Below are 108,910 nucleotides of genomic sequence, written 5' to 3' on the forward strand. Positions count from 1 at the left end.
ACGCCAAAGCAGAAACTGCTGACGAGTGGCTCAGATCGTTCGCTTTCGCATGGAACCAGCTTATCTGAACACTACGCCGTCGCCGGAAGCCAACCTTTTATCCGCTGAACGCTAACCACACGTTAATGGACTCCGCGGTACTGCTCGATCTCCTCGGCAACGAGAACCGGCGGCGCATCCTCCGGCTTCTCGCCACCAAGCCCTGCTACGTCACGGAGATCTCGGAGTACCTGGACGTGAGCCCGAAGGCGGTGATCGACCACCTGCGGAAGCTGGAGGAGGCCGGTCTCGTCGAGTCGACGACGGACGACCAGCGGCGGAAGTACTTCCGGATCGCGCGCAGCCTCCGGCTGGAGGTGAGCGTCTCGCCGTACGGCTTCGGCGCGAAGAGCGCGTACCCGGCGAAGAACAGCCTCGACATGTCGGGGCGCTGTCCCCACCTCTCCATCGAGGCGCCCGACGGGTCGAGCTCGACCGGCGACCTCGCGGAGCTCGCCGAGGAGTTCGTGCGCCTCCAGGACCTCGACCGGGAGCTCTCGCTCGCCCAGCGGTGGGTCCAGGGCCGCGTCGAGGACGCCCTCGCCGAGATCGACGAGCGGCTCGGCGGGCAGGCCGACAGCCGCTTCTTCGCGTCTGTCATCGCCGCGGTGGTCGAGACCGACGGCACGCCCGCGGCGGTCGCCGACGAGGTCGGCGCGCGGGAGTCGACGGTCGAGGGCGCGCTCCGTCGGCTCTCCGACGTCGGCGTCGTCGCCCGCGACGCCGACGGGTACCGGGTCCGGTAGCGGGGGTCCTTCCCGACCGAATCCAGCGAACGCGACCGTTTCCGGAACCTTTTGGCGCGCCGCGGGGAGAGGGCGGACGTGAGCCGTCTCAGAAACCTCTCGCTGTTCCTGCTCCTCGCCGCTGTCTGGGGGTCCGCGTTCGTCGCCATCAAGGCTGGGCTGGCGTACTTCCCGCCGGTGCTGTTCGCGGCGCTCCGGTACGACGTGGCGGGGGTCGTCATGCTGGCGTACGCCGCGTACGCGGTCGACGACCCGATCCCCCGCGGCCGCGACGCGTGGCTGGAGGTCCTCTCCGGCGCCGTGTTCATCATCGCCGCCTACCACTCCTTCCTGTTCGTCGGCGAGACCGACCCGGCGGTGACCAGCGCCGTCGCGGCGGTCATCGTCAGCCTCTCGCCGCTGTTGACCACGGTGTTCGCGCGCGCCGTCCTGCCCGCGGAGCGGCTGACCGCCGTCGGCGCGCTCGGGCTGGCGATCGGGCTCGTCGGCGCGGTCGTCCTCGCGAACCCCGACCCCGCGAACCTGACCGGCGGCGGTACGGGGGCGAAGCTGCTCGTGCTGCTGGCGGCGGCGTCGTTCGCGCTCGGCTCCGTCCTCTCCCGCGCCTCCGAGGCCGACATCGAGATCGAGACGATGGAGGCGTGGGCGATGCTGCTCGGCGCCGGACTCACCCACTTGGTCTCGCTCGCGCTCGGCGAGTCGGTCGCCGACGCGGTCTGGACGAGGGAGTCGCTGCTCGCCCTCGGCTACCTCTCGGTGGTCGCCAGCGGGCTCGGCTTCCTGGTCTACTTCGACTTACTCGACCGGCTCGGGCCGATCGAGATCAACCTCGTCTCCTACGTCGCGCCGGTGTTCGCCGCCGTCGTCGGGTGGCTCGTCCTCGACGAGGGGATCACCGCCACGACCGTCGCCGGCTTCCTGATCATCTGCGTCGGCTTCGCCATAGTGAAACGCGACGCGATCCGCGAGGAGCTGCGGGCGGCCGGGCTGGTGCGGTGATCCGTCCGGCCGCGCTCGGCGAGGTCGACGACCTCCGGCGACCCCGCCGCAACCGTCTTGTCGACGGCCCGACGACTCCCGCGGCGTGAGCGCCGACCAGATCGACCCCCAGGCGAAGCGCGCCGCCGCCCGCCAGTCTCGGATCCCCCTCCCGCACGGACGCTACAAGCTGAAACTGCTCCGGCTCCTGACTCGCCCCCTGACGCGGCTTCAGAACCGGAATCCGCCGAGCGTCGGCGGGACCGAGTCGGTGACGGTCCCGCGGCCCGCAGGCGATCTCGACGCGCGCCTCTACCGGCCCGCGGGCGACCCGCCCCATCCGACGGTCGTCTTCTTCCACGGCGGCGGGTTCGTCCTCGGGAGTATCGAGACCCACGACCGGCTCTGTCGCCACCTGACGCGGGAGAGCGGCTGTGCGGTGCTCTCCGTCGAGTACCGCCTCGCTCCCGAACACCCGTTTCCGGCCGCCGTCGAGGACGCGTACGCCGCCGTCGAGTGGGCCGCGGACTCGACGGAGCGGCTCCGCGGTACCGGCGACGTCGCGGTCGCGGGCGACTCGGCGGGCGGCAACCTCGCGGCCGTCACCGCCCTCATGGCCGCCGAGCGGGACGGGCCCGAGATCGCACGTCAGGCGCTGCTGTATCCCGGGATCGGCGTCGACACCGAACAGGAGTCCGTCCGCGAACACGCCGGGGTCGTCCTCTCGCGCGAGGACATCGAGTGGTTCTCGGAGGCCTACTACCGGAACGAGATCCACCGCCGGAACCCGTACGCCGACCCGATCAACGCCGGCGACCTTTCCGGCGTCGCGGCCGCAACGGTCGTCACCGCCGGCTTCGACCCGCTACGCGACGGCGGGAAGGCGTACGCGGAGAAGCTCGTCGCGGACGGCGTCGCGACCCGCTACGAGAACTACCCGTCGATGGTTCACGGATTCATGACGATGCAGGATGTCGACCGGGCCCGCGACGCGATCGCGAGCGTCGGCGCCGACCTCGCCGACGCGCTCGACGCGTAGCCGCGGGCCGTTCGCCGACGGGAGCGTCCACGACGGGGTCTGGTACACGACCTCGTAGTCGGAGCGCCGAGAGGCGGCGGCTCGGTCCGAGCGACCGAACCTGACGCGAACGGTGGTTTCAGAGCCCATTTCGGTTGAATTACGGTAGGGATCTCGACCCAACAAACACTTACGGCGTCCGAAACGACACAGAGCGCATGTCCTCGTCACCACCCGGCGGAACGACTGCGACGACCGGTTCGGATCCGAGCATCGCCCGAGAGGCGGTCGGCGGCGCGGTCGCCGGCGCCGCCGCGTACCTCCTCGGCTACCTGTCCGTCTACGTCACGCAGAGCGGCCGGATCGAGGAGGGGCTGTCGGGCCTGAACTTCCTCGCCGAGCTGTTCGGGGGCGACCCCATCTCGGCGTGGCAGGTGTCGGGCTGGATGTTCTACAACGCCCACTTCGTCGAGACCGTGTTCCCCGCGCTGTTCGGGGGCACGCAGTCGCGGAACCTCCTCATGGATGCCGAGGGCACAGGGTTCCTACTCTTAGTCCCGCCGGTCCTGCTGCTCGTTTCGGGCCTCGTCGCCGGTCGGGTCGCCGGCGCGGACTCCCCGCTCGACGGCGCCCGCTCGGGAGCGCTCGTCGCGGCCGGCTACCTCCCGCTCGCGGTCGTCGGCGCGTTCCTGTTCCGGTACGCGGTCGGCGACGGGAGCGTGGCCCCCGACGTCGTCACCGCCGTCCTCCTCGCCGGCGCCGTCTACCCCGCCGTCTTCGGCGCGATCGGCGGCGCGGGCTCGTCGCTGCTGAGTAGCTGAATCGGAGAACCTTCTCGCGCCGGTCGTCTCCCGCTCTCAGTACGCCTCGTCCTCGGGGTCGAACCGGTCGCCGTACTCGCGGACGGGGTCGACCGGCTGGCCCTCGTCGGTCTCGGGCGCGACGTAGTCGATGAACGACTCGACGTCCGGCTCGCGGACGCGCACCTCGACGTCGATCTCGCCGAGCTCGTCCGACTCGCCGACCGCGAAGTTGACGACGCCCTCGAACGCCGCCTGCTTTTTTAACGAGAACGTGAACCCCTCGTCCGTGCGGTTCTGCCGGAAGACGCGCCGCGCGGTGTCGAGGATCTCCTGTTCGTGGAGCACGTCGGAGAAGGCGTCGAGGCTGTGCGTCTCGGAGACGAGCCGCCCGTCCTCGTGGACCGGCTCCGCGTCGGGGAAGACGTTCTCGACCGCGTCCGCGACCCGGTCGGTCACCTCCGTGTCGTTGACCGGGGTCTCGATCCGGACGTCGACGCTGTAGATCACGCGCCGTCACCTCCGGCCTCGGGCGCCTCGGCGTCGGCGGCAGACGTCTCGGCGGCCTCGTCGTCGGAGCGGTCCGGCTCCGCCCCCTCGTCGTCGACGCCCAGCACCTCGCGGACGCGCTCGCGGAACGCGGCGAGGCTGTCGGTGTTGTCGATCTCGACGTCGGCCCGTTCGAGGGTCTCGCCGAGGCCGAGGTCGATCTCGCGTTCGTCGCGCTCGCGGAGCGCCGACAGGTCGGAGTCGGAGTCGTCGCGGCCGCGCTCGCCCAGTCGCTCGGCGCGAAGCTCGAAGGGGGCGCGGATCGCGACGAGGGTGAAGTCGTCGCCGAAGGCGTCGCGGAAGCGCTCCAGTTCGACGGTCGAGCGGAGGCCGTCCACGAGGACGGTCTCGTCGCGGTCGCTCTCGGCCGCGGCCTCCCGAATCCGCGGGAGCGTCCGCGCGGCGATGGCGTCGTCGCCCTCCTCCTCGCGGAGCGTGCCGGCCATCCGCCCGTGGTGTTGCGCCGGATCGAGGCCGCGGCGGCGGCACTCGGCGCGGATCACGTCGCCCATGACGACGACGGGGATGCCGGCGGCCTCGGCCACGTTCGCCGCCTCCCCCTTCCCGCTGCCGGGGAGGCCGACGGTTCCGATAACGTTCATTACCGGCGGATACTCCGCTCGCGGACTTAGGTCTGCTGTTGGCCCGCGGGCGGCGCGAACCGCGGGCGTTTTTTAGACGCGGGGGATCAGGAGTTGATGAGGGCACGTAGCTCAGCCCGGATAGAGCGTCGGACTTCTAATCCGATGGTCGTGGGTTCGAATCCCACCGTGCCCGTACAGCGAGGAGCGAAGCGACGAGCGAACCGGCACGCAGGGGATTCGAACCCTATCAGTCGCGCGCAGCGAACGTAGTGAGCGAGCACGTCTGATTTTGGTTCGAATCCCACCGTGCCCGTTCAATGAGTATAAATCCTTTTTGAACAAAGATCGACAATATCTGGATTATAATCAGAGTAGGTAGACGATTTGAAAACTAATGCCTTATTTTTACCAAGTTTAATTTTAGAAAGATCTTGAATATACAGAAAGATTAGGTTTTGGACCTAAAATTGATATACATTGTAGTAATTACACATGCCTAATGCTTATTTATTAATGGTTTTTATACCATATCATGCCTACCAACGAAATGGAATTACAGGCCAAGGAACTGAGGCTTATAGATCTTCTTGGTGAGAATACATGGATATTTGAAATCCCAATATTCCAGAGAGAATATAAGTGGGAAAGAGAACAACGCGCTGCTCTTTGGAACGATATTACATCAATCGGTAGTGAACACAAGTCCTCTCACTTTATCGGACAAGTCATTTTAGTTAAAACAGAAGGAAATGATGAGGTTAATACATACAAGATTGTTGACGGTCAACAGCGCTTAACTACACTGTCTATTCTAGTTTGCGCAATTCGCGATGTTGCGGGACTATCTCATGATCAAAAAAATGTTGAGAGTATTTTAACGACATATGACCGAACCGGAGACCCGATCAGAACTCTACATCTTCTTGATTTTGATGATACCGCGTATGAGCATATCTATGAAGGAAATCCAGAAAAAGTTGAGGAAGATCATCCGTTACGCGAATGTTATGACTACTTTTCAGAGAAAGTCTCGAATTTAAACCAAGATCAAAGAACAAATCTACTCGCAGATACAGTTCATAGTATCAACCTGGTGCGAACTACTTGTGGAAGTATGACTACAGCATACCAAGTGTTTCAGACCCAGAATGAAAGGGGCCTATCCCTATCACCGATTAACCTTGCTAAAACGAAACTTTTGGAAGAATCTGCTAAGGCTGGGCTTGATGAACGAAACATCCGAGATCGATGGGAAAATATCTCAAGCAGGCTGGAAGAGAATGATCTAGTCAGTAGTGCCGCACCGAGACGGGCAATTACTCACTACCTTGTAGTGGATGACCAGTATCAGGCTAGCGGCCGAATAACAACTAAAGATTTCTATGGCGCATTTACAGCTGCGCTTGAAAATCATGAGGGGCCAACCGAGATCAGAGAATTTATAACAAAATTGGAAGACTATACCGATCGATATATCGATATTCATGAAGGAACTGTTCGAAAATATCGTCGAAATAGACGAGCACTTTTAAATAAGCAAATGAGATTCTTCCAGACGAAGAACGCGCATGCTCCCGTAGTTCTACTCTATCTCGTTGAAAACGTAGATGGTTCAGATCGAATGGAGAAACTACTCCGGTTGGTAAACAAACTTAATGTGAGGCTCAATCTGGAGGACGCAAATCCTGCCCATCATCGGGATAGTATGTATCAGTTAGTGGATCGACTGACAAACTCTAGTGAAAGTGATTGGGAGTCTGAGATAGAAAATCTCATCGGAGAACGAACAATTGGTGACGATCAATTGTTTGAGGTCCTGAAGGCTAGAGAGTTACCTAACAGTAAATTCACTCGCAATCTACTATTAGCGCTTGAGGAAGATTACTATCAGGCAAACACACCGGAAACTCAGCTAGATCCGGAACGGATACAATTAGAGCATATTGCTCCATTGAGATCTATGACCTCTCAGAGTTATAGTGCCTGGAAGGCTGTGTTCAATAATAATAGAGAGAGGTTTGACTTGTATAAATCCAGATTAGGGAATCTCACGCTATTAGCAGATGAGCAGAATGCTCGTGCTAGCAATAACTCATTTGACGAGAAATGTAATCTTTATGAAGATTCTGAGATCTCCATGACAAATAGAATTCCGAAAGACTACGATGATTGGGGTTTCGAGGAAATCGAAGATCGAACAGAGAAATTGGCATCAGATATAATCAATTTCTGGGGAGTCGACAACTAAGATCTTATTAAGAGGCTCTGGGAGGAGGGATGCGAATTGGTTTGATTGGATTTCTCAGTCCGCCGCGCTCGGCGTCCCCAGGTACTTCTCGTTCAGTTCGTACTCCCCGTCCTCGCCCTCGACGAGGTACTCGCCGTAGTAGGGCACGCGGTTCGCCACCACTTCCTCGAAGGTCTCCGCGATCTCCTCGCGGGTCATCTCGCCCATCGAGCGGAGGTCGTCGTTGCGGTTGAGACACCCCTTCAGGTACCCCTCGTGGGTGACGCGGACGCGGCCGCAGTTGGCGCAGAACTCCTCGTTCTCGACGGGGTCGACGATCTCGACCATGCCGCCCGTCTCGTCGTCGCTGTCCTCGCCGACGAAGTACCGCTTCCGGTCGTGCATCTCGCGGTGCTCGACGCGGTCCGCCTTCTCCGCGAGCCAGTCGTGGACGCGCCCGATGTCGACGTTCCACTCGGGCTTGCCGGTCAGCTCCGGCATGTACTGGATGAGCTGGAGCTGGAGCCCCTCGTTGTCCGCGACGTGCTCGACCATCTCCTCGACGTAGCCCGCGGTGTGCGTGAACACGACCATGTTGAGCTTCACGGGGTCGAGCCCGGCGTCGACCGCGGCTTTGACCCCCTCCAAGACCTTCTCGTAGGCGCCCGACTTGGTCACCTCCGCGAAGTCGTCCGGGTCGAGCGCGTCCTGCGAGACGTTGACGCGGTCGAGCCCGGCGGCCTTCAGGTCCTCGGCGCGCCCGGGGAGGAACGTGCCGTTCGTCGTCATCGACACCTCCATCGAGTCCGGCGTGCGCTCGATGATCTCTTCGAGGTCCTGCCGGAGCATCGGCTCGCCGCCCGTGAACTTCACGGCGTCGACGCCGTACCCCTCGACGACCTCCAGGAAGCGGACCACGTCGTCGGCGGTCATCTCCTCGTCGCTCGGCTCCATCGGCCCGCGCGTGTCGCCTAACCCCTCGTTGTGACAGTAGACGCAGTCGAAGTTACACCGGTCGGTGAGCGAGATCCGCACGCCCGTCACCTCCCGTCCGAAGTCGTCCGCGAGTGGGCCGGCCATGAGGGAGAGAAGCCACTACGCGCGCTTAAATAACCGGGTCGTTCGTGTGAGTTCGTAACACTCAGCGGTTACGTCGCGGCCGCGGCAGGGTTTCATTGCGGTTACATATCCGCCCTCACAGCGACACGCGGAGCCCGTCCGTCGCGACGCGCACCTCGCCGTCGAACCCCGCCTCGCGGACGGCCTCCTCCATCTCGCGCTCGCGGCCGCCGGTGTGCGGGTAGAGGTGCGACAGGAGGAGCGTCCCGATCTCGGCGCCCGCGAGCGACTCGCCGAGGCTCGTCGGCGTCGGGTGGTTCGACACGTCCACGTCGTCCGGGAACGAGCAGTCGTGGACGAGGCAGTCGGCGCCGTCTGCGAACCGCGCCATCCCCGCGAACGCCTCCGTGTCGCCCGAGAGCGCGAGCGGCCCGGCGGCGGCGTCCGCGTCCGAACTCGGCGGCGAGAAGCGGTAGGCGAACCCGTCCATCGAGTGGCGCGTCTCGCGCGCGGTCACGTCGAACCCGCCGGCGGCGAACGGGCGCGACGCCGACACCTCGCGCACCGCGAGGTCGATCCGCCCGTCGAGGTAGTCGTGGACGTCGAGCAGGCCGTCGACGAGCGACTTCGTGCCCGCGGGGCCGACCACTTCGAGGTGTTCCTCGCCGGCGAGCCAGCGCGCCTTCAGGAGCGGGAGCAGCGCCGCGACGTGGTCGAGGTGGTGGTGAGTCAACAGGACCGTCGAGACGCCCTCGTAGCCGGTGTCCGTCCCGGCGAGCCGCTGGAGGACGCCGCTGCCGCAGTCGACGAGCAGCGAGCGGTCGCCGTCGTCGAGGAGGTAGCCGGCCTGCGCGCGGTCGGGGACCGGCATCGCGCTACCGGACCCGAGCACGGTGAGTTCCATGCGGACGGGTCGCGTCCGGATCCACCTGAATCCCGCGGCTTCAGTCCCGGACGGCCGTCATTTGATGAGGAACACCGGCACCGACGCGTCGTCGGCGACGCGGTCGGAGACGCTCCCGAGCGACCGGATCCGCTCGCGCGGCGACTTCCCCTCCGGGCTCATCACGATCACGTCGATGCCGAACTCATCGGCGTACTCGACGATCTCGGCGTCCGGCGTCCCGTGCGCGATGTGGGTCTCGACGTCGAGGCCGGCGTCGCTCGCCGCGTCGGCGACCGCGTCGACCGCGCTTTCCCCCTGCGATTCGAGGTCTTCGACGACCTCCTCGTGGAGGTCGCCGGAGTTCGCGGTCGTCACCCGCTGGTCGACGACGTACAGCGCGTGGAGCGTCGCGTCGTGGTCCGTCGCGAGCCGGATCGCGTGGTCGAGCGCGCGGTCGACGGCCTCGCTCCCGTCGGTCGGCACCAGGATCTCGTCGTACATGCCTCGACGTTCGCCCGGCCGGGGCTTAACGGTGGGGCCTCGGTGTCGGCGTCCGGGAGCGCTTCCCGCCGCGCGCGGAGTCGGCGCCGGAGGCGGGGGGCGCTACTCGCCGCGCCAGCGGCCGCCGATCTCCTCGCGCCGCATGCTGTTCGCCTCGCCGTCGCGGAAGACGCTGACGCGGCCGGTCTCCTCGCTCAGCGTCACCGTCGCGACGACCTCCGGCCGGACGGAGGTCTCGATCGCGCTCATGTGCCGCGACCCCATCCACGGCTCGTAGCTCACGTCGTCCACGAGCTCGGCCTCCTCGTCGCGGGTGCCGAGGTCGCGGAACCGGACCATCTGGCTCTCGACCTCGCCGTCGACCGCGACGACGATCCCGCCGTCCTGCTCGACACTCACCGTCTCGGCGGCGCCAATGAAGGCGTCCCCGTCGAAGACGGAGGGAGCGGTGTCGCGGGGCCAGCGGTTGTCGCCCATCCGGTCCGCGTACGCGCCGTAGTCGCTGTCGCCGATGACGGCGAAGTACAGCCCCGGTCCCTTCACGTGCGGCTCCTCCCACCCGTCGAAGGAGACGCTGACGCCCTCGGCGCAGTAGGTCAGCCGGTCGACGACCTCGCGCACCCGCTCGTGGTCACCGTAGTCGATGGCGAGGTCGCTCATCGCGGTCCGCTCTCCCCGCTTCGTCGTCCCTCCTCCCGGTTCGTCCGTCCGCCGCGGTTGCCGCCGTCAGTCACGATCGAGCAAACGCGACACCGGTATATAAGGGCAGCCGAGTCGGGCGGGAGGCTACGACCGCCGCCACTCGGTGAACGGCCGCGTGTCGAACCGGTCGGCGCGGACGAGGCCGACGCCGAACGCGGCCGCGACCGCCGCGGGCAGGAGATTTCCGAACCAGACGTTGATTCCGCCCCAGAGGATCACGAAGCTCACCATGTCGTCGAGCATGAACTCGCAGTCCCGGAGGCGCTCGCGGATGCCAGCCGCCGCGAAGGCGCGGTCGAGCGTGACGACCGCGACGATCGCGGACAGCACCCAGCCGGCGTAGTTCGAGAGCGGGACGTCGTAGAACGCGCCGCCGCCGAAGTCCCAGAAGCCGAGCGAGACTGCGCCGGGGTCCAAGACGACGTCCATCGCGACGACGACCGGGATCACGGTCGCCAGCCGGACCCACACGCTGTCGGCGCGCGGGCCGAGCAGGAGCAGGCACAGCAGGTAGGCGTTGGTCACCAAGGGGATGAAGAACACCGGGAGCGCGACTGGCACGCCGCCGAGCATCGGCCCGAGGTCGACCGTGTACGCGAACTCGCCGTACGGCCACCCGGTCGCGACGCCGACCCCCTCGATGAGGTACGTGTACGCGGTCAACACGCCGATCCAACCGAGCGCGCGTCGGTCGACCGTCGGCAGCACGCCGACGACCAGCGGCGAGCGCATCACGACCACGCCGAACAGCACGAACCACGGGTGGAACGCGAACGGCTCGGGGATCCACCCCTCGGCGCTGCCGACGAGCGCGATCGCCCCCACGAGCGGGAAGACGACCGCGATGGTGAAGCGGTTCTCGCGGACGATTCGGTCGAGCAGCGCCTCGGCCTCGCGGCGCGTGTCCGGCGCGCGCTCGCGGAGCGCGTCGAGTCCGGAACCGGTTGACGTGGCAGACGCGCTCTCGGCCGACCCCCCGCCGTCCGCGTCGGTCACGGCAGCGCCTCCCAGATCGGGTACACCCGCCAGAGGCCGCCCATCGACAGCAGCGTGCCGACGACGGTGTTCAGCGCCGGGAACCACCAGTAGGCGCGGTCGACCGACACGGACGAGCGCGCGACCCACGCGACGAAGACGGGGTACACGCCGAGCAGAGCGCCGAGTCGGGCGTCGACGAGCCAGAACCCGGCGGCCGCGGCGGTCCACGCGGCGAAGCAGTACGCGTACGTGCGCCCCTCGCCGAGCAGCGTCGCGGTCGTGTCGATCCCCGCGGCCCGGTCCGGTTCGATGTCGGGGATCGCCGAGAACGTGTGCATCCCCATCGTCCAGAGCCACGCCCCCGCGAGCGCCGCGAGCGGCGGGTGTGCGCCCGCGACGGTCGCGTACGCCGCCGCGCCGGGCAGCGCGTACAGCCCGTTCGACAGCGAGTCGAGGAACGGCGTCGTCTTGAAGCGGGCGGGCGGCGCGCTGTACCCGACCGAGAGGACGAGGAAGCCGAGCAGGTACGGCCACGCGACGCGGGGCGTGATCGCGAGCGTCGCGAGCCCGAGCGCGCCGCTGGCGACGACCGCGGCGACGACGAGGCGGCTCCCCCGCCAGCGCGCCTCGCGGCCCTCCTTCTTCGGGTTCAGCTCGTCGATGTCGGCGTCGAACACGTCGTTGACGCCGTAGAGGAACACGTTCGCCGGGACGAGGAAGTACGCCGCGAGCGCGACCGTAACCGGGGTGAACAGTCCGCTCACGGCGTCGATACCGTAGGTGACGCCGACCGCGACGGGCCCGGCGAGGTAGAGCCAGAAGCGCGGCCGCGACAGCACCAGCAGGTAGCGGAGCCCCTCGCTTCCGCTTCCGGCGGACGGAGGCTGCTCCTCCCCAACGGATCGGCTCTGGCCGTCCTCGGCGGATCGATTCTGGTCGCTCACGGCGGAGATCACACGTCGTCGTCGTCGGCCATCGCTTCCGCGGTCAGCCCCCCGCTGATGAGACACATCGGGACGCCGATGCCGGGCGTCGTCGTCGACCCCGTGAAGTAGAGCCCGTCGACCGCGTCCGAGACGTGCGGCGGGCGCAGCAGCGACGTCTGGGTGAGCGTGTGCGCCAGCCCCAGCGCGCTGCCCGCGTAGCTGTTGTACCGGTCCGCGAAGTCGTCCACCGAGAACGTCTCCTCGACGACGACCCGGCCGCGGAGGTCGGTACCGGTGTTCTCCGCGATGTCGTCGATCACGAGGTCGCGGTAGCGGTTGCGGATCTCCGGGGTGTCAGCGAGGCCGGGCGCGATCGGCACCAAGGCGAAGAGGTTGCTGTGCCCCTCCGGCGCCACGCTGTCGTCCGTCTCGGAGGGGACGCAGAGGTAGTAGGCGGGGTCGTCGGGCCACTCGGGGTCGTCGAATATCTGCGCGAAGTGCTCGTCCCAGTCGGTCGGGAGGACGAGCGTGTGGTGTTCGAGGTTCGGCACGTCGCCCTCGACGCCGAGGTACAGCAGGAACGCGGAGGGGGCGTACGTCCGCGACTCCCAGTACTCCTCGGTGTACTGCCGCTTGTGTTCGGGCAGCAGCTCCTGCTCGGTGTGCGCGTAGTCGGCGTCGGAGACGACGCGGTCGGCGAGGTAGCGCTCGCCGTTCTCGGTGTCGACCGCGAAGGCGCCGTACCGGCCCTCGATGCCCGTCACTTCGGCGTCGGTGACGAACTCCACGCCGAGCTCCTCGGCGAGCTCGACGACCCCGTCGACGACGGCGCCGATCCCGCCGTCGGGGTAGTAGACGCCCATGTTGTAGTCGACGTGGCTCATCAGGTTGTACAGCGCCGGCGTGTTCGTCGGCGAGCCGCCGAGGAACACGAGCGTGTACTGCATCAGCTGCTGGAGCTTCGGGTGGTCGAAGTAGTCCTCGACGTGCCCCTGCATCTTCCCGAGCAGGGAGAGCCCCCACGAGTAGCGGAGGACGTCTTTGTCCACGTAGTCGCGCAGCCGCGGGCGGTCCTCGTACACGAAGTGCTCCATCCCGATCTCGTAGGTGCGCTGGGATTCTTCGAGGTAGGCGTCGAACGCCTCGCCCGCGCCCGGCTCGTACGACTCGAAGATCTCCTTGTTCGCCTCGCGGTCCGGCAGCACGTCGACCTTGTCGCCGTCCTTCCAGAACACGCGGTAGTGCGGGTCGAGCCGTTCCAGCTCGTAGAACTCCGACGGCTCGCGGCCGAAGTGACCGAAGAACCGCTCGAACACGTCCGGCATCAGGTACCACGACGGCCCCATGTCGAAGCTGAAGCCGTCGACTTCGAGCCGGCTGGCGCGGCCGCCGAGCTGCTCGTTCTTCTCCAGCAGCGTGACGTCCGCACCGGCGTCCGCGAGGTAACAGGCCGTCGAGAGGCCGCCGAATCCGCCGCCGATCACGACGACGGACTCGCCGGCGACGCCGTCGATGTCCGGGACCACGTCCATACTCGATCGTAGGAGCGGCGGCGGTATAAATCCGGCCGGACGCGGCCGGGCGGAAGGGGCGTCGCGCCGGGCGGAAGGGTGCCGCGTCGCGCCGGGCGGAAGGGTGCCGCGTCGCGCCGCCGGGACCGACCGCGCTCCTCGCGGCGAGTGGATACCACTAAGTCGCCGACGCGCGTACCGGTTTCCACATGGACCTGACGGTCGCGATCACCGGCGCAACGAGCGGGATCGGGCGAGCCGTCGCCGAGGCGTTCGTCGACGAGGGGGCGTTCGTCGCCGTCTCCGGACGCGACGGCGCGGCCGTCGATCGCACCGTCGCGGCGCTGAACGGCGAGGGAGACTCCGGAGGAGACGCTGAGACTCCCGAAGACGGCGACGGCGAAACCGACGCCGGCTCGGTGAGCGACGCGGACGACGAGCGCGGCACCGCCTGGGGCGACCGCGTCGACGTGCGCGACGAGTTCGACCTCGAACGCTTCTTCGAGCGGGTCGCCCGCGAGGCCGGCCCGGTCGACGTCGCCTTCGCGAACGCCGGCGTGTTCCACGGCGCGCCGGGCGAGAGCCCGACGACCGAGCTCTCGTACGCCGACTACGACGACACGATGCGCACGAACGCGCGCGGCGTGTTCGCGACGATCACCGAGGCCGTGCCTCACTTGGCTGACGACGCCCGGGTGATCGTCCCGTCGGGCGCGGTCGCGGCCGAGTCGAAGCCCGGCATGGGCGCGTACGCCGTCTCGAAGGCCGCGGCCGAGGCGGTCGCGCGCGGCTTCGCCGCCGATCTCGACGCGACGGTCGGGGTCGTCGACCCCGGGCTCGTCGCCACCGACCTCACCGGGAAGGAGCGCGCCCGCGACCCCGAGAGCGTCGCGCCGCTGTTCGTCTGGGCCGCCACCGAGGCGCCCGCCGAGGACCTGAACGGCGAACGGTTGGGACTCCGGGAGTGGAAGTCCGCGACGCGATAAGAGTGGATTGTAGCCGGGTTAGCGGCGACGGTCGCGAGGGGCGCAGCCGCTCGTTTATAAATAGCTGCTGGCGGGTCGGCGGCGAACACCTCCAAAGCCCCAGTCGCTCGTTTATAAACATCTGTTCGCAGATCGGTGGCGAACACCTCCAAAGCCCCAGTCGCTTGTTTATAAATATCTGTTCGCAGATCGGTGACGAACACCTCCAAAGCCCCAGCCGGGAGGACGCCGTACGCTCGCTGCGCTCCTCGCTCAGTCGCTGACGCTCCTTCGCTGCGGTGCTTACGTCGCCTACGGCGTCCTCCCGGCTGCCCCTGTGAGTCCCACCCCGCACAGCACCGCAACCGCACCTCACGCCTCCCCAGCCTCGTCGGCCCCCCTCCGCTTCGCTCCGGTCGGCCGACTCCAGCGAGAATCGAAGATTCTCTGGCAGCCGGCGCGTAGCGCCGGCGACCTCGTGCGTGCTGCCTCGCGGCCGCCGAGGGCGGCCGCTCGCAGGCACGCGCCACCGCAGTTGTTGTTTATAAATGATCGTCGCCGTCGCTTGTCGGTATTTAAATACCATCTCGTCGATTCCGCGCTCGACCACCGAGAATTATCCCGCGGTCGGTCGAAGGAAGGATATGCCACTCGCGGACCCCGACCTCTCGGGCTCGACGGCCTTTGTCACCGGAACGACTCGCGGCATCGGCAAGCGGATCGCGCTCGCGCTCGCCGACCGCGGCTGTAACGTCGTCTCGACGGGCAAAACGACGGACGACGACGACTCCGAGCTGGCGGGATCGATCGAACAGACGGCCCGAGAGGTGCGCGAGCGCGGGCCCGAGGCGCTCGCGCTCGAACTCAATCTCCGCGACGAGGATCGCGTCGAGGCGGTCGTCGAGGAGTCGATCGACCGCTTCGGCGAGGTCGACATCGTGATCAACAACGCGAGCGCGATCCAGCTGGCGAACGTCGCGGACCTGCCCGCCGACCGCTTCGACCTCCTCACCGACGTGAACGTCCGCGGGACCCACCTCGTCGCGCACGCGTTCGCCGACCACCTCGCGGGGCTCGACGGGGCATGGCTGCTGACGAACGCGCCGCCGGTCACGACCGACCGCTCGCCGGGGAAGGCGCCGTACGCGTGGTCGAAGCTCGGCATGTCGTTCGTCACGCTCTCGCTCGCCGAGGAGCTGGCGGGCGACGACGTGGGCTGTAACACCTTCTGGCCGGTGACGACTATCGACACCCGGGCGACCCGCTACTTCGGGCTCGGGACCGAGGACGACTGGCGGACCCCCGAAATCGTCTCCGACGCGGTCCTCGAAATCCTCGCGCGCGACCCGGCGGAGTGTACGGGCGAGAGCTTCTACGACGAGGAGTTGCTCCGCGAGGCGGGCGTGACGGACTTCTCCGAGTACAACCTCACCGAGGGCGACCCGGCGCCGATGTCGGCGCGGCTGTTCGACCCCGAGTTCGAACGCGAGTGGTGACCGGACCGGGCGCGTCGGTCCGGCCGCGTCCGCCTCAGTCCGTCACCGCCTCCCGGATCGTCGCGGTCGCCGCCTCCGGATCCTCGGCGGCCGTGATCGCCGACAGGACCGCCACACCGGCCGCGCCCGCCTCGACCACCGGCGCCGCGTTGTCGGCGTCGATCCCCCCGATTCCGACCACGGGGATCTCGACCGCGTCGACGACCGCGGCGATCCGCTCGACGCCGATCCCGTCGCGGTCCCCGGAGACGTCCTTCGAGTCGGTGCCGTAGACGGCGCCGACGCCCAGGTAGTCGGCGCCCGCGGCCTCGGCCGCCTCGGCCCCCTCGACCGTCGAGGCCGAGACGCCGACGACCGCCGACTCGCCCAGCTGTTCCCGGGCGACCGCGACCGGGAGGTCGGACTGGCCGAGGTGGACGCCGTCGGCGTCGACCGCGCTCGCGAGGTCGATTCGATCGTTGACGATCAGTGGCACCCCGGCCTCGTCGGTCTGCTCGCGGACGCGGAGCCCCGTCTCGTAGCGCTCCCGCGCGCTCGTCGCCTTGTCGCGGAGCTGGACGACGTCGACGCCGCCCTCCAACGCGGCCGCGACGATCTCCGGCGTCGTCCGCCCCGCCGAGCGGCCGGCCGCCGTGACGAGGTACGTCCGCCACTCGTTGATATTCATGTGTGGTACGCGTCGGTGGTTCGGTGAAAACGGTTGTGTTCCGGGACCGATCCGCCGGGACCGATCCGCCGGGACCGACCCGTCGAGCCTGCCGAGCGGCTCGCAACGCACACGCGAAAAGCGCTAAGTGGGTTGGCTCACGTTGTACACACAATGAGCAGCGACAAGAAACGGGTCCAGTTCCGGGCGCCGCACCGACTCATCGACCGGACCGACGCGCTCGCGGACGTACTCGGGGAAGACCGGACGGACATTCTCGTGACGGCGCTACGGGAGTACCTCCAAGAGGCGGCCCACGACGACACGCTCACCCAGGAGATCGCGGCCGCCTACTACGACGACGAGATCTCCTTCGAGCAGCTCAAGTCGCTCGTCGGCGCCGAGGAGGCCGCGAACCTCCGGGTGCTGAAGCGACAGTTGGACGAGGGGTTCGTCGACGAGGTCGCCGACGCGTAGATGTCCCGGCTCGTCGCGGACACGTCCGGTCTCGTGCGCCTCGGGATCGGCGCCGGCGACGACCCCGACCCCCTCTCGATCTGCGTGAATCGGTACGAGGTCGTCGTTCCGACAGTTGTCGTCGAAGAGCTTCGAGAGACGGCCTCGTACGACGACGCGCACGGCCGCGCCGCGGCCGCCGTCCTCGACCGAACCGATGCGATTTCGACGCGGTCGGTCGCCCTCGACGCGGACTTCCCGCTCGACGACGGGGAGAACGCCGCCGTCGCCCTCGCGAACGACCTCGACGCCGCGCTGCTGCTCTGTGACGAGTTCAACCGGCTCGGTTTAATTCACGCGTCGCTCGCCGACACGCGGCTCGTCACCACGCCGACGCTCCTCTCGGCTCTTGTTCGGGCCGACGCGCTCTCCGTCGACGACGCGACGGCGGTCCTCGACGCGATCGGCGACGCTCGGAGCTGGGACGCGAACAGCTACGTCAAGCGGGCTCGGTCGCTGCTCGATCGGCGTTGAGGCAACGCCGACGGACGCGGCGACCGTGATGCGGACGGACAGACACAAGCCCGCCCGGTCCGTATCGCGGTCCAATGCTATCCCGGCTCCGGTACGGCGCCGCGCGCGTCGGCGAGGCGTTCGCGGGCGCGCTCGACCGGGCCGGCGTCATCGACCGGTCGCGGCTCGACGAGACGATGGGGCTGGCGTGGCCTCGGATCGTGACGGGGTTCGCGATCATGTCGAAGAACACCGTGGACCTCGCTGTGATCGGCTACGCGGTGGGCGTCTCGGCGGTCGCGGGCATGGGGTACGCCTTCGCGTACTGGCAGCTGGCGAAGTTCGTCTCCATCGGGCTCGCCGGCGGCACCGTCTCGCTCGTCTCGCAGAACTACGGCGGCGACGAGCGCGGGCGGGCCGGGCTCGTCGTGAAGCAGTCGCTGATCGTGGCCGCGCTGCTCGTCGTCCCCATCGTCGCCGGCTACGTCCTCGGCGCGGAGCGGCTGATCGCTCTCGTCGGCGGCGACGGGGCGGCGCTGGCCGCGGGGACGACCTACCTCGCCGTCACGGCGCCCGCGCTCGCCTTCGAGTACTTCAACATGATCGCCAGCCGGACGTACGCCGGCGTCGGCGACACCCGCACCCCGATGGTCGCGCGCGCCGGCGGCGCGCTGTTGAACGTCGTGCTCACGGTCTGGCTCGTCCTCGGCGCCGGCCTCGGCGTGTTCGGAGCCGGGCTCGGCACCGCGGTCTCCATCGCCGCCGTCGGGCTGGTCCTCGCGTGGGGGATGACCGGCCGGTCCTACTTCGGCCGCGGCGCCTCGCCCGTCCCGGTCGGGCGCTCCGGCCCGTGGTTCGACGCCGGGCTGACGCGCCAGCTGCTGCGGGTGTCCGCGCCCCTCATCGCCCGTCGAGTCGCGGAGGGGATCGTCGTCTTCCCGCTCCTGTGGATCGCGTCGTCGTTCGGCCAGGCGACCGTCGCCGCCTTAGAGGTCGGCCGCCGCGTCAGGGCCCTGCTCGGCAGCTTCAGCTGGGGCTTCTCCATCGCCGCGAGCACGCTCGTCGGCCAGCGGCTCGGCGCGGGCGAGGAGACGCTCGCGACCGCGTACGGCCGCGACGTGATCGCCTTGTCGGCGGTCGTCTACGTGGCCGCGTCGGCCGCGGTGATCGCCGCCGCGACGCCGATCGCGGGCGTGTTCGTCGACGAGCCGGCGGCGGTGAGCGCGACGGCGGCGTTCGTCGTCACCGCCGCGGTCTCGGCGGTACCGCTCGGGATCGACGGCTCGGTCACGGGGTCGCTGCGCGGCGCGGGCGACACGCGGTGGCCCTTCGTCGCGTCGATGATCGGGCTGTACGCGTTCGCGCTCCCGGTCGCGTTCGCCGGCCTCGTTACGCCGCTCGGCGTCGGCGGCCTCTACGCGGCGCTGGTGGCGGAGAAGCTCGTGCCCGCCGGACTGAACGGCTACCGGTTCCGCTCGAACCGGTGGCAGGCGGTCAGCCGGCAGTACCGGCCCGACGCGGGCGACGCGGAAGAAGGGGTCGGGTGAGAGTTACTCGTCGGCGGCGACCTCTTCGATCACTTCCACGCTGCCGGTGAGCTGCCGGTGGACGTACGGCATGTCGATGCCGGCGTCGTCGAACGCCTCCTTCACCGCGGTGACGTACTCGGAGCGCACGCGGACGAAGTCGCCGCGGTCGGGGTCGGCGATCCACCAGCGGGACTGGAGCCCGACGGCGGAGTCGCCGAGCTCGACGAGCCGGACCGAGACGCCCGGGTCGTCGAGGATCTCCTCGTGGGCCTCGGCCTCCTCGACGATGATGTCCGTCGCCTCCTCGATGTCGTCGTCGTACCCGATCCCGAAGACGAACTTCTGCCGGAGCGTGTCGTAGGCGACGGGGTTCGTCACCGCGCTGTTCGCGAGGTCCCCGTTCGGTACCGTCACCAGCTCGTTGTCGAACGTCCGGACGCGCGAGACGCGCAGGTCGATCTCCTCGACGCGACCGGAGTTGCCGCCCCACTCGATCCAGTCGCCGACCTCGAACGGCTTGTCCTTCAGGATGAACACGCCGGCGACGAAGTTTCCGAGGAGGTCCTGCGCGGCGAAGCCGACCGCGAGGGCGATGGCACCGCCGAACACCGCGAACGCCGAGAGGAAACTCCCGTAGCCGGCCACGGCGAAGCCGATCGCGATCGCCGCCACCCAGACGACGGCGTTGAGGACGTTCGTGCCGAGGCTCAGAACCGCCTCGTCGAACCCGCGCGATCTGACGATCCGCCGGAGCCCGGGGACCAAGACGAGCTTTCCGAGCAGCAACACCGCGAGGAAGCCGGCGAGGAATCGGAGCGCCGTGGTCGCGATCGCCGCCACGTCGACGGCGTTCGCGATCGCGTCGAGCTGTAAGGGGTACATCGTCCACCCATTCACGAGTCTATATAAAGAAGCTACTGGCAGCGCGGTTGTTTACGTTCGGTGCGGGACGCGGCGGGTCGAGAGGCTCCCGCTCGCGGGGCGGATCGGTCAGTCGCTCCGCACCGCGAGCGGGCCGTCGCCACGGGCGACCCCGCGGAGCCGACGGCCGTGGACGTCGTCCGCGGCGATCCGCTCTCGGACCGCGGGGGGGATCCACGCCTCGCGACCGTCGGGCTCGGGGGCTGGCTCGACGCCCGCGGGCCGGATGTCGTCCGGGAGGTACCGCGCGTACGTCGGCAGTCGCTCGCGCAGCGGGACGCCGCCGACGTCGGCCACGGCTTCGAGCTCGCGGAGGTCCGGCCACTCGTACGCGGGGTTGATGTAGTCGTCCGTCACCGGCGAGACGCCGCCGAGGTCGTCGATGCCGCAGTCGACCAGATCGGCCGCCGGCGAGAGGTTCGGCGGCACCTGAACCGACACCTCGGGCGGGAGCGCCGCGCGCGCCATCGCGACGACCCGGCGCATCGTCGCGAGGTCGGGCTTCGGGAAGTCCGACCGCTCGTTGGGGACGACGTTCTGGACGATCACCTCCTGGACGTGGCCGTGTCGCTCGTGGAGCGCCCGGATCGCGAGCAGGCTCTCGGCGCGGTCGCGCCAGTCCTCGCCGATGCCGACTAAGATGCCGGTCGTGAACGGGACGCCCTGCCGGCCGGCCGCGCGGATCGTGTTGAGCCGCTGGCCGGGCGTCTTCCGCCGCCCCCCGCTGTGCGCGTCGACGTCGGCGGTCGTCTCGAGCATGACGCCCATCGAGGCGTTCACCTCGCGGAGGGCGGCGAACTGCGACTCCGTCAGGTCGCCCGGGTTCGAGTGGGGGAGCAGCCCCTCCTCCAGAGCTATCTCGCAGGCCCGAGAGAGGTACTCGTGGATCGAGTCGAACCCCCACTCGGCGAGCGTCTCGTGGACCTCGGTGTACCGGTCGTCGGGGTCGTCGCCGAAGGTGAAAAGCGCCTCCGTACAGCCCGCGTCGGCGCCGACGCGGCACTGCTCGCGCACCTCCTCGGGCGACAGGAGCGACGCCTCCCCGGGAACGTCGTAGTAGGTGCAGTACGTACAGGTGTACCGGCACGCTGTCGTGAGCGGGATGAAGACGTTGCGCGCGAAGGTGAGCCGGTCGGCGGCCTCGACATCGTCCGGGCGGACCGAGAGCAGCCGCTCGACGTCCCGCTCGTCCATAGCGACGTCGACGCCGTACTCGTCGGCTCCGGCGAACACGGCCGTCACTCGCGGTCGGCGTTTAAAAAGAATCGCGGTTGCGGATCCCCGTGCGAGGCCGGATCCGGTTACGTCGAGTCGCGGCGAGGGCCCCGATCGGTTTTCGACTCCCTCACTCCCGGACGACCGCCACGCGACCGTCGGACGCGTCGAGGACGAACCCGGCCTCGCGGAGCCACGCCGCCGAGCGACCCTCGCCGTGGATCAGCACCTCCGCGAGGTCGGCGGGCTCGTCGACGTCGGCGCCGAGCCGGTGGGAGTCGACCGCGACGAACGCCGCGCCGACGTCGCTCGCGATTTCGCGGTGGTCGAGGTAGGACGCGCCGTGGTAGTCGACCCGGAACTCCGGGTGCGAGGCGACGAACGCGTTCGTGCCGCCGCCGCGGCCCGGCGCCATCGCGACGTCGGCGTCCCGGCCGGCCTCGAAGAGTCGTCGCAGCGCCGCCGGGGTCGCGAGCGCGAGGTCCGCCATCACGACGGCGACCGGCTCGGGCGATCTATCGCGTTCTTCCGTTCTGAGCCGCGCGTCCAGCGCCGCGTTCACCGCGTCCGTCAGCGGGCGGTCGTCGACGGTGACGGGGGCATCGACATCGACCGCGTCGGTGGCGAGGACCAGCGGCTCGCCGCCAGCCGCCGCGACGGCGTCCAGCACGTCGTCGAGCATCGCCCGCGCGAACTCGCTTCGCTCGTCGGGGGAGAGGATGTCCGAGAGTCGCGACTTCGGGCGGTCGGTCGAAAATGGGACGATGACCTCCATCGCAAGGAGCGGCGGTCCCTTAGAACAGGGATTCCAGCTCGTCGCTGTCGTCGCTGACGAGCTCGTCGAGGTTCTCGTCGCTCTCCTCGCGGATCTCGTCGAGGTTGTCCTGCGCCTCGATGGCGACCTGCTGGAGCTCCTTGATCCGCGGGACGTTCGTGACGCCCGCGAGCAGGATGACGGTCGCGACGAAGCCGGCGCCGCGGTACGGGTAGTCCCCGCCGCGGACCTCCATCGAGCCGGTCTGCTCTTCGAGCCACTTGCGGCCGCGCTCGATCCCCTTCCGGTTGAGGTACTCCGGCGGGCCCGCGAGCACGAGCAGCGCGCGCTCCGCGCCCTCGATCTCGCAGGGGAGCGTGAGCCGGCCCAAGGCCGCCTTGCGCACGAGGCTGGTGATCCGGTTCGTGGTGTGCGCGCTGTCGAGCTCCTCGTCGTTCCCGTCGTCGCGCAGCCGCGAGAGCAGGCCGCCCGAGGAGCGCTCCTCGACCTCCTCCTCCGCGTAACCGACGGTGGAGACGCCGCCGCCGGAGAGCGTGTTGATGATCTCCGAGGAGTCGACGACGCTCTCGGCGACCTCCTGGCCCTGCTGGATCTCGCCGGCGCCGAATAAAATTCCGAACCGCCGGACGATCTCCTCGTTGATCTCCTCGTAGCCGCCCTGAACGGACTCGCCCGTCTTCCGCCAGGCGTCGTTGTCGAACACCATCAGGTTGTCCACCTCGCGGACGAACGTCTGGAACGAGCGGGCCGCGTTGAGGGTGTAGATGCCGCCCTCGTCGCTGCCCGGCAGGATCCCCAGCCCGTAGACGGGCTCGGTGTAGATCCGCTTGAGGTGTTTCGCGAGCACCGGCGCGCCGCCGGAGCCCGTCCCGCCGCCGAGGCCGGCGACGACGAGGAAGGCGTCGACCTCGTGGACCGGGATCGAGTCGATGGCGCCCTGGACCTCGTCGATGTCCTCCTCGGCGATCTCCGCGCCCAGCTCGTTGTCCGCGCCGACGCCGTGACCCTTCACGCGCGACTGGCCGATGAGGACGCGCTGGTCCTCGGCGATGTGTTCGAGCCCCATGAGGTCCGCCTTCGCCGTGTTGACGGCCGCCGCGGCCCGAACGATCTCGGAGCCCGTCCGCTTGTCGTACTCCAAGAACTTGTCGACGACTTTGCCCCCCGCCTGTCCGAATCCGATCATTGCGAGTTTCATCGTGTGCTCCCTCCGCGTTTGAACTGAACAGAACGCGATCTCCTATAAAAGCCTTCGGTTGCGGTTACCAGCGTTGAGATTAGGACTGTTGACACGTTCGCGTCGCCGGCGATCCGAGCCTCAGTCATCGGATCCCGAGGTGTTCGCCGAGCGTGGTCAGTTCGGTCGGGTCGACGCCGAACGCCCCGACGTCGTTGTCGGCGGTCGTGTTGTCGAACTTCAGCGACCGGTACTGGTCCGCGCCCATCGGGAACCCGGGCACCGCGCCGAGGACGGAGAGGCCGATCTTCGCCAGCGGCATCGGCAGCGGGACGATGGTGACGCCCTTCTCCTCCGCCTCGTAGACGAGGTCCGTCACCTGCCGGAGCGTGAGCACCTCCGGCCCCCCTATCTCGTAGGTCTCGCCGGCGTGCTCGTCGTCGGTCACTGCGGCGGCGATCATCGGCACGAGGTCCTCGACGTGGATCGGCTGGAACCGCGTCTTCCCGCCGCCGGGGAGCGGGTACAGCGGGACGCCCGGCGCGAACATCCCCTTCAGCCGCTTGGTGAACGAGACGAACTCGCCGCCCTCGCCGAAGACGACGGAGGGGCGAAAGATCGTCCAGTCGAGGTCGCTGTCGCGGACGATCTCCTCCGCCTCGCCCTTCGCGCGGATGTAGGCGGTGTCGCCGTCAGGGTCCGCGCCGAGCGCGCTCAGCTGGACGAAGCCGTCGACGCCGCCCGCCTCGGCCGCGCGGACGAGGTTCTCGGTCCCGCCGCGGTGGATCCGGTCGTGCATCCGGTTGCCGCCGTCCGGTTCGAACAGCGGCGAGAGCGCGACCAGGTTCACGACCGCGTCGTGCCCCTCGACGGCCGACTCGATGGAGTCGTAGTCGGTCACGTCGCCGGTGACGCCCGTCACGCCGTCCGGCGTCCCCTCGGGCGAGCGGGAGAGCGCGGTCACCGCGTGCCCGTCGGCGGCGAGCGCGCGACAGAGGTACGACCCGATGAATCCGGTCCCGCCGGCTACCAACACTTTCATGCGTGGTATCTCGCGTGGAAGGCCCGTAAACCTACCGCGGCGTCAGACATCGTACCGTTGACCGGCGTCGTCTCCGGCCGCTCGGGATCACTCCTCTTCGGGAACCGGGACCGTTAACACCGGCACGGGGACCGTCCGGAGGGTGCGCTCGGCGACGCTCCCCAGCAGGTACCGCCCCACGCCGGTCCGGCCGTGGGTCCCCATCGCGACGAGGTCGACGCCGGGGTCGTCGACGTACGCCCGGATCCCCCGCGCGGCCGAGGAGGCGACCTCGACGGCGCCGACCGCCTCTAACCCGGCGTCCTCGACGCGCTCGACGCCCTCGGCGACCGCGTCGTCGGCGTACTCCGAGAGCACGTCCACCTCGACGTGGTCGCCGATACCGATCCCGCCGGTGTCGACGACCGAGAGGACGTGGACCGTCGCCCCCGCCCGTTCGGCGATCGGGATCGCGCGGTCGAGCGCGGCGGTCGCGGCCGGGCTCCCGTCGGTCGGCACCAACACGTCCTCGTACGGGTACGGGACGGCCTCGTCGCCCGGACGGAGCGCCAACACCGGCACCGGCGACTGCCGGACGACGCGCTCGGTCGTGCTGCCGACGAGGTGTTCGACCCCCTGCCGCCCCCGCGTCGACATCGAGACGAGGTCGGCGCCGACCTCCTCGGCGTACGCGGCGACCGTCTCGGGGACGCCCCCCTGCCGGACGGCCGTCTCCGCCTCCACGCCGCGGTCCGCGGCGCGGGCGGCCGCCTCATCGACGATCGACTCGCCCTCCTGTTCCAGCACGTCGACTACGTCGCCGCCGATTCGGGTCACGCTGTCGCGGGTCGTGTCCGCGACGTGGAGGAGGTGGACCGTCGCGCCGTGGTCGGCGGCGATCGCCAGGGTGTGCTCGAAGGCCGCCGCGGCCGCGTCGCTGCCGTCGGTGGGGACGCAGATCCGGTCGTACATACGCCCCCGGTCGCGCCCGCGGGTGAAAAACGCTCGTGTGGTTGCCGCGCTGCGGGACCGTCCGGTCCCGGTGGCGGGAGGGAGGCGCTCGTCCCGCTACGCCGCGTCGCCGGGCGACTCCGCGTCGGCGTCCGATCCGTCACCGGCGTCGCCCGACTCGTCCGGGCCGTCGCGCCGCGTGACGCGCACCGTGGAGATGCGCGCGCCGTCGACCGCGGTGACCTCGAAGACGTACGCCTCGGTCTGTGCGACGTCGCCGACCTCCGGCGAGCGCCCGATGCGGTCGAGGACGAACCCGCCGAGCGTCTCGTAGCCGTCGCCGCTGAGGTCGGTGCCGAGCGCGTCGTTGACGTCGACGAGCGCGACCGACCCGTCGGCCTCGTGGGTCCGGTCGCCGGTCCGACGGATGGTGTGGCGGCCGTCGGCGACATCGAACTCGTCGCGGAGGTCGCCGACGAGCGCCTCGGCGACGTCCTCGACGGTCGCGATCCCCTCGAAGGCGCCCCACTCGTCGATCACCGCCGCCATCTGCCGGCGCTCGTCGCGGAACTGGACGAGGAGGTCGCCGGCGCTCGTCGTCTCCGGGACGACGAGGATCTCCCGCGCCAGGTCGCTCGCGGTCGCGCCGTCGTCGCCCGCCTCGGTCGCGCGCAGCACGTCCTTCACGTCCACGAAGCCGACGACGCGGTCGGCGTCGTCGTTCTCGACGACCGGGTACCGGGTGTGACCCGCGTCGAGGACCGTCTCGCGGACCGCCGAAAGGGACGCGTCCGCGGGCAGCGAGACCACGTCCGGGCGAGGGACCATCAGCTCGCGGGCCGCGGTATCGTCGAGCTCGAAGACGCCCTCGATCATCGCGACCTCGGACTCGTCGACGTGGCCGGCCTCGCCTGCCCGCGCCAGCACGCGCCGGATCTCCCGCTCTTCGAGCGTCTCGTCGCTCTCCGAGGCGGGCGGCACGCCGATCAGGCTCGTGAACGCGTTCGCGGTGCCGTTGAACACCGCGATGCCGGGCGAGAAGATCAGATAGGAGAGCTTCATCGGCGGCGCCAGGAGCAGCGAGATGCGCTCCGCCTGCGCGATGGCGATCGTCTTCGGCGCCAGCTCGCCGAAGACGACGTGGAGGAAGGTGATGACGGAGAACCCGATCGCGAACGCGACGAGGTGGACCAGCCCGTCCGGCAGGACCGGACCGAGGGCGGGCTCGATGAGCGCCGCGACCGCGGGCTCGCCGATCCACCCGAGCCCGAGCGACGCGAGCGTGATCCCGAGCTGCGTCGCCGCGAGGTAGTCGTCGAGGTTGGTCATCACCTCCTGAAGCGTCTCCGCGCCCGCCTTCCCCTCCTCGACCAGCTGCTCGACCGAGGTGGCCCGGATCCTGACGAACGCGAACTCGGAGGCGACGAAGAAGCCGTTCAGGGCGACCAACGCGAGGGCGGCCGCTACCCGCGAGAGCGAGACGGCGACCGCTACCATCCGTCTCCTCCGGGCGCGCGTGGTGCTGACGAGTCGACGACCATACCGGCCGTTCGAGGAGGGGTCACTAAAAAGGGCCGTCGGGCGGAGCCGCGCTCGGATCACGGGGCCCGGCCGCCCAGACCGGACCCGGGTCGTTTATTCGTCGCCGCGGCGGAACGCGACCATGCTGATCACGCTGGAGGGGCTCGACGGCAGCGGCAAGACGACGGTCTGGGAGGCGCTCCAAGACGTGTACCCCGACGCGACGTTCACCCGCGAGCCCACCGACAGCTGGTACGGAGAGGCGGTGGGGCGCTCGATGGGTGACCCGGACGCCGACCCGCTCGCGGAGCTGTTCTTATACACCGCCGACCACGCGAACCACCTCTCGGAGACGGTGCGGCCGGCGCTCGCCGACGGCGACCTGGTTATCTCCGACCGCTACTCGGACTCGCGGTTCGCCTACCAGGGGGCGACGCTCGCGCGCGCCGACGCCGGGATCGAGCGCCCGCTGGAGTACGTCCGCGGGATCCACGCCGCCTTCTCGCGCCCGCCGGACGCGACGATCTACCTCGATCTGGACCCGAAGACCGCGGCGGAACGCGCCGGGCGCACGGACAAGTTCGAGCGCGACGGCTACCTCGCGGCCGTGCGCGACAACTACGAGCGCCTGATAGACGCCGACCCCGGCCGGTTCCACCGCGTCGACGCGACGCGCGCGCCCGAGGACGTGGTCGCGCGGGTCGAGGAGATAGTCGCCGATTTGGTCGACCGCTGACGCCGTCTCGTTCGAGGGTTTCAGGGGGTATCCGGAGTTTTCAGCGCGTGTCCGAGAGCTCTCAGCGCGTGTCCGGCAGCTCGTACTCGTCCGGCGACGGGACGTAGAGGTAATCAATTGCGACGCCGAGCGCCAGCGGGAGCGCGACGAGCAGCGCCAGCAGGATCGTCGAGCTCCCGACGTCGATCCCGGTCCCGACGCCGAGCGCGCCCGTGAAGACGATCGTCGAGACGAGCAACAGCAGGGGCGTCAACACGAGCGTGTACACGACCGACCCCCACGACGTCGAGAGCTGGATCCGGAAGAACCGGGTCGCGACCCCGGCGAGGAACGTGTGGAACGCGACCAGCGCGAGGAGGCTGCCGAACCCGAACAGCGCGAGCATGGTCGCCGTACGGACCGCCGACACTTCCCCCTATCGGCCGCAGCCCGGACCGACTTCTCCCGGACCCGACCGCCGCTCGGGCGGGCCGGCCGTCCCTCAGACCGGCCCGCCGCCGCCCTGCTGGCGCGCGGCCGAGAGCAGGTCCGAGACGGGGGGCGTGTACTCGTAGCCGGGGATGACGCCCTGAACGTACGTCCCCTCGACGAAGTCGATCAGCGCGCCCGCGTCGTCGACGCCGCGCCGCTCGTTGATGTCCGCGAACTCGTAGGTCACCGCTATCTCGTCGCCCCCGCGCTCGACGGCGGGGTCGAACTCCCTGTCCTTCCGCGTGACGCCGCCCACGTCGACCGCGCGGCGCTCGAACGTGTCGGCCCAGCCGTCCTCGACCACGTCGGCGACCTCGTCGGCGGTGACCGCCGAAAGCGTCGGCACGCGGACGGTGACCGTGAATCTGATTCGCCCCTCGTCCGCCCGCTCGGCGCGGACGCGCCCGTCGAAGGCGGTCGTCGTCGAGACCCAGCCGTCGCCGTCGCGCTCGAAGGAGCCGTGGTCAGCGAACGCCCGCCGGACCCGGTCGGGGAGGTCGTCGGCCGGGGCGGACCCGTTTCCCGCGCCGTCGACGGGCTCGGCGTCGTCGACGGGCTCGGCGTCGTCGTCCTCTGTTTCGCTCATACCGATCGGAGGCGACGCGCCCTGAAAAGCCGCTCGCGTCGCCCGGGCGAGTCCCGTCCCGGCGTCGCCGCGAACTCCGCCGACCCCGTCACCGATACTGGCACTCCGGGCCGGTACGTCGGGCCCTTTTGTGCGTCGACCGACGAGGCAGGGTATGGCAGACACCTTTCGGTCCACCGAGGGACTGATCGACGCGCTCGCGGACGCCGAGTTCGACCGGCCGCCGGCGCTCGTCAGCAACGCGCACATCACCGGCCTCGGCGTCGCTCGCGCGCTCGACGCCCACGGCGTGCCCGTGATCGCGCTCGACCGAGCGGGAGGCGACGCGGGCGCCGACGCCGGAACGGTCACCCACGACGGGCTCGCGCCGCCCTCGGACGCGGTCGACTTCGCGGGGGCGGTGACGTACCCGCTCGACGACCTCGACGGGTTCCGCGAGGACGTGGAGGCGGTCGTCGACGCCGCGGGAACCGAGGCGGTCGCGTTCGGCTGTATGGACGAGTGGGCGCTGTCGTACGCCGAGGCCGACCCCGACGGCGTCCGGCTCCCGTTCGCCGGGAGCGAGACGCTCGACGCGGTGTTGAACAAGTCGGCGCTGTACGCGACCTGCGAGGCGCTCGGCGTCCCCTACCCGGAGACGTACCGGTTGGCGGAGACCGCGGCCGCGGCGACGCGCGAGCCGGACGCGACGGTCGACGAGGCCGCCGACGCGCTCGGCTTCCCGCTGGTGGTGAAACCGGAGCTGAAGCGGGACTTCGAGGAGGCGTTCGGTACCAACGTGATCGAGGTCGCGGACCGCGAGGAGTTCGCGGACGTCGTCGCGGCCGCGAGCGAGGAGGGGATCGCGGTGATGGCCCAGAAGCGCGTCGACATCGCGACCGGAAGGGACCACTCGCTGGCCTCCTACGTCCCCCCGTCCGGACGCGACGACGCGCTCGCAGTCGTCGGCAACGCCGCGGTGCGGTACCCGCGCAACTTCGGCACCTCCTGTCTCGTCGAGACCGCGGACGAACCCGCGATCGAGGAGCGCGCGCTCGCCGTCCTCGACGACGCGGGCTACCACGGGATCAGCGAGTCGGAGTTCGTCTACGACGAGGCGCGCGACGAGTTCCTGCTGCTCGACGTCAACACCCGGCCGTGGAAGTGGATCTCGATGCCGGTCGCCGCGGGCGCGAACCTCCCGATGGCCGCCTACGCCGCGGTCACCGACGCGAGCTACGAGTCCGACGGCGTCGAGCCGACGCGGTGGGTGTACCTCCGCGACTACCTCTCGCTGCTCGCGGGCGACGACGCGTTCTGGGACCAGCTGTCGGCCGCCGACTGGCGCCGGCTCGTCTCCGGCGCCTTCGAGCGCGAGGGCGACCTGACGACCGGCGTCTACCGTCCCTCGGACCCGAGCCCGGCTGCGAAGCTGTTCGAGACCGAGTTCGTCGACCGCGAGTACTACTGCTCCTGCTAGGTCGGCGTCGTTCCGGACGCGGCCGTCGATCACGACCGGTCGTCGTTCGGACCGTCGACCGCGTCGTCGCCGACGGGGACCTCCCAGAGGAGGATGGCCGCCGCCCCGACGACGAGGACGGCGCCGCCGACGCCCAGCGCGAACGTCGGGGAGACGGCGTCGGAGAGGAGGCCGCTGCCGAGTTGGAACGGCACGACGGCGAGCCCGCTGACCATCGCCATCGCGCTCAGGACGGTCGCGCGACCGAGGCTCTCCACCCGGTCGTTGACGTACTGTCCGGCGAACGACCGCGTGACGTCCGACACCCCCCGAATCAGGAGGAACGTCGGGAGCGCGAGCACCGGGACGAAGTACATCCCGATCAGCGCGCCGCCGACGGCGAACGGAAGGACGAGGAACCACGCTCGCAGCCCGATGCGCTCCCGAATCGCTCCCGTGTAGTAGGTGAGCACCGCGCCGACGAGACTGTACGCCGCGTAGAACCAGCCCAGCAGGGATTCGACCCGCAACTGCGAGACGCCGAGGTCGAGAACGACGGTCTCGAAGATCGGCTGGAGAAAGACGAACACGAGGTACGTGACCGCGGCGTACAGGACGTAGTAGTACAACAGCAGCGACCGGAGCCGACGGCGCGAGAGGACCTCTCTCACGATGCTGACCGTCCGGCGGAGGCTCAGGTCCTCCGAGTCGGTGCGCTTGTACGCCTCGGGCTCGTCGAGCGTGAGCAGCACCGCGACGCCGAGGCCTGTCACGCCCGCCGCGACGAACCACGGGTACGAGAGGTCGATACTACCGAGGTATCCGCCGAGGATCGCCGCGACGGCGCCGACGGCCAGCGCCGCCGACTCGCCGCGACCCCGAACGCCGGCGAACTCGTCCTCGGAGAGGTCGTCGGTGAGCGTGTCGTAGAGCCACGCGTCCTCGCTTCCGGAGCGGAAGTTGTACCCCAGCGACCAGCAGACGTAGAGGACGGCCAGCTGGAGGAACGAACTCGACAGACCGATACCGAGGAGCGTCAGGGAAATGAGCGCGGTCCCGATGAGGAGGCTGTTTCGACGCCCGACGCGGTCGCCCACGTAGCCGGTCGGGATCTCGCCGAACAGCGTCGTCAGGTTGTACAGCGCCTCCAGAACGGCGATCTGCGTGAAGGAGAGATCCTGCGCCAGAAAGAAGAGGTACATGATCGGCCGGTAGAACTCGACCGCCTTCGTCGCCTTGTAGGCGTAGTACTTCAGGATCGGTCCGGAGAGCGACTCCCGAAGGCCACCGCCCGTGCTACCGGCCATGCGTGTGGCGAGAGACGGGAGGCCGACTGGTGTATCCTGTTATTACGGACGACCCCACTCGGCGCATACACCGGCGAATTTGGCCGGTATCTCTCGCTCGACCGGTCGCTTCGCGGGGCGGTCGAGCGGTCGCGGGCGACCGCGGAACACAACGGTTAGTGCGCCCGCCGCCGCAGGGCGCGTATGGGCTTCTTCGAGACGCTCGCGGACCGGATCGACGCGGCCGACAGCGTCGTCTCGGTCGGGCTCGACCCCGACCCGAGCCGACTCCCCGAGCACGTGGGCGACGCCGACCTGCCCCGGTGGGCGTTCAACCGACGGATCATCGACGCGACCCACGAGCACGCCGCCTGCTACAAGCCGAACGCTGCCTTCTACGAGGACCCCGACGGCTGGCGCGCGCTCCGCGAGACCGCCGCCTACGCCGAGGGGAAGGGCGTCCCCGTCCTGCTCGACGCGAAGCGCGGCGACATCGGAAACACGGCGCGGCGGTACGCCGAGGTCCTCGACTGGGTCGACGCGATCACGGTGAACCCGTACCTCGGGCGCGACGCGCTCCAGCCGTTCCTCGACCGCGCCGACAAGGGCGTGTTCGCGCTCTGTCGCACCTCGAACCCGGGCGGTGCCGACCTCCAGGACCTCGAACTCGCCTCGGGCGAACCGCTCTACGAGCGCGTCGCGGCGCTCGCGGACGTGTGGAACGCGAACGACAACGTCGGGCTCGTCGTCGGCGCCACGACGCCCGAGGAGCTGGAGGCGGTCCGCGAGATCGTCCCCGAGATCCCCTTCCTCGTGCCCGGCGTCGGCGCGCAGGGCGGCGACGCCGAGGCCGCGGTCGAACACGGGCTCGCCGGTCGCCCCGACCTCCCGGTCGACGTCGGCCTCGTGAACTCCTCGCGGGGGATCATCTTCGCCGGCGAGGAGTCGAGCCGGCCCGGCGACGAGGCGACGTACTTCGGCGCCGTGGGCGACGCGGCGAAGCGGCTTAAAAAGCGGCTGAATCGGCACCGGTAGGCCCACACACCCCTCGGCGCCCGCGCTTACCCGCGGCCGGCGGCACAGCCGCTACAGGCGCGGGCCGCCTCGTCCCAGTGGTCGTCGCAGACGGCGCGCCCGCAGCGGTCGCAGGTGCGGGTCGCGGTCGCCGCCTCGCAGACCTGACAGAGTCCGGTGAGGCTCACGCCGGCGGTAGGGTCGCACGCCTTATGAGGATCGGGGGCGAGCCCCGGATATGCGCCAGTTCGTCGTCGTCGGCCGCGACGTGCCCACCGACCCCGACGTGATCTCGCTGTCGGACGTCCCCGGGGCCGGGCGGCTCGACCTGCTTTGCCGGTGCGTGAGCGCGGGCGTCTTCCTCTCGCACGGCATCCGCGAGTCGGTCCGGGTCCACCTCGTCGTCGCCGACGAGTTCACGGTCACCTTCGACTCCGACACGCTCCGGCACCTTCACCCCGACGAGCGCAACGTCGCCGCGCGGGTCCGCGACGCGCTCGACGCGAAAGCCGACGCGATCGGCCACATGCCCGCGGACGTTTCGCCCGGGGTCGAGCTCCGTCGGATGGGCCTCGACGCGACGCTCGACCGACTCGTCAGCGAGGACGGTCGCGGCCCCGACGGGACGCTCGTCCAGCTCCACGAGGAGGGCGACCCGCTCGTCGACGCGGAGCCGCCCGAGAACCCAGTGTTCGTGCTCTCGGATCACCACGACTTCGCCGAATCGGAGGCCGATGCGATCGCCGACCGGGCCGAGCGACGACTGCGCGTCGGTCCCGAACTGCTCCACGCGGACCACACCGTCACCGTCGTCCACAACTGGCTCGACACGGATAGCTACGCCGAGTACTGACCCTCCGGCGATGCCGACCGACCCCTCCGACCGCGAGACGACGACCGCACCCGACACGGACCCCCGATTCGAGGTCCCCCTGCGCGGAATCGACGTCGACCCCGAGACGCGCTGCGCCCACTGGGACGACCCGGTCGACGTGGTCGCGCTCCGGTTCGGCTGCTGTGAGGCGTTCTACCCCTGCGACGCCTGCCACGACGCGGCGACCGACCACGAGGCGGTCCCGTGGCCCCGAGACCGCTTCGACGAGCCGGCGGTGCTGTGCGGCGCCTGCCGCACGACGCTCACCGGCCGCGCCTACCTCGAGGCCGACGACGACGCCTGCCCCGCGTGCGGCGCCGCGTTCAACCCCGGCTGCCGGAAGCACCGCGAACGGTACTTCGAGATGGAGGGGACAGTCGACGGAGATGGCGACGACGATTTATAAGTGATGACGCGCCAGCGGTGGCGCGTGCCTGCGAGCGCCCGACGGGCGCGAGTCAGCACGCGCGAGGGAGTCAGGCGCGACGAGGGCGACCGAAGGGAGCCCGCGGGACGCGCCTGACGAGGCTGGGGAGGCGTGAGGTGCGGTTGCGGTGCGGGGCGGGACTCGAAGGGGCGGTCGCGAGGACGAAGACGCGCGACGTACGGACCGCAGGGAGCGAGTGAAACGAGCGACTGAGGACCGCAACGAGCGCATCGAGTCCTCGCGACTGGGGCTTCGTGGTACCCGCGTCTGGCGTCGATGAACTGGATATTCTATCGACACCTCGCCCGTCCGGTACGTCTTGATCGCCCCCCTTTCGGAAGGATTAAAAGAACGAGCGGCCTTCTGTCGAGTGCGGGCCGGTGGGGTAGCTTGGTATCCTTCGGCCTTCGGGTGGCCGTAACCACGATTCAAATTCGTGCCGGCCCACTACCCCCTTATACTTTTTCCAGCCTCTACTGACAGGTATTAGCGGCTCTACGGGGTGGTCCGCGTGAGCCTGTCCGACGGCTCAACCGGGACGAGCCTGTCCGCGGACGGTCCGGGCGAGTTCTGGTGCGGCTTCTGTACCCAGCGGTGTACCCGGAACTCGACGAGCGGTGTCGAGTACGGCCACGCCCTGGACTGTCCCGAGCGGCCCGACGACCTCGATAACCCCGACGGGAAGTGAACCGGCGAGCTGCGCGCCGGTCCACCTCCCCACGGGTCCGGTACGATCTCGTCCGCCTCGACCGCGCGAGCCTCGGTAGTCACTCCAAGCGGTCGGCAACCTTGCGGTCCGTGAGGTCCGCCGTACGCGGACCGAACGGTGCCGACCGCGCACAGGCGACCGAAGGTCGCCAAACGAGCGGCGGTGCGGTCGCGGCGCGTTCGACCGCGACCGTGCCGGGAGGTGAGCGATGAGCGCGCCCGATGAAGGGAGTGCGTCTTGGCCTTCCAAGGAGACTAACTCTGTAACGGCATCTCTCACCGGATTAGAGGAAGACGCCGATCCCGTCGTCGAACGCGTCTCCGAGTTCGCGACTGAGTACCCGCATCTCGCCGATCAACCGCTCTCCGAGACGCACGGGCGCAAACTCCGCCGCATCGTCACGGAAGCCGAGTGGGAACAGGAGTTCGTCGACCCCGACCACCCGTTGGAAGATTCGTTCGCTGTCGATCGGCTTCGCGAGCGTTCCGCTGGGACGTGGCTTGACGCCGTTCACGCGTTCCTCCGCGCACACCACGAATATGACGGGATGCTCGCGCGCTTCGAGGATCGGGAGAGTGGCGACGAGTTCGACGTACCGCTCGTCGACGCATGGGGGAAAGAGTACAGCAAGAAGCAGTACGCACGAGCCCGTGCGCTCCAGCGACAGATGTCCGGCGGCGAGCGTCCTTCCGGTGGCGAAGCGGTCCCCGCGTGGGACGACCCGGTGACCGCGATGCTCACGCTAACAGCTTCCTCGGTGCCGGATGGGACTCGCGTGCCGCCGGTTGACCAGATGGACGCGATTCACGACGCGTTCAGCTACGGCGGCGTTCGCGACACCCTCCGCAACGTGATGGAGTATCACCTCGACCTCGACTCCGATCAGTGGGGATACTGGCTCCAAGCCGAACCACACGGAATGGGAGCCGCTTCGAACCCTGACGGGGACGCCGGACTCAATGCTTGTTACACTCATATTCACGTCGGCGTCTACTTCGACGGCGGTCGCTTCGACGATCTCCGTCCGGTCGCTTCCGAGTTCGAACGGGTGATCGACAAGCACCTCGAAGTCTGCGACCCCGCCGGATGGTCGGCTCACAACTACGACGCGATCGACGACTACCTCCACGAAGACGACGGCTGTATCTCGATGAACGCGGACGTGGGGAACCTCGGTTCGTACCTCGCCGCGTACATGGGCGGCTACACTGAGGACCTGCTCGACAAGCCGATCGAGTACATCGCGTGGGGTGCCGTCTACTGGTCGGCAGCTCGTCGTCGGACCTCTCGGTCTCAGACCGTGAATCAGGCCATCCGTGCCGATCGGTGTGAACAGCGCGCTGAAAACGAGGAATCGGGACAAGTCGACTCACACGGCGAGCGCGTCCGATGGGACGACGGCCACGGTGCCGACGTGGTCTGCTCGTGCTGCGGCTCTCCGTGGATTATCGAACAGGACCGCCTCGATGGGCCGCCCGAACCGGATACCGCGCTCGACGACGATCTCCGATGGGCAGCTGGTGCGGTGACCTCGCCGCCAGCGACTGAACCGACTCGCTCGCTCGCGGAACGGTGGCCGAGCGCGGATAGTGCGTGGTCCTACGGCGAGTCACCTCGAAAGGCGCTTATCCGCGAGCGCGTTCTGGATTACCTCGACGTTCACGGCCGAGACATATCGCTTCCATCGCTTCTGGCGCATCTGAACATCGACCCGTCATACAAGGCGTTCGTCGGTGAGGTACTGAACGGGACCGAACAGCCGCAGTCCGAGTCAGTTGATCGACGCCGACACGAACCACAGTTCGGCTACGAGCTGAAGGCGATCGTCGACGCCGACGGCAACGAACACCAGCCCGGCGGCGGCGGTATCGACATGGTACAGCTGGAACTCCCTGTCTCAAATATCATCGAGAACACCCGGCTCGGGAATGACCTCGCACAAGGAGAGATCTTCCGCAACAGACGGTCTGGTGTCGGGAGTCATGATCCCCGGACAATCGCGAATAGCTTCATCAATTCTGGAATTACCGACCCAGAGGTAGTTGACAGACTTCTTATTGTTAATGACTACCATATCGCCAATCCCGAGAGGGATCGTGATGAACCGCGACCATGTATGCAACCTAGCGATGAACGTCAACGCTGATTTTATTCGGAATAAGATTAAACCATTCAATATGTCTGATCCACTCGAAATAACAGAAAGAGTCGCTGTCACGGCTGCTGTTCTAGTGGTGGGATATCTAATCTATCAGGTTTATACTGGGAATTTCACTGCTCAGTTCGCATCTGCTATTGGTTCATTAGGCCTCGTAGCTGCCACGCTGATCTCACTATTAGCTACGAGAACGACTGTTAGAGAACAGCGCCTCGCAAGAAAACAGGATATAAGACCGTTTCTGAAGGTTGATATGAGTCCAGTCACCATCTCTGGACATGGAATAGCTGTTAAAAACATAGGAAATGGCCCTGCTAAGGATATTAACATAACAGTAAAAGCGGTACCAAGAGAAAATTCAACTGTCGATGAAACTACGGAATTAGGCTTTGAATTACCTATAATCGCACCAGACGAATTTGTTCCTCTCTCAGGTGGATCAATTACAGATGATGAAATATCCCTTGGACAATACGACCACTCTGACGATCTTGCTGATGAAGATATGCTTTACCGACCCGATCTAATTAGCGAAGAAACTCTAGGAAAGTACGCAGAGATAAGGATATCTGGAACATGTGAAGATATGCTTGGGAATACAATTCAGATTGACAGCAGCTATAACCCTGTCTTTACCGATGAGGGCCTTGCGCGACACATGGGTGGGGATGACGTTGCTGATGCCCTCTCAGACATCAATAGTGGTATTAAAGACATAAGAAGAGAAATTAAACGAATAGGTGGCGGCCCTGGTATATAATTCGAACTATATTTATAGCTCTACACCCTCTCAGTACTATTACTTTCACTTAGGCTAGGGTATCCTTATTCATACTTTTTCTCTCAACTAACAGTTGGAGATGTCGACTGAAAGACCGACGCCGCCTGACGGTTTTGAACGGTTTGAGAGTGACGACCCCGACAGCGACGTTCCAACCGTGGAACTCGAAGCCGGTGAAGTGCTGGAGGGACTCGTTCTCGACCTGACCGAAGGGGAAGGCGATTACGGCCCGTGGTACCGGCTCAAGATCAAAGACGAGAGTCGCGGAGTCGTGCGGTACTTCGCGAAGGACGAGGTGAAGCGCGCAGCTGCGGCCGACCGCATCGAGGTCGGCGAACAGATCTGGGTCGCGATGGACACCGAAGAGGTGACGCTGGAACGTGACGACGGCTCGACGCACGACTACCACCCGACGATGGTCGGGTTCCCGGGTGGTGACTGATGGCGTCGTCCTACTCGCGCTCGATGGGCGACACGCTGTCGGACTACACCCACCTGCGCACGCTCCCGGCGCTGCTGTCGGTCGTGTTCGTACTCGCCGGACTCTACCAGTTCGGCGGCATCAGCGAGGTGATGCTGACGTGGCTCGACTACACGCTGACCGCCCAGCACGCAACGTTCATCTCGCTGGCTGCGTACGCGATCGCCTTCGCCAGCAGCGAGACCAAGCAGTTCGACTCGTACGAGCAGTGGGAACAGGTCGCGATCGCGCTCGGTCCGCTCATCATCGCCGGCTACCAGTACGTTCCCCAGCTCGCCGACCTCATCAACACGAACAGTAACCTCGGCCCGATCGTCGCGTTCCTCGCGACCGTCGTCGCCTGGGGCGTCGCTGTTCGGTAATCCACCCTCGAACCTCACCTTATGAGTTCAAACTATGACACCGCGACTAGCTGTAACGCCTCGGACGGCCCTGCTGCTGGGGACCGCGTGGGCGCTGGCGACGCTCCTGCTCGGTCTCGCTCTCGTGTGGGCCGCCGCACCTTCCTGAAAGGTCTCGGCGCGTCTGCCGCCGGCGCTGTCGCCCTCGGCTCCGACCACGGTTTCACCCGCGAGGCTGAAGCCATCGCCCCGCTGATTGGCGTCGGCGCGATCGGCGCGTCTGCCGCCCTCGGCTGGGCGCTCCGCGAGTTCGAAGTGGTCGGGTCCGACCCGCCACCCGAGGGCCTGACCGCTGACGCTCTCGAACAGCAAATCTATCAAGCGGTCAAAACCCGGCGCTCGAACAATCAGAGTACGATCGTCGATAACCAGAACATCCTCGACGGCGTTAAGAACACCGCGTACACCGACGCGAAGGTGGCTGCCATCGAGCAGCTAAACGCTGGGGTCTCTGAGTCCGAGGTCCTGTCCGCGGCCAACGCGGCGATCGACTCCTACGAGTCCACGGTGAAAGGGAACTTCCTCAAGTCGTGGAATGAGTCGGTCAACGAGCTTCAGGCGCTGCTTCAGTCGGCGGTTGATCACCCTGACATGGGAGAAGGCAACCTGCTCAACAGCTACGACATCAGCATGGAGATGCGGTCGCAGGATCTCTCTGTCTCCGATGTGAGCAACACCCTGCCAGATGGGACGGACCTCCCTGTCAAGGAGATTTACATCCACTGGTACGACGACTGGGAGGCCACGCTGTCGCCGTTCACCGCTACGGAACACGTCCCAAATCAAATCTCTGAGGGAAAGAAGGCCGTCCACTTGTCTCTGAGCCAAGTTGATGGTGACTTCATTTACCTCAACGCCGCCGAGTGGAAGCCTCTGTACGACGAGATGGATACCGTATTCACCGAGGTCCGCAACGGTATCTCGACGTGGGTGACGAACGTCTACGGCGACGTTCAGTCCGGCTCGATCGAGGTCTCCGAACTCGTCACGCCCCGCGAACGCGCAGCGATGATGTCCGACGAGGAAGGGTCTGCGCAAGCGATCGCTGACCTCGCCGCGCTGAACATCTCCGTCGACGTTGAGCGGCAGGCAACCATCACTTTCAGCGACTCCGGTGCGACGCTTCGCGGGACGTTCGGACTTACCGACGAGTCCGACGGCCCGATCGAAGCTGGCGAGACGTACGACCCGACGACCTTCAGCGGCGACGTGTACTTCACCACAGACACCTCGCTGCTCGAAGGCGACTGGTCCGCGTACGAGTCCGGCGTCGACGGCGGGAACATCACGCTCACGTCGGAACCCTACGAGGGGACCGCTGTCGAGGTGACGACCGCTGCGAACGAGACTGTCGCCGTCAACGCGACCGACTGGACCGCGACCGGCAGCGGGACGTGGTACTACGACGCTGCCGATGACCTCGAAACCACCATCACCTCGGTCACCGATGCTCGCTACCGCGCCAACACCACGGAAACGAACATGGAGACGCTGAACCTCGACGCGACGTTCACCGTCGACAAGTTCGAGAACACCGAGACTGGCGAGGAAGCGCAGTCTGCGTCGTTCGAGAAGTCCGAACCACAGGACGACTCGAACTACATCACGCAGGAGGAATGGAACTCCCTCGAACAGCAGAATCAAGAGCTGATCGAGAAATACGAGGCCAGCCAGAACAACGGCGGCGGCATCGACCTCGGCCAGCTCGACATGTTCGGGCTGCCCGGAGAAATCGTCGGCGTCGCGATCGCCGCGATCGTCGGCTTCCTCGCGCTCTCGGACTAATCCATGTTTCCCCGATTTTTCCTCGTCGCTGTGGTGATAGTCGCCTCTCTATCCGGCGCTGTCGCCGCGCAGGACGCTCCGAACGCGACGGCTGAGAACTCGACTGACTCCTGTGGCGAGTACGTCACCGAGTATATCTCGCTCTGCTCGGCCGACTACGACGGCACCGCCGCGGTGATCGTCCTCGACGCCGACCGTCGCGAACGCATCACGGTCACCGAAGCCGTCGCCCTGACCGAACCGCGCGAACTCAACCGCCGATCGTTCGTCGTCGACGGCCGCACGACGATCCGCTTCGCGGTCGAACCCTCGAACGGTGCTGCTGGCGTCACGATCGACGACGGGACCACGCTCTACGGCGTCCCGCTCGAAACCTCGTCGACGATCGTCGCCGGGCCGTTCACCGCGAGCGACACGCAAGCCGCCGGGGTCGGCGGCGCGCTCGGTGTCGCGCTGACGACCCTGTACCTCGTCGCCCGGCGCGTGTACGGCAAATCGGAAGAGGCAGAGAGGGTAGCATGAACGCCACCAATCCCGCCACCAAGGACGAACAGCCCGCGTACCTCGACCTGATCGACTGGCTCCGTGCCCGCGCTCCCCAGCTCGTCGTGCTGTCCATCGTCGTCGCGATCGTCGCGATAGTCGCCGGGTTCGACGTGTCGATTCCCCGCTTCTGGTACATCGCCGGTCTCACCGCGCTGCTCGTGACGCCGCTCGGCTGGATGACCGGCTCGAAGGTCGTCGGCTGGCTCTACAATCCCTCCTTCGTCTGGTTGATCGACCTTGACGCCCGCGTTCTTGACGGCGGAATCTACCGACTCCCGCCTGACGAGTTTCGCGAGATGGACGTACTCGACGGAGAAGAGTTCATCAACTCCACCTACGAACTCACGCAGCTGTCTCCGAACCTCTACGTCGGGAAACAGGTCGACCTCGAAGACATGACTGTCGTCGGCACCTGGCGCGGCACGCTCGACGATCGCGAGCTGACCCGCGCGCTCCGCGCAGTCCACGAGTGTCGCGGCCAGCTCCAAGAGGACGCCCAGCGCGGGTTCATCCTCGAAACGTCCGCGTTCGTGGTCGTCCGCCGCGCGACCCGGAACACGGTCGAGCGCGTGGTCGAGCTGTTCGAAGACGGCTCGCTGCCCGACTCCGGTTCGGGTATCGAGCGCGCCATCGACCAGGAACTCGAAGAGTTCGGACTGGCCGACTCGGACAATCAAGACCTCGCCGACCTCGTCGACGACGCTGATCTAGACGACCTCGACCACAAATCCGGGTTCGACTTCTCCGAACCGGAACCTGCGACCGAGCGGAACGGTCACGCCGAGAAAACTGAGGTGTCGATCGATGGGTGACTCCGATGAGGGGATGCTCACGGCTGCGAAGCTCGCCGAACAGCTCCAGGGCAACATCGACACGGATCGCGACTTCGCGTCCGGTGCGGGTGCCCTCAACCCCGAAGACGTTCCCGCCTCGGTGTTCCTCGACGATATCGAACCAGACGTGACCGGTCAATCCGAGCTGCTGTCGCTCGTCGATCGGACTCAACAGTCCCGACAGGCGTCGGAAGCGATTCGCTCGGGGAACTCGCTGCTGCTCTCGCATCTGGTCGGCGTGACCGAGCAGGACCTCGACGCCTCTGCGCTCCGGCTCCCGCTGCGGCTCGACGACATGATGACGAACAACGACGCGACCGCGTTCATCGGTGGCGCTGGCAACCCGAACACGGGGAAGACGAACCTGATGGCGCTGCTCGCCGAGCTGCGGTCCGCGACCATCGACGATCTCCTCGTGATCTCGAACTCGCGCACCTGGGACCGAACGGACATCGTCGTCACCAGCGCGCACGACCTCGCTGTGACGTGTATCGAACACCGCGACCGACCGAAGTTCGTCTTTATCGACGAGGGGTCGACGCACTTCGACGCGCGGACGAACTCCTACGAGGTCGCGGCGCAGTTCTCCCCGCTCGCGAAGCGCATGGCAAAGGTCAACGTCGACGTGTTCGGCACGGTGTTCCACACGGGCAAGGACTGCCACCCTGAGCTAAAGCGGCTGTTCACGACGGCGTACTTCAAACACTCCAAGAAGGAGGTGGATTTCTTCGCCGACTGGCCGGCTGACGCCGACAAGCCGACGAACCAGCTGTTCGGTGGGACGGTCGAAAACCTCGAACCCGCGAGCGCGGAGCCGGACCCGAACGACGCTGCTCCGTGGAAGTGGGACCTCGAACCCGACCTGTTCAGCAAAGACCTCGACTGGCCCGATCTCCTCGCCGAGCTGCGCGAACGCGGACCAGCAACCTGACTCCACGGTGATCCACCCACCGACCCACCCACCCCTTTCAGTGGGCGGAGCGCGACCCCTCCTTGTGGGGGGTCGCGCAGAGATATTCAGATATTAAACAGGAAATCGTTCGACTGGTTAACCATTCGTTCAACTTCACTCAAGTCTGGATCATTATCTGTCGCATGGGAGCATTTATTTCTAATTCCACCCAGATAATCCAACAATCTTTTATCATCGTCATCAATAACTCCTGAATTTTTTAACGAATCAGCCAGTGATGAAATGCCATCCATATGATCGTATTCAACATCTTGATCAGCGGTTTCACACATTGTAATTAACTGTCGTTCAATAGCAACACCACAGACTACGCCGGCAGCCCTGATATCCTCGTTTTCCAGTAATCTCCGCGCAGTTTCCATTTCTTCGGAGATAATTCCTCTTGAGATTGCTTTTCTAGCTTTCAGGACCTCAACATCCACTCTCGGTGGAATTGATCCGACAAGATCTATCTGAAACTGGAGTGAACGCATAGCTTTCGATAATAGGTCGCTTGTGTTAGAAATTTCATTCGAATTAATAAATTCAATATTCATCTCTACAGATTTTCTTACGTTTTCGTATCGGGCTTGAAATTCACTATGCCTATCCGGTAGATATTCAGATACCAGTGGGGAGGCACGGTTGTACCAGACCTCATATCTAGTTAACACCTTGTTGCTTTTTTCAATTCCCTCCTCAGTCGGACTCCATTTGTTACCGTTCCGCTCGTATGAGGATACTGTGTCAAGTGTAATCGATAATATCTCCTTACCTTCTTCCTGAAGTTCATCTATTTCATCCCGAATGTCTCTGGTTAGTTCAGCAACCATCTCTTCTACCGTTTACTGTTACAGGCTAATATTATTTAATTGACCACTTCTTGAGATGACCTGCGTCAAGATCACCCCGTAGATAAGCCAGTCCCCATCGAGTTACCTCATACATTTTGCTGTCCGGAATGAGCGGCACTATTAGTTCTCTCTCAACTAGACATCCACATCGCTGGTCAATATATTCTGCGTCAGTACCGAGTTGTTGAAACTCTGGCTCAGCTGCCATTGTAGAAGGTGATGCCCAGGATTCTTCAGATAAATGCTCAAGAATTCGTTCATCAACAGGATACATCCACCGGCCCATCCGCCGTACTTTCATGACTTAAGCCTCGTCTAAGCTCTCACCTGCGTCTCCACCACTCGATACCTCCGCATTTCCATTCTCTGCTGCGTTGTACTCTCCCTGTAGATACGATAGCCCCTCGTCGGTCACTTTGTAGATCCCGTTCCCAACTGAGAGTAGTAGTCCGTGTTTCGCGAGTTTTCGACACCGCTGCCCGACGTACTGCGAGCTGTACGGAACTCGTGGATGCTCCGCGATCTCGCTCGGCGACATGAACTCGTCCTCTGACTCGGCGAATAACTCCAGTATTCGCTCGTCGAGGAGAACCATCCATTTTCCCGACTTTCTCATACGCGCTATCTCGTCCGCAGTTTTATATAAGCGAAGATGAGAAACGTTCGCTACGAGGACAAACTATATTTTGTCTCGGTCTGAATCACTTCTCAGACATGGAAAAGAACCTATCGAGGTGTTCCGAGTGCGGAGCCTCCATCGATCCCCTCCCCGACGACGGGTTCACCCGGTACGCGCGGCTCGTGGCGGCCTACCTCGACCACTTCGCCGACGAGCATCCTGATCACGAGCTGCTCGACACACCAGAGGGTCACCTGTGAGCCGGGACCGCTCGCGCGATCCCGGCGACCTCCATCCTCGTGAGGCAGTCACCCGCTACCTCCGCCGCCGCCGCTCCGACTCCACGGACGCCAGCGTCAAATCGTGGAAGTACCGACTGAAGCTCTTCGTCGAGTGGTGTCAGGGGATCGGCGTCGAGCGCGTCGGCGACCTCCGCGGGTACGACCTCGACGAGTATTACGAGCTGCGCAGCGGCGCGGTCGCTCCGGCGACCCTCGAAGGCGAGATGTGGACGCTCCAGAAGTTCACCGAGTACCTGGAACAGATCGGTGCCGTCGACGATCTCTCCGACTCGGTGCGGGTTCCCGACCTCGACCCGTCCGACCGCGCGAACTCGGAGAGTCTGTCGACCGAGGCAGCGCTCTCGCTACTGAACTACTACCGGGACTCGGACGTTCACCGGGCAACCCGGCAGCATACCTTCCTCGAACTCGCCTGGCATACGGGCGCTCGGCAGGGAGGTCTCCGCGCGCTCGACGTTCACGACGTGTACCCCGACGAGGGATACGTCGAGTTCCATCACCGCCCGGAGACCGATACCCCGCTCAAGAACAAACAACACGGGGAACGCGCGGTCGCGGTCCCCAATGAGGTCGCGACCGTCCTACGGGAGTTCCTCGGGAAGCGGTACGACGTTCACGACGACCACGATCGGCAGCCCTACCTCGCGAGCCGGTACGGGCGTCCGACCGAGAACACGGTCCGCACTTGGTCGTACGTCGCGACGCTCCCCTGTCTCCACTCGGACTGTCCGCACGGAAAGGAGCGCACCAGCTGCGACTACACCGAAATCAAGCACGCGAGCAAGTGCCCGTCGTCCCGGTCACCGCACCGGATTCGGACGGGTGCGGTGACGTGGATGCTCAACGCCGGGATTCCGCCCGAGGTCGTCGCGCAGCGCGTCAACGCCTCGGTCCAGACCATCCGCGATCACTACGACTGGGCGACCGAGAACCAGCGGTGGTCTCGCTATCACGACCAGATGAACAGCCGTCGCGAACACCTCCAGAAGCTCGACCTCAACGATGAACTTGATTTCAACACCCAATAGAATGAATCGAGGAATAGAAACCCCCGAGATGGCTGCTCACGGCCCTAAATCGCCGTCGTGCCGGCCCACTTCCCGCATATACTTTTTCCACCCTTTACTGATAGGTATCCGTGGCCTTGTGCCGTGTCTTCGAGCGTCACCACGACACGCGGCGACCGAGGACGAACACCACGAGCGCGACCAGAAGGGCGCCGAGGAACGACTCCAAGCCCGCGAGGAACCGAGACAGCGTTCCGACGGGCTGGATGTCGCCGTACCCGAGAGTGGTGAACGTGACGATGCTGAAGTAGAGGTTTTTCACCATGATGTCCATGCCCTCGGGCGTCGCGAGCTGCGAGAGGCTGTCGAGTCCCTCGGTGGTCAGCCCCGCCGCGTCTCCCGACGTCCCCTCCGTGAGCGTCGCGTACATGAAGCTCCATCCGACGACCACGACCACCGAAGCGTAGATGACTCGCCACAGTCGTTCTCCGTAGCCGCAGGACTGGTGCAGCAGATAGTTCCCGAGCCACTTACCCGCCGAGACGAACCGCACACCGAGGTCCTGATCCGGGTCTCGAACGAACTGGTAGTTTTTCGCCCGCCTGTACTTCATCTCCTGAACGAAGAACTGCGCGGCCACGTGTCGGTCGCCGACCTGATCCGCGCCGTTTTTGGCCTTCAGGTAGGTGTTTTCGAGGTCGGCGGCCGTCGTCGTCTCGCGGAACTCCTCGTCGCCGGTCATCTCGTACAGCGTCTCGCTGCTCGGCATCTCCGAGGCATTTTCGGCGTCGGCGATCTCTTCGATGACTGCCCTGTCCAGTCCGGTCTGTTCTCGGAGCATCTCGACGTGATCGACCTCGTCGAAGAGTTCCCCGTCCAGCTCGTCGTCGGCCTCGTCCAGTTCGTCTTCGACGGCGAGCGCGTCGATGAGGTCCTGTCTTCCGGGGTTCACGAACTCCGCGTCGTCAACCGTGGTGTGTAGTTGCCAGTTGGCCTCCGCGAGTTCCTGTTTGTAGTTCCCGAAGTCGAACCCGTCGAAGCTGGTGTTCGCGAACCGGAAGTGCTCGAAGAGGTCCACGTCGCTCGCCTCTCCGAGGCCATCGGAGAGTTCGACCGCGCCGAGCTCCGCGTTCGCGAGGTCGTAGGCGATGTCGCCGTCGTCCGGGAGCGCGATCGCCCCGTCGGCGATCGCGCAGTTCCGCATGTCGACGACCGACTCGTCGCCGGTCCGCGTTCCCAGACATGTGAGATCGGCGAACGTCGACCCGAAGAACGCGGCCCCCGACTCGAAGTACACGCCGTCGAAGTTCGCCACGCCGTCGACCGTGATCGCCTCGAAGGAGGCCGGCCCCTCGACGACCGTATGCGCGAACGACGCGTCCTCGGAGAACTCCGCATCGTCGAACGCACACGCGCCCCGCAGTTCGCACATCTGGAAGTTCGCGTCCCGTCCGAACGTCGCGTTGCCGAACGTCACGGGACCGCCGACCGACGTGTCGACGATACTGACGTCGTCCTCGAACCGTGCGATGTCGCCGTCCAGTTCTCCCTCGACGGTCATCGAGAGGGACAGGTGTCCCCCGAAGCGACTCGACGAGATGTCTACCGCGCCCTCGATCGTCCCTTCGAAGAACGTGACCGCCCCGCCGAACGTGACGGAGGAGAGGTCGCAGTCGCCGCCCACATCGAGGCGAGTGAAATCGGCCCGTTCGCCGACCGACGCGGAACTGGCCTTGAGCGCTCCGCCGATCTCAGCCTCCCGGAGTGTCAGCAACTCTCCGAACGTCCCGAGCGAGAGGTCCATATCGCCGTCGATTTCGGCACCCTGGAACGTCGTCACGTCCCCGAAAGAGACTCCACTGAACGCGCAGTCTCCGGCGACACGCGTCCGCTGGAACGAGAACCGCTTCGCGACCGAGGCCGCGTCGAAGTCGACGCCCCCCGCGGTCAGGTCCTGACAGAGCACGTCTTGCCGGACCTCAACGCTCGACAACGACAGCGTTCCGCCGACCCGCGCGTCCGAGGCGTGGATCGTCTTCTCGACGGTCAGCTTCGACGCGGAGACGTCACCGTCGACGTCGGCGTCCGACAGTCTGAGATTCCTGACCCGGCCGCCCCGGATTTTGACGTCGTCTTCGGCCTCGATCCCTCCCATTCTGAGGGAGCGATCGCAGGCCACGTGTCCGAGGTCGAGCGTCCCCGCGGCGTGTGCGTGCTCGAACGACGCCGAGTCGAAGACCGTCCGAGAGAACTCCGCGTGGGCGCCGAACCGCGCTCCCTCGAAGTCCCCGCGATCCGTGAACGTCGCCCCGGTGAACAGTGCCTCTTCGCGGATGGTCGCGTCGTCGAAGGAGACGCCGTCGAGGAACTCCGACTTCCCGAACCACGCGTGTTCCATGGTCGTCCCTTCGAACGACGCCCACGTCTTGAACGTCACCACGTTACAGTTCATCCCGCCGGCGACCCTCCCCCCGTCGAACCAGAGCGGTTGCCCGAACTCCGCCCGCCGGCAGTTGATCGACCCCTCGACGGTGGCGTACCTGAGATCGATTGGGTAGTTGTCTGGCCCGTCTACGATGTCGAACGAGAGGTTCAGATCGCCGAATCGAGCGCCGACGAACTCGTTGGATTCCCGCCCCGACCGTTGAATCGCTTCGAGGAACTCGTCCCGAACGGCCTCGTCGTCGGTATCTTCGACCGGCGCGTGGAACAGACAGTACTCGCCGCCTTCCCGCGGGCTCCGGTGACAGGTCCAGACGTCGTCGTCCTGCTCCCGCGCGTGTTCTCCGAGGTCGCGTCCGTACGAACAGCGGTCGTCCGGGCGAGCGGCGGGGTCGACACGCGCGTCTTCGTCCCAGCCCGTCTCGATCGCACCGACCTCGCCGTCCGTCGCCGGGCCGGAAGCCTCGCGGCCGTCTCCCCCGTCGATATCGAGCGCGGTCTGAACGGTCTCGCGCATCTCCGCGAGGTCGTCGCCGTCGACGCCCGAGACGGCGTCGGGATCGATCGAGTCCGTCAACGTGAGGAACTCCCGAAGCATGTCGTCGTCGAACGTGGCCAGCGTCTCCGCCCCGGCCGTCTCCATCACCGCCGCCAGCTCCCGGAGCTTCTCGCCCGCTTCGTCGGCCACCTCGTCGCCTGCCGACGGCTCCGAGTCCGTCGCGCTGGCTCCTTCGGCGTCCTCGGCGACCGCCTCTATCGCTCCGTGGACGGCGCCCACGCTGCTCGTGTCGACGTCCTCGTCGAAGGTACTCGCGAGCACGTCGCCGATCTCGTCGGGGTACGCGTCGGCCAAGCCGTGGAGCGCCTTCTTTGCGTCCGCCCGCGTCTCCTCGCGAGCGTCGGCGAGCAGGTCGACGAGTTCGAACTGCGCCGGCAGCACCACGTCGGGGTACTCGGCCACGAGCGCACGACACGCGCCGACTGCGTGGGCACGGACCTCGTCGTTACTGTCGGCGAGCGCATCAGCGAGCACTCCGCTCGTTTCGGCCACGGCCCCTGGAGTGGCTTCGGACACGGACGCCAGCGCTTCGCTCGCGAGTTCGCGCACGTCCGGGTCCGGATCGTCGAGCCGGTCCGCAAGCGGCTCGACGGCCTCGACCACCAAGTCCGGTTGCTGGTTGGCGATCCGGTTCAGACACAGCGCGGCGTGGTACCTAACCACGTTGTCCTCGTCGTCCAGCCGGGAACAAAGCGATTCGCCGCGGGTCGCGACTTCCTCGGGGTACCTCAGTGCGAGGCGGGTGAGCGCCAGCGTCGCTTCGTTCCGCTCGGTCGAATTCTCTGCGTCAATCCCGGCGGCGGCGTCTTCGACCGCTCTCACGGCTGCGTCTCCAATGTCGTCTGCGGCGTCGGGGCCGAAGTTGTCGAGGGCGGTCCCGCACTTCTCGCGGACGTCGCTGTCGCCGTCGGTGAGTCCGCTGACGAGGGGTTCGATCGCGTCTCGACACTCCTCCGAGCGGTCTTCTACGAGCCGGCTGAGCGCAAGCGCGCTGTTGTGTCTGATCACGCTCTGATCGTCGGTTTCGAGCCGTTCGATCAGTGCCGGAAGGGCGTCCAGAACCGCGTCCGCTCGCGTCTTTGCCACCCGGCTCAGGACCGTCACCGCGTCGTTTCGAACCGTTGCGTCGTCGTCGTCGAGAAGCGCCACCACCTCCGGAACGTGTTCGACGACCGCGTCCTGATCGCTCACGGCCGTCTCCGCCCACTCCGAGAGCGGTGCGTCATCGCGCATGTGCCTCCCGTTCAGGGCGAGAAATATAAGCGTGGGTGAGAGCCGGCGATCGGCCGAAGGAATCCATTCGAGCGATCGACCAAAACCACCCCGATCGAGCGATCGGCCGAGGCCGTTCGAACCCTGGGCTCGGGGAGGCCGTCTCGTAAGATCGTCCGCCTGTCGTTTCGACCCCGAACTGAGGCCATTTATTACGTTACGCTGCGAACTGAGACGAAATGGAGTCGGAAACAGTCGCGGGCGTCGACTGGGCGGGCGGCGCGTGGCTCGCGGTCGTGTTCGACGACGAACCGGAGCCCCGCCTCGAACCCGACCTCGAAACGCTGTGGAACGACGGCGTCGACCGGATGCTGGTCGACGTGCCGATCGGCCTCCCCGACGACCCGGAGACGCTGGCGAAGCGCGAGGCGGTCGACTCGGCCGCGCGATCGGCCGTCGAGCGTCCGAGCAGCGTCTTTCCCGTCCCGTCGCGGGCCGCGTGCCGGGCGGCGGTAGCAGGCGCGGACTACGAGACGGTCAACGAGCGGAACAGAGCAGATCTCGACAAGGGGCTCAGCCGGCAGTCGTACCACATCGCGCCGGCGGTCGGCGAGGTCGACGCGTTCCTCCGCGAGGACGAGGCGGCGCGCGACCGGGTGCTGGAGGCGCACCCGGAGGTGTGCTTCCGCGGTCTCGCCGGGCGACCCCTAGAACACTCGAAGACGACGGCACCGGGCGTCGGCGAGCGGCTAGACGCGCTTGACGGCCACTTCGACGACCCGGAGGAGGCGTTAGGCCGGGTCTGCCGAGAACTCGCGGAGGCGCCGGCCGACGTCGCGGACGCCGCGGACCCGACCGTCGACGACGCGGTCGACGCGCTCGGGCTGGCAGTCGTCGCATCCCGCCCGGCAGACGAACTCCGAGTCCTGCCGGTGGACGCCAACTACCGCGACAGCGAGGGGATCCCGATGCGGATGGCGTACTGGAGCGCGGAGCCGCTGGCGTGAGGCGCGGCCGGGATCGGAGCCCGCCGACGTCCCCCGGGGCAGCGAGCGCGATCCGATGCCGACGTTGGTAAGGTTCAAGGCCCTCTGTCACCCGCTACGACACGAATGAAACTCTTCTCCTCGCGGGCGGACCGCCGGCGGGGGATCGCGGCCGCGGTCGGCGTCGCGGTCCTCGCGGTCGGGTTCTACGTCCTCGTGAGCCGCTACGCGGGCTTTGTCACCGACGCCGAGGCCCTCCGGACGTGGCTCGACCAGTTCGGTATCTTCGCCCCCATCGTGTTCATCGGGATCCAGGCCCTCCAGGTCGTCGTCGCCCCGATACCGGGACAGGTCGTCGCCCTCGTCGCGGGCTTCCTCTTCGGCCCGCTATGGGGGACGGTGTACAGCCTCACCGGCGTGCTCATCGGCAGCGCGGTGGCCTTCTCGCTGTCGAAGCGGTACGGTCGCTCCTTCGTCGAGAACGTCATCCACGAGGACGTGATCGAGCGGTTCGACGGGTTCGTGGACACCGTCGGCGTCCCCGGACTGTTCGCGTTCGTCATCATTCCCGGCCTCCCCGACGACGCCATCTGCTTCCTGAGCGGGCTCACCAAGTGGTCGCTGCCCACATTCATGGGCGTCATCGCCGTCGGCCGCCTCCCGGCGTACGTGCTGACGGTGTACGCGGGCGGCGAACTGGCGAGCGGGCGGTTCCTCTCCGCGATGGCGCTCGTCGCGCTCGTCGTGGCCGCGTCCGCGGTCGGCTACTACAAGCAGGAGGCGGTCCGCGACCTCGTCGAGCGCGTCGAGCCGCGGCTGCCGTTCTGAGCGACTCGAAACGAGCGCAACGGATCAGCTCCACGTCCACTGCGAGTCGAGGACGAAACGGTACAGCCCGCTGACGAGGATCGCGGGCACGTTCGCGACGAGCGCACCCATCCCGCCCCACTCGACGAGCGCGTAGAGCACGCCGATCTGGATCGGCCACGCGGTCCCGCGAACCAGGTTCGTCTTGAGCAGTCCGCCGAGGTACTCGGACAGACCGGTGTTCTGACTCGCCCGAAACGTCCACGCGTTGTTGAGCACGTACGAGAGGACGATCGTGATCTCGATTGCGATGGTCGCGGCGAGGAGGTAGTTCAGTCCGGCGACGTTGTCGAACAGCCACAACAAGCCCATCTGTATCCCCGCGGTGAACGCGCCAACGATCACGAACCGACGCATTTGAACCGCGAGCGGTCCGCTCACGAGGTTGCGCAACAGGGCGCGGACCATTACGTATACCCGAGCGCTTCGAGGCGAGCTTCGAGGTCTTCGTCGACCTCCTCCTCGCCGCGCTCGGCCGCGGCCGCTTCGGCCGCGGCGCCGCGCTCGCGGAGCAGCTCCGCGTGGGCGTCGACGACCGGCGCGAGCCGGTCGATCACCGCCTGCGCCTCCTCGTCGGGGTCGACCGCGAGGTTCTCCCGTTGGGTCGGGTCCGCGGGGCGGTGGTACAGCTCCCGCTCGCCGGCGTCGACGTTCTCGATGAACGTCCAGTCGTCGTCCCGCGCGCTGACGAACAGGTCGCCGTCGGACAGCGACCGGGGGATCGGCTGCTGGGTCACCTCCTCGCCGCGGACGGTCACCGAGACGACGGGATCGTCGGGGACGTCCGGACCGTCGGCATCGGCCTCGTCGCTGGTTTCCGATCGGACGTCGCCACCGTCGCTAGTCGCGGACGGAGCGCCGTCGCCGCCCAGCGCCGGCACGAGCGACTCGCCGTGCCACTCGGGGGCGGGGTCGACGCCGAGGAGGTCGGCGACCGTGGGCGGAATGGCGTCGAGCCCGACGTGGCCGTCGACGCGGCCGCCGTCGAGCCCGGGGACGTCGGCCACGAGCGGGACGTGGATCAGCTCGTCGTACAGCTTCGGGTAGTGGGCGAGGTGGCCGTGCTCTTGGAACTCCTCGCCGTGGTCGCCAGCGAGCAGCACCGCGGTGTCGTCGGCGACGCCCGCGTCCTCCAGACTGTCGAGCAGGCGGCCGATGCTGGCGTCGACCTGCCGTACCGTCGCCTGATACAGGGTCCGGAGCTCGCGGAGGGTCCGCTCGCCCACTTCGAGTCCGAGGCTCGTCCGGGCGTGCGCGTGGAGCATCTGGTGGGTGCCGACGATGCCGTCCGACACCTCGCGGATGTACCGGGGCGCGGGGACGTACGGGGTGTGGGTGTCCATGTAGTGGACCCACAGGAAGAACGGCTCGTCCGTGTCGTCGACGAACCCGGTCGCGGCGTCCTCGACGTCGAACATGCGCGAGGCGTCGAGGAACGGGCGGTCGTCGCTCTCGCCGCGGAGCCTCGACCCGAGCCGGCGGATCGGGGAGGACGCGAGCTGGATCCACGCCTCGACCGTCGGGTGGGCGGCGAGGTACCGGCTGTAGCGGCTGGAGCCGACGCTCGTGACGAACGGCTCGAACTCGTCGAACCCGTCGGGGTACCCCCAGTGGTCGGTGAGGAAGCCGTTGGCGGCGTTGAACCCGCCGGTCGCGATCCCGGCGTCGGAGAGCACCTCCGCGAGCGTCACCGACTCGTCGACGCCGATGTCGCCCGACCGAGCGAACACGGGCTCCGACGCGAGGATCGACGGGAACGAAAAGGGCGTCCAGTTGCCCGTCGCGAACGCGCGGTCGAACACGGTCCCGCCGTTGGCGAGGCCGTCGATGACGGGCGAGCGCCGCTCGTCGTCGTACGGGGAGACGGCGTCCGCGCGCAGCGAGTCCACCGTGACGAGAACGACGTTCGAGACGGTCGCGTCGTCGTTCGACGCGTCCGCGTCCGCGGCTGAAGATGTCGACAAGTCGGATGTCATGGGGTACGGTGCGAACCCCCGGAGAACGCGGTCACTGCGGGCGAACGCCGGGATACGCGGATATACCAGAATCGGGGGGTGCTAGCCGCTTGAGGATTTCGATCCCCCACATCCCGGGCGAGTACCTATTTGTCGGTGCCGACGCACGGGATCCGTATGGAGAACGCACCCACCGGCCGGCAGGTCGACGAGGCGACGCTGCCGGGGCCGGTCCCCGACGACGAGATCCCGGAGTCGGTTCCGGGGCGGTCCCGCGTGATAGCGACGAACGGGGTGCCGCTCCACGTCGTCGAGGCCGGCCCCGAGGACGGGAAGCTCCTGGTCCTGCTCCACGGCTTCCCGGAGTTCTGGTACGGCTGGCACGAGGCGATCGCGCCGCTCGCGAACGCGGGCTACCGCGTCGTCGTCCCCGACCAGCGGGGCTACAATCTCTCCGCGAAGCCGTCGGCGGTGCGCGACTACCGGATCGACGAGCTCGCGCTCGACGTGGTCGGGCTGATCGACGCCTACGACCGCGAAACGGCCGCCGTCGCCGGCCACGACTGGGGCGCCGCGGTGGCGTGGTGGCTCGCGCTCGCCCACGAGGACCGCGTCTCGGAACTGGTCGCGGTCAACGTCCCGCACCCGACCGTCTTCGAGCGCGCGCTGCGCACCTCGTGGGACCAGCGGCTCAAGAGCTGGTACATGCTCGCGTTCCAGCTTCCCAAGCTCCCCGAAGCGGTCGCGAGCGCCGGGAACTGGCGGCTCGCGACGAACGCGCTGCGGGACACGAGCGCGCCCGGAACCTTCACCGACGAGGACCTGCGACGGTACCGCCGGGCGTGGGACCGCGACGGCGCGTTCGAGGCGATGGTGAACTGGTACCGCGCGATCGTCCGCGACCGTCCCGAACCGCCGACGACGGAGGTCTCGGTCCCGACGCTCGTGATCTGGGGCGGCAAAGACCGGTTCCTCGCGCGCCGGCTGGCCAACGAGAGCGTCGACCGCTGCGTCGACGGTCGGCTGCTCGCGATCGACGACGCGACCCACTGGGTCGTTCACGAACACCCGCACCGCGTCGCCGAGGCGATCGCGGACCACGCCGACCCGCTGCCGCCGGGCGCGCGGGAGTGAGGTCGGGGGGTCGAATACTGTCCCCGACGAGCCGCCACAAAGATTATATCTGCCCTCGTCCAAAGGACAGATATGAGCAAACACTTCGAAGACGCGCGGTACTACCTCGGTCGAGCGGCGGAACACGCCAAGGCGGGCGTAAAAGAGGAGCTAGAACCCGTCGAGGCCCGCGTGAAGGAGCTCGTCGGGCGCGAAGACGAGGAGCCCGAGCCCTCGCGGCTGGACAGGCTCCAGGCTGACCTGAAGGAACTGGAGGAGCGCGCAGAGGGCGAGGCGCGCGAGGCGGTCGCGTCCGCCCGGGAGCGCGTCGCCGAGTACCGCGGCAAGGACACCGCTGCGGAGTAGTCACGCCGCGAACGCCTTATCGGACCGGCGGTCCCGGTGCGGCGGCTTCGTCGCCGCCGATTCGCTTCTCGGCGGGGAGTACCGCGTACTCGATGCCGGCTTCCTCGAACAGCGACCGCGCCCGTTCGATGCCCTTCTGCGCGTCGACGTCGGTCGCGCGGTAGTGCCGGATCGGGTGGCGGATCCACGACGGCTCCCAGTGCGCGTACACGTCGGTCGTCGAGCGGTCCGTTCCGGAGTACAGCGCGAGGTGGAGCTGGTAGTCGCTCGCGAGCGCGCCCTCGGGGTACCGGACCCAGCTCGCGACGGTCGTCTCCGGCGGCGTCTCGTAGTCGCGGTACTTGAGCGAGGAGACGAGGTTGCGGACGAATCCGAGCCGGTGGAGCTGCGCCTCGACGATCGGGTACGGTTCGTGAAGCGTGAACGCGTACTGCTCGCGGGGCGTCTCGCGCTCGGCGTAGAGGCCGACGAGCGACAGCGGCGCGTGGAGGAGGCTCGCGACCTCCTGACGGAGGCGTTCGAGGAAGCGGAGTTCGTGGGTCACGGGGGCGATCCGGGCGGGTGCGGCATGAACTATTCGTCGGAAGGTAACTCTTAAGTCCGGAGGTCGGATACCTCGACACGAGCGGGTTGGTGGTCTAGCCAGGTTATGACGGCTCCTTCACACGGAGCAGGTCGGCGGTTCGAATCCGCCCCAACCCATACGCTCTCTTCGTTCGCGTGAAGTAGCAAACCGCATGACGGGGAGGCTATACCCTTCCACCCCCTCAGCAATTCACCAAGTCACCGGCTACTTTTGTCCCAAACCGCCATACGTGGCGGGGTTCACCAAAAAGTAGTGCCCACAGGCACTAATAACTGCCTGCTATCGGAAATGAGTACAGCGAACGACAGCAGTTGGATCTTATCAATCTGGTTTTGTTGGAATACTCAGAAAACAATTGGAATAGCAGTCCTATTCAGAGGTACTGGATGTTATTGGGAAGGTGAGCATCGACCACATTTTCCACGGCTGGGGGGACGTTGGAGGTGGTGTCGCGGGTGCCATTGATATTTATCTCGGCATAGTTCCGGTTGAAGATATCAAAACTGTAGGTAGTACCGCTCCTCTCGACGGTGATAGTGGCGTCCTCACGTTGGAAATCCTGTGTCAGATTGCCAGTGGTAGGTAAACCGAGCGCGTTACCATCAACGTATATGTCGAAGACATCAGCGATTCGACCAGGGATGTTTCCGGTCGGGACGTTCTCATTACGGAACATCGTTGTGTTGGGACCGGTATTCGGTTTCTCGAATGACCGGAATACAACCACTGAGCGGTTTGGCCGGTCAATCAAGGTGTATTCGTCGTTCCACCCAGTGTCATGCTTGCTTTCTGTGTCTCGGACAGTAACGCGGACGACGGTGTCTAACTGCTGGGTACTCATATTTATTTGAAATTAGTAGGTTGATATAAATGGTGTGATCGTTAGGAACCAGGTGGTGAAATATGAGTATATCCTCTAACTGATCCTGGTATGGTGTAGCACAAATATCATATACTACAAGACTCAATCTGAATCATATGTCGACCCGAGAGACACATATCTCAAAGTCAGTCGAATATGAGTCAGCAACCTGTTCGAACTGTGATGATGAGGTTTTCATTGACAATGATATGGAAAATATAGATGGCCTCCCAGAAGGCGTACCCATTGTTATCACAGGAGGCGAAAATATGACGGTTGACACAACAAGCCCGATGGTCTCAGGAAAGAATCATCGTATCCCAAAGACCATCGTGAAGATATTTGGCCTCGAAAGCCGGTCCAATGTTGAAGAATCATATCTCTGTCCAGCCTGCGCATCCTCAGTCTACAGTATTGATACAGACCAATGACTCGTGAAACTGCTGTCACAGAGTCGATTAACTACGGTGTTGAAGAGTGTCGTTTCTGTGGATCTGAGGTTGGATTAGGTAGTAACATTCCAGAAGATGAGTTAGTAAAACCAGGATTAGCGGTGTTGGTTGGTGGTGGGGAAGTATCAATTTCAGAGGAGCGTAAGGGCAATTGGGATGTAGAAGTGGAATTTGCTGGGAATCAATCAGACAGAAGCCCACCAGCAGTTACTGGTCACGTTCTCTGTTATGATTGTGCGGAGAGTGTTCATAATTACTCACGTAATAACGAATTCTATCGTGGACCACTCCCAGACGAACTTACCGGTGGTACTGGTGGTCCGGAACTCCCAATTTCCAACCGTGCTCTCGTAGCTATCATAGGATTAGTATTGTTGCTCGTAATTCTGCTGATGATCTAAATCTGGTCTAAAAGAGATTGCTTCTTTTCTTGAAACTCTTCTTCGGTAATAATACCGTCATCTCGGAGTTCACCAAGACGCTCAAGCTTGTCCAAGGGATCCTCTTCATTTTCACTGCTACCAACTGTTTGCTCGGTTGTAGGATTATCAGTTCCGTTTGATTCTCTCATCTTCTCGCGGATGAACTGTGCCATGTCTTGTACCTCGTCTTTTCCGAGTTGACCAACCCCAATACCAAATACCTGAGAATCTGTTTCCAAGTTGATCCGCTTCGCAAGCATTCCAAAACTGACCTCAACAGAAGAGATATCCTTATAATCGATTGAGGTTTGTGACGCGCCAACTATCTTTCCTGTTTTAAAAATCACGCGCTGTCCGGTTGCGGCAGTCAAAATAGCTGTCGCTTCGCTCTGTATGTCACCGTCTATTTTTAATTGACCACCTCTATCTCTTGCCAAGAAATATACTTTCTCCCCAGGATCAAGATATTCATCCAGCTTTTTCACCTCCGTTTTTGAGACGTATTCATTCTGAGGTTCGCAGTCCAGATCTGCATTTTCCAAGATAATATCTTCATCATCTTGTATGTCGAAGAATCCCATGAATCGCTATTGTCTGTGATGACAAATAAAGTATTGGTGGTAGAGAAGAAATTGTATTTTAAATATAGGGTGACTCGAAAGAAGGTATCGCCTTTCCAAGCTTTGCCCAAACGCTAACGATAGAAGATGTTCGTAATCGCCTAAGTGAGTCGATCCATCAAGCATTCCGTCAAGATGGAGCCACCCTCGTCGAAGCTCTCCCTGCGATGGGAAAGAGCTACCACGCCGTCAAGTGGGCTAAGAGTACGGGTAATCCGCTGACGATCTTCACCTCCCGACGAGAGTTGTACGGACAGTACGAGAAGTGGTGTGAGGAACAAGGATTAGATTACCTCGTACTACCGGCGTTTCAGCATGAGTGCGAAACCATCGGAGAGGACCATCCCATTGAGGCGAGAGTCAATGAGCTGTATGAGTCCGGTATTTCGGGAGCAGAAATCCACCGAGAAGCACAACGGTACTTTGGCAGAGATCTCCCGTGTCAGCTTGACGGCCCCTGTCGGTATATGGAGAAGCGGGAGTTCAATTCTGAAGACTACGACGTACTGATCGGCCACTACCTCCAAGCTCACAATAGAGACTATCTTGAAGACCGCTATGTCGCGATTGACGAGTTCCCTGGTGACTCTTACTTCTTTGAGCCGACTCATAATGACGCAACAAGAGCGGTGAGTAACTACCTGAAAAGTGAGGATGCTCTTCCATTCAAGAACTGGAAAGACCTCCATCGTCGGCATGATAACGAAGAACACGAGCAAGTTGTCTCCGAGTGGAAGGAAGACTTAGGATTCTATTCCCACCGGGATACACGAGTCGTCCTCCAGCAGAGTCCCAACTTCCACGCCCATGCTCCGCTTCTAACCCACGCCGCTATCGAGTTCGAACTCTTAGAGAACGAGTGGGAGTATGCCGAACTTGGTTCCGGCCGAGTGGCAGTCAGAAGTCCTGAGGACGAGTGGACTGTTCTGATTCCTCCGCCGTTCTACGCCGCAGAGAGTGTCGTTGCTCTGGATGGAACACCGACTATCGCGAAGTGGCGAATGGCCCTTGGAGGTGACTGGATAGAACATGAGGAAGTGTTAGACTCGGATGAAGAGAAACGAACATACCTCCAAGAAGTCCTTGAACTCGAAATCAAACAGACAGACGCTGGAGCAAAGCCGTATCAGAGTGGATCTCACGTCAACGTCGACTCTGACGGCGCACTCTTAGAGAGTATCCACGAGAAGGAGGGCTCTCGGCCAGCTGTCATCACCTCAAAGCAAGCGAAGGAACGGTACGAATCGACTGACGTACAACAGCACATTGAGGTTGCGGAACACTACGGGAACCTCAAAGGGAGTAACAAGTTCGCAGAAACACGTCTTGGTGTAATCATCGGTAGTCCTCATCCTCCGGAGGGGGAGGCCGTGGTCCGCTGGGGAGCGATTGACGGAGAGGCAATTTCACGCAAAAAGGACGAAGACGGTCGCGTTACTAAGGGAATGAATCTCGACTTCGGAGGCTACGGGAACGCACTCTTCGGAGACGTCGTCGAGAAGGAAGTTCTACAGGCAATCATGCGCTTCGGCCGGACTCCAAGTGATGGGGAGAAAGGTGCGACAGTATATGTTCACACTTCGCGCTTGCCTTGGTGGGTGGAAGCTGACGAACGCTTGGAGATCAACACTTGGTCCAAAGGGATGGTCGAAGTTGTGAACGCGATCCGTGACTCGGAGAAGTGGCCCGATGGTGAGTGGAAGAACGGCGAGATCGCGGAGGAGACGTCAGTCGGAGATCGACAAGTAGGCGAGCTGATGAAGGAACTCGACGAAGAGGGATACGTCACTCATCGTCGCGGCGGCCGCGGGAACGCGTATCACTGGTCGAACGAGCGGCTTGATGAATTCACGCGATACGGGCGCGTGGTGTAGTATTTCCGAACTCTGACGTACTTAGAATATACGTGATACTTCGGAAAGATCGTTCGCGGAGTAGTACCGCATTGAGTCGGCACTATTCTCTGCCGTAATTCGCGGCGAATTACTGATTACGACGCCACTCCTCGTAGTGTTCACGAGGGGCTTTGTGGACAGTACCTCGTCCAGGAGCTTTCGAGCCGTGATGAATATATGCGACATGGCTCAGTTTGACCTCCAGAACGGGTTCCTCACAATGCGGACACTCATATTCCGGCTCCTCGACAAGTTCCTCGGGAAAAATCCCCTCCCACTCTGCTGCCTTTCGACAGTCTCCACAGAGGTTTGAGCTGCTACCAAGGAGTACCGACCACTCACCCGCAGAGATATTCTCGACTGGTTTGAGAGAATCTGCTGTCGATACGTTAACCCCGTAATCGCATAGTGCTTCTCCGCCATCTACAATATGATCACGGGGATTAGGATTGAGAGCAGTCCCTTTTCCATAATAGAGATGAAAGCCTTCGACTGGTGGGCGGACCTCATCATCTGGGATCTGGTCCTTTTCCTGTTCATCTTCTACGAACTGTTCGGGGACAATCTCTCCCCGTACTGCGAACTTCCGACACGAGGTACAGAGGTCGGAATTGGAGTTGAGCAGTGATGACCACTCTTCGTTCGAGATTCCATCGAATGGCGTCAATGAACTGTCTTCGGGGACGTCAACCGAATGAGAACAGATGGACCGGCCATCAGTTACGACGTGGTTAGCACGTTCATCCTCTGTATCGCGGTAATATACATAGTAATCAGCGGATTGATCCAAGCCAAAGAGCATACCATTGATAGGTACTTCACCCACTTAATACCTATCAAATAATTTACTAAAGAATTAACGAGCCCATCTTAAGTCATTGATTCTTACTGGCTCTCTGGACGAGCAGCATATAGTTCTAAAACACAACAGTAGCTCGCGGAGTAGTACCACATTGAGTGGGCACTATTCTCTTCTATGTTAGTTGCCGATCTCTCTGTAATAGTAGTTAACTACCAGATCGTTATAATATAAATAATTCTGATGGTTTGGTGGATAACGACTATAGTGTTCTTCGTTCGCGGCTGGCAGATGAGTGGGTATGTGTTTCACGTGAATCGGTAGCATACAATCGCCTCTGATCTCGTCCCTTTGAGTCGGAATACAGTTCGTAGCTATGTCACACAGCCTACTGAGGGTGTAATTGTAATTACAGCACGACGCTCTGCCTCGCGCGCTGCGGCACAACAACAGCAGCGCCCGCCCACACACGCATACTACAGCTACAGCTACCACTACAGCAACATCTACCGCACAACAACAGCTACCACTACAGCAACAGCTACAGCACTACTAAGCCCCTCAATGCGTTGTAATATACGATTCATACTACTGTACACTAATAATAGGACAAATTATAGCCACTATATCTCCGACTCAATGCGTTATAATTTGGAATTAGAATATACTAATATATACTTCGTAGATAGGCCCGGTCATATCCTGTCAGGTGTAGCTCGCAACCACGAGTCTGATAGTGAGAAGTGACCTGTACTTCAGAGCGATTCTCCGGTACCTGACAGGCCCACAGTTAGATACCCCCGTGGTCTGAATGGTTATGGTCATCTTGGTTTAAAAACCGCTCCTGAGTCGTCTGAGAGCCTCGGGGCACAAAACTGCTGAGACAGTCATTTAATATTTCTTATAATATGCTACTTGTGCCAGATAAATTAAGTTAAGTTGGAACATTCGTCGATCTTCTGAGCGCGTTAATAAGTGACCGTCTCTCAGAGATTTTCGGTTTGAGGTCAGAAAATAAGGGTTGCTTGAACGGCTAATTTCTGGGATCAATGAATTGCCAGGAATCGGGCGTATGGGAGGTCTCCCAACGGCCGGTAGTACTGCTCGTTTGCCACTGCTACTTCCACATGAAATCAAGCGGTGTTTGAATAGTATATTATCTGTTAAATCTTCATATCTCGGAGTTAGTCTACATTATAAATTCTGCCTAATACAGGTCCTAAAGCATGAATGGGCAGTACTAAGTATCTACAGCACCTCTATTTGGTGAAGGCAGTTTTCTGATATATCTACCCTTGCCGACGGGTAGATTTTGTAGCTGTTTCAATTACTATGTCTGTATCAACTACTCCAGCCGCAGGCTCAGAGTCTGATTCAAACACCGTTCCTACTGCTCCCTCAAAGTGGGTTCCTCCTGAGGAAAGACCGCCAACAGAAGCTCAGGAGGCACAAGCTCGGAAGCAGTCTTTGGAAGAGGGTAATCGAACCGAGATCGCCTACGATTCAGAGGGGAAGGTGTACGACCCTCGCCAGCTCTCATATAGGCAGAGACAGCGGTACGCGAAGCTGGATAAGCATAATCGAGACAATCACTGGAAGAACCGAGACGATATAGATGATATTGGTGGGGATTATGACCGCCAGCTCAAACTAAAAACGACACAGGGAATAGCGTCCCAACTCGGGTTGTCTGAGTACCATACCCAAGTGGTTGTAGATCGCATATTCGAAATCGATGGTCAACGCTTTGGACAACGAACCGAAGCAGTCGCCTTCTGTCTTTGTGCTGTGGTAGTTAACGAGGATGCCCGAGATCGGTATGATAGCGAGAAGGTGTATCACCCGGCCCGCGGAGACGCGAACAACGATAGCCAGTATGTACGCATGGAGACCGAACTGATCGAAGCTTTCGATCCGATTACGAAGTCACGACTACAGAGTATCTACTCGAAGCTCACCCAAGGTACTCCTCCGACAAAGGTGGATGAAGAAACCTCTCGATTTGTAGCTGATAACTCAGTCGTACAACGTAACTCGTCTTTCGCCCCTGACTATGCTCTCCCTCAGTCATCGGGAGACCAATAGCACCACACCCCCTATATAAACCCTATCACACTACTAATGATGTAGGGGTTTGGGAGAAATCATTTACAAGATTCAATCGCAAGAAGGAATCCTTTGAGGCGGAGGAACTTGTCCGCTCTAATTGAAGGCTGGAATAAGCGGTGAGAACTTGCGGCGGTAGCGGGCACTCAAAGGAGTCCAATATGAAGTCAACTTAGTGGCTGACAGCGAATTAAGAACTACTTGAGGACGATTTGTGGAGCAGCCGAGAGTTATTAGAGGATGTCAATCAGTGTGGGGAGGTTTATCGCAAGTAGACCAATCTCGTTTGTAGACAAAGGATCTGTGTAAAGCTCAACAGAAGGAGTGGAGACTGCGCACGGAGCGATTATTCCAGTTCAATTTTGACGTTGAGATACAGCTGGTACTACGTCACCTCCAAGGATTGATCTTCCAGAAAGAGTCCTCCCAAACTGGCGTTCCAAAGACAAAGAACGGTCTTTAATTCATTATATAAACAAGATTATACTTCTGGGAATACTACTATCTGGTAATGCTGGACCCAGATGCTCCTGAACTCGATGACGTCGATCAGAGCGATATAATATTCACTGAGAACGTAATTGGATACAACATTCAATTTGGTGGAGATCGCCTTGGAGCTATTGAGGGAGTTCCAGGCCAGATAGAAAATTTCGTCGTGGAACCACATTACCAAGGCAATGGGGTAGCACGAGCTGCCCTCAATGCGTTCATTCGTCGGAGTCGATTAGAGGGAGCCTCTGAAATCAAGACGAACAACGTGTCCCATCCTGCGATGGAACACATCCTTGAGACGGAAGGGTTCGAGGAACGAACCGATGAGATCGGATGGGTGAAAGAAATCTGAGGTCGCACCGTACTCACCTCATTCGAACAGGTCTACCGACTCTGGATCGGTCACATGCGAGCCGGAATTAGCAGATACTGTTACTTCTGAAGCAGGAGTGTATTCGTCATCGAGATACTGTTACTTCTGAAGCAGGAGTGTATTCGTCATCGTACTGGCTCAGAACAGCTTCATTCTGGGCGATGATCCTCTCGACGGTACGGACCATCGAGTCGATCTCGGAAGTCGATTGACTGTCCATCTGCCAAGTCTTTCTGAGGTGGCGGCCTCAAAGTGCCAATAATCCAATCAAACCCGAATAGAGTGGGGGAGTCAAACCATACAGGTGGGGGTTCCGAGGGTGGTACCTGTTGTTAAAACACTTCCAGATATCCTCGTTAACCTCTCTCATTCTCAGTCAGATCAAATAGGTCGTACACAGTTTCGTCGATCTTCACTTCCAGCTCTTCGATACTCGTCTCTTCGACAGTCTGGCGGTCGGCCTCCAACGCCTCGACAAAGCGAGTCACAAAAAGTGAGCGGAACGACACAAACACCGAAGGAGAATCGGTTGTTGAGGATTATCGGGCTAATCCAGCGGATTCCCGTAGAGACGGGCTACGATGTGGTTCGTCACATCATCCATTTTCGCTGATTGGGTATTGTATTCCTCCTCAGTTCGCTTGTTCTCCATGAACGTCTCCATATCCACGTGTGATTGACTCGTGTCAGGAAGTTTGATATCCTTCACCCGGTCAATCATAGAGTCGCGGGTGTTTACGTCGCGCTTTAGGCCCGACTGATCCCGTAGGTCACTGTTTTCGTATGCCTGTGGGAGGAATTCTGAGAGGAGAAGTACATCCTCCTCATCGAGATTTGTGAATCGCAGTGCCGGGATATATTCCTGTTCGTCTTCCACAATGTACCCGTGTCGGTCTATTTCGTGCTTTTCAGGGTATTCTGGCTTATATTTCGGGCGGATTTTGACAGTTACCGAGTAGCTGTCTGGGGCGACTTTTTCGGGTTCACTACACCGAATGCCGTTGATTTTTGGCGACCCCTTCTCTGTCTCATCAATGGTTTCCGGTAACACAGTTCCGCGACTTTCAGATGTTGGCTGAATCTGCCCGAAGTCACCGACTCGTTCTCCTTCGATATACGGTTGAATGAAGTCCACGAGGTTGGTGTTTAGTTCATCTCGCTGGCCGATAATTCGGGTGTGTTCTTTGGCCAGATAGACCAGCATATCGTGGGCAATATCCCGTGTCACGCGCCGTTCTAACTCCTCGGATTCGCCGTCTGCGGACTCTTCTCCGTCTTCCTCATCGTCGGATGTCTCGTCTTCCGGTTCCTGAAGGATGTGTTCGTCGGCAAAGTCGGTGACGGTATCGCTGTCGATCTCGCCGTTGAGGAACGCTTCTACCTTCTCTTCGAGTGCTTCGACTACCTGCTCCCGTTCGTCTTCTGGGGTGTCGAGATCGACGGTTGGGATAGGGATGGAATCGTAGTATTCGGAAGCGAGGTTGTTGTCGATGAAGCAAGTCCAGAAGTAGTGGTCTGTAAGGCCGGAGGTGATGATGGCTAGCAGGTAGTAGATACTCTCCTTGTTCTCGCTCCGCGGCAGGATAGTGATGGTTGAGTTGAAGCCGATGTATTCGTTGAGATCGATGGTAGAGACAATTCGATCATCCATTTGCGAGTTCCTGATTGCGTTGGCGATGATTTTCTCATCGGCCTCCCAATACTTCTCGTCACGGGGTGCATCCAGGGCATCCCTATCGTACAGCACGTACTCACCGCCCCAGGCGTACCCGTATCGGTGGAGGTCATCGCCGCGTAGAATTTTGCGATATACCTTCCCGTCGTCTGGCGGGGACTCGGTGAGGAATTCGCTGTTATTGCCAGTCCGGAGTCCCTGTTGTGTATCTGCTATATTCCCGAGTTGGGTTGTTCTGTAGGTTGTGAGATAGTCTTCCACCCATTCCGCAGGGCGAATCAACAACGGGTTCCACGGGAGGTATTCAACTACTTCCGACGGAAACTCTCTGAGGCTGTCGTTTGCATTCGGGAGGTCATCTGGGTGGATTGTCGTGCTTTCTAGCGTTTGTTCGTCGTCTTCCTCCCGGTTCCGGTTCGGCTCGGCATACAGAATCATCGGCTCGTTCGTCGCATCTTCGAATACGTCGTCGGTGAAGTCGATGATGCGGATGTAGTCCGATTCATCGAGCAGTTTGCGACGGGTATCCTCGAACGACTGATTGTTCAGCAGGGTATGGGGGATAATGTAGGAGAACCGGCCGTTGTTCCGTGTTGCGTCGAGTCCTTGATCGACGAATACTGCGTACAGGTCATATCGGTACTGGTAGGTGTCTGCGTACGCCTTCTCGTAGTAGTCCCGATAGTATTCGTCTATATTTTGGATTGAGACGTAGGGAGGATTTCCGATGACTGCATCGAACCCGGGGTTGTCCTTCTCCACGTCTGAGTAATCGATATCGTCGCCATCAGATTCCAGTCCGGGGTGGTAATAGATTTCGGGGAATTCCAGCTCCCAGTGGAAGAAAGATTCTTCTTCGGCTACATTTTGGGCGTGTTGGAACCAGTCCTTGTCCCGGAGCTCCTCCCATTCCTCGTTTCCCTGTTCGGGGTCACTGAGGACATCGGCCATCTCTTCGTAGTCCGACGGGTCAACCGAAATCTCATCGAGACGATCTGCGGTAAATACGTTCAGCAGTTCTTGGAAATGGCGGCGCTGCGGGAGGTTCTGGAAGTCCCGGTACTTCCTTTTGATTTCCTCCGCTGCTTCACGCGTTTCGAGGTCGATGCCAATGAAATCGGAATATCGTTCAAGCAACTCTCCGACGATGTCGGTCAGCGTGGAATCATAGTACGTGAGTCGGGTGCCTACGTGGCCATCTTGCTCAGTGCTTTGGTCGATGTAGGCGTTCTTCACGTCGTCAATTTCGGAGCCGATCACCGAGTTCCCGTGCTTGAAGTGGTGGTCAAGAAACGCTAGTGGTTGATCGTTGGCGAGTGTGTGGAGCCAGAGCGACATCTTGGCCAACTCGACGGCCATCTCGTTCACGTCGATTCCGTAGATACATTCCTGCGTCACCCGCCGTCGTGCATAGTTTAGTCCCAGTGATTCTGGCGGGTCAATTGGTGGGTCATCTTGTTCTTCGAGTATTCTCCGCTCCTCGTCTGCAACCGTCTCGATCTCGGTCACAAGATATTCTACAACGTCCCGGAGGAAGTGACCGCTTCCCATCGCCGGGTCGATGACTCGGAGTTCAAGGATGCGGTTCATAAACCGCTCCGTGTACGTTTCATCGTCTGAGTAGTCGAACTCCTCGATTAGGCCGAGTTCAGACTTGATTTCGGTAATGAGGGGGTCGAGAGAGTTCGAAACGATGTAGTTGACTACTTTTTGCGGGGTGTAATACGAGCCTGTAGCACGCCGCTCGTTATCGTCAGTTCGGAGATAAACTTCACCTTCCTCCACTTCTGCTTCGAACGGTGGGTCTTCATCGTACTCCTCGAAGTATTCCACTTCAGTCGACCAAACCTCGGAACCATCATCATTGACAGTCGTGAGCGGTTCGTCGGCCACCTCTAAGTGGTGTTCGAGCAGTCCTTCGTAGATGGAGCCGATGTTCCGGATAGATAGTTGTGAGTAGTCGAAGAACGAGTTTTCTCGGTCGGCGTCTTGCTGGTATGAGACTCGGTAGATCGCTTTGGCTATGTACTCGTTGCCAAGACGCGCGTTGGCGAGGAAGTGATCGGTATCAGAGTCTTCCAGGTCTGGGTCGGTGTTGAACAGCCCCCCGTCGTAAGCCGGGATATCGAGTTCATCCTCGTCGTACCCGAGGTGTTCGCTCCCACGGTCAATCAGTTGAAAGAGGAGTTCGAGTCGGTTCCAGAGGCGCGGATTCTTGTCGTCGTAGGAGTGATTCGTGTCATGGAGATTATTCTTGACTTCTTGCTTCAGATCAACTAACCCGTACTCGTTGCGGTATATGGTATTCTCCCGGGGTAAAAGGTGTCTCTCGTCACTTTCTGCATACAAGACGAAAATGAGTCGGTAGAGGTATGTGAGTGAACTCTCAAATATCAGTTCTTTTTGTTCGTCAGTGAGATCATCGGTATCAAAGTCGGTAGCCCGCGGCGTGTTAAGGAATCCGTCAGCAAGGATTTGGATTGCCTCGTAGATGTTGTCTTCTAGATCGTCTCCGAGCTCCCTAGCGAATGCGTTGCTCCCATCGTAGATGCGGGTAAGGTAACATCCGGAGACGCCGGTTGAGGGGTCAAAAGATTGGCCGCGAAAGAGCATGTAGAATTGTTTGAACTCCTCGACGCCGAACCGCGTGTCTGATAGGATTGTCTGCAGGTTGATTTGGTACCAGCGGTCAACTTTCACGCCGTCGCCAGCGTAGTAGAGACGCCATTCGATGCCGTTCGTCAGGACGCCCCATTCAACGCCGGTGTCTCGGAGGTATCGGTTGATTTGAGCACTGGGATTGTCCCGCTCTTTATCATCCAAATCGGGGTCTGCATTAGGCTCACCGTTGTTGCCTGGCCCGTCGAGAGGGTGTCCCCAATCCTTTGCTTCTGCGACACCGATAGCAGCATCGTAAACGTCAGACTCATCCTGCATCCGGATTGCTTCTCGCTTCACCACCTCGTTTTTGAAGAAGGCATAATCGGGTTGGTCGCCAGAGGTGCCATCTATCGTACCCTCACGTGCGTACACAACCCCGAGAATGTCTAATACAGGATTGATGAACATATCCTGCACTTGGTCTTCGTTGGCGTTTTCAAGTGCGCTTACGTTCTGGTCGTGGAGTTCGTCAACTCCCTCGTATGCCTCTTCCACGTCATCGTCATCGACTGTCTGCCACGCTTCTGTTTCTTCGAGATGGGTGTTGAGATAGTGTTTGGTGAACAGTCCGTTGTTTTCGTATGGTGTGAGAGATGCGTTAGTTCCCATTTTTCGTGATCATGTGGTTATTTTATCTGAAATACGTTCGTATCTAGACTAGCAATTAGTTGTGTCTCTGAAGACACGGCATATTACTTATTACACAAGCTACCTTCCCGCGGAGGGTGTCGAGAATCTCCGAGCTATCAGGCATATTACAGCCGATACATTCAGTAGTGAAAAATCTTCACGACAAGTAGTTGGGGCCTATCGGGACAGTCGCAGGAACCTGAGATCATCAGTTCTGTTGTTGCTTTTTTCGCTGTAACTCCGCCTCAATGTGTTCTAACACAGAGGAGGCATGACTTCGATCCTCAGAGTCTCGATCCTTGGAGTCGACTACCTTCTCCATTTCATGCTCAAGGAAGACAAGCTGGCGGAGAGTGAGATCCATATAAAGAGTACGGATCGTGGGTTTATAAAATCCGGTGAGAATTTACTCCATATCGAACATCTCCCGCCGCAAGTCTCGCTTCTCAGATTCAGTCCGGGCGTCGTAGTGTTTGTCCAGCGTCGGGATACTGACGTTCATCCGGTCGCTAATTAGCTCTTTCCGGTGGCCCTCATTGAGCCAATGAGTGATAGCCCCTCGTCGGATAGCGTGGGGCTTGTGAGAACCAGGACATTGCGCTGCCTTGTTGTACTCTTGGACGGCGACACACTCGGACTGTTCTCGATCGTGGGGACACTCTCCGGTGTAGTGACACGGACGGGTGAGTCGGCGGATGTGGGTCCGGAGATTAGACAGCGCCATGCGACCATGCTTTGAGGCGAAGAGAGGGTTTCGACCGTAGTCGTCCTCCACCTCGATGTGATTCATCCGGAGATAATCGTCCAGAATTTCGCACACCCAATCGTGGAGATTTACTTCTCGTTCGGCAGTTGACTTGTTTTTCTGTGGAGTACCTTCGTCGGGATCGTGAGACACCTCAATGTACTGCTCTTCGGGGTAGTAGTCGCCAACGTCTAACGACCGAGCGTTTCCGAGACGCATCCCTGTGTCCCACAGGAGAGCAAAGAGGGCGTGTCGAGTCGTGGCGTATTCGAAGTCGTCTAAGTATTCGAGTATCTGGTTCGCAGTCTCGGGTTCAATTTTCTCGGAGCGAACCTTCTCGTCGGGGTCGTTGAGGACCATGTTCTCGACAACCCACGAGTCGATCAGTCCCATCGAGTTGGTCCACTTGAGGAAGCTTCGAAGCGAACACAGGTCGTTGTAGAGCGTCATTTCATTGACCTCGCCCTCCTCTCGGCGGTGCTGCTTGAAGTCGGAGATGTGGAAGCCGTCTATATCGCAGATGTTGTCGAGGTCAATCTCCTCGCAGAAGTCGAGGAATATCCCAAGCGACGAGGCGTTGTTGTAGTAGGTCGACTCGGCCCATTCGGGCTTCTTGTCGGTGAGGTAGCGTTCGATCGCGCGTTCCGGCGTCATCTGAGTTCGAGATTCGGACATGGTTGAGCCGAACCCCGCGATGGTGGCTTGGGAGGGTATGAGTAGCCGGGTTCACACTCCTCCGCGGTGGAGCCGGAGTGCGTATGAAATCGCACGACGGCGAGCAGGTCGGCGGTTCGAATCCGCCCCAACCCATCCGCTTTCCTGGCGGTCGTGAAAGAGCTACTGAGAGGTCGGGGATTCTCATCTGGATCCTCTCGACGGAACGCAGCGGCGATGTAGGAGAGGCAGCGATCGCCGTCAGACCTTAGCCCGCCGCGCCCCCGTAGCCTGCCATGGTCTCGCACGCCGGGTTCCACTCGCTTCACGAGGAGACGACCGCGTCGATTCCGGTCCGGGGCGATCTGCCCGCGTGGCTCCGGGGCAGTCTGATCCGGAACGGTCCCGGCGCGTTCTCGTTCCCGGACGGAAGCGACGTGGACCACTGGTTCGACGGCCTGGCGATGCTGTACCGCTTCACCTTCGATCCGGGGGACCGCGCAGACTCGGTTTCGGGTGGCGACGGCGACGCGGTCCACTACCGCAACCGCTTCCTCCGGAGCGACGCGTATGACGCGGCGACGAGCGGCGAGTTCGAGGGCGGGTTCGCTACCGGCGAGACGACCCTGCGCTCGCGGCTGGCGACGTTCCTCGCGGAGCCGTACGACAACGCGAACATCGTCACCGAGCGGATCGGCGACGAGTACGTGGCGCTGACCGAGTCGCCGCGGGGCGTCGAGGTCGACCCGAACACGCTCGCGACGGTCGGCCACGTCGACCGGGAAGGCGACGCGCCGAGCGGCCAGCTCTCCTGCGCTCACTTCAAGCGCGACCCGGCGACGGGCGCGCTCGTCACGGTCGACACCGAGTTCGGACGGACGAGCCGATACCACGTTACGGCGTGGACCCGAGACGGGGAGCGTCGCCACGTCGGCAGCGTCGACACCGACGAGCCGGCGTACATGCACAGCTTCGCGCTCACGCCCCGGTACGTCGTCCTAACGGAGTTCCCCCTCCGACTCGACCCGCGTCGGTTCCTGAAGCCGGGCCGGCAACCCCCGTTCATCGAACAGTTCGAGTGGGAGCCCGATCGCGGCACGCGGATCGTCGTGCTAGACCGGACGACGGGCGACGTGGTCGCCGAGCCGACGACCGACCCGTTCTTCGGGTTTCACCACGTCAACGCCTTCGAGCGGGACGGCGGGACCGAGGTGGTCTTCGATCTCGAAACGATCCCGGACGCGACCGCGATCGACTCGCTGTACCTGGAGAACGTCCGCGCCGGCGAGATGGGCACCATGGCGGGTCGGATCGAGCGGTTCACCGTCGACCTCGGATCCGCGACCGGTGCGGACAGAGACGGCGGCGGCGACGCGACGGTGGCCCGCGAATCCCTGTTCGACGGCGGCAGCGCGCTGCCGACCGCGTCGCCCGCACGGTGGTGTCACCCTCATCGCTACGTCTACGCGATGGGGATGGACACCCCGGTCACGGAGTGGGCGCGACGCGTCGTGAAGGTCGACGCCGAGACGGAGGCGGTCCGGACCTTCGACGACGGCGGCGACTACTTCGGCGAGCCTCTGTTCGTCCCGGCTCCCGACGGCGAGGCCGAGGACGACGGCGTCGTCGTGACCGTCGCGCTCGACGTGGACGCCGACCGGTCGCGGCTGCTCGTCCTCGACGGCGAGACGCTCGGGGAGCGCGCGCGGGCGACGCTGCCGCACGCGCTCCCCTTCGACTTCCACGGTCGGTACTTCCCGGAGCTCCGGGCGGCGTCGGCGGAGTAACCCGCGACGGCCGACAGGTCCTTGCGCCGCGGGGCCGTACCACGGGTTCACATGACCGCGGGCGACGACGACGCGCTCCCGTCGACCCCCGACGCCGACGCGGTCCGGTCGCTCTCGGCGGCGGACGGTCGCCCCGACGAGCCCGGAACAGTCGTCTGGCACCGGAACGACCTCCGGATCGCGGACAACCCGGCGCTCGCGGCGGCCGCGGCGGAGTCCGAGCGAGTCCTCCCGCTGTTCGTCTTCGACCCGAGCTTCTACGACGAGCGCGGCGCGGCCTGCGACGCGCGGATCGAGTTCCTCCACGACTGCCTGCGCGACCTCGACCGCCAGTACCGCGATGTCGACGGCGCGGGGCTGACGTACGCCCACGGCGACCCCCTCGACGTGCTGGGACGGTTCGTCGACGCCGGCTGGGAGGTCGTCGCGACCGCGACCCCGACCGGTCGGTACGGCCGGCGGCGGGACGAGCGCGCCCACGAGCGGCTCGGCGTCCGGTTCGTCGCGGGCGACGGACTCGTCCGCGACGCGGACCGCCCGCGCGAGAACTGGAGCGAGCGCGTCGAGTCGTGGCTCGCGGATGACCCGTTCGACTGGGACCCCCGATCGGTCGCGGTCGAGCGCGTCGAGACCGAAATCGACCCCGAGACGGTCGCCGACGCGTACGAAGTCGAGTCGTCGAAGACGCGCGTGCCAACGGGCGGACGCGGCCCGGCCCGCGAGCAACTCCGCGCGTTCACGGAGCGAATCGCCGACTACCCGGGGTCGATCTCCTCGCCGGTCGACGCCCGCGACGGGACGAGCGGCCTTTCCCCCTACCTGCGGTTCGGCTGCCTCTCGGTCCGCGAGGTCCACCGCCACGCCGACGAGCGCGCGCCGGACGGCCGCGGGAAGTCGATGTTCGTCTCCCGGCTGTTCTGGAACCGCCACTACGCGCAGAAGCTGCTCGACTGGCCGAGGTGGCTCGACCGCGCCGTCAACCCCGTCTACGAGGGGTTCAACCGCGACCGCCACGACCCGGACCTCGTCGCGGCGTGGAAGCGCGGCGAGACGGGGTTCCCGATGGTCGACGCGAGCATGCGCTGTCTGCGCGAAACGGGGTGGCTCAACTTCCGGATGCGGGCGCTGTGCGCGAGCCTCTACTTCCACGTCCTCCAGCAGCCGTGGCGGATCGGCGCCGACCACTTCTACCACCACCTGATCGACGGCGACGCCGCGATCAACTACACCCAGTGGCAGTCGCAGTGCGGACTGGTCGGCCGCCCCGGACTCCGATTGTACGATCCCCGCAAGCAGGTACGCGACCACGACCCTGACGGGGAGTTCATTACGCGGTGGGTCCCCGAACTCGATCCGCTGCCCGCCGCGCACCTCGACGCCCCAGAGAAGGCGCCGCTCGCGGTCCAGCGCGAGGTAGGCGTCGAGATCGGTGCGGACTACCCGTATCCCGTCGTCGACTACGAGGCGGCCCGGAGCGAGTTCCGCGAGCGCTACGGGGCGGCGTCCCCCGCCGCGGCCGACAAGCTCGGCGACGAGGAGGTCGCTCGGCGGGCGTCGTTGTCCGGCGGCCTCGGCGCCGCGCGGTCGATCGCGGCCGAGCACGGCGAACCGCCGGGTTCGAGCGCGAGCGACGCCGACGAGTCGCCCCAAACCGACCTCGACGAGTTCGGGTGACTCGCCGGCCGCGGATCCCGCTGCGTCGGGGCATCGCCTCCGCGTGGAAAGCTTCATACGTTCGTGTGCCGTATTGTGTGTTATGAACCAGAACGTCGGTGCGACGGACAAGCGCGTCAGGACCGCGGTCGGCGCCGTCGCCGGCCTCGCCTCGATAGCGACCCTCGCGAACGCCGCGCCGCTCCCGGCCCTCGCGGCGCCGGTCTTGGGCGTCGTCGCGATCGCCATGCTCGCGACCGCCGCGACCGGCACCTGCGGCCTGTACGCCCTGCTCGGCGTCGACACCTGTCCCGCGGACGCCGGCGGGCCGCGCTGAACCGCTCTCCGCAACCGGCGAATTGCCGGGATAAGACGCGTCAGAAGTCTATTTTCTCTCCGCTCCGACCGTGCCCTCAAGTGCTCCGAGTGCGTACCGATCGCATGTTCGACAGCGACCCGGATCGACGGGGTATCAGAACGGACTGCGGTGACGGCTCGCCCGGGGTGAGCGTCGCGTGAGCGACGACCCGACCGCCCTCGTGATCGGCGGCGGCGCGACCGGGACGGGGATCGCTCGGGACCTCGCACTCCGCGGGGTTGACGCGACGCTGGTCGACCGCGGCGGGCTCGGGAGCGGAACCTCCGGGCGCTCGCACGGACTCCTCCACAGCGGCGCTCGATACGCCGAGGCCGACGCCGAGGGTGCGCGCGAGTGTATCGAGGAGAACCGGACGCTCCGGGAGATCGCCGGGGCCTGCGTCCGCGAGACCGGGGGGCTCTTCGTCCGGCTCGCCGGCGACGACCCCGACTACTTCGAGCAGAAGCTCGCGGCCTGCGAGGGCATCGGAATCCCGACCGAGCGCCTCGACGGCGACGCAGCTCGCGAGGCCGCGCCGGGGCTCACGGACGAGGTCGAGGAGGCGTTCCGGGTCCCGGACGGCGTCGTCTACCCGTCGCGGCTGGTCGCCGCCAACGCCGCGGACGCCGAGCGTCACGGCGCGTCCGTCCGCCCGCACGCGCCCGTGGAGGACGTGACGGTCCGCGACGGCGAGGTCGCGTCGGTCCGAGTCGGCGGCGACGTCGACGAGACGCTCTCGCCCGAAGTCGTCGTGAACGCCACCGGCGCGTGGGCGGACTCGATCGCGGAGATGGCGGGCGTCGAAGTCGGGATGGCGCCGAGCCGCGGCGTGATGGTGTCCGTCGAGTACGACGGGCTCGGCCCGGCGCTGAACCGGTGCCGCGACCCCGACGACGGCGACATCGTCGTGCCCCACGACGGCGAGGTCGTGCTGGGGACGACGAGCGTCCCGGTCTCCGACCCCGACGACTACGAGACGGCCGACTGGGAGGTCGAGCGCTCCGTCGAGGAGTGCGCCGCGATGCTCCCCGCGGTCGCCGACGCGCCGACGGTCCGGACGTGGTGGGGCGTCCGGCCCCTCTACGAGCCCGACGAGGCGGGGCAGGACCGCCGGGGCATCTCCCGCGGGTTCACGCTGCTCGACCACGAGCGCGACGGCGCCGCCGGCCTCTACAGCGTCGTGGGCGGGAAGCTGACTACCTACCGCCAGATGGCCGAGACGACCGTCGACCGCGTCTGCGACCGGCTGGGGGTCGACGCCGCCTGCGAGACCGCGGCCGAACCGCTCGCACACGCCGACGAGCCCGATCGGCTGGACGAACTCGTCGTCGAGTACGGCGGGGCGAACCCCACGGACGCCGACGTGGTCGGCGCGCGAGCGGGCGACTGACCCGACCGGTCGGCGACTCCGCGGCGGGGAGCCCGCGCCGGCACGCACACTCAAGTCCCTTCCGGGCGACGGCGTCGTATGGACACCGCGAACTTCCTCTTCGTCTCCGCCGACGCGGCGCTGATCACGGACCTGGCGTGGCAGGTCCGGCGCGAGGGCCACGACGTGAAGTACTACATCGAGGCCGAAAGCGACCAAGAAATCGGCGACGGGTTCGTGCCGAAGACGGACGACTGGCGCGCCGAGGTCGACTGGGCCGACGTGGTGATCTTCGACGACATCTGGGTCTCGGGACCCGACCAGCGGGAGGGTCCCGGAACGAACGAGCGGGGTGACACCCCGCGAGTCGGCTCCGACGTCGGGACCGGCGCGCTCGCGCAGGAACTCCGCGAGCGGGGGAAGGCCGTCATCGGCGGGACGCCCGACACCGACCGGCTCGAAGAGGACCGCGGCTACGCGATGGAGGTCTTAGAGGACCACGGCGTCAACACGGTCGAACACCACGTGTTCCACGAGTTCGACGCGGGCATCAAACACGTTCAGGAGAACCCCGCGCCGTACGTGATCAAGCCGCTCGGGGAGGTTCAAAACGTCAAGCGCCTGCTGTACGTCGGCAACGAGGACGACGGCAGCGACGTGGTCGACGTGCTTCGGGCGTACGAGAAGGCGTGGGGCCACCGGATGAAGGGGTTCCAGCTCCAGCGGAAGGTCGAGGGCGTCGAGGTCGCGGTCTGCGGCTTCTTCGACGGGAACGAGTTCGTCGACCGGGTGAACTTCAACTTCGAGCACAAGAAGCTGTTCCCGGGAAACATCGGCCCGTCGACCGGTGAGATGGGGACGTCGATGTTCTGGGCGGGGAAAAACAGGCTGTTCCAAGAGACGTTCGGCAAGATAGAGGGATGGCTCGCCGACGAGGGGTACGTCGGCAGCATCGACATCAACTGTATCGTCAACGAGACGGGTATCTACCCGCTGGAGTTCACGCCGCGGTTCGGCTACCCGACCATCGCCCTTCAGGAGGAGTCGATCGAGTCGTCGACGGCCGAGTTCTTCTACGACCTCGCGCACGGGAACAAGCCCGAGCCCGAGGTCCACGGCGGCTACCAGATCGCCGTCAGGGTCGTCCTGCCGCCGTTCCCGTTCGACGACGAGCAGACGTACGACGAGAACTCGCGGAACGCCGCGGTCGTCTTCGAGACCGAGGACCGAACGGGGATCCACCTGGAGGACACGAAACAGGTCGACGGCCAGTGGCGCGCCGCCGGCGAGAGCGGGATGCCCATCGTCGTCACCGGAAAAGGGGAGACGATGGGTGCCGCGCGCGAGCAGGCGTACGGCCGCATCGACGACGTGGTGATGCCGAACATGTACTACCGCGACGACATCGGCGAGCGCTGGGTCGACGGCGACGGCGACCGCCTCCAGGCGTGGGGGTACCTCGGCCCGTGAGCCTCGAACGGGGCCGTCCTCGCCGACACCGGTTCCCGTCCCGGCGGCGCCGGACCTCGCCCTCCACGACTTTTTAACGGTCCGGACCACTACACGGGGTATGCCGAAGTATTCGACGGGCGGCGGCGGCGGCGGGGACGACGGCGACGCGTGCGAGCTCTGCGGTCGCGAGACCACGGACCTCCGGAAGGCGACGGTCGCCGGCGCGAAGCTGCTCGTGTGTTCGAACTGCCGCCCCCACGACGACGCCGGCAACGCGCCGAGCGCCGGCGACGGGTCGCGCGGCGGCAGTTCGGGCGGCAGTTCCGGCGGCGCCGGATCCGGATCGGAGGCGACGGAGAGCCGGAAGAAGGAGCTCGCGCGGAAGCAGGCGAAGATGTACGACTCCGCGACCGGCGACTCGAAGCGCTGGGAGGAGGAGGGGACGAGCTACGAGGCGGACCGCCTCCCGTACCTCGTCTCCGGCTACGGCGACGCCGTCACCGAGGCCCGGCAGGACGCCGGGCTGACCGTCGAGGAGGTCGCCGCCGAGCTTGAGGTCGACGAGGACGATCTGCTCGCGGTCGAGGACGGGCGGGCCGCGACCGCGAACGTGGGAGGGTCCGTCGTGCGTGCGCTCGAAGAGCGGTTCGGGATCGGTATCGTCGACGAGTGACCCGCGCCGAGCCGAAAGCGACCCGCGCCGAGCCGAAACGACCAATCCGGCGCGCGGCGACCGTCCGCCAATGAAGGCGATCAAGGACAGCGTCCACGGCCACGTCCGGCTCGGGGACGTCGCCGCCGAGCTGGTCGACACGCCGGCGTTCCAGCGGCTGCGACACATCAAACAGCTGTCCACGGTCCGGCTCGTCTACCCCTCCGCGAACCACACCCGATTCGAACACAGCCTCGGCGTCTACCACCTCGCCGGCCGCGCGGTCGAGGGCCTCGGCATCGACGCCGACACCGCGGCGCACGTCCGCGCCGCGGCGATGCTTCACGACGTCGGCCACGGCCCGTACGGCCACCAGACCGAGGGGATCATCCGGCGCGCGACCGGGCGCGACCACGACGACGTGCGCTGGCTGCTCACCGACGCGGACCGGGAGGTCTGTCAGGCCCTCGAACGCAACGGGCTCGACCCCGAGCGCGTCGCCGCCCTGATCGACGGCGAGGGGGCCTTGGGGCCGCTCGTCTCGGGCGAGCTCGACGTCGACCGCATGGACTACCTCGTGCGCGACGCCCACCACACGGGCGTTCCGTACGGCACCGTCGACACCGGCCGGCTCGTCACCGAACTCCGGCTGATCGGCGGCGACGAGACGGGGAGCGCCGCCGACCTCGCCTTAGACGAGGGGAACGTCGCCACCGCCGAGAGCCTGCTCGTCGCGCGGTCGCTGATGAACGCCGTCGTCTACCGACACCACGTCTCCCGCGTCGCGGGCGCGATGTTAGAGCGCGCCTGCGAGCGGTACCTCGACCGCACGGAGACCGACGTCGAGGCGTTCCGCCGGATGGCCGACCACGACCTCCTCGTCGAACTCCGCGAGCGCGTCCCGGCGCTCGGCGAGCGCATCGAGCGGCGGGACCTCTACAAGCGCGCCGTCTGGGCCGGGATCGACGAGGTGCCCGCGGGGACGGTCGACGCGGGACGCCCGGAGGAGCGGGCCGCCGAACGCGAGATCGCGGACGCGGTGGGGATCGACCGCGACGCGGTCCTCGTGGACATCCCCTCGCGTCCGGCGCTCAAGGAGTCCGGCTCCGCCGTCGTGGTCGACGGCGTCCCGCAGCGGCTGGAGGACGCCTCGGAGCTCGTGACGGGGCTCCGGGCCGCGGAGCGCCGCCGCTGGACGCTCGGCGTCTACTGTCCCGCCGAACGCGTCGAGGAGGTCGCGGCCGCCGCGCGGGAGGTCTTGGGGCTGCGCGCGACGGGGCGACCCTCTGCCTGAGCGCCGCGGTCGGTTTTTCACCAACCGTCGCACGTTGCGGTCGGCTTTTCACCGACCGTCGCGCGTCGCCGCCTTACTCTCCGTCCGGCCCCGGAACCGCCAACACCGGGCGGTCCGCGTTCAACACGACCGTCTGCGTGGTGCTGCCGAAGACGGCCTTCCCCGCCGGGCTCCGCTTGCGACCCGAGACGCAGATGAGGTCGGCGTCGACCTCGTCCGCGGCCGCGATCAGCTCCTCGCCCGGATCGCCGCTGGCCTCGTAGTGAACGCAGTTCACGCCGGCCTCCTCCAGAATCTCGCGGGCGCGTCGGACGGTCCCGAGCTGGTGGACCGACGCCCCCTCCGGATTGTCCTGGAAGACGTGACAGAGGTGCGCCGTCACCTCGTTCGGCGCGTCCGGGAGGTCGGCGACGACCTCGGCCTGTGCGACCGCCCGCTTCTCGTCGTCGAGCCCGATACCGAGTAACACGTCGTACATACCCGGCGCTTCGGCGAGCCGGAACATAAATCACCCCGCGAATTCGCGGTCGGCGGAACCGGGTCGAGGCGGAGTCGACCCGCCGCGGTCGACACTCCCAGCCTTTTATCCCGTGCCGCCGAAGGCGGACGCATGCTCACGGTCAAGGACACCGTCCACGACCACATCGAGATCGACGGTGTCGCCGCGGACCTCGTCGACACGCCCGCCCTCCAGCGGCTGCGCCACGTCAAACAGCTCGGCACGGTCCAGCTCGTCTACCCATCCGCGAACCACACCCGGTTCGAACACAGCCTCGGCGTCTACCACCTCGCGAACCGCGCGCTCGACCACCTCGGGATCGAGGGGAAACGCGCCGACCGCATCGAGGCCGCGGCGATGCTCCACGACGTCGGCCACGGCCCGTTCAGCCACAACCTCGAGTCGCTCACACACCGCCGGACAGGGAAGTACCACGACGACGTCGACGAGCTGCTCGCGACCGGCGCGGTCGGCGAGGTGTTGCGCGACCACGACCTCGACCCGGATCGGATCGCCGAAATCGTCGCCGGCGAGGGCCCGTACGCCGGCCTCGTCTCGGGCGAGCTCGACGTCGACCGCATGGACTACCTCGTGCGCGACGCCTACCACACCGGCGTCCCGTACGGCACCATCGACACCGAGCGGTTCGTCCGCGAGCTGACGTTCGTCGAGCGCGGCGCGGGCGCGGACGCCGACGGACCGGACGGCTGGAGCGGACCCGATCGCGACGGTCCGGAGCTCGTCTTGGACGAGGGGAACGTCCAGACCGCGGAGAGCCTCCTGCTCGCCCGCGCGCTGATGAACCCCGTCGTGTACACCCACCACGTCGCGCGCATCTCGAAGGCGATGCTGCGCCGGGCCGCGAGCGAACTCCTCGACGCGACCGCGACGACGGCGGCCGAGCTGCGCCGGATGGACGACCACGACTTCCTCGCCGCGATCCGCGACTGCCGGGCGACCGCCGAGCTCTCCCGGCGCTACGACGAGCGCGACCTCTACAAGCTGGCGGTGTGGGCCGAGTACGACGACGTCCCCGACCGCGTCCACGAGGCGGACCACGCGGCCGAGACCGCCCTCGAACGCGAGATCGCCGCGGCGGCCGGTGTCGCCCGCGACCACGTGATCCTCGACGTGCCGCCCGAGCCGACGATGCGCGAGTCGACCGCGCGCGTCACCGTCAACGGCGAGATCCGGCGGCTCGAACGCCAGTCGCCGCTCGTCTCCGCGCTCCGAACGGCCCAGCGCAACCAGTGGCGCCTCGGCGTGTACGCCCCCGAACCGGCGACCGACCGCGTCGGCCGCGCGGCCGCGGACGTGCTCGGCCTCGACCCCGACGGGCTCGTGACCGAGGTGCGCGGGGCGATGCCGACGACGCTCGACGAGTTCGAGTAGCCGGCGGCGCCGCGCCCGGCGGGGCCGTTCCCGTGAGGTTTTAAGCTCGGCCGGCGAGCCTCCGGTATGCATCTGGAGGGGACCGTCTTGGTCGGTCCCGACTTCGATCCGGTCGAGGGCCGGGTCGTCGTCGCGGACGGCGAGATCGTCCGGATCGAGCGGGAATCCGTCGAGAGCGACGACGTGATCCTCCCGGCGTTCGTCAACGCCCACACGCACATCGGCGACTCGATCGCCAAGGAGGCGGGCGAGGGGCTCTCGCTCGACGAGCTCGTCGCGCCGCCGGACGGGCTGAAACACCGCCTCCTCCGGGCGGCGGACCACGAGGAGAAGGTGGCCGCGATGGCGCGCACCCTGCGGTACATGGAGTCGACCGGCACGGGCACGTTCCTCGAGTTCCGGGAGGGCGGCGTCGACGGCGTCGCCGCGCTCCGCGACGCGCTCGCGGGCGAGGGGGTCGAGTTCGGCGAGCGCGCGATCGAGTCGGTCGTCTTCGGCCGCGACGATCCCGACGTGCTCTCGGTCGCGGACGGGTACGGCGCCTCCGGCGCCCGCGACGCCGATTTCGACGCGGTCAGGACGGAGACGCGCGAGGCCGGCAAGCTGTTCGGGATCCACGCGGGCGAGCGCGACGCCGACGACATCAACCCGGCGATGGACTTGGACCCCGACTTCCTCGTCCACATGGTCCACGCCGAGGAGATCCACCTCGAACGGCTCGCCGACCGGGAGACGCCGGTCGTCGTCTGCCCCCGTTCGAACCTCGTGACGAACGTCGGGGTGCCGCCGATCCGCGAGCTGGCCGAACGAACGACGGTCGCGCTCGGCACCGACAACGTGATGACCGATTCGCCGTCGATGTTCCGAGAGATGGAGTTCGCGGCGAAGCTCTCCGATCTCCCCGCTCGGGAGATACTTCGGATGGCGACGGTCAACGGCGCCGAGATCGCCGGGCTGAACCGCGGCGCGATCGAGCCCGGCGCGGACGCGGACCTGCTCGTCCTCGACGGCGACTCCGACAACCTCGCCGGCGCGCGCGACCTCGTCCGCGCGGTCGTCAGGCGCGCCGGCCACGCCGACGTCTCGCGCGTCGTGATCGGCGGTGACCCCGTCGTCCCGCGCGACGACTGAGCCGCCGCCGTCGCGGTCGCGACCGGACCGATCGCAGTCGACGCCGACGTTTCGACGACCCCGCCCCGGAGAGAAACGGTTTAGTCGCTGGCTCCGGCCCGATCGGGTATGCACGCCATCACTCGATCCGGGTGGATCGAGGTCATCTCCGGGTCGATGTTCTCGGGCAAGACGGAGGAGCTGCTCCGTCGGCTCCGGCGGTCCGAGATCGCCGGGCAGTCGGTCGCCGTCTACACGCCCGCGGTCGACGACCGCTACGGCGAGGCGACGATCGGGAGCCACACGGGCCGCCAGTGGGAGGCCACCGTCGTCGACAACGAGGGCGACGGCCCGCTCGACGTCCTCGACGACGACCCGGCCGAGGTCGTCGCGTTCGACGAGGCGAACTTCTTCTCGGACGCGCTCATCGAGGTCTGTAACGCCCTCGCGGACCGCGGCAGCCGCGTGATCGTCTCGGGGACGGACCAGACGTTCCGCGGCGAACCGTTCGATCCGCTTCCGCAGCTCATGGCGACGGCCGAGTACGTCGACAAGCTCCAGGCCATCTGCTCGGTCTGCGGCGAGCCCGCCTCCCGGAACCAGCGGCTCATCGAGGGCGAGCCCGCCCACGCCGACGACCCGACGATCCTCGTCGGCGCCGAGGAGTCCTACGAGGCCCGGTGTCGCGACTGTCACGTCCTGTTGACCGGCGACCGCCCCGACGAGGAGCGACCGTTCGAGAGCGCCGAGGCCGACTCCGCGAACGACTGAGTCAGTCGGTTCGCTCGGACGGTCGCGCCCGCCGGTAGGCCCACAGGTGGCCGTCGCCGTCGGGCAGGTCGATCGGCCGATAGGTCAAAATCAGCGTGTCCCCGTCCGCGAGCGCGAGCCGCTCGCCGTCGATCGGGCGCCGGTTCTCGACGATCCGCTCGATCCGCTCGACGAACGCCTCGGGGTCGGCGAACTTCTCGCTCAGTTCGACGGCGAGTTCTCGGCAGTCGCGGCCGGCGGCGGTCTCCGGGTCGCCGTCCACGTCGAACTGGTCGTACAGCCACTCGTTCACCCGGATCACCCGTCGGTCGGCGTCCTCGACGAGCATTCCCACCGGGAGCGCGTCGAGCGCGGTCGACAGCACGGCGTTCGACCGTTCGATCTCGCGTTTGCGCGCCTCCGCCTCGGTGACGTCCTCGAACTGCGAGAACACGCCGATCACCGCCCCGTCGGCGTCGGTCACCACCTGGTTGTGCCACGCGCAGCGGATCCGCTCGCCGTCGCTGCGGACGTTCTCGTTGACGCTCTGGTAGCCGCCCTTATCGGAGAGCAGGTCGCGTTCGAGCGCCGCCACGTGTCGCTGCTCCGACTCGGGGACGAACGGGGCCCACGTCCCGCCGAGCAGTTCCGACTCGTCGTAGCCGAGGATCTCCTCCGCGGCGGGGTTCACTCGGACGATGCGGAACGCGTCGTCGTACTCGATCGTCCCGAGCGGCGACTGGTCGATGAACCGCGAGAGCCGCTCCTCGCTCTCGGCCAGCGCGACCCGGGACCGGTGCTGGTCGACCGCGTTGCGCACCCGGTTGGCCAAAACCTCGTACTGGTCGTCGCCGCCGCGCTTCTGAATGTAGTCCGTCGCGCCGGCCGAGATGGCCTCGCTCGCGATCTCCTCGCTCCCCTTCCCCGTGAACAGCACGAACGGAATCTCGATCCCCCTGTCACGGACCCGCTGGAGGAGCGTCAGTCCGTCCGTCCCGGGCATGTCGTAGTCGGAGACGACGCAGTCGATCGGCGCCGTGGCCAGCGTCTCGATCGCGTCGTCGACGTCGGTTTCGGACCTGACCTCAAACGCCTCGTCGATCCGTTCGAGGTAGGTCGCGGTCAGATCGAGGTAGGCCGAGTCGTCGTCGACGTGGAGGACGCGAACCGTCGACGCGTCCGTCGCCCCGGGGTCCACGTGAGGGCCCGACATGCCAATCCGTACCGGGACCCGTCGGATATACGTTCGGGTGAGTCGGGTCGACGCCGCGGGCAGGGTATCGGCTCACGCCGCGTCTGCGCCGGGGTGTCGGCTCACGCTCCGTCTGCGTCGGCCGTCGCGTCGCGGTCGCGCCCGTCGGCGGTCGCCTCGTCGCCCGCCGCGGCGTCGTCGTCCGCGGTCGCGAGGCGGAACAGCCCCACGAGCGCGGCGGCCGCGACCAGCGCCCCCTCGGCCTTCGCGGCCGCGTACGTCCACTCGCGCGGCTCCGCCTCGCCGGCGTTCCGGTAGAGCGCGCGCGTCCAGAGCGCGACGGCGCGCCGCGGCGCGACGGCTTCGAGCAGTCCCCCGATTCCGGCCACTAACAGCAGTAGCGCTTTCATACGACCCCTTCGACGGCGACCCTCAAAAGCGGACCGGGGCGGGCCCCCACGGCCGGGGGCCGGGCCGCTCACCCGCCGGTCACTTGCTCGGCGTCGTCGAGGTAGCGCCGACAGGTCGCGGCCGCCCACTCGCGGACCGCCGGATCGTCCGTCCACAGCAGCGCGGCGACCCCGTCCCCGCCGATCCGCCCGACGACCGCGCGGTCGTCCGCGAGGGCCACCGCGACGGGCGACGCGCCCCCGTGGCGGTACGCGTCGACGCCGCGGTCGGCGAGCGCGCGCCGGACGACCGCCCCCGTCGCTCCGGCGAGGCGGTCGCTCGCGGACCCGGTGAACACGACGCGGACCGCTCGCGGGGCGTTCGACCCGGATACAGCGTCGCTCTCCCCGTCATCCTCGTCGTCTCCGGCCGCAGCGTCGCCTCCGGCCGCAGCGTCGCTCCCCGCGGCCGCCAGCGCCTCGTTCAGTCGCCCGGCGAGGTCGGCGTCGAACCGCGGGACGACGGCGACGACGCTGTCGGCCTCGCCGACGAGTTCCGCGAGCCGTCCCGCGGGAGTCAAGGCGTCGGTGCCGGCCGCGTCTTCAGCATCCGACTCGTCTCCGCGCTCGATGCGTTCGATCCGCCCGTCGAGGCTCGCCGGGTCCGCGTCGACCGCACGCGCCACGAGCGACCGGAGGACCGCCGCGGGCGACGCGTCGTCGTCGCTCACGCGTTTCGCTCGTTCGCGGCTTTTGAGTCGCCCTCGTCCCCCGGCCACCGGTCCGGTGCCTCCGGGCGTTCCGGGTACGACTGCCGGCCCCCGGTCGACTTCTGCGCGAGCAGCCGCGCGGTGGCGCGTCGCCGGTCGCCGGGGCGCTCCGCCGTCGTCTCGTCGTAGTAGCGCACGCTCAGCCCGAGCCCGGCGCGGAGCAGCTCGTTCGCCGCGAACCGGTAGCGGTCGTCGCTCGGCCCCGACGGGGACGGCTCCGCGGACCGGAGATGGCCCTCCACGAAGAGGTACCCGCCGGGCCTGAGCGACTCGACGAGGTCCGCGAACCGGTCGAGGGTGTGGAAGTAGCTCATCGCCACGAGGTCGTACGTCTCGGTCGGGAACCCGTACGTCGAGACGTCGCCCCGAATCGTCTCGATCCGGTCGCCGATCCCGCGTTCCGCGGCGCGCTCGCGGACGATCCGGAGCCCCTCCGCCGACGCGTCGAGCGCGTCGACGTCGTAGTCGCGGTCCGCGAGGAAGACCGCGTTGCGGCCGGTGCCGGCCGCGACGTCGAGCGCGCGGCCGCCCGGCAGCGACGGCTCGTAGGCGCGTAACACGGGGGACGGCTCCGGCGCGCGCGGGTACTCGCCCGACGCGAACCGCTCGTCCCAGTCGGTGTCGGTCACGGTCGCCCTTCGACGCGCCGGGGCGTAAACCTCAGGGGCGAACCGCTCGGAGTGGGGGTATGGAAGACGCGACGGACCCGGCGGAGCGGCTGAACGCGCTCCTCGGCGACGGCGACGAGACGCTCGCGACGGCGGAGTCGCTCACGGGCGGCCTCGTCGGGTCGCGGGTGACGGACGTGCCGGGCGCGAGCGCTTACTTCGACCGCGGGTTCGTGACGTACACGTACGCCGCCAAGCGGGAGCTGCTCGGCGTCTCCCGCGAGTCGCTCGACGCCCACGGCGCCGTGAGCGGGCCCGTCGTCCGCGAGATGGCGGCGGGGGCCCGCGACCGGGCGGACGCGGACTGGGCGGTCGCGACGACCGGGATCGCGGGGCCGACCGGCGGCACCGACGAGAAGCCGGTCGGACTGGTGTACTTCGGCGTCGCGCACGCCGCGCCGTGGGGCACCGAGGAGTCGTTCGTCAGGACCGAGCGAGCCGTCCTCGACGGCGACCGCGACGCGGTGAAGCGGGGCGCGGCCGAGCGCGCGCTCGACGCGCTCGTCCGGACGATCGAGGACGTCGACAGTGAGAGCGTCGAGGACGCGGACGGGTGAACGCGGGGTCGGCCGAGGCGCCCGGCCCACACCACCACGTGCGTTTATCAGGTGACGGCGCGTACTGCCGGTATGATCGAGCGCGTACTCGTGGCGATGGACGGCTCAGACCTCTCCGAGCGCGCGCTCCGGTACGCGCTCGACGGGCACCCCGACGCCGAGATCACCGTGTTGAACGTCGTCGGCGGCGCGTCGCCGATGATGGGGCAGGCCGCGGGGATCGCCCTGTCGGACGACGGGGAGGGCGGGATCCGCGAGGCCGCCGAGCCGGTGTTCGAGCGGGCCCGCGAGATCGCCGCCGAGCACGACGCGGCGATCGAGACGATCGTGGAGGCGGGGCAGCCCGCCCGCCAGATTATCGACCACGCCGAGGAGTTCGACGTCGTCGTGTTAGGCACCCACAGCGGCTCGCTCGCGGACCGGCTCCTCGTCGGCAACGTGGCCAAGACGGTGTTCCAGCGCTCGCCGGTGCCGGTGACGGTCGTGCGGTGAGTCGGGCTCCCCCGCGGGGGCGCGGCCGCTCCGGTCGCTATTCGATGTAGGCGTTTCCGACGACGGCGACGACGAGCGCGGCGATCACGATCCACGTGAGCGGTTCGACCGCGAGGAGCCGGAGCGGCCGCGCGACCGATTCGTCGAAGCCGAAGAGCGCGCCGCCGGCGAACCCGACCGCCAGCACGAGCGCGCCGACGATTCCGGCGACGCCGAGCAGCGCGCGGTCCGACGCGTCCATACCCGACGTGGGCGTCGGGGCTACTTAAGAAATGTCCGGCGGGCGGTCGCGGAGCGAGACCTACTTGGAACGCTTCGCGACGGTCGTACCATCACATCACTCGGAGCCGAAGAAGCAGGGTACGGCAGGAGGTCGACTACGAGAACGCGCGAAGGTGTACGGCAACCTTCGCGAACTCGTCGATGATCTGCGTGAGGGAGACTACCTGTCGTCCAGACGGAGACGTGGTGTCTCTGCGAGCGTTGATATTGAAGCACGGAGAGCGCCAACTGGTGGGAGCGGGGATGACCTACGCCCACCCCGAACCGAGGTTCATACGTGATGACAATCAAGCGGGGATAGCGGTCGTGTCAAAGCGGTCGCAAGTCGCCGATGAGCGGCGGTCTGTGTGGATGAAATACCACGCAAAAGGGTATAATATGAATGGGATTTCGCTCCCTGATTGGAGCAGGCTTACTCGCCGTTACAGCGGCGAGGCACCGTCGCTCTGATGGTCATCGGGGATAGGCACATTACTGCCACGTCCCGTGGTGCGTGTGACACCAGAGGTACTATGATACAAAACAGTTACTACTACCACTACTATTAGGTGTCACGCCGAGATCCCGATCTGTGGCTCTCTACCGCGGATTCTAGATAATTATCCAACGATCGGCAGGGCACATAACCTCACTGGGTGCCGGTCAGCTGTGGGATCATTTAGAAACTTGATAGAGCCAGGGCAGGGATTTGAACCCCGGAAGTCTCGATTACAAGTCGAGTGCATGAACCACCCATGCTCCCCTGGCGCGTGCGGCCGTACTCGGTCCTCCTATGTGTGCGTGTCGCTTTCCGCGAACCCGGCCGGCGTCAGTCGCTTTCGACCGCGGATTCGGTGCCCCCGTCGCGCCCGTCCTCGTCCTTCGAGGCCGCCGCAGCGTCGTCCTCGTCGTTCAGCGACTTCGTCAGCTCGACGCGGTGGAGGTCGTAGCCGCGGTCCGCGTAAAACTCTCGGGCGCGGTCGTTGTCGGCGAGCGCCTCCAGCGCAACGCGGTCGGCGCCCGCCTCGTCGAGCGCGCGCTCGGCCGCGTCGAGCAGCGCCGCGCCGATCCCTTCCCCGCGCCACTCCGGGGCCACGAACAGGTTGCTGACGGTGCCGCGGGCGGCGTCGCGCTCGTAGTCGCCGCGTTCGAGCGAGAAGCCGACGAAGCCGACCGGCTGGGGGTCGCGGTCCCCATCCCGGTCCGGTTCCGATGCGGGTTCCGGCTCGCGGGCGACGAGCAGCTCGCCCGTCACGACCGACTGCGCGACCCACTCGCGGGCCGTCGCGCGGTTCGCCTCGGCGCGGAGCGTGGCGCCGTGTTCGCGCTGACCGGCCGCGAGCGCCACCCACATGTCGATGACGGCGTCGACGTCGTCGGCGGTCGCCGGCTCGATCAGCGCGTCCGTCTCGCCCATGCGGAGGGCTTCGGCTCGGGGCCTGTTGAGGCTGCCGGCCGGCGAATCGCTCGCTTCGAGGCCGACTCAGATCTCTCGGCAGTTCGGGCAGACGGCCTGCCCGTTGGCGGTGACGAGGTCCGGCACGAGCGCGCCGCAGTTCTCGCAGACGCCCTGCGTCGAGGCGCCGCTCGGCGCGCCCGCGGGCGAGTCGGCGCCGCCGTCGGTGCCGGCGGGCTCGTTCCGCGTCGCGGCCTCCGCGCGCTCCGCCGCCTCCGGGTCCATCGTCGCCTCGGCGCCCCGCTCCGCGTCGGAGTCCGCGGCGGCCGCCGTCGACAACACCGTCCCCTCCGATCGGGGGTCGGTGGCCGCGCTCTCGTCGCCGAACCCCTCGGCGCCGGCGCCCGTCCGCGGCGCGCCCGCGGCGAGGGCGTCGCCGTCCGTGACCACGCCGACCGCCTCGCCGTCGTCGACGGCGACGACGCGGTCCGCCCCCCCCGCGACGAGGCGCTCCTCGACCGCCGCCAGCGAGTCGTCCGGCGACACCGCCGGCAGCGGCGGGCCCATCACGTCGCCGACGGTGCGGTCTTCGGGGGACGCCGCCGCCTTCGATTCGTCGCCGACGCCGGTCGCGGAGAGCAGCGCGTCGAGCGCGTCGCGGGACTCCAGCCGTCCGACCGGCTCGCCGCCGCGCACGACGACCAGGCAGTTCGTCTCCTCGTCGACCAGCAGCGCGGCCGCTTCCGGGAGCGAGTCCGACTCGCTGACGCCGAGGAACTCGCGGTGCATCACGTCGCGGACCGTGGTGTCTGTTCGCATACTTCCCGAATTTGCTCCGATCGGCTAAAAGGTGCCCCCGACACCGTTATATCGGCACCGACCGTAGCCATGCGATCGGGTACCACACTCGGTGACGCGGGCCGCCCGCGACGCTTGCGCGGATCGGCCGCGACAACGAAAGGGAGCGTTCAAGCCCGCGGCCGTTCGAACGCCGATATGGTCATTCCCTCGTTCGTGATCGGGATCGCGGGCGGGACGGGCGCCGGGAAGACGACGGTCTCCCGGCTCGTCACCCGCGATCTCGGCGACAGCGTCACCCGGATCCCGCTGGACAACTACTACGAGGACCTCTCGCACCTCGACTTCGAGGAGCGCCAGGAGGTCAACTACGACCACCCCTCCGCGTTCGAGTGGGAACTCCTCCGGGAGCACCTGGAGGCCCTCTTGGAGGGGCAGTCCGTCGAGATGCCCCAGTACGACTTCGAGATCCACAACCGGAAAGACGAGCGCGTCACCGTCGAGCCGACCGACGTGATCGTGTTGGAGGGCATCCTCGCGCTGTACGACGAGGAGATAAACGCCATGATGGACCTCCGGCTGTTCGTCGAGACGGACGCCGACGTGCGTATTCTCCGGCGAATTCGGCGGGACGTGATCGAGCGCGGCCGCGACCTCGAAGGCGTCATCGACCAGTACCTCTCGACGGTGAAGCCGATGCACGAGCAGTTCATCGAGCCGTCGAAGAAGCACGCCGACGTGATCATCCCGGAGGGCGCCAACAGCGTCGCGGTGAACCTCTTGGAGGAGAAGCTCCGCGCCGAGGTCGAGGGGGACGCAGTCCGGAGCTGGGAGCGCGGCAGCCTCGAACAGGAGCTCGGCGAGAAGCGCTCGCTCGACGTCGACGGCGACGATTAATCGCGGTGAGCCGTCGCGGTCGGCGGAACAGATGTGAGATCGACGAGGAGAGATTCCGAAGTCCCGACCGCTCGCTTATAAATAGCTGGCATTGCTGAAATTGACCAGCTATCTCGAATTTTGGACGACGTGAACGAGTGCGCCGGTGACGGCGGCGGCGATGAAGCAGCCGACTCCGTATATAAGTGCGATCGAGAAGAACGGTCCCAACCCCTGTACCAGTAGCTCCGGACTCCCGGCGTCGATCGCGGCGCGGACGCCGCTACCGAATCCGAAAACGGTCGCGAACACGACGGCAGCGAGTACGCCGGCCTTCGAGCTCTCGATCACCGATCCCGCGAGATCGGTGCTTCTCCCGCCAATGGTTCCGCCCGCCACCGCGCCCCCGAGCGCCCACCCGTCCGGGCCGATGAGTACCCCTGCGATGATACCGACTGCCGAGCCGACGAGTACGCCCGCAATGACGGTTCTGGTGAAAAATCGCATACTGCGATATCTACTTGTTTTTTTAAAGGTATGGGGTTGCTCCCGTGACAGAATCGGAGAAGTGTACTAAGTAAGGTGTGTGGTCTTTCTTCTGTACTGACCGGAATCGAATCGAAGCGTCTCTCGTTTATAAGTAACCGACTGTGGATCGACGACGACCACCGCCAAAGCCCCAGTCGCGAGGGCGGCGCACGCTCGCTGCGGTCCTCAGTCGTTCGCTCCGCTCACTCCTTGCGGTCCTTACTTCGCCTGCGCCGCCCTCGCGACCGCCCCTTTGAGTCCCACCCCGCACCGCACAGCCCCGCACCTCACGCCTCCCCAGCCTCGCGCCTCGCTCGGGGCTCCCTTCGGTCGCCCCCTCGCTCGCCGCGTCCCTCGCGCGTGCTCCTCGCGGCCGCCTCCGGCGGCCACTCGGAGGCACGCGCCGCCGCACCGCTGATCATTTATAAGCAGCTGTCGCAGCCGCTCACGGGTATTTAAATATCGCATCTCGACAGATCGCGCTCACCGCCGCCGGCTCGCCACGCGCTCCTCGGCGGTCTCGGCGCTGACGAGCTCGTAGAGGGTCGCCCGACCGCCGTCCTCCTTCGGGCGGAGCACGCGGCCGAGCCGCTGGGTGAACTCGCGCTCACTGCCCGACCCGGAGAGGAGGACCGCGACGTTGGCGTCGGGCACGTCGACCCCCTCGTCGAGGACGTTCGCGGCGACGACGCGCCCGTAGGTGCCGTCGCGGAAGCGTTCTAAGATTTCGCGACGCTCCTTCGCGCCCGTCTCCGCGGTGATCGCGGGGAGGAGGAAGCGCTCGGAGAGTCGGTAGACGAGGTCGGTGTGGGCCGTGAACACGATCACGCGGTCGTCGCGGTGACGGTCGAGGATCTCGGCGAGCCGCTCGACCTTGCGGTCGGCGTTCATCATGATCTCGCGGGCGTCCCGCTTCGCGAGGAGGGCCTCGCGGGCGGCGGGATCGTTGCCGGAGCGCTTGACGAGCTCCTGGTAGTCGCTCCCGCTGGAGAACGTGATCCCCGCGTCGCGAACGTACTCGACGAACGTGCCCTGCTTCTCGTCGTAGCGCTCGCGCTCCTCCTCTGTGAGCTCCACCTCGATCCGCCGGATGTCGTACGGCGCGAGGTGGTCGCCCGCGAGGTCGTCGACGTCGAGCGCGTAGACGCGCTCGCCCACCAGCTCGGCGACCGCCTTGTGGGCGCCGTCCGGGCGCTCGAAGGTGGCGGTGAGGCCGAGCCGCGCGGGCGCCGCGAGCAGGCGCGCGGCGTCGCGGTACCCCTCGCCGCCGAGGTGGTGGACCTCGTCGAAGACGACGAACTCGAAGGCGTCGCCCACGCCGTCGGCCTTCAGGTACGCGGAGTCGTACGTCGACACCGTGATCGCCTCGCGGCGCTGCTCGCCGCCGCCGAACCGGCCGATCGGGAGGTCGAACTCGCGCTCCAACTCGCGCTGCCACTGGTCGAGCAGGTCCACCGTGGGGACGACGACGAGCGTCGGCACGCCCAGCTCGACCATCGCGCGGATCGCGATCACGGTCTTGCCGGCGCCGGTCGGGAGCTCGATCACCCCGCGGTCGCCCGCCTCGTGCCACGCGTCGAGCGCCTCGCGCTGGTACTCGCGGAGGTCGTAGTCGGTGGCGAGCGCGTCCGGCAGCCCCGCCTCGCTCGCGGCGCGGTCGCTCGCGTCGAGGACCCGGTCGTCGACCGAGACGCCGGCCACCCGGAGCGCCCGGCGCAGTTCGGCGTAGCGGTGCGCCGGCGCGCGACCGGTCCCGGTCCGGGGGTCCGTCTCGACGCCCGGCAGCGGCGGCAGCGCGTCCGGGCCGAGGTCCGGGTCGGCGTCGACGCGGATCGTGCCGTCCTCGTAGGTGAGCCGGACGTCCATCGCCCGGAGTTGCCGACCGACTTACAAAGGCCCACCGCCTCGCCCCGGTATGCGCGCGGACGAACTCGACCCGGACCTCGCGGCGGCGGTCGCCGAGATCGAGTCGCTGGGCCTGCCCGCGTGGAGCGACCTCTCCGCCGACGCCGCCCGACGCTTAGAGGACGAGCTGTTCTCCGGGCCGCCGGAGCCGCCCGTGGGCGACGCCCGCGATTTCGCGTTCGACGGGCCTCACGGCGAGGTGCCGGTCCGGGTGTATCGGCCCGAAGGCGCCGTTGAAGATTCGGCAGAATCCCGCGCACTCGTCCACTTCCACGGCGGCGGGTGGACGCTCGGCACGCTGGACTCCGTCGACGGGATCTGCCGCGAACTCGCGGTCCGCGCCGACGCGGTCGTCGTCTCCGTCGACTACCGGCTCGCCCCGGAACACCCGTTCCCCGTCGCGGTCGACGAGGCGGCCGCCGCACTCGCGTGGGTTGCGGAGACGGCCGACTCCCTCGGCGTCGACTCCGACCGGGTCGGCGTCTCGGGGACGAGCGCCGGCGGCGCGCTCGCGGTCGCGGCGTCGCTCCGGGCTCGGGATCTCGGCGATGTCCCGACTCCCGCCGGCCAGTTCCTGCTCTATCCGATCGCCGGCTACGACTTCGAGACGGACTCCTACCGCGAGAACGCCGACGGGCCGCTCCTGACGCGCGAGGACATGAAGTGGTTCTACGAGCGGTACCTCCGGAGCCCGGTCGACGCCGCGAACCCCTACGCGGTGCCGCTCCGGGCGGACCACCTCGGCGACCTGCCGCCCGCGACGGTCGTCACCGCCGGGTTCGACCCCCTGCGCGACGACGGCGTCGCGCTCGCGGAGCGGTTCGAGCGGGAGGGGACCTCGGTCGAGGGCCGCCACTACCCGGCGATGGCGCACGGGTTCTGTAGCCTCGCGGACCGGGTGGACGCCGCGGAGGCGGCGCTGGAGGCGGTCGCGAGGGACGCGCGGAGCTATCTGTGACTGTCGCGGGGACTCAGGCGTCGACGGTCGTCTTCACGATACTCACCGGCGCGGGCGACTGCCGGGAGACGCGCTCGGTGACGGAGCCGAGCATCCGGCGGTAGTCGCCGGAGCGCGTCTTCGAGCCCATCACCGTGAGGTCGACGTCCTCCTCGTCGGCGTAGCGGAGGATCTCCTCGTGGGGGACGCCGTACCGAAGGGCGGTCGCCGTCTCCACCCCCGCGTCGCGGGCGCGCTCGGCGACGGCGTCGAGCGCCTCGCGGCCGCTCTCTTCGAGCGTCTCCTCGGCGCCCTCGGCCCCGTCGACGAACTCGTCGCCGGAGTAGGCGTTCACCACGTCGCTGTCGACGACGTAGAGGACGTGGAGCGTCGCGTCGTAGCGGTCGGCGGCGTCGATCGCGTGGTCGATCGCGCGGTCGACGCCGACGCTGCCGTCGGTCGGGAGGAGCACGTTGTCGTACATGTGCGGCGGTTCGTCGGGCGACCGAATAAATCGGTCGCCGGTTCTCGACCGGTGGCGAGGTGACCGTTTCCCGAACGGTTAACACGCTGTGTGCCCCCCGGATTCCCATGACCGAGGCCGCGGACCGGATCTTCGTGAACGGGGAGGTACACACGCTCGCGCACCCGGCCGACGGCGGCGACGCGGTCCGCGAGGCCGTCGCCGTGCGGGACGGCGAGATCGTCCGGACCGGGCGGACCCACGACGTGGAGCTGCTCGCGGGCGTCGACACCGACGTGGTCGACCTCGACGGGCGAGTACTCTTACCGGGGTTCGTCGACGCGCACACCCACCTGACCACCGTCGGGCGCTACCTCGTCCACGCGGACCTCTCGGCGGCGGCCTCCCTAGACGAGGCCGTCGACCTGCTCTCGGAGCGCGCAGCGGAAGTGGAATCCGAGTCGAGCGGCGGCGGGGCACCGGACGGCGGCGGGGAGGCGGAGGACTGGGTGCTCGGCTACGGCTACGACGAGTCGACGTGGGACGAGTCGCGCTACCTGACCCGCGCGGACCTCGACCGCGTCTCGACCGAGCGCCCGGTCGCGGCGTTCCGCGAGGACATGCACGTCGCGGCGGTCAACGGCGTCGCGCTCGACCGGTTCGCCGACGACCTGGCGGCCGCCCCGGACGACACCGTCCCGACCGGCGGCGACGGCGAGCCGACCGGCGTCCTCCTCGAAGCCGCCATCGACCCGATATACCGGGCGGTCGAGCCGGACCGCGAGGAGACGCGTGCGGTCGTCGAGGCCGCGCTCGACCACTGCGCCGCCCGCGGGATCACCGGCTTCCACGACATGGTCCGGGACTCGCATGCGCCGCGGGTCTACCGCGCCCTCGACGCGGCCGGGGAGCTCACCGCCCGCGTCCGAATCAACTACTGGAGCGACCACCTCGACGCTGCGCGGGAGGTCGGCCTCGCGACGAACGGCGGGAGCGAGTTCGTCGAGACCGGCGCGATCAAGTCGTACACGGACGGGAGCTTCGGCGGCCGGACCGCGCGCCTCTCGGAACCGTACGCGGACGCCCCCGACGAGACCGGTCAGTGGGTCGTCGACCCCGACGAGCTGAACGAGACGGTTGCGGAAGCGACCGAGGCGGGCTTCCAGTTCACCGCCCACGCCATCGGGGACGAGGCGATCGCGGCCGTGCTCGACGCGTACGAGGACGCCTCGCGGACCGACGCCGGCGAGGCTCGCCACCGGATCGAACACGCCGAGCTGGCCGACGACGAGGCGATCGAGCGGCTCGCGGAGACGGGCGCCGTCGCGAGCGTCCAGCCGAACTTCCTGAAGTGGGCGCGCTCGGACGGCCTCTACGAGGAACGGCTGGGCGAAGCGCGCACCGCCGAGACGAACCGCTACCGCGAGATGCTCGACGCGGGCGTCGAACTCGCGTTCGGCTCCGACGGGATGCCGATGGACCCGCTGTTCGGCGTCCATCAGGCGGTCACCGCTCCAGCCGACCCTCAGCGGCTCACCGTCACCGAGGCGCTGCGCGCGTACACGAGCGGCGCCGCCTACGCCGGCTTCGACGAGGACCGGCTCGGCACGATCGAGGCGGGGAAGCGCGCCGACCTCGTCGCGCTTGACGCCTCGCCGTGGGAGCGCGACGACGCGATCGACGAGATCGACGTCGCGCTGACGGTCGTCGACGGCGCGGTCGTGTTCGACGGCCGGTAGCCGGCGGCGAGGAAGCGCAGCGGCCGTCGAACCGGGGAATCCGCAATCGCTGCCAGAAAACAGCAGTTATTAATCGTGTAGTTCCAATTCGACGGCATGGCAGAGATAGCCATCGAGTACGCCGAGGGGAACCGCCTCCGCTCGGAGGCTGAGACCGCCCGACGGCTCATCGACGCGTACCTCGGCGACCGCCCCGACGTCGACCGCGTCACGCTGTCGCCCTCCGGCGAGTCGGTGTTCTGCGTCAGCGTCGAGGGAGACCGAATCTGGTGTACCGACCCCCGCGAGTGGATCGACGCGATGGAGGCGGTGACCGCCGCGCGGCGGCGGCTCTCCGAGGTCTCGTAGCGCTCCGTTCGTCGGCCGGTCGGCGCTCACTCCGAGCCGTCGGGCCGGTCGCCGTCGGACGCGGTCGCGGTCGCGTCCGCGTGCGAGTGCGCGAACTCCCGTAGCAGCTTGCCCGCCACCGCCGCCGCCTGCCCGTCGTCGCGGTCGTTCACCTCGACGACATCGAACCCGTCGGCGCGGGGCGCCACCGCGCGCACGAGATCCCGGACCCCTCGGGGTTCCAGCCCGAACGGCTCCATCGTTCCCGTCCCGGGGGCGTAGGCGGGGTCGAGGGCGTCGATGTCGATCGAACAGTAGACGGAGTCGTCCCCGAACGCGTCCTCGCTATCGAGCGCGTCGAGCCACTCGCGGGCGTCCTCGGGCGCGACGATTTCCACGTCGGCGTCGGCCGCGCGGTTCCACTCCGCCTCGGACCCCGTCCGGGCGCCGACGATCACGGCGCGGTCGACGCCGAGGTCGTCGAGGCAGCGGCGCGTGACGCAGGCGTGGCTCCACGGGTTGCCGTCGTACGCCTCGCGGAGGTCGAGGTGCGCGTCGGCGACGACCAAGACGTCGGGGTCGACGGCGTCGACGCCCGCGTACGTGACCGTGTGTTCGCCGCCGAGGAGGAGGGGGATGGCGTCATCGTAGACGACGCTCCGGAGCTCCGCGGCGAGGTGGTCGAGGTACGCCGGCACGTCGTCCCACGGGCGCACGTCGCCGTCGTCGTGGACGCCCAGCGCGGAGAATCGGCTGTCGGTGCGGCGGTCGTAGTCGTCGTACGTCTCGGCGAATCGCCGGACCCGGTCCGGTCCGAACCGGGTGCCCGGCTGAAAAGTGGTCGTGGCGTCGAGCGGAGCGCCGACGACCACGTAGGAAGCAGCTTCGCGGCCGGTCGTCGCCCCGGGGAACATGCCGACTACCCGATGATCTTCCGTTGGCCCTCGTAGTCGAGGTACTCGATGTTGTCGTCCGAGGTGAAGTCCTCGCCCTCGGGGATGCGCATCGTGAACGTGTCGTAGGTGTCTAAGTCCATCACCTGGACCTCGTCGTCGTTGACGTTGACGACCTGTCCCTGCTTGCGCTCGATGATCGGGACCCACACCTTCGCGTCGACCGGCTGCGAGAGCGAGCGCTTCTTGTCGTCGAAGACGCCCTTCCCCTCGACGCGGGCCTTCGCGCTGCCGTGTTTTCCGGGTTTGGCGGTGCTGTAGTGGTTGATCTTACAGGGCGCGTCGTCCATCATCACGTAGCTGCCCTCCTGGAGTTCGCGAACCTGCTTCTGCTCTCGCGGCATGAGCGTCAATTCCCGCGGCGCGTGTATAAACGGTTTGGAACGCCGTCGGACGGGCGTTCGTCGAGTCGGCGACCGCGCCCGTGGTGAGTTCGCCGGACTCGGCCGCGGCGGTCAGGGGTCGAGTTCGTCGACGTACTCCTCTACCCCTTCGTCGTCGTCGACGTTCCCGTCCGGCGGGACGAACTGCCCCGTGTACAGGTAGCTGACGACGAACATGACGATGAAGCCGACGCCGACCGCGGCGGTCGTCCGCACGACGAACGGGAAGTCGACGACGATATAGAAAAAGCGGTCAGCGATCGCGATGGCGACCGCCGCCGTCACCAGTATCTTCTGCTCGTCGGTCGGGTCGCGGACGAACTCGACCACGTCGTCTTTGAGGTCGCCGAACAGGCCCATCAGGCGTCACCTCCGGTCGCCGCGGCCGAGCCGGACGCCGCCGCGTGGTCCTCGATCACGCGGGTCACGCGGTCGAGCCCGTCTTCCAGCTCCTCGGTCGGGAGGCCGAACCCGATCCGGAAGCGGTTCGGGAAGCCGAACAGGTTGCCGGGCGCGAGGACGACGTTCGCCTCCTCGACGACCGTCCGGCAGAACGCCTCCGCGTCGTCGAAGCCCTCGGGGAGAGTGACGAACGCGTTGACGCCGACGGGGTCGAGCCAGTCGAGGTCGTGCTCGTCGACCCAGTCCGCGACCGTCTCGCGGTGGTCGCTCGCCAGCTCGCGGTTCTCGGCGAGGATGCGGTCCTCGCGCCGGCCTAAGGCCTGCTTCGCCACGTGCTGGCCGAAGAGGCTCGGCGAGATGGTCGTGTAGTCCTTCCACTGCCACGCGCGCTCGACGACCGGTTCCGGCCCGGCGATCCAGCCGAATCGCAGGCCGGCGAGCCCGTACGCCTTCGTGAGACTGGTGGTGGAGATACCGTGCGCGCCGTAGCTCGCGACCGGGGGCTGTGGCTCCTCGGCGAGGAGGCGGTACACCTCGTCGCAGAGCAGGTAGGCGTCGCGCTCGACCGCCACGTCGTAGACGGCCCGCATCGCGGCCTCGTCGTGGTACTTCCCGGTGGGGTTGTTCGGGTTGTTCACGACGATGGCGGCCGTGTCGTCGCGGGCGGCGTCGGCGATAGCCTCGGGGTCGAGCTCCCACTCCGGCGGATCCAGCTCGACGTGGGTCACGTCGCCGAACGCGTCCGGAACGGCGTGGAGCGCCTGATACGTGGGGGTGACGACGACGGCGTGGGTGCCGGAGCCGACGCCCGCCGCGTCGACGTCCGCGTCGCCTCCTTCCCCGTCGACGGCGCCCTCGTCGCCCAGAAGCGAGAGGAACGTCAGGAAGTTCGCCTCTTGGGTGCCGCAGGTGAAGAGGACCTCGTCGGCGGAGCGGTCGTAGCGGTCGCCGACGGACGCCCGGAACTCGGGGTCGCCGTTCGTCGGGATGACGTAGCCGAGCTTCCCCGGGTCGAGGTCGAACCGACTCGCGTCGAGCGACCGGATGCCGCTCTCGGCCAGCATGATGTCGGCCTCGTGTTCGTGCTCCGCGAACCAGCGTTCGAGGCCGAACGGGTCGATGCGCATACTCGGTGTCGGGCCGGCGCGAGGTTAGGTGCTGTGGTTGCCGGTGGCGATCGCGGGGCGGACGGATGCGCTCCGTGGTGGTGTTCCGGCGAGTCGACGGGGAACGCTCCCGAAGCCCCAGCCACTCATTTATAAATGGTTGATCGCGGATCGGCGGTGAACACTTCCAAAGCCCCAGCCGCGAGACCACAGTACGCTCGTTGCGCTCCTCGCTCGCTCCGCTCGCTGCGGTGCTTACGTCGCCTACTGTGGTCTCGCGGCTGCCCCTTTGAGTCCCGCCCCGCACCGCACAGCACCGCACCTCACACCTCCCCAGCCTCGCGGCTCCCTCGCGCGCGCTCCTCGCGGCCGCCTTCGGCGGCCACTCGGAGGCACGCGCCACCGCGTTGCTCTTTATAAGCTATCGTCGCCGCCGGTGGCGGATATTTAAATACCGCATCGCGGCCGCCGCGTCCGCCCCACCGCAACGACTTTCCTCGCCGGTTGTGACCCGAGCACATGGTTCTCACCCGGCAACGGCTGCTGGCGGTGCTGCTCGTCGCGCTGGCGACGCTCGCGGCGGCCGTGCTGGCGGAGGTGCTGCGGACGGTCGTGTTCGCGGTCACCGTCGCGTACGTCCTGTTCCCGCTCCGGCAGCGGCTCGTCGGCCGCGGCCTCTCGCGTCGGATCGCGTGCGCCGCCGCCACCGCGGTGGCGTTCGTCGGCGCGACGCTCCTCGTGGCGCCGCTGCTGTACGCGCTGTACCGGCGCCGCTCTCAGCTGATCGCGATCCTCGAGGGGATCCCGGACGTGGTCCCGATCAGCGTCGGCGGCTTCGAGACGGTCGTCGAGATCGCGCCGTTCGTCGCGGCCGCCGAGACGTGGATCCGCGGGGTCGCGATCGCGGTCGCGGGCGCGGCGCCGGTGCTCGTCTTGGAACTCGTCGTGTTCACGTTCCTCGTGTACGGTATCCTCTATCGCCCCGGCGCGGTCGGAACGGCCGTCTTCGGCGTCGTCCCGGCCGAGTACCACGACATTCCGACTCGACTCCACAGGCGGACGCGGGAGACGCTGTACTCGATCTACGTGCTTCAGGCCGCGACCGCGGCGGGCACGTTCGTCCTCGCGCTCGCGGTGTTCCGGGCGCTGGGGTACGGCTCGCCGGTCCTGTTGGCCGTTATCGCGGGCGTCCTCCAGTTCGTCCCCGTCGTCGGCCCGAGCGTCCTCGTCGTCGCGCTCGGCGTCGGCGACTTTCTCGTCGGCGAGACCGCGCGGGCGGTCGCCGTGCTGGCTATCGGGCTCGTCGTCGTCGCCTTCGTGCCCGACGCGGTGATCCGGACCCGTCTCGCCGGTCGGACCGGGAAGATCGCTCCCGGGCTCTACTTCGTCGGGTTCGTCGGCGGCATCCTCACGCTCGGCGCCGTCGGCGTCATCGTCGGCCCGCTCGTCGTCTCGCTGCTGCTCGAAGCCATCGACATGCTCTCGGAAGGCGGCGCGGCGTCGGGGGGCGTCGCGGCGGCGGCCGAGTCAGTCGACGGGAGCGATGACTCGCCGGACTGACCGGCCACTAACCGCCTGAATTCACTCTCCGGCGCCGGTACGGCTTTCCCTCCGCCGGCCGTCCCTCCGGTATCTGATGTCCTCGACGGACCCCCCCACCGCTGTCGGCGACGCGCCGACGCTCGCGGCGCGACGACTCGACGGCCTCGCCGACCGCGCGGCGCGAGCGCGGCCAGCGGACGACGGCGACGACGGCGACGGCCCGAGCGGCGACCCCGACGCGATCGACGTGTTCGCCCCGGCGACCGACGAGCGGATCGGGAGCGTCCCGGCCTGCGACGCGGCGGACGTGGCGGCCGCGGTCGAGCGCGCTCGGGACGCACAGGCGGCGTGGGCCGAGACGCCCGCGGCGGAGCGCGCGCGGATCGTCGAGCGGTTCGGCGACCTCGTCGTCGACCGCCGCGAGGAGCTGCTCGACGTCCTCCAGGTCGAGACCGGGAAGTCCCGCCGCACCGCGGTCGAGGAGCTGTTCGACGTGCCGAGCGGCTGCGCGTACGTCGCGGGCGAGGCGCCGGACGCGCTGGTCGAGGAGCGCCGCCGCGGCGTCGCACCCGGGATCGCGACCGCGACGGTCACGTACGAGCCGGTCGGCGTCGTCGGCGTGATCTCGCCGTGGAACTACCCGCTCACCCTGTCGATGGCCGACGCGATCCCAGCGCTGGCCGCGGGCAACGCGGTCGTCCTCAAGCCGGACGAGAAGACGCCGTACGGGGCCCTGCTACTCTCCGAACTGCTGGAGCTCGCCGGTCTCCCCGACGGCCTCTTCCAAGTCGTCACCGGCGAGGGGCCCGAGACCGGCCCGCCGCTGATCGACGCGGTCGACTACGTCGCGTTCACCGGCAGCACGGCGGTCGGGCGGACGATCGCCGAGCGCGCGGGGCGGAACCTGATCGGCTGCTCGCTGGAGCTCGGCGGCAACAACCCGCTCGTCGTGTGCGGCGACGCCGACGTCGACGAGGCCGCCCGCGGGGCGGTCCAGGCCTGCTTCTCGAACGCCGGCCAGCTCTGCCTCTCCGCCGAGCGGATCTACGTCGTCGAGTCCGCGTACGACGCCTTCCTCGACGCGTTCGTCCGCGAGACCGAGGCGCTGACGCTCGGGACCGGCTACGACTACGACGCCGACCTCGGCTCGCTCGTCGACGCCGACCAGCTGGCGCGGGTCGAGTCGCACGTCGCGGACGCCCGCGAGCGCGGCGCGACCGTCGAGATCGGCGGCCGCGCCCGGGCCGACGTCGCGCCGTACTGCTACGAGCCGACGATCTTGACCGGCGTCGACCCGGACGCGACGCTCGCCTGTGAGGAGACGTTCGGCCCCGTCGCCGCGGTGACGCCGGTCCCGGACGCGGCGGCCGCGGTCGACGCGGCCAACGACTCTCCGTACGGCCTCAACGCGAGCGTCTGGACCGCGGACCGCGAGCGGGGCGCCGAGCTCGCCCGCGAGATCGACTGCGGCACGGTGAACGTCAACGACGCGTTCCTCGCGACGTGGGGCGCAAACGACGCGCCGATGGGCGGGTTCGGCGACTCCGGGCTCGGGCGCCGACACGGACCGGAGGGGATTCAGCGGTACGCGGAGTCGCGGACGGTCGGCGTCTCGCGGGTCGGCCCGCTGACCTTCCCCGACCGGATCCCGACCGACTGGTTCGTCGGCGGGGCGTTCGCCGCGATGGGGGTCGGGCGGCGGGTGCGCCGCGGCCTCCGAGCGGTCCGCCGTCGCCTGTCGCGCCGCTGATCGGGATGGGTCGTCGGGGAAAATATCGAAGTACGGACGGGGAGTTACTCGTCGTCGATCAGGTCGCCGAACACGGAGGCTGCGGTGTCGGGCACGTCGAAGTCGTGGTAGTGCTCGCCCTTCTCGTTCGAGAGGATGTTGAGCGCGGCGGCGGCGCCGTCGCCCGCGGAGATGACCGCCTGCCACTCCTCGGCGCGGGCCATCGCGCCGGTCGCGTAGACGCCCTCGACGCTGGTCTCCATCGAGACGCCGACGCTGACGGTGTCGTCGTCGTCGAACTCGCAGCCCAGCTCCTCCGCGAGGTCGCGGTTCGCGCCCGTCGCGAGGACGACGTAGTCGGCGTCGTACTCGCCCTCCTCGGTCGTCACGGCGAAGCCGTCGCCGGCCTCTTCGACGGCGGTGACCTCCTCGCCTTGGTGGCGGTCGACGCCGAAGTCGTCGACCTGCTGGCGCGCGGTCGCCAGGAACTCGCTGCCGCCGACGGAGCCCACGCCGAGGTAGTTGAACAGGTGCGCCTTGTGCATCCACGTCCCGTCCGTGTCGAAGAGGACGGTGTCGAGGCCGTTCTTGCTCGCGAACAGTCCCGCGCTCAGTCCGGCGGGTCCACCGCCGACGATTGCGACGTCTGTCATAGCCGCGTGTACGCGGCCCGGCTCATAAGGGTTGGCGGAAGCGGGGATCGACGGAACCCGGCCGATGCGGCCGCCACCGCCGACGGAGGGCACGGAGCGCGGGCCCGAGCGCGGTCACTCGGTGAAGTCGGTGAGCGAACCGGCACCGTCGTCTCCGGAGTCGTCGTCGCTTTCGGAGCTGTCGCCGCCCCCGTCGACGTCGCCTTCCTCGCGGCCGTTCGCCTCCCCCCACGGGTCGTCGGGGTCGACCGGCTCGACGGCCCGGTCGAGTTCGGCGGCGTCGTACTCGACGTCCTCGTCGAGGATCATCGCGAGGCGCTGCCAGCGCGCGCTCCGCTCGTCTTCGCCCTCCGGGCCGACGCGCGCCCCGTGGGTCTTGAAGAAGCGGGTGCCGCGCCCGCGCTTCGACCCCTCCCCGGTGTGGCCGTCGAAGACGGCGTCGAACGTCTCCTCCGGTTCGAGGTCCCCGACCGGGAAGTCGTGGGCGGGTTCCTCGCCGCGCTCGCGGGCCTCGGCCCGGACCTCGGCGACGGCGGAGAAGTACGCGTCCGCGTTCGACGCCTCGCGGGTCGAGCGGGCGCGGGCCGCCGCGAGCGCGGCGTGGACCGCACAGAGGCGGCCCTTCCACGCGTCCGGCTCCCAGCGCTCGGTGGCGAGCTCCTCGTAGCGCTCGATCAGGAGCGCGATCTCGTCGCCCGCGCGGAGGTCCTCGACGACGTAGAGGTTCAGCCGGTCCCAGAGGTTCCAGGCGTACCCGGAGCGGGCCAGCTCCCAGGCCGCCCACGCCGCGATCTCTTCGTCGGAGCGCCGGACCGCCTTCTGGAGGAGGCTGGAGACGACGTAGCGGCTGTACCCGCCGTCGGTCTCGTTGGCCGCCTTCTCCTCGCCGAAGTCGTTCTCGCCCGTCGCGTCCGGCGTCGTCTCGGTTTCGAGGCTCCCGTCCGACCCGAACGTCGCCTGTCTGTCGTCGCCGTCGGCCATGTCCCCGCTCCCGCCGCGAGCGACTTAACTGCCGCGCGGCGAGGCGGTCCGGTCGCGACGCGAGCGGCGTTCGAGTCCGGCGATCGGGGGCGCGGTACAGCGGATCACACCGGTTCTGAAAGGGAACCCTTAAGTCGAATCCAGCGGCTATGTTTCGGTAACCGCCCTTAGCTCAGCTTGGTAGAGCAGTCGACTGTAGATCGACTTGTCCCCCGTTCAATTCGGGGAGGGCGGATCTAACATTTCCGTCGATTCCGGGTGGAACCCGGAACCGGCGATTTCCGAGCGTAGAAGACGTGAGCCGTTAGGCCGCGTTTTCAGAAGACGCCCGAAAAAATCGGAGTTCAACAAGCTTCGTAACGCTCCCCGACGCCGTCGTGCGAATTTCGAAGTGGACGGGGGTAGAAGATGAGTTCCCGTCGCAACAGTGACGAGGAGGATGTACCCGAGGAGCAGTCGGACGGGGACGCGCTGGCGCCGCACCACTTCTACGTCGGCGTGGCGCTGTCGCTGTTCGGTTTCGCGTCGATCTGGCCGTACTACCCGGCGACGGGTGCGGGCTTCGCGTTCATCGGTCTGCTGGTCGCGCTCGACGACGTGATCGAGCACATGACTCCGTATTCGACGCCGCTCGATCAGGTGTGGAAGCGTGCCGTGTTCCCAATTATAAGAGAGTTAGAAAATCACGCTGGACCCTGATGTAATTCAAAGTTTTTGAAATCATGACAAGGTTGCTTGGTACATAATCTAATCGGCTCTGTTGAATTTTGACTCACTATTATATGGTTACTCACAATACATTCGCGTAGCAATTGCTATCCAAACATGTCTGAGCAGGATGGTCCTTCTACACCTAGTGAGATAAGAACATACCGTCGAGCCTTAGAAGACGCCAGAGATACACTTGGAGAGCTTTACCAGTCGATTTCAATACTTGAGCAGAAAGGGTGGAGAGTAGTACGTATTAATTTGATCATCACCACAATCGTACTATCCGCATTAACCACTAGTGGAGCACTGGTGAGTATTCGTCTTATACCTTTGACTCTCCTTTTTTTATCAACACTTTTTCTCTCTGTATCTACTGGTTGGGGTTTTGCGATGCAAAAACGGCGGTCTGCTGAATTAGGGGTGGGATCTGAGATGTTAAATATAGCAGCAGAAGGCTCTCATCATGAGCACGATTATCTTAGTAGGGCATTGGATATGTACCTTGAGAGTATTAAAACCGCCAAGCAGAGAAATGGAAGAATGGCTACTTATTTGGATGCTGCCATCTACACTAGTATTGTTGGCGTGACACTTATGTTGTCTACACTCATACTAGTATATATAATATGACTGAATCCGACGAAACAGACGACTCGGAGCCTGAAACCACAGCGAATCCGTTTGATGATGCAGACACAGAAGAGGTATTCAACATGGAATTCGAGGGACCAGATCTTTCCAGAATCATTCGGAAGGCTTCAGAAGACGAAGCCGAGGACAAAGGCGAAGACGAGGAGCCCAAAGACAGCGATAACTAACAATCTCTAAACAAACGCCTGCGTCCGCTCCTCGGTATGCTCGCTAACGACCTCGTCGACGCCCTCCCGATCGACCATCGCCGCGTGTAGCGCCTCACCGGTCGTCATCAGCTCGCTCATGTCGTCGGCCTCCTCGATCCCCTCCTCCCACGCTTCACGTTCACCGGGACGGAAGATCCCACGATCGTCGAGCGCGGCGACCAATTCTCGCAGATCCTCGCGATAGGCGGATTGGAGAGACCTGTTTCACTTTTACTCAGCGCCCATGGCTTATGTCTTTATTTAAACACCCGCTTCGTCCACGTGTGCCGCCAAGTAGGACGCAGCAGATGATTGTTGAGCAGCGCGCGAAGGAACTGGAGGATTCCGGCGGATGCTCCGACCGGAGGCGGAACAGGCGTTCGGCGAAGTAATGGGGATGATGGGCGCCAATGCTGGCGCCGCTGAGTACCTGGAGCCGGCGTCACCGCGGCGAGGGATGGACCTCTCGCTGTACATCGAGGCCGAACTGGAGCAACAGGCGCTCTAAAGAGAAATTGAAGAATTATAGCAAGAAATTGAGCAATTAAAGAACTATCTGATCTCAAGTGAGTGAATAAATAGAGTTTGAATGTGGTGTATGCTGTCCAGTATTATTTTGCGTTGACGTAAACCGCGACACCAGCGATTGAAGCCGACAGGAATGCTACGAGGTTCGCTTGTGCCGAAAATCCTGTCGGAGACAGACCACGGAAGTAAATCCATAGCACGCTGAAGAGGACGAATACCAGACACCCCAGTAGTGCTTCGGCACTAATTGTCATCACTAATCACCTTTCGTCTGCTCATGTTGATGCTGTTGGAATGCATCAACACCTACAACGGCGTAAGAGCCGTTATAACAGGCTGAAACTCCTTAGTTCGACAAACGAAGAATCCGGTTCTACAATTCGGGAACCTACTTCGACGAATGTAGAATGGGAGGAAAGTTTTGACCTCCCGTGCTGTTTTTGCTCTATGGAGAGTGAACAGGATGAATTACCAGATTGGATCTCCTCCAGAATTGAGGAACCAAATTACAATAAAGACCTGACACAGAAACGAGTTGCTGAGGAGTTTGAATTTGGTGACCGACCGTTCTATAATGTTTCTCAGATGCACGCTGCCCTCGGAGGATCGGTTAGTGATGACACTGTACGGGCTCGACTAAAAGAACTGAATGAGAGGGACGTACTACAGCTTCAAGAGGTCAACAACGGGAAGATTTACTGGCTCGATCGTCCTGAGTCAAGCTGGCCTATTCCACCAGATGTTGAGGTTGAACCGAAGTCGTCTGAGATGACGCTTTCCAAATGGCGAAGTCAGACACATGTCCAAACAGCAGCTGTATCCATACTTGCCGCAATATTAGGGACCGCTGTGACGCTCGTCGGTGTTTTTCAGACTGGTGGCTACTATCAACTCCCAATTTCTGGTGGTGAACTCATCACATACGGGCTAAGCGCTGCGCTGATGAGTTATGTGGGACTGTTTGCTTCAGGAGCTATGTGGATATTTACTCAATCAGAACCCGACGAGACATCATTAGGGATTGAATGAACTGTAACTCTAGAAGTGGGTCACAACAGAACCGAGAATATTAGGCGCTGAAAAGTAACAGCGAAACCGCTCGATCGCGGCCGAGCGTGAGGGTAAGGCCGCCACCACCCGACTTTTCACGGCTCCCGGCGACGGGTGGGTATGAGCGTTCGCTGGCGGCCGATCGCCGTCGTCCTCCTCGTCGTGCTCGCCGGTTGCGCCGGCGCGCCGGTCCCGGACGTCGGCTCCGAATCGCCGCCCGCCGACCTCAATTCCCCGCCCGACAATCCCGACGGCATCGACCCCAACGACCCGGACGACACCGCCTGGACCGGCACCGTCGTGCGCGTCGTCGACGGCGACACGATGGAGGTCGAGTTCCCGAACGGCGAGGTCGACACCGTCCGGCTGCTCGGCGTCGACACGCCCGAGACGAGCGCGGAGTCGACCTCGCCCGGCGAGTTCGAGGGGATCCCGGAGACGGACGCCGGCCGGGCGCACCTCCGGGCGTGGGGCCTTGAGGCGTCGGCGTTCGCGGAGTCGGAGCTCGCCGGCGAGGAAGTCACGGTCGTCACCGGCGGCGACCGTCGCGGGGGCTACGGGCGCCTCCTCGCGGTGCTGTACGTCGACGGCGAGGACTTCAACGAGCGCCTGCTGACCGAGGGGTACGCGCGGCTGTACGACACCGAGTTCGCGCTGCGCGACGCGTACGCAGCGGCCGAGGCGGACGCGATGGAGCGCGGGGCGGGGCTCTGGGCGTTCGACGAGTCCGACTACCCCACCGAGCCGAGCGAGGTCGACGACGAGGACCTCCCGCCGCTCCCCGAGGACGGCGACTACGACTGCGGCGACTTCGACACGCGGGCGGAGGCGAACGCGGTCCTCGACCGGTCGCCGGGCGACCCGCACGACCTCGACGCCGACGGCGACGGCGAGGCGTGCGAGTCGCTCCCGTGAGACACGACGTTTTATGCGACGGGCGGGCGCCCAATCGGTCATGGAGTACACGACGCTGGGCGGGACCGGGACGACCGTGAGCGGACTCGCGCTGGGCTGTATGAGCTTCGGGAGCGGCCACGACTGGATGCTCGACGAGGAGGAGGGCCGCGAGCTGATCGAGCGCGCGATCGAACTCGGGATCACGTTCTTCGACACCGCGAACGTCTACTCGAACGGGGAGAGCGAGGAGATCCTCGGCGACGTCCTCGGCGAGTACGACCGCGACGAGTTCGTCGTCGCCACGAAGGTGTACGGCGAGATGGACGAGTCGAACCCCAACTCTGGCGGGCTCTCCCGGAAGGCGATCGAACAGGAGCTGTCGAACTCGCTCGACCGGCTCGGGATGGACACGATCGACCTGTACCAGATCCACCGCTGGGATTACGACACGCCGATCGAGGAGACGCTCGCGACGCTCGACGACGCGGTGCGGCGCGGCGACGTGCGCTATATCGGCGCCTCCTCGATGTGGGCCCACCAGTTCGCGGAGGCGCTTCACACGAGCGAGCGCGAGGGGTACGAACGGTTCGTCACGATGCAGAACCTCTACAACCTCGCGTACCGCGAGGAGGAGCGGGAGATGGTCCCGCTCTGTCAAAAGAAAGATGTGGGAATGATCCCGTGGAGCCCCGTCGGCGCGGGGTACCTCGCGCGACCGTACGAACAGGACGACGCGACCACGCGCGGGGAACACGAGACCGAACTCGGCCGGCCCTACCGCGAGGGCGGCGGCGAGGAGATCAACCGCCGCGTCGAGGAGCTCGCCGACGAGAAGGGCGTGAAGATGGCGCAGATCGCGCTCCGGTGGGTGGCCGGCAAGGACGTCGTCGACGCGCCCATCGTCGGCACCTCCAGCGTCGAACACCTCGAAGACGCCGTCGAGGCGCTCGACGTCGACCTCTCCGACTCCGACGTCGAGTGGCTCGAAGAGCCGTACGAGCCGGTCCGCGTCTCCGGTCACGAGTAGGGAGTCGGGCCGCCGGGCGCAGACCGACGGCCGACGGCCCTGTGTCGCCGTAACACACTTAAGAGCGCGCTCGATACGGTGTCGTAGTGGCATCCCGACAGGGCGGGTCGGGGGACGCGGAGCCCCTCGGGCCCGGATCGACGGAGCGTCGGACCGCTTCCACGACCGCCGCCGCGAGCCGAGAGGACGACGTACGGCCTCGGTCGCCGCCGGAGTCGCCGGCGCGCCGCCGCGCTCGCGCCGGCCGATCCGACCGGACCGGCCGAAGCCGGGAGTATCGGTCGGTCGATTCGCCGCGCGGCGGGGAGGCCGCCGCCCGGACGCCGGAGGACCCGCCCGTGCGCGACCCTTCGCTTTACGCGCTCACCGACCACTTCCGCGAGCGGCTCGAACAGCCCGGTCGGTACGTCTCGACGCGCAGCGTGAGCGACGCGATCCGTGAGGGACAGCTCCGCTGGAACAGCACCGACGGCTGGCGGTTCGCCCTCGTCGAGGGCGGCGTCCGCTTCGTCGTGGTCGTGGGCGACACGGAGACGAACTCCCCGGTCGTCGTCACCGGCTGGACCGAGGTCGCGGACCGCGAGGCCGCCCTCGAAGCCTCGCGGTGGGACGGCGTCGACGTCGACACCATCGCCGTGCGCGCCGCCCTGAGCGAGTCGGCGTCGACGCCGATCCCCGACCGGATCCGGCCCCGGACCGTCACCCGCCCGTTCGAGGTCGGCGAGCACCGCCTCGAGACCGAGCCGGGCGAACCGTTCGTGCGCTGTACCGACTGCGGCTGTCGGTTCCGCTCGAAGGAGGGGATCACCTCGCGGCGGTGTCGACAGCGGTCCCCGGGTCGGTAGCCGGCGACGTTATTTATTAACGATAGCCGAACGGCGAAGTTGATTCTCAGGAGCCACCTTAGTGCGGTGGCGCGTGCCTGCGAGCGGCCGCTAGGCCGCGAGCCAGCACGCGCGAGGGAGTCGCTGGCGGCGCCAGCCGCCAGCGACGAGGCTGGGGAGGTGTGGGGCTGCCGTGCGGGGGGGTCGGGTGGGACTAAAAGGGGGAGGCGCCGTGTAGGGAAAGAG

At 65.7% G+C, this 108,910-nt stretch carries 111 protein-coding genes and 5 tRNA genes; 64 read left to right on the forward strand and 52 right to left on the reverse strand.

Going from position 1 to position 108,910, the window contains the following annotated elements:
* The first annotated feature begins 125 nt into the window (after positions 1 to 125).
* The 4 genes from AC4NMM_RS05900 to AC4NMM_RS05915 all read left to right on the forward strand — a co-directional run bounded on the left by AC4NMM_RS05900 (position 126) and on the right by AC4NMM_RS05915 (position 3,602).
* On the forward strand, positions 126 to 785 hold the full coding sequence (locus tag AC4NMM_RS05900) for an ArsR/SmtB family transcription factor (RefSeq protein WP_096395796.1): 660 nt from the start codon (positions 126 to 128) through the stop codon (positions 783 to 785).
* A gap of 78 nt (positions 786 to 863) precedes the next feature.
* Complete coding sequence (locus AC4NMM_RS05905) at positions 864 to 1,784, forward strand: DMT family transporter (RefSeq protein ID WP_491923804.1); 921 nt, start codon at positions 864 to 866, stop codon at positions 1,782 to 1,784.
* 85 nt (positions 1,785 to 1,869) lie between these two features.
* On the forward strand, positions 1,870 to 2,802 hold the full coding sequence (gene lipP1 / locus AC4NMM_RS05910; RefSeq protein WP_096395800.1) for a LipP1 family hormone-sensitive lipase: 933 nt from the start codon (positions 1,870 to 1,872) through the stop codon (positions 2,800 to 2,802).
* Between the two features lie 197 nt (positions 2,803 to 2,999).
* Positions 3,000 to 3,602, forward strand: coding sequence for a DUF7978 family protein (locus tag AC4NMM_RS05915; protein WP_096395802.1), 603 nt, complete (start codon positions 3,000 to 3,002; stop codon positions 3,600 to 3,602).
* Between the two features lie 36 nt (positions 3,603 to 3,638).
* Here AC4NMM_RS05915 and AC4NMM_RS05920 read toward each other — a convergent pair whose 3' ends face one another.
* Positions 3,639 to 4,091 (reverse strand): RNA-binding domain-containing protein, encoded by a 453-nt coding sequence (locus AC4NMM_RS05920; protein WP_096395804.1) that lies wholly within the window; start codon positions 4,089 to 4,091, stop codon positions 3,639 to 3,641.
* Positions 4,088 to 4,732, reverse strand: a complete 645-nt coding sequence (locus AC4NMM_RS05925) for an AAA family ATPase (protein ID WP_491923805.1) — start codon at positions 4,730 to 4,732, stop codon at positions 4,088 to 4,090. Before AC4NMM_RS05925 ends, AC4NMM_RS05920 begins: the two co-directional genes overlap by 4 nt.
* A gap of 100 nt (positions 4,733 to 4,832) precedes the next feature.
* Here AC4NMM_RS05925 and AC4NMM_RS05930 point away from each other — a divergent pair.
* Positions 4,833 to 4,907: transfer RNA gene (locus AC4NMM_RS05930), tRNA-Arg, on the forward strand.
* A 339-nt stretch (positions 4,908 to 5,246) separates the two neighbouring features.
* Entirely contained in the window at positions 5,247 to 6,962 is a 1,716-nt protein-coding gene (locus AC4NMM_RS05935; protein ID WP_491923806.1) for a DUF262 domain-containing protein, read from the forward strand.
* A gap of 54 nt (positions 6,963 to 7,016) precedes the next feature.
* Here AC4NMM_RS05935 and moaA read toward each other — a convergent pair whose 3' ends face one another.
* The 7 genes from moaA to crtID form a co-directional block, all read right to left on the reverse strand.
* Positions 7,017 to 8,021, reverse strand: a complete 1,005-nt coding sequence (gene moaA / locus AC4NMM_RS05940; protein ID WP_491923807.1) for a GTP 3',8-cyclase MoaA — start codon at positions 8,019 to 8,021, stop codon at positions 7,017 to 7,019.
* A gap of 115 nt (positions 8,022 to 8,136) precedes the next feature.
* On the reverse strand, positions 8,137 to 8,904 hold the full coding sequence (locus AC4NMM_RS05945; RefSeq protein ID WP_491923808.1) for an MBL fold metallo-hydrolase: 768 nt from the start codon (positions 8,902 to 8,904) through the stop codon (positions 8,137 to 8,139).
* Positions 8,905 to 8,961: 57 nt separating this feature from the next.
* Complete coding sequence (locus tag AC4NMM_RS05950; RefSeq protein WP_096395813.1) at positions 8,962 to 9,387, reverse strand: universal stress protein; 426 nt, start codon at positions 9,385 to 9,387, stop codon at positions 8,962 to 8,964.
* A 102-nt stretch (positions 9,388 to 9,489) separates the two neighbouring features.
* Positions 9,490 to 10,047, reverse strand: coding sequence for a hypothetical protein (locus AC4NMM_RS05955; RefSeq protein WP_491923809.1), 558 nt, complete (start codon positions 10,045 to 10,047; stop codon positions 9,490 to 9,492).
* A gap of 126 nt (positions 10,048 to 10,173) precedes the next feature.
* Positions 10,174 to 11,085, reverse strand: a complete 912-nt coding sequence (gene cruF, locus AC4NMM_RS05960; protein WP_096395817.1) for a bisanhydrobacterioruberin hydratase — start codon at positions 11,083 to 11,085, stop codon at positions 10,174 to 10,176.
* Entirely contained in the window at positions 11,082 to 12,023 is a 942-nt protein-coding gene (locus AC4NMM_RS05965) for a prenyltransferase (RefSeq protein ID WP_491923810.1), read from the reverse strand. Before AC4NMM_RS05965 ends, cruF begins: the two co-directional genes overlap by 4 nt.
* Entirely contained in the window at positions 12,020 to 13,525 is a 1,506-nt protein-coding gene (gene crtID / locus AC4NMM_RS05970; RefSeq protein WP_491923811.1) for a bifunctional phytoene desaturase/3,4-desaturase, read from the reverse strand. Before crtID ends, AC4NMM_RS05965 begins: the two co-directional genes overlap by 4 nt.
* A 188-nt stretch (positions 13,526 to 13,713) precedes the next feature.
* Here crtID and AC4NMM_RS05975 point away from each other — a divergent pair, with 188 nt between their 5' ends.
* Together AC4NMM_RS05975 and AC4NMM_RS05980 are read left to right on the forward strand one after the other, a co-directional pair.
* Positions 13,714 to 14,490 carry an SDR family oxidoreductase gene (locus AC4NMM_RS05975; RefSeq protein WP_491923812.1) on the forward strand — a complete coding sequence of 259 codons (777 nt, stop codon included), beginning with the start codon at positions 13,714 to 13,716 and terminating at the stop codon, positions 14,488 to 14,490.
* Between the two features lie 623 nt (positions 14,491 to 15,113).
* Complete coding sequence (locus tag AC4NMM_RS05980) at positions 15,114 to 15,965, forward strand: SDR family oxidoreductase (protein WP_096395825.1); 852 nt, start codon at positions 15,114 to 15,116, stop codon at positions 15,963 to 15,965.
* 34 nt (positions 15,966 to 15,999) lie between these two features.
* Here AC4NMM_RS05980 and thiE read toward each other — a convergent pair whose 3' ends face one another.
* Entirely contained in the window at positions 16,000 to 16,632 is a 633-nt protein-coding gene (gene thiE / locus AC4NMM_RS05985) for a thiamine phosphate synthase (RefSeq protein WP_096395827.1), read from the reverse strand.
* 153 nt (positions 16,633 to 16,785) lie between these two features.
* On the opposite strand from thiE, the gene AC4NMM_RS05990 reads away from it, so the two are divergent.
* The 3 genes from AC4NMM_RS05990 (at position 16,786) to AC4NMM_RS06000 (ending at position 19,127) form a co-directional block, all read left to right on the forward strand.
* Positions 16,786 to 17,088 (forward strand): hypothetical protein, encoded by a 303-nt coding sequence (locus AC4NMM_RS05990; RefSeq protein ID WP_491923813.1) that lies wholly within the window; start codon positions 16,786 to 16,788, stop codon positions 17,086 to 17,088.
* Complete coding sequence (locus tag AC4NMM_RS05995) at positions 17,089 to 17,601, forward strand: PIN domain-containing protein (RefSeq protein WP_491923814.1); 513 nt, start codon at positions 17,089 to 17,091, stop codon at positions 17,599 to 17,601.
* 74 nt (positions 17,602 to 17,675) lie between these two features.
* Positions 17,676 to 19,127 (forward strand): MATE family efflux transporter, encoded by a 1,452-nt coding sequence (locus tag AC4NMM_RS06000; protein WP_491923815.1) that lies wholly within the window; start codon positions 17,676 to 17,678, stop codon positions 19,125 to 19,127.
* Positions 19,128 to 19,130: 3 nt separating this feature from the next.
* Here AC4NMM_RS06000 and AC4NMM_RS06005 read toward each other — a convergent pair whose 3' ends face one another.
* The 7 genes from AC4NMM_RS06005 to AC4NMM_RS06035 form a co-directional block, all read right to left on the reverse strand.
* Positions 19,131 to 19,991, reverse strand: a complete 861-nt coding sequence (locus AC4NMM_RS06005; protein WP_491923816.1) for a mechanosensitive ion channel family protein — start codon at positions 19,989 to 19,991, stop codon at positions 19,131 to 19,133.
* A 108-nt stretch (positions 19,992 to 20,099) separates the two neighbouring features.
* Entirely contained in the window at positions 20,100 to 21,263 is a 1,164-nt protein-coding gene (cofG, locus tag AC4NMM_RS06010) for a 7,8-didemethyl-8-hydroxy-5-deazariboflavin synthase subunit CofG (protein WP_096395837.1), read from the reverse strand.
* 112 nt (positions 21,264 to 21,375) lie between these two features.
* Positions 21,376 to 22,020, reverse strand: a complete 645-nt coding sequence (gene cofC / locus AC4NMM_RS06015; RefSeq protein ID WP_491923817.1) for a 2-phospho-L-lactate guanylyltransferase — start codon at positions 22,018 to 22,020, stop codon at positions 21,376 to 21,378.
* Positions 22,021 to 22,039: 19 nt separating this feature from the next.
* On the reverse strand, positions 22,040 to 23,218 hold the full coding sequence (locus AC4NMM_RS06020) for a tubulin/FtsZ family protein (protein ID WP_172863972.1): 1,179 nt from the start codon (positions 23,216 to 23,218) through the stop codon (positions 22,040 to 22,042).
* Between the two features lie 124 nt (positions 23,219 to 23,342).
* A complete protein-coding gene (locus AC4NMM_RS06025) occupies positions 23,343 to 24,239 on the reverse strand; it encodes a complex I NDUFA9 subunit family protein (protein ID WP_491923818.1) in 897 nt (298 codons plus the stop codon).
* Between the two features lie 87 nt (positions 24,240 to 24,326).
* On the reverse strand, positions 24,327 to 25,190 hold the full coding sequence (locus AC4NMM_RS06030) for a universal stress protein (protein ID WP_491923819.1): 864 nt from the start codon (positions 25,188 to 25,190) through the stop codon (positions 24,327 to 24,329).
* A 96-nt stretch (positions 25,191 to 25,286) separates the two neighbouring features.
* Entirely contained in the window at positions 25,287 to 26,666 is a 1,380-nt protein-coding gene (locus tag AC4NMM_RS06035; RefSeq protein WP_491923820.1) for a hemolysin family protein, read from the reverse strand.
* Between the two features lie 166 nt (positions 26,667 to 26,832).
* Between AC4NMM_RS06035 and tmk the strand changes: the two genes are divergently transcribed.
* Complete coding sequence (gene tmk, locus AC4NMM_RS06040) at positions 26,833 to 27,426, forward strand: dTMP kinase (protein WP_121596759.1); 594 nt, start codon at positions 26,833 to 26,835, stop codon at positions 27,424 to 27,426.
* A 61-nt stretch (positions 27,427 to 27,487) separates the two neighbouring features.
* Here the strand turns inward: tmk and AC4NMM_RS06045 are convergent, their stop codons facing one another.
* On the reverse strand, positions 27,488 to 27,811 hold the full coding sequence (locus tag AC4NMM_RS06045; protein WP_096395849.1) for a DUF7991 family protein: 324 nt from the start codon (positions 27,809 to 27,811) through the stop codon (positions 27,488 to 27,490).
* A gap of 96 nt (positions 27,812 to 27,907) precedes the next feature.
* Positions 27,908 to 28,483, reverse strand: coding sequence for a DUF5813 family protein (locus AC4NMM_RS06050; protein WP_491923821.1), 576 nt, complete (start codon positions 28,481 to 28,483; stop codon positions 27,908 to 27,910).
* A 154-nt stretch (positions 28,484 to 28,637) separates the two neighbouring features.
* Between AC4NMM_RS06050 and AC4NMM_RS06055 the strand changes: the two genes are divergently transcribed.
* Complete coding sequence (locus tag AC4NMM_RS06055) at positions 28,638 to 29,942, forward strand: carboxylate--amine ligase (protein WP_096395853.1); 1,305 nt, start codon at positions 28,638 to 28,640, stop codon at positions 29,940 to 29,942.
* A 29-nt stretch (positions 29,943 to 29,971) separates the two neighbouring features.
* Here the strand turns inward: AC4NMM_RS06055 and AC4NMM_RS06060 are convergent, their stop codons facing one another.
* The gene (locus AC4NMM_RS06060) at positions 29,972 to 31,228 is read right to left on the reverse strand and encodes an MFS transporter (RefSeq protein WP_491923822.1); all 1,257 of its coding nucleotides are present in this window, start codon (positions 31,226 to 31,228) and stop codon (positions 29,972 to 29,974) included.
* A 183-nt stretch (positions 31,229 to 31,411) separates the two neighbouring features.
* Between AC4NMM_RS06060 and pyrF the strand changes: the two genes are divergently transcribed.
* A complete protein-coding gene (pyrF, locus tag AC4NMM_RS06065) occupies positions 31,412 to 32,242 on the forward strand; it encodes an orotidine-5'-phosphate decarboxylase (RefSeq protein ID WP_491923823.1) in 831 nt (276 codons plus the stop codon).
* Positions 32,243 to 32,268: 26 nt separating this feature from the next.
* Here pyrF and AC4NMM_RS06070 read toward each other — a convergent pair whose 3' ends face one another.
* Positions 32,269 to 32,409 carry a hypothetical protein gene (locus tag AC4NMM_RS06070; RefSeq protein ID WP_491923824.1) on the reverse strand — a complete coding sequence of 47 codons (141 nt, stop codon included), beginning with the start codon at positions 32,407 to 32,409 and terminating at the stop codon, positions 32,269 to 32,271.
* Positions 32,410 to 32,459: 50 nt separating this feature from the next.
* Here AC4NMM_RS06070 and trmY point away from each other — a divergent pair, with 50 nt between their 5' ends.
* The 12 genes from trmY to AC4NMM_RS06130 all read left to right on the forward strand — a co-directional run bounded on the left by trmY (position 32,460) and on the right by AC4NMM_RS06130 (position 42,147).
* Complete coding sequence (gene trmY / locus AC4NMM_RS06075; RefSeq protein WP_491923825.1) at positions 32,460 to 33,074, forward strand: tRNA (pseudouridine(54)-N(1))-methyltransferase TrmY; 615 nt, start codon at positions 32,460 to 32,462, stop codon at positions 33,072 to 33,074.
* A gap of 10 nt (positions 33,075 to 33,084) precedes the next feature.
* Positions 33,085 to 33,501, forward strand: a complete 417-nt coding sequence (locus AC4NMM_RS06080) for a CHY zinc finger protein (protein ID WP_491923826.1) — start codon at positions 33,085 to 33,087, stop codon at positions 33,499 to 33,501.
* A gap of 395 nt (positions 33,502 to 33,896) precedes the next feature.
* Positions 33,897 to 33,969: transfer RNA gene (locus tag AC4NMM_RS06085), tRNA-Pro, on the forward strand.
* A 64-nt stretch (positions 33,970 to 34,033) separates the two neighbouring features.
* The gene (locus AC4NMM_RS06090) at positions 34,034 to 34,210 is read left to right on the forward strand and encodes a hypothetical protein (RefSeq protein WP_491923827.1); all 177 of its coding nucleotides are present in this window, start codon (positions 34,034 to 34,036) and stop codon (positions 34,208 to 34,210) included.
* 229 nt (positions 34,211 to 34,439) lie between these two features.
* The gene (locus tag AC4NMM_RS06095) at positions 34,440 to 36,377 is read left to right on the forward strand and encodes a hypothetical protein (protein ID WP_491923828.1); all 1,938 of its coding nucleotides are present in this window, start codon (positions 34,440 to 34,442) and stop codon (positions 36,375 to 36,377) included.
* 31 nt (positions 36,378 to 36,408) lie between these two features.
* A complete protein-coding gene (locus AC4NMM_RS06100) occupies positions 36,409 to 37,149 on the forward strand; it encodes a DUF8453 domain-containing protein (protein WP_491923829.1) in 741 nt (246 codons plus the stop codon).
* Positions 37,150 to 37,327: 178 nt separating this feature from the next.
* The gene (locus AC4NMM_RS06105) at positions 37,328 to 37,612 is read left to right on the forward strand and encodes a hypothetical protein (RefSeq protein ID WP_491923830.1); all 285 of its coding nucleotides are present in this window, start codon (positions 37,328 to 37,330) and stop codon (positions 37,610 to 37,612) included.
* Positions 37,612 to 38,013 carry a DUF8023 family protein gene (locus tag AC4NMM_RS06110; RefSeq protein ID WP_491923831.1) on the forward strand — a complete coding sequence of 134 codons (402 nt, stop codon included), beginning with the start codon at positions 37,612 to 37,614 and terminating at the stop codon, positions 38,011 to 38,013. Before AC4NMM_RS06105 ends, AC4NMM_RS06110 begins: the two co-directional genes overlap by 1 nt.
* A 126-nt stretch (positions 38,014 to 38,139) precedes the next feature.
* Positions 38,140 to 39,837, forward strand: coding sequence for a twin-arginine translocation signal domain-containing protein (locus AC4NMM_RS06115; RefSeq protein WP_491923832.1), 1,698 nt, complete (start codon positions 38,140 to 38,142; stop codon positions 39,835 to 39,837).
* Between the two features lie 33 nt (positions 39,838 to 39,870).
* On the forward strand, positions 39,871 to 40,359 hold the full coding sequence (locus tag AC4NMM_RS06120) for a DUF8063 family protein (RefSeq protein ID WP_491923833.1): 489 nt from the start codon (positions 39,871 to 39,873) through the stop codon (positions 40,357 to 40,359).
* Positions 40,356 to 41,195 (forward strand): DUF8125 domain-containing protein, encoded by an 840-nt coding sequence (locus tag AC4NMM_RS06125; RefSeq protein ID WP_491923834.1) that lies wholly within the window; start codon positions 40,356 to 40,358, stop codon positions 41,193 to 41,195. Before AC4NMM_RS06120 ends, AC4NMM_RS06125 begins: the two co-directional genes overlap by 4 nt.
* Entirely contained in the window at positions 41,188 to 42,147 is a 960-nt protein-coding gene (locus tag AC4NMM_RS06130; protein ID WP_491923835.1) for a hypothetical protein, read from the forward strand. The genes AC4NMM_RS06125 and AC4NMM_RS06130 overlap by 8 nt, the downstream gene beginning before the upstream one ends.
* Positions 42,148 to 42,233: 86 nt before the next feature.
* Here the strand turns inward: AC4NMM_RS06130 and AC4NMM_RS06135 are convergent, their stop codons facing one another.
* From AC4NMM_RS06135 to AC4NMM_RS06145, 3 genes are read right to left on the reverse strand one after another with little or no spacing between them, the layout of a single operon-like run.
* Entirely contained in the window at positions 42,234 to 43,001 is a 768-nt protein-coding gene (locus tag AC4NMM_RS06135; protein WP_491923836.1) for a hypothetical protein, read from the reverse strand.
* 31 nt (positions 43,002 to 43,032) lie between these two features.
* Positions 43,033 to 43,323, reverse strand: coding sequence for a hypothetical protein (locus AC4NMM_RS06140; RefSeq protein WP_491923837.1), 291 nt, complete (start codon positions 43,321 to 43,323; stop codon positions 43,033 to 43,035).
* Positions 43,324 to 43,326: 3 nt separating this feature from the next.
* On the reverse strand, positions 43,327 to 43,638 hold the full coding sequence (locus tag AC4NMM_RS06145; protein WP_491923838.1) for a MarR family transcriptional regulator: 312 nt from the start codon (positions 43,636 to 43,638) through the stop codon (positions 43,327 to 43,329).
* Positions 43,639 to 43,736: 98 nt separating this feature from the next.
* Here AC4NMM_RS06145 and AC4NMM_RS06150 point away from each other — a divergent pair, with 98 nt between their 5' ends.
* Positions 43,737 to 43,901, forward strand: a complete 165-nt coding sequence (locus AC4NMM_RS06150) for a hypothetical protein (protein WP_491923839.1) — start codon at positions 43,737 to 43,739, stop codon at positions 43,899 to 43,901.
* Positions 43,898 to 44,971, forward strand: coding sequence for a tyrosine-type recombinase/integrase (locus AC4NMM_RS06155; protein ID WP_491923840.1), 1,074 nt, complete (start codon positions 43,898 to 43,900; stop codon positions 44,969 to 44,971). The genes AC4NMM_RS06150 and AC4NMM_RS06155 overlap by 4 nt, the downstream gene beginning before the upstream one ends.
* A 136-nt stretch (positions 44,972 to 45,107) precedes the next feature.
* Here the strand turns inward: AC4NMM_RS06155 and AC4NMM_RS06160 are convergent, their stop codons facing one another.
* The gene (locus AC4NMM_RS06160; RefSeq protein WP_491923841.1) at positions 45,108 to 49,184 is read right to left on the reverse strand and encodes a pentapeptide repeat-containing protein; all 4,077 of its coding nucleotides are present in this window, start codon (positions 49,182 to 49,184) and stop codon (positions 45,108 to 45,110) included.
* A 218-nt stretch (positions 49,185 to 49,402) separates the two neighbouring features.
* Here AC4NMM_RS06160 and AC4NMM_RS06165 point away from each other — a divergent pair, with 218 nt between their 5' ends.
* Positions 49,403 to 50,170: a DUF429 domain-containing protein gene (locus tag AC4NMM_RS06165; protein ID WP_491923842.1), complete on the forward strand. Its 768-nt coding sequence runs from the start codon at positions 49,403 to 49,405 to the stop codon at positions 50,168 to 50,170.
* 105 nt (positions 50,171 to 50,275) lie between these two features.
* Positions 50,276 to 50,977, forward strand: coding sequence for a TVP38/TMEM64 family protein (locus AC4NMM_RS06170; protein ID WP_096395865.1), 702 nt, complete (start codon positions 50,276 to 50,278; stop codon positions 50,975 to 50,977).
* A 24-nt stretch (positions 50,978 to 51,001) separates the two neighbouring features.
* Here the strand turns inward: AC4NMM_RS06170 and AC4NMM_RS06175 are convergent, their stop codons facing one another.
* The gene (locus AC4NMM_RS06175) at positions 51,002 to 51,424 is read right to left on the reverse strand and encodes a GtrA family protein (RefSeq protein WP_096395867.1); all 423 of its coding nucleotides are present in this window, start codon (positions 51,422 to 51,424) and stop codon (positions 51,002 to 51,004) included.
* A complete protein-coding gene (locus AC4NMM_RS06180) occupies positions 51,424 to 52,992 on the reverse strand; it encodes a sulfatase family protein (RefSeq protein ID WP_491923843.1) in 1,569 nt (522 codons plus the stop codon). Before AC4NMM_RS06180 ends, AC4NMM_RS06175 begins: the two co-directional genes overlap by 1 nt.
* Positions 52,993 to 53,148: 156 nt before the next feature.
* Between AC4NMM_RS06180 and AC4NMM_RS06185 the strand changes: the two genes are divergently transcribed.
* Positions 53,149 to 54,105 (forward strand): alpha/beta fold hydrolase, encoded by a 957-nt coding sequence (locus tag AC4NMM_RS06185; RefSeq protein WP_096395871.1) that lies wholly within the window; start codon positions 53,149 to 53,151, stop codon positions 54,103 to 54,105.
* Between the two features lie 72 nt (positions 54,106 to 54,177).
* Complete coding sequence (locus tag AC4NMM_RS06190; RefSeq protein ID WP_096395873.1) at positions 54,178 to 54,450, forward strand: DUF7553 family protein; 273 nt, start codon at positions 54,178 to 54,180, stop codon at positions 54,448 to 54,450.
* A 16-nt stretch (positions 54,451 to 54,466) separates the two neighbouring features.
* Here AC4NMM_RS06190 and AC4NMM_RS06195 read toward each other — a convergent pair whose 3' ends face one another.
* Positions 54,467 to 54,994, reverse strand: a complete 528-nt coding sequence (locus AC4NMM_RS06195; protein WP_096395875.1) for a hypothetical protein — start codon at positions 54,992 to 54,994, stop codon at positions 54,467 to 54,469.
* Positions 54,995 to 55,077: 83 nt separating this feature from the next.
* Here AC4NMM_RS06195 and AC4NMM_RS06200 point away from each other — a divergent pair.
* A tRNA-Val gene (locus AC4NMM_RS06200) sits at positions 55,078 to 55,152 on the forward strand.
* Between the two features lie 257 nt (positions 55,153 to 55,409).
* Here the strand turns inward: AC4NMM_RS06200 and AC4NMM_RS06205 are convergent.
* A complete protein-coding gene (locus tag AC4NMM_RS06205; RefSeq protein WP_491923844.1) occupies positions 55,410 to 55,877 on the reverse strand; it encodes a hypothetical protein in 468 nt (155 codons plus the stop codon).
* Positions 55,878 to 56,014: 137 nt separating this feature from the next.
* Here AC4NMM_RS06205 and AC4NMM_RS06210 point away from each other — a divergent pair, with 137 nt between their 5' ends.
* Together AC4NMM_RS06210 and AC4NMM_RS06215 are read left to right on the forward strand one after the other, a co-directional pair.
* Positions 56,015 to 56,329, forward strand: a complete 315-nt coding sequence (locus AC4NMM_RS06210) for a hypothetical protein (protein WP_491923845.1) — start codon at positions 56,015 to 56,017, stop codon at positions 56,327 to 56,329.
* Positions 56,326 to 56,751 (forward strand): hypothetical protein, encoded by a 426-nt coding sequence (locus AC4NMM_RS06215; protein ID WP_491923846.1) that lies wholly within the window; start codon positions 56,326 to 56,328, stop codon positions 56,749 to 56,751. Before AC4NMM_RS06210 ends, AC4NMM_RS06215 begins: the two co-directional genes overlap by 4 nt.
* On the opposite strand, the gene AC4NMM_RS06220 is transcribed toward AC4NMM_RS06215, so the two are convergent.
* Entirely contained in the window at positions 56,748 to 57,353 is a 606-nt protein-coding gene (locus AC4NMM_RS06220) for an SHOCT domain-containing protein (protein WP_491923847.1), read from the reverse strand. The two genes, AC4NMM_RS06215 and AC4NMM_RS06220, sit on opposite strands and share 4 nt — an antisense overlap.
* 206 nt (positions 57,354 to 57,559) lie before the next feature.
* Here AC4NMM_RS06220 and AC4NMM_RS06225 point away from each other — a divergent pair, with 206 nt between their 5' ends.
* A complete protein-coding gene (locus AC4NMM_RS06225; RefSeq protein ID WP_491923848.1) occupies positions 57,560 to 59,266 on the forward strand; it encodes a hypothetical protein in 1,707 nt (568 codons plus the stop codon).
* Between the two features lie 109 nt (positions 59,267 to 59,375).
* Here the strand turns inward: AC4NMM_RS06225 and AC4NMM_RS06230 are convergent, their stop codons facing one another.
* A complete protein-coding gene (locus tag AC4NMM_RS06230) occupies positions 59,376 to 60,089 on the reverse strand; it encodes a hypothetical protein (RefSeq protein WP_491923849.1) in 714 nt (237 codons plus the stop codon).
* 2,614 nt (positions 60,090 to 62,703) lie between these two features.
* On the opposite strand from AC4NMM_RS06230, the gene AC4NMM_RS06235 reads away from it, so the two are divergent.
* Positions 62,704 to 63,039, forward strand: coding sequence for a GNAT family N-acetyltransferase (locus AC4NMM_RS06235; protein WP_491923850.1), 336 nt, complete (start codon positions 62,704 to 62,706; stop codon positions 63,037 to 63,039).
* A 568-nt stretch (positions 63,040 to 63,607) separates the two neighbouring features.
* Here the strand turns inward: AC4NMM_RS06235 and AC4NMM_RS06240 are convergent.
* Positions 63,608 to 68,005 (reverse strand): Eco57I restriction-modification methylase domain-containing protein, encoded by a 4,398-nt coding sequence (locus tag AC4NMM_RS06240; protein ID WP_491923851.1) that lies wholly within the window; start codon positions 68,003 to 68,005, stop codon positions 63,608 to 63,610.
* 427 nt (positions 68,006 to 68,432) lie between these two features.
* On the reverse strand, positions 68,433 to 69,425 hold the full coding sequence (locus AC4NMM_RS06245; RefSeq protein ID WP_491923852.1) for a tyrosine-type recombinase/integrase: 993 nt from the start codon (positions 69,423 to 69,425) through the stop codon (positions 68,433 to 68,435).
* Positions 69,426 to 69,721: 296 nt separating this feature from the next.
* Between AC4NMM_RS06245 and AC4NMM_RS06250 the strand changes: the two genes are divergently transcribed.
* From AC4NMM_RS06250 to AC4NMM_RS06280, 7 genes are all read left to right on the forward strand, one after another.
* On the forward strand, positions 69,722 to 71,212 hold the full coding sequence (locus tag AC4NMM_RS06250) for a carotenoid oxygenase family protein (RefSeq protein WP_096395877.1): 1,491 nt from the start codon (positions 69,722 to 69,724) through the stop codon (positions 71,210 to 71,212).
* Between the two features lie 51 nt (positions 71,213 to 71,263).
* Positions 71,264 to 72,886, forward strand: coding sequence for an FAD-binding domain-containing protein (locus AC4NMM_RS06255; RefSeq protein ID WP_096395879.1), 1,623 nt, complete (start codon positions 71,264 to 71,266; stop codon positions 72,884 to 72,886).
* Between the two features lie 82 nt (positions 72,887 to 72,968).
* The gene (locus AC4NMM_RS06260; RefSeq protein WP_096395881.1) at positions 72,969 to 73,202 is read left to right on the forward strand and encodes a YgaP family membrane protein; all 234 of its coding nucleotides are present in this window, start codon (positions 72,969 to 72,971) and stop codon (positions 73,200 to 73,202) included.
* A gap of 178 nt (positions 73,203 to 73,380) precedes the next feature.
* Positions 73,381 to 74,613 carry an FAD-dependent oxidoreductase gene (locus tag AC4NMM_RS06265; RefSeq protein WP_491923853.1) on the forward strand — a complete coding sequence of 411 codons (1,233 nt, stop codon included), beginning with the start codon at positions 73,381 to 73,383 and terminating at the stop codon, positions 74,611 to 74,613.
* 78 nt (positions 74,614 to 74,691) lie between these two features.
* A complete protein-coding gene (locus AC4NMM_RS06270; protein ID WP_096395885.1) occupies positions 74,692 to 76,062 on the forward strand; it encodes a phosphoribosylamine--glycine ligase in 1,371 nt (456 codons plus the stop codon).
* Between the two features lie 100 nt (positions 76,063 to 76,162).
* On the forward strand, positions 76,163 to 76,717 hold the full coding sequence (locus tag AC4NMM_RS06275; RefSeq protein WP_096395887.1) for a helix-turn-helix domain-containing protein: 555 nt from the start codon (positions 76,163 to 76,165) through the stop codon (positions 76,715 to 76,717).
* A 70-nt stretch (positions 76,718 to 76,787) separates the two neighbouring features.
* The gene (locus tag AC4NMM_RS06280) at positions 76,788 to 77,990 is read left to right on the forward strand and encodes an HD domain-containing protein (RefSeq protein WP_491923854.1); all 1,203 of its coding nucleotides are present in this window, start codon (positions 76,788 to 76,790) and stop codon (positions 77,988 to 77,990) included.
* A 73-nt stretch (positions 77,991 to 78,063) separates the two neighbouring features.
* Here the strand turns inward: AC4NMM_RS06280 and AC4NMM_RS06285 are convergent, their stop codons facing one another.
* Positions 78,064 to 78,468, reverse strand: coding sequence for a universal stress protein (locus tag AC4NMM_RS06285; protein WP_092924009.1), 405 nt, complete (start codon positions 78,466 to 78,468; stop codon positions 78,064 to 78,066).
* 132 nt (positions 78,469 to 78,600) lie between these two features.
* Here AC4NMM_RS06285 and AC4NMM_RS06290 point away from each other — a divergent pair, with 132 nt between their 5' ends.
* The 3 genes from AC4NMM_RS06290 to AC4NMM_RS06300 all read left to right on the forward strand — a co-directional run bounded on the left by AC4NMM_RS06290 (position 78,601) and on the right by AC4NMM_RS06300 (position 81,762).
* The gene (locus AC4NMM_RS06290; RefSeq protein ID WP_096395891.1) at positions 78,601 to 79,881 is read left to right on the forward strand and encodes an HD domain-containing protein; all 1,281 of its coding nucleotides are present in this window, start codon (positions 78,601 to 78,603) and stop codon (positions 79,879 to 79,881) included.
* A gap of 66 nt (positions 79,882 to 79,947) precedes the next feature.
* A complete protein-coding gene (locus AC4NMM_RS06295; protein WP_096395893.1) occupies positions 79,948 to 81,012 on the forward strand; it encodes an amidohydrolase family protein in 1,065 nt (354 codons plus the stop codon).
* Between the two features lie 108 nt (positions 81,013 to 81,120).
* Positions 81,121 to 81,762 (forward strand): thymidine kinase, encoded by a 642-nt coding sequence (locus tag AC4NMM_RS06300; protein ID WP_096395895.1) that lies wholly within the window; start codon positions 81,121 to 81,123, stop codon positions 81,760 to 81,762.
* A 1-nt stretch (position 81,763) separates the two neighbouring features.
* On the opposite strand, the gene AC4NMM_RS06305 is transcribed toward AC4NMM_RS06300, so the two are convergent.
* The 4 genes from AC4NMM_RS06305 to AC4NMM_RS06320 all read right to left on the reverse strand — a co-directional run bounded on the left by AC4NMM_RS06305 (position 81,764) and on the right by AC4NMM_RS06320 (position 84,721).
* Positions 81,764 to 82,954: a PAS domain-containing response regulator gene (locus AC4NMM_RS06305; RefSeq protein WP_096395897.1), complete on the reverse strand. Its 1,191-nt coding sequence runs from the start codon at positions 82,952 to 82,954 to the stop codon at positions 81,764 to 81,766.
* Between the two features lie 101 nt (positions 82,955 to 83,055).
* The gene (locus AC4NMM_RS06310) at positions 83,056 to 83,343 is read right to left on the reverse strand and encodes a hypothetical protein (protein ID WP_096395899.1); all 288 of its coding nucleotides are present in this window, start codon (positions 83,341 to 83,343) and stop codon (positions 83,056 to 83,058) included.
* A 68-nt stretch (positions 83,344 to 83,411) separates the two neighbouring features.
* Positions 83,412 to 84,053: a transcriptional regulator FilR1 domain-containing protein gene (locus tag AC4NMM_RS06315; protein ID WP_096395901.1), complete on the reverse strand. Its 642-nt coding sequence runs from the start codon at positions 84,051 to 84,053 to the stop codon at positions 83,412 to 83,414.
* Complete coding sequence (locus tag AC4NMM_RS06320) at positions 84,050 to 84,721, reverse strand: class I SAM-dependent methyltransferase (protein ID WP_096395903.1); 672 nt, start codon at positions 84,719 to 84,721, stop codon at positions 84,050 to 84,052. The genes AC4NMM_RS06315 and AC4NMM_RS06320 overlap by 4 nt, the downstream gene beginning before the upstream one ends.
* A 59-nt stretch (positions 84,722 to 84,780) precedes the next feature.
* On the opposite strand from AC4NMM_RS06320, the gene AC4NMM_RS06325 reads away from it, so the two are divergent.
* Positions 84,781 to 85,317, forward strand: coding sequence for a CinA family protein (locus AC4NMM_RS06325; protein WP_096395905.1), 537 nt, complete (start codon positions 84,781 to 84,783; stop codon positions 85,315 to 85,317).
* A 72-nt stretch (positions 85,318 to 85,389) separates the two neighbouring features.
* On the forward strand, positions 85,390 to 85,809 hold the full coding sequence (locus AC4NMM_RS06330; RefSeq protein ID WP_096395907.1) for a universal stress protein: 420 nt from the start codon (positions 85,390 to 85,392) through the stop codon (positions 85,807 to 85,809).
* Between the two features lie 37 nt (positions 85,810 to 85,846).
* Here AC4NMM_RS06330 and AC4NMM_RS06335 read toward each other — a convergent pair whose 3' ends face one another.
* The 4 genes from AC4NMM_RS06335 to AC4NMM_RS06350 all read right to left on the reverse strand — a co-directional run bounded on the left by AC4NMM_RS06335 (position 85,847) and on the right by AC4NMM_RS06350 (position 88,285).
* Complete coding sequence (locus tag AC4NMM_RS06335) at positions 85,847 to 86,050, reverse strand: hypothetical protein (RefSeq protein WP_096395909.1); 204 nt, start codon at positions 86,048 to 86,050, stop codon at positions 85,847 to 85,849.
* Between the two features lie 714 nt (positions 86,051 to 86,764).
* Positions 86,765 to 86,838: transfer RNA gene (locus tag AC4NMM_RS06340), tRNA-Thr, on the reverse strand.
* Positions 86,839 to 86,899: 61 nt separating this feature from the next.
* Positions 86,900 to 87,487 (reverse strand): GNAT family N-acetyltransferase, encoded by a 588-nt coding sequence (locus tag AC4NMM_RS06345; protein WP_096395911.1) that lies wholly within the window; start codon positions 87,485 to 87,487, stop codon positions 86,900 to 86,902.
* 66 nt (positions 87,488 to 87,553) lie between these two features.
* On the reverse strand, positions 87,554 to 88,285 hold the full coding sequence (locus AC4NMM_RS06350; protein WP_491923855.1) for a CBS domain-containing protein: 732 nt from the start codon (positions 88,283 to 88,285) through the stop codon (positions 87,554 to 87,556).
* A gap of 177 nt (positions 88,286 to 88,462) precedes the next feature.
* On the opposite strand from AC4NMM_RS06350, the gene udk reads away from it, so the two are divergent.
* Positions 88,463 to 89,161 (forward strand): uridine kinase, encoded by a 699-nt coding sequence (gene udk, locus AC4NMM_RS06355; protein WP_096395915.1) that lies wholly within the window; start codon positions 88,463 to 88,465, stop codon positions 89,159 to 89,161.
* A gap of 108 nt (positions 89,162 to 89,269) precedes the next feature.
* On the opposite strand, the gene AC4NMM_RS06360 is transcribed toward udk, so the two are convergent.
* Together AC4NMM_RS06360 and AC4NMM_RS06365 are read right to left on the reverse strand one after the other, a co-directional pair.
* A complete protein-coding gene (locus AC4NMM_RS06360; RefSeq protein ID WP_491923856.1) occupies positions 89,270 to 89,647 on the reverse strand; it encodes a hypothetical protein in 378 nt (125 codons plus the stop codon).
* A 504-nt stretch (positions 89,648 to 90,151) separates the two neighbouring features.
* On the reverse strand, positions 90,152 to 91,534 hold the full coding sequence (locus AC4NMM_RS06365) for a DEAD/DEAH box helicase family protein (RefSeq protein WP_491923857.1): 1,383 nt from the start codon (positions 91,532 to 91,534) through the stop codon (positions 90,152 to 90,154).
* A 49-nt stretch (positions 91,535 to 91,583) separates the two neighbouring features.
* Between AC4NMM_RS06365 and lipP1 (AC4NMM_RS06370) the strand changes: the two genes are divergently transcribed.
* Positions 91,584 to 92,531, forward strand: coding sequence for a LipP1 family hormone-sensitive lipase (gene lipP1, locus AC4NMM_RS06370; protein WP_096395921.1), 948 nt, complete (start codon positions 91,584 to 91,586; stop codon positions 92,529 to 92,531).
* A gap of 13 nt (positions 92,532 to 92,544) precedes the next feature.
* Here lipP1 (AC4NMM_RS06370) and AC4NMM_RS06375 read toward each other — a convergent pair whose 3' ends face one another.
* Complete coding sequence (locus tag AC4NMM_RS06375; RefSeq protein WP_096395923.1) at positions 92,545 to 92,994, reverse strand: universal stress protein; 450 nt, start codon at positions 92,992 to 92,994, stop codon at positions 92,545 to 92,547.
* 107 nt (positions 92,995 to 93,101) lie between these two features.
* Here AC4NMM_RS06375 and AC4NMM_RS06380 point away from each other — a divergent pair, with 107 nt between their 5' ends.
* Both AC4NMM_RS06380 and AC4NMM_RS06385 read left to right on the forward strand, forming a co-directional pair.
* Positions 93,102 to 94,712, forward strand: a complete 1,611-nt coding sequence (locus AC4NMM_RS06380; RefSeq protein ID WP_096395926.1) for an amidohydrolase — start codon at positions 93,102 to 93,104, stop codon at positions 94,710 to 94,712.
* Between the two features lie 96 nt (positions 94,713 to 94,808).
* A complete protein-coding gene (locus AC4NMM_RS06385) occupies positions 94,809 to 95,060 on the forward strand; it encodes a SelT/SelW/SelH family protein (protein ID WP_017344604.1) in 252 nt (83 codons plus the stop codon).
* A gap of 26 nt (positions 95,061 to 95,086) precedes the next feature.
* On the opposite strand, the gene AC4NMM_RS06390 is transcribed toward AC4NMM_RS06385, so the two are convergent.
* The 4 genes from AC4NMM_RS06390 to AC4NMM_RS06405 all read right to left on the reverse strand — a co-directional run bounded on the left by AC4NMM_RS06390 (position 95,087) and on the right by AC4NMM_RS06405 (position 97,904).
* A complete protein-coding gene (locus AC4NMM_RS06390; RefSeq protein ID WP_491923858.1) occupies positions 95,087 to 95,953 on the reverse strand; it encodes an agmatinase family protein in 867 nt (288 codons plus the stop codon).
* A 5-nt stretch (positions 95,954 to 95,958) separates the two neighbouring features.
* Positions 95,959 to 96,336: a translation initiation factor IF-5A gene (locus AC4NMM_RS06395; protein ID WP_096395930.1), complete on the reverse strand. Its 378-nt coding sequence runs from the start codon at positions 96,334 to 96,336 to the stop codon at positions 95,959 to 95,961.
* Between the two features lie 111 nt (positions 96,337 to 96,447).
* The gene (locus AC4NMM_RS06400; RefSeq protein WP_491923859.1) at positions 96,448 to 96,735 is read right to left on the reverse strand and encodes a hypothetical protein; all 288 of its coding nucleotides are present in this window, start codon (positions 96,733 to 96,735) and stop codon (positions 96,448 to 96,450) included.
* Positions 96,735 to 97,904, reverse strand: coding sequence for an aminotransferase class I/II-fold pyridoxal phosphate-dependent enzyme (locus tag AC4NMM_RS06405; RefSeq protein WP_491923860.1), 1,170 nt, complete (start codon positions 97,902 to 97,904; stop codon positions 96,735 to 96,737). Before AC4NMM_RS06405 ends, AC4NMM_RS06400 begins: the two co-directional genes overlap by 1 nt.
* Positions 97,905 to 98,402: 498 nt before the next feature.
* On the opposite strand from AC4NMM_RS06405, the gene AC4NMM_RS06410 reads away from it, so the two are divergent.
* The gene (locus tag AC4NMM_RS06410; protein ID WP_491923861.1) at positions 98,403 to 99,443 is read left to right on the forward strand and encodes an AI-2E family transporter; all 1,041 of its coding nucleotides are present in this window, start codon (positions 98,403 to 98,405) and stop codon (positions 99,441 to 99,443) included.
* A gap of 76 nt (positions 99,444 to 99,519) precedes the next feature.
* The gene (locus tag AC4NMM_RS06415; protein WP_491923862.1) at positions 99,520 to 101,175 is read left to right on the forward strand and encodes a succinic semialdehyde dehydrogenase; all 1,656 of its coding nucleotides are present in this window, start codon (positions 99,520 to 99,522) and stop codon (positions 101,173 to 101,175) included.
* A 44-nt stretch (positions 101,176 to 101,219) separates the two neighbouring features.
* On the opposite strand, the gene AC4NMM_RS06420 is transcribed toward AC4NMM_RS06415, so the two are convergent.
* Positions 101,220 to 101,807 (reverse strand): NAD(P)/FAD-dependent oxidoreductase, encoded by a 588-nt coding sequence (locus AC4NMM_RS06420; protein ID WP_096395941.1) that lies wholly within the window; start codon positions 101,805 to 101,807, stop codon positions 101,220 to 101,222.
* Positions 101,808 to 101,921: 114 nt separating this feature from the next.
* Complete coding sequence (locus tag AC4NMM_RS06425) at positions 101,922 to 102,788, reverse strand: hypothetical protein (RefSeq protein ID WP_096395943.1); 867 nt, start codon at positions 102,786 to 102,788, stop codon at positions 101,922 to 101,924.
* A 161-nt stretch (positions 102,789 to 102,949) separates the two neighbouring features.
* On the opposite strand from AC4NMM_RS06425, the gene AC4NMM_RS06430 reads away from it, so the two are divergent.
* The 4 genes from AC4NMM_RS06430 (at position 102,950) to AC4NMM_RS06445 (ending at position 104,317) form a co-directional block, all read left to right on the forward strand.
* Positions 102,950 to 103,023, forward strand: a tRNA-Tyr gene (locus tag AC4NMM_RS06430).
* 173 nt (positions 103,024 to 103,196) lie between these two features.
* Entirely contained in the window at positions 103,197 to 103,487 is a 291-nt protein-coding gene (locus tag AC4NMM_RS06435) for a hypothetical protein (protein ID WP_172863975.1), read from the forward strand.
* Positions 103,488 to 103,613: 126 nt separating this feature from the next.
* Positions 103,614 to 104,129, forward strand: a complete 516-nt coding sequence (locus AC4NMM_RS06440; protein ID WP_157745997.1) for a hypothetical protein — start codon at positions 103,614 to 103,616, stop codon at positions 104,127 to 104,129.
* Entirely contained in the window at positions 104,126 to 104,317 is a 192-nt protein-coding gene (locus AC4NMM_RS06445; RefSeq protein WP_157745999.1) for a hypothetical protein, read from the forward strand. Before AC4NMM_RS06440 ends, AC4NMM_RS06445 begins: the two co-directional genes overlap by 4 nt.
* A gap of 6 nt (positions 104,318 to 104,323) precedes the next feature.
* Here the strand turns inward: AC4NMM_RS06445 and AC4NMM_RS06450 are convergent, their stop codons facing one another.
* Positions 104,324 to 104,521 (reverse strand): hypothetical protein, encoded by a 198-nt coding sequence (locus AC4NMM_RS06450; RefSeq protein ID WP_231899181.1) that lies wholly within the window; start codon positions 104,519 to 104,521, stop codon positions 104,324 to 104,326.
* 169 nt (positions 104,522 to 104,690) lie between these two features.
* Here AC4NMM_RS06450 and AC4NMM_RS06455 point away from each other — a divergent pair, with 169 nt between their 5' ends.
* The 5 genes from AC4NMM_RS06455 (at position 104,691) to AC4NMM_RS06475 (ending at position 108,685) form a co-directional block, all read left to right on the forward strand.
* On the forward strand, positions 104,691 to 104,846 hold the full coding sequence (locus AC4NMM_RS06455) for a hypothetical protein (RefSeq protein ID WP_231899182.1): 156 nt from the start codon (positions 104,691 to 104,693) through the stop codon (positions 104,844 to 104,846).
* Positions 104,847 to 105,313: 467 nt separating this feature from the next.
* The gene (locus tag AC4NMM_RS06460; protein WP_096395948.1) at positions 105,314 to 105,895 is read left to right on the forward strand and encodes a hypothetical protein; all 582 of its coding nucleotides are present in this window, start codon (positions 105,314 to 105,316) and stop codon (positions 105,893 to 105,895) included.
* 141 nt (positions 105,896 to 106,036) lie between these two features.
* Complete coding sequence (locus AC4NMM_RS06465) at positions 106,037 to 106,831, forward strand: thermonuclease family protein (protein WP_096395950.1); 795 nt, start codon at positions 106,037 to 106,039, stop codon at positions 106,829 to 106,831.
* A gap of 40 nt (positions 106,832 to 106,871) precedes the next feature.
* Positions 106,872 to 107,840 (forward strand): aldo/keto reductase, encoded by a 969-nt coding sequence (locus tag AC4NMM_RS06470; RefSeq protein ID WP_096395952.1) that lies wholly within the window; start codon positions 106,872 to 106,874, stop codon positions 107,838 to 107,840.
* 86 nt (positions 107,841 to 107,926) lie between these two features.
* Positions 107,927 to 108,685 (forward strand): hypothetical protein, encoded by a 759-nt coding sequence (locus AC4NMM_RS06475; RefSeq protein WP_491923863.1) that lies wholly within the window; start codon positions 107,927 to 107,929, stop codon positions 108,683 to 108,685.
* Positions 108,686 to 108,910: the final 225 nt, after the last annotated feature.

This window comes from Halorubrum sp. SD41, assembly GCF_058630335.1.

Bases quoted from the DNA above. Each gene is read 5' to 3' on its own strand.
- AC4NMM_RS05900 (WP_096395796.1), top strand. From the start codon at position 126: ATGGACTCCGCGGTACTGCTCGATCTCCTCGGCAACGAGAACCGGCGG.
- AC4NMM_RS05915 (WP_096395802.1), top strand. From the start codon at position 3,000: ATGTCCTCGTCACCACCCGGCGGAACGACTGCGACGACCGGTTCGGAT.
- AC4NMM_RS05925 (WP_491923805.1), bottom strand. From the start codon at position 4,732: ATGAACGTTATCGGAACCGTCGGCCTCCCCGGCAGCGGGAAGGGGGAG.
- AC4NMM_RS05935 (WP_491923806.1), top strand. From the start codon at position 5,247: ATGCCTACCAACGAAATGGAATTACAGGCCAAGGAACTGAGGCTTATA.
- moaA (WP_491923807.1), bottom strand. From the start codon at position 8,021: ATGGCCGGCCCACTCGCGGACGACTTCGGACGGGAGGTGACGGGCGTG.
- AC4NMM_RS05945 (WP_491923808.1), bottom strand. From the start codon at position 8,904: ATGGAACTCACCGTGCTCGGGTCCGGTAGCGCGATGCCGGTCCCCGAC.
- AC4NMM_RS05950 (WP_096395813.1), bottom strand. From the start codon at position 9,387: ATGTACGACGAGATCCTGGTGCCGACCGACGGGAGCGAGGCCGTCGAC.
- AC4NMM_RS05955 (WP_491923809.1), bottom strand. From the start codon at position 10,047: ATGAGCGACCTCGCCATCGACTACGGTGACCACGAGCGGGTGCGCGAG.
- crtID (WP_491923811.1), bottom strand. From the start codon at position 13,525: ATGGACGTGGTCCCGGACATCGACGGCGTCGCCGGCGAGTCCGTCGTC.
- AC4NMM_RS05975 (WP_491923812.1), top strand. From the start codon at position 13,714: ATGGACCTGACGGTCGCGATCACCGGCGCAACGAGCGGGATCGGGCGA.
- AC4NMM_RS05980 (WP_096395825.1), top strand. From the start codon at position 15,114: ATGCCACTCGCGGACCCCGACCTCTCGGGCTCGACGGCCTTTGTCACC.
- thiE (WP_096395827.1), bottom strand. From the start codon at position 16,632: ATGAATATCAACGAGTGGCGGACGTACCTCGTCACGGCGGCCGGCCGC.
- AC4NMM_RS05990 (WP_491923813.1), top strand. From the start codon at position 16,786: ATGAGCAGCGACAAGAAACGGGTCCAGTTCCGGGCGCCGCACCGACTC.
- AC4NMM_RS05995 (WP_491923814.1), top strand. From the start codon at position 17,089: ATGTCCCGGCTCGTCGCGGACACGTCCGGTCTCGTGCGCCTCGGGATC.
- AC4NMM_RS06000 (WP_491923815.1), top strand. From the start codon at position 17,676: ATGCTATCCCGGCTCCGGTACGGCGCCGCGCGCGTCGGCGAGGCGTTC.
- AC4NMM_RS06005 (WP_491923816.1), bottom strand. From the start codon at position 19,991: ATGTACCCCTTACAGCTCGACGCGATCGCGAACGCCGTCGACGTGGCG.
- cofC (WP_491923817.1), bottom strand. From the start codon at position 22,020: ATGGAGGTCATCGTCCCATTTTCGACCGACCGCCCGAAGTCGCGACTC.
- AC4NMM_RS06020 (WP_172863972.1), bottom strand. From the start codon at position 23,218: ATGAAACTCGCAATGATCGGATTCGGACAGGCGGGGGGCAAAGTCGTC.
- AC4NMM_RS06025 (WP_491923818.1), bottom strand. From the start codon at position 24,239: ATGAAAGTGTTGGTAGCCGGCGGGACCGGATTCATCGGGTCGTACCTC.
- AC4NMM_RS06030 (WP_491923819.1), bottom strand. From the start codon at position 25,190: ATGTACGACCGGATCTGCGTCCCCACCGACGGCAGCGACGCGGCCGCG.
- AC4NMM_RS06035 (WP_491923820.1), bottom strand. From the start codon at position 26,666: ATGGTAGCGGTCGCCGTCTCGCTCTCGCGGGTAGCGGCCGCCCTCGCG.
- tmk (WP_121596759.1), top strand. From the start codon at position 26,833: ATGCTGATCACGCTGGAGGGGCTCGACGGCAGCGGCAAGACGACGGTC.
- AC4NMM_RS06045 (WP_096395849.1), bottom strand. From the start codon at position 27,811: ATGCTCGCGCTGTTCGGGTTCGGCAGCCTCCTCGCGCTGGTCGCGTTC.
- AC4NMM_RS06050 (WP_491923821.1), bottom strand. From the start codon at position 28,483: ATGAGCGAAACAGAGGACGACGACGCCGAGCCCGTCGACGACGCCGAG.
- AC4NMM_RS06055 (WP_096395853.1), top strand. From the start codon at position 28,638: ATGGCAGACACCTTTCGGTCCACCGAGGGACTGATCGACGCGCTCGCG.
- AC4NMM_RS06060 (WP_491923822.1), bottom strand. From the start codon at position 31,228: ATGGCCGGTAGCACGGGCGGTGGCCTTCGGGAGTCGCTCTCCGGACCG.
- pyrF (WP_491923823.1), top strand. From the start codon at position 31,412: ATGGGCTTCTTCGAGACGCTCGCGGACCGGATCGACGCGGCCGACAGC.
- trmY (WP_491923825.1), top strand. From the start codon at position 32,460: ATGCGCCAGTTCGTCGTCGTCGGCCGCGACGTGCCCACCGACCCCGAC.
- AC4NMM_RS06080 (WP_491923826.1), top strand. From the start codon at position 33,085: ATGCCGACCGACCCCTCCGACCGCGAGACGACGACCGCACCCGACACG.
- AC4NMM_RS06095 (WP_491923828.1), top strand. From the start codon at position 34,440: ATGAGCGCGCCCGATGAAGGGAGTGCGTCTTGGCCTTCCAAGGAGACT.
- AC4NMM_RS06100 (WP_491923829.1), top strand. From the start codon at position 36,409: ATGTCTGATCCACTCGAAATAACAGAAAGAGTCGCTGTCACGGCTGCT.
- AC4NMM_RS06110 (WP_491923831.1), top strand. From the start codon at position 37,612: ATGGCGTCGTCCTACTCGCGCTCGATGGGCGACACGCTGTCGGACTAC.
- AC4NMM_RS06125 (WP_491923834.1), top strand. From the start codon at position 40,356: ATGAACGCCACCAATCCCGCCACCAAGGACGAACAGCCCGCGTACCTC.
- AC4NMM_RS06130 (WP_491923835.1), top strand. From the start codon at position 41,188: ATGGGTGACTCCGATGAGGGGATGCTCACGGCTGCGAAGCTCGCCGAA.
- AC4NMM_RS06135 (WP_491923836.1), bottom strand. From the start codon at position 43,001: ATGGTTGCTGAACTAACCAGAGACATTCGGGATGAAATAGATGAACTT.
- AC4NMM_RS06140 (WP_491923837.1), bottom strand. From the start codon at position 43,323: ATGAAAGTACGGCGGATGGGCCGGTGGATGTATCCTGTTGATGAACGA.
- AC4NMM_RS06145 (WP_491923838.1), bottom strand. From the start codon at position 43,638: ATGAGAAAGTCGGGAAAATGGATGGTTCTCCTCGACGAGCGAATACTG.
- AC4NMM_RS06150 (WP_491923839.1), top strand. From the start codon at position 43,737: ATGGAAAAGAACCTATCGAGGTGTTCCGAGTGCGGAGCCTCCATCGAT.
- AC4NMM_RS06160 (WP_491923841.1), bottom strand. From the start codon at position 49,184: ATGCGCGATGACGCACCGCTCTCGGAGTGGGCGGAGACGGCCGTGAGC.
- AC4NMM_RS06165 (WP_491923842.1), top strand. From the start codon at position 49,403: ATGGAGTCGGAAACAGTCGCGGGCGTCGACTGGGCGGGCGGCGCGTGG.
- AC4NMM_RS06170 (WP_096395865.1), top strand. From the start codon at position 50,276: ATGAAACTCTTCTCCTCGCGGGCGGACCGCCGGCGGGGGATCGCGGCC.
- AC4NMM_RS06175 (WP_096395867.1), bottom strand. From the start codon at position 51,424: ATGGTCCGCGCCCTGTTGCGCAACCTCGTGAGCGGACCGCTCGCGGTT.
- AC4NMM_RS06180 (WP_491923843.1), bottom strand. From the start codon at position 52,992: ATGACATCCGACTTGTCGACATCTTCAGCCGCGGACGCGGACGCGTCG.
- AC4NMM_RS06185 (WP_096395871.1), top strand. From the start codon at position 53,149: ATGGAGAACGCACCCACCGGCCGGCAGGTCGACGAGGCGACGCTGCCG.
- AC4NMM_RS06190 (WP_096395873.1), top strand. From the start codon at position 54,178: ATGAGCAAACACTTCGAAGACGCGCGGTACTACCTCGGTCGAGCGGCG.
- AC4NMM_RS06205 (WP_491923844.1), bottom strand. From the start codon at position 55,877: ATGAGTACCCAGCAGTTAGACACCGTCGTCCGCGTTACTGTCCGAGAC.
- AC4NMM_RS06210 (WP_491923845.1), top strand. From the start codon at position 56,015: ATGTCGACCCGAGAGACACATATCTCAAAGTCAGTCGAATATGAGTCA.
- AC4NMM_RS06215 (WP_491923846.1), top strand. From the start codon at position 56,326: ATGACTCGTGAAACTGCTGTCACAGAGTCGATTAACTACGGTGTTGAA.
- AC4NMM_RS06220 (WP_491923847.1), bottom strand. From the start codon at position 57,353: ATGGGATTCTTCGACATACAAGATGATGAAGATATTATCTTGGAAAAT.
- AC4NMM_RS06225 (WP_491923848.1), top strand. From the start codon at position 57,560: ATGGGAAAGAGCTACCACGCCGTCAAGTGGGCTAAGAGTACGGGTAAT.
- AC4NMM_RS06230 (WP_491923849.1), bottom strand. From the start codon at position 60,089: ATGCTCTTTGGCTTGGATCAATCCGCTGATTACTATGTATATTACCGC.
- AC4NMM_RS06235 (WP_491923850.1), top strand. From the start codon at position 62,704: ATGCTGGACCCAGATGCTCCTGAACTCGATGACGTCGATCAGAGCGAT.
- AC4NMM_RS06240 (WP_491923851.1), bottom strand. From the start codon at position 68,005: ATGGGAACTAACGCATCTCTCACACCATACGAAAACAACGGACTGTTC.
- AC4NMM_RS06245 (WP_491923852.1), bottom strand. From the start codon at position 69,425: ATGACGCCGGAACGCGCGATCGAACGCTACCTCACCGACAAGAAGCCC.
- AC4NMM_RS06250 (WP_096395877.1), top strand. From the start codon at position 69,722: ATGGTCTCGCACGCCGGGTTCCACTCGCTTCACGAGGAGACGACCGCG.
- AC4NMM_RS06255 (WP_096395879.1), top strand. From the start codon at position 71,264: ATGACCGCGGGCGACGACGACGCGCTCCCGTCGACCCCCGACGCCGAC.
- AC4NMM_RS06260 (WP_096395881.1), top strand. From the start codon at position 72,969: ATGAACCAGAACGTCGGTGCGACGGACAAGCGCGTCAGGACCGCGGTC.
- AC4NMM_RS06270 (WP_096395885.1), top strand. From the start codon at position 74,692: ATGGACACCGCGAACTTCCTCTTCGTCTCCGCCGACGCGGCGCTGATC.
- AC4NMM_RS06275 (WP_096395887.1), top strand. From the start codon at position 76,163: ATGCCGAAGTATTCGACGGGCGGCGGCGGCGGCGGGGACGACGGCGAC.
- AC4NMM_RS06280 (WP_491923854.1), top strand. From the start codon at position 76,788: ATGAAGGCGATCAAGGACAGCGTCCACGGCCACGTCCGGCTCGGGGAC.
- AC4NMM_RS06285 (WP_092924009.1), bottom strand. From the start codon at position 78,468: ATGTACGACGTGTTACTCGGTATCGGGCTCGACGACGAGAAGCGGGCG.
- AC4NMM_RS06290 (WP_096395891.1), top strand. From the start codon at position 78,601: ATGCTCACGGTCAAGGACACCGTCCACGACCACATCGAGATCGACGGT.
- AC4NMM_RS06295 (WP_096395893.1), top strand. From the start codon at position 79,948: ATGCATCTGGAGGGGACCGTCTTGGTCGGTCCCGACTTCGATCCGGTC.
- AC4NMM_RS06300 (WP_096395895.1), top strand. From the start codon at position 81,121: ATGCACGCCATCACTCGATCCGGGTGGATCGAGGTCATCTCCGGGTCG.
- AC4NMM_RS06305 (WP_096395897.1), bottom strand. From the start codon at position 82,954: ATGTCGGGCCCTCACGTGGACCCCGGGGCGACGGACGCGTCGACGGTT.
- AC4NMM_RS06310 (WP_096395899.1), bottom strand. From the start codon at position 83,343: ATGAAAGCGCTACTGCTGTTAGTGGCCGGAATCGGGGGACTGCTCGAA.
- AC4NMM_RS06325 (WP_096395905.1), top strand. From the start codon at position 84,781: ATGGAAGACGCGACGGACCCGGCGGAGCGGCTGAACGCGCTCCTCGGC.
- AC4NMM_RS06330 (WP_096395907.1), top strand. From the start codon at position 85,390: ATGATCGAGCGCGTACTCGTGGCGATGGACGGCTCAGACCTCTCCGAG.
- AC4NMM_RS06335 (WP_096395909.1), bottom strand. From the start codon at position 86,050: ATGGACGCGTCGGACCGCGCGCTGCTCGGCGTCGCCGGAATCGTCGGC.
- AC4NMM_RS06345 (WP_096395911.1), bottom strand. From the start codon at position 87,487: ATGGGCGAGACGGACGCGCTGATCGAGCCGGCGACCGCCGACGACGTC.
- AC4NMM_RS06350 (WP_491923855.1), bottom strand. From the start codon at position 88,285: ATGCGAACAGACACCACGGTCCGCGACGTGATGCACCGCGAGTTCCTC.
- udk (WP_096395915.1), top strand. From the start codon at position 88,463: ATGGTCATTCCCTCGTTCGTGATCGGGATCGCGGGCGGGACGGGCGCC.
- AC4NMM_RS06360 (WP_491923856.1), bottom strand. From the start codon at position 89,647: ATGCGATTTTTCACCAGAACCGTCATTGCGGGCGTACTCGTCGGCTCG.
- AC4NMM_RS06365 (WP_491923857.1), bottom strand. From the start codon at position 91,534: ATGGACGTCCGGCTCACCTACGAGGACGGCACGATCCGCGTCGACGCC.
- lipP1 (WP_096395921.1), top strand. From the start codon at position 91,584: ATGCGCGCGGACGAACTCGACCCGGACCTCGCGGCGGCGGTCGCCGAG.
- AC4NMM_RS06375 (WP_096395923.1), bottom strand. From the start codon at position 92,994: ATGTACGACAACGTGCTCCTCCCGACCGACGGCAGCGTCGGCGTCGAC.
- AC4NMM_RS06380 (WP_096395926.1), top strand. From the start codon at position 93,102: ATGACCGAGGCCGCGGACCGGATCTTCGTGAACGGGGAGGTACACACG.
- AC4NMM_RS06385 (WP_017344604.1), top strand. From the start codon at position 94,809: ATGGCAGAGATAGCCATCGAGTACGCCGAGGGGAACCGCCTCCGCTCG.
- AC4NMM_RS06390 (WP_491923858.1), bottom strand. From the start codon at position 95,953: ATGTTCCCCGGGGCGACGACCGGCCGCGAAGCTGCTTCCTACGTGGTC.
- AC4NMM_RS06395 (WP_096395930.1), bottom strand. From the start codon at position 96,336: ATGCCGCGAGAGCAGAAGCAGGTTCGCGAACTCCAGGAGGGCAGCTAC.
- AC4NMM_RS06400 (WP_491923859.1), bottom strand. From the start codon at position 96,735: ATGGGCCTGTTCGGCGACCTCAAAGACGACGTGGTCGAGTTCGTCCGC.
- AC4NMM_RS06405 (WP_491923860.1), bottom strand. From the start codon at position 97,904: ATGCGCATCGACCCGTTCGGCCTCGAACGCTGGTTCGCGGAGCACGAA.
- AC4NMM_RS06410 (WP_491923861.1), top strand. From the start codon at position 98,403: ATGGTTCTCACCCGGCAACGGCTGCTGGCGGTGCTGCTCGTCGCGCTG.
- AC4NMM_RS06415 (WP_491923862.1), top strand. From the start codon at position 99,520: ATGTCCTCGACGGACCCCCCCACCGCTGTCGGCGACGCGCCGACGCTC.
- AC4NMM_RS06420 (WP_096395941.1), bottom strand. From the start codon at position 101,807: ATGACAGACGTCGCAATCGTCGGCGGTGGACCCGCCGGACTGAGCGCG.
- AC4NMM_RS06425 (WP_096395943.1), bottom strand. From the start codon at position 102,788: ATGGCCGACGGCGACGACAGACAGGCGACGTTCGGGTCGGACGGGAGC.
- AC4NMM_RS06435 (WP_172863975.1), top strand. From the start codon at position 103,197: ATGAGTTCCCGTCGCAACAGTGACGAGGAGGATGTACCCGAGGAGCAG.
- AC4NMM_RS06440 (WP_157745997.1), top strand. From the start codon at position 103,614: ATGTCTGAGCAGGATGGTCCTTCTACACCTAGTGAGATAAGAACATAC.
- AC4NMM_RS06445 (WP_157745999.1), top strand. From the start codon at position 104,126: ATGACTGAATCCGACGAAACAGACGACTCGGAGCCTGAAACCACAGCG.
- AC4NMM_RS06455 (WP_231899182.1), top strand. From the start codon at position 104,691: ATGCTCCGACCGGAGGCGGAACAGGCGTTCGGCGAAGTAATGGGGATG.
- AC4NMM_RS06460 (WP_096395948.1), top strand. From the start codon at position 105,314: ATGGAGAGTGAACAGGATGAATTACCAGATTGGATCTCCTCCAGAATT.
- AC4NMM_RS06465 (WP_096395950.1), top strand. From the start codon at position 106,037: ATGAGCGTTCGCTGGCGGCCGATCGCCGTCGTCCTCCTCGTCGTGCTC.
- AC4NMM_RS06470 (WP_096395952.1), top strand. From the start codon at position 106,872: ATGGAGTACACGACGCTGGGCGGGACCGGGACGACCGTGAGCGGACTC.